General features: G+C 49.9%; 108 protein-coding genes, 2 tRNA genes and 1 pseudogene (2 of these 111 cut by a window edge). 41 read left to right on the top strand and 70 right to left on the bottom strand.

Going from position 1 to position 115,343, the window contains the following annotated elements; all coding sequences use genetic code 11:
* From H6624_01680 to H6624_01655, 6 genes are all read right to left on the bottom strand, one after another.
* Positions 1 to 191 carry the 5' portion of a helix-turn-helix transcriptional regulator gene (locus H6624_01680; protein MCB9083018.1) on the bottom strand. Its footprint begins 166 nt before the window's first position, so 191 of the gene's 357 nt are visible here — the first part of the coding sequence; its start codon is at positions 189 to 191; the stop codon falls past the left edge of the window.
* A 585-nt stretch (positions 192 to 776) separates the two neighbouring features.
* On the bottom strand, positions 777 to 1,574 hold the full coding sequence (locus H6624_01675; protein MCB9083017.1) for an MBL fold metallo-hydrolase: 798 nt from the start codon (positions 1,572 to 1,574) through the stop codon (positions 777 to 779).
* Between the two features lie 27 nt (positions 1,575 to 1,601).
* On the bottom strand, positions 1,602 to 2,318 hold the full coding sequence (locus tag H6624_01670) for an SIMPL domain-containing protein (GenBank protein MCB9083016.1): 717 nt from the start codon (positions 2,316 to 2,318) through the stop codon (positions 1,602 to 1,604).
* Entirely contained in the window at positions 2,318 to 2,890 is a 573-nt protein-coding gene (locus H6624_01665; protein MCB9083015.1) for an N-acetylmuramoyl-L-alanine amidase, read from the bottom strand. Before H6624_01665 ends, H6624_01670 begins: the two co-directional genes overlap by 1 nt.
* A gap of 174 nt (positions 2,891 to 3,064) precedes the next feature.
* A complete protein-coding gene (locus H6624_01660; protein MCB9083014.1) occupies positions 3,065 to 4,915 on the bottom strand; it encodes a HAMP domain-containing histidine kinase in 1,851 nt (616 codons plus the stop codon).
* Positions 4,912 to 5,643, bottom strand: coding sequence for a response regulator transcription factor (locus H6624_01655; GenBank protein MCB9083013.1), 732 nt, complete (start codon positions 5,641 to 5,643; stop codon positions 4,912 to 4,914). The genes H6624_01660 and H6624_01655 overlap by 4 nt, the downstream gene beginning before the upstream one ends.
* A gap of 163 nt (positions 5,644 to 5,806) precedes the next feature.
* On the opposite strand from H6624_01655, the gene H6624_01650 reads away from it, so the two are divergent.
* Positions 5,807 to 6,559, top strand: coding sequence for a murein L,D-transpeptidase (locus H6624_01650; protein ID MCB9083012.1), 753 nt, complete (start codon positions 5,807 to 5,809; stop codon positions 6,557 to 6,559).
* Between the two features lie 4 nt (positions 6,560 to 6,563).
* On the opposite strand, the gene H6624_01645 is transcribed toward H6624_01650, so the two are convergent.
* Entirely contained in the window at positions 6,564 to 7,514 is a 951-nt protein-coding gene (locus tag H6624_01645) for a hypothetical protein (protein ID MCB9083011.1), read from the bottom strand.
* A 122-nt stretch (positions 7,515 to 7,636) separates the two neighbouring features.
* Between H6624_01645 and H6624_01640 the strand changes: the two genes are divergently transcribed.
* Genes H6624_01640 through H6624_01625 form a run of 4 tightly spaced genes read left to right on the top strand, consistent with a single transcriptional unit; the run spans position 7,637 to position 11,110 of the window.
* On the top strand, positions 7,637 to 9,487 hold the full coding sequence (locus tag H6624_01640; GenBank protein MCB9083010.1) for an ATP-binding cassette domain-containing protein: 1,851 nt from the start codon (positions 7,637 to 7,639) through the stop codon (positions 9,485 to 9,487).
* A gap of 31 nt (positions 9,488 to 9,518) precedes the next feature.
* Positions 9,519 to 10,022, top strand: coding sequence for a hypothetical protein (locus H6624_01635; GenBank protein MCB9083009.1), 504 nt, complete (start codon positions 9,519 to 9,521; stop codon positions 10,020 to 10,022).
* On the top strand, positions 10,019 to 10,426 hold the full coding sequence (locus tag H6624_01630) for a hypothetical protein (GenBank protein MCB9083008.1): 408 nt from the start codon (positions 10,019 to 10,021) through the stop codon (positions 10,424 to 10,426). The genes H6624_01635 and H6624_01630 overlap by 4 nt, the downstream gene beginning before the upstream one ends.
* A 12-nt stretch (positions 10,427 to 10,438) precedes the next feature.
* Positions 10,439 to 11,110 (top strand): matrixin family metalloprotease, encoded by a 672-nt coding sequence (locus H6624_01625; GenBank protein ID MCB9083007.1) that lies wholly within the window; start codon positions 10,439 to 10,441, stop codon positions 11,108 to 11,110.
* Positions 11,111 to 11,163: 53 nt separating this feature from the next.
* On the opposite strand, the gene H6624_01620 is transcribed toward H6624_01625, so the two are convergent.
* From H6624_01620 to H6624_01590, 7 genes are all read right to left on the bottom strand, one after another.
* A complete protein-coding gene (locus H6624_01620; protein ID MCB9083006.1) occupies positions 11,164 to 11,988 on the bottom strand; it encodes a hypothetical protein in 825 nt (274 codons plus the stop codon).
* A gap of 187 nt (positions 11,989 to 12,175) precedes the next feature.
* The gene (locus H6624_01615; GenBank protein MCB9083005.1) at positions 12,176 to 13,672 is read right to left on the bottom strand and encodes a hypothetical protein; all 1,497 of its coding nucleotides are present in this window, start codon (positions 13,670 to 13,672) and stop codon (positions 12,176 to 12,178) included.
* Entirely contained in the window at positions 13,669 to 15,243 is a 1,575-nt protein-coding gene (locus tag H6624_01610; GenBank protein ID MCB9083004.1) for a trypsin-like peptidase domain-containing protein, read from the bottom strand. The genes H6624_01615 and H6624_01610 overlap by 4 nt, the downstream gene beginning before the upstream one ends.
* Entirely contained in the window at positions 15,243 to 17,189 is a 1,947-nt protein-coding gene (locus tag H6624_01605) for a hypothetical protein (GenBank protein MCB9083003.1), read from the bottom strand. Before H6624_01605 ends, H6624_01610 begins: the two co-directional genes overlap by 1 nt.
* Before the next feature lie 2 nt (positions 17,190 to 17,191).
* Entirely contained in the window at positions 17,192 to 17,929 is a 738-nt protein-coding gene (locus H6624_01600; GenBank protein ID MCB9083002.1) for a hypothetical protein, read from the bottom strand.
* Positions 17,930 to 17,955: 26 nt separating this feature from the next.
* Positions 17,956 to 18,744, bottom strand: a complete 789-nt coding sequence (locus tag H6624_01595; protein MCB9083001.1) for a hypothetical protein — start codon at positions 18,742 to 18,744, stop codon at positions 17,956 to 17,958.
* 147 nt (positions 18,745 to 18,891) lie between these two features.
* The gene (locus H6624_01590; GenBank protein MCB9083000.1) at positions 18,892 to 19,611 is read right to left on the bottom strand and encodes a hypothetical protein; all 720 of its coding nucleotides are present in this window, start codon (positions 19,609 to 19,611) and stop codon (positions 18,892 to 18,894) included.
* A gap of 134 nt (positions 19,612 to 19,745) precedes the next feature.
* Between H6624_01590 and H6624_01585 the strand changes: the two genes are divergently transcribed.
* Positions 19,746 to 20,837 (top strand): radical SAM protein, encoded by a 1,092-nt coding sequence (locus H6624_01585; protein MCB9082999.1) that lies wholly within the window; start codon positions 19,746 to 19,748, stop codon positions 20,835 to 20,837.
* A gap of 5 nt (positions 20,838 to 20,842) precedes the next feature.
* Here the strand turns inward: H6624_01585 and H6624_01580 are convergent, their stop codons facing one another.
* Complete coding sequence (locus H6624_01580) at positions 20,843 to 22,063, bottom strand: twitch domain-containing radical SAM protein (protein ID MCB9082998.1); 1,221 nt, start codon at positions 22,061 to 22,063, stop codon at positions 20,843 to 20,845.
* A gap of 108 nt (positions 22,064 to 22,171) precedes the next feature.
* On the opposite strand from H6624_01580, the gene H6624_01575 reads away from it, so the two are divergent.
* Entirely contained in the window at positions 22,172 to 23,140 is a 969-nt protein-coding gene (locus tag H6624_01575) for a hypothetical protein (protein MCB9082997.1), read from the top strand.
* A 175-nt stretch (positions 23,141 to 23,315) separates the two neighbouring features.
* Positions 23,316 to 24,485: a hypothetical protein gene (locus tag H6624_01570; protein ID MCB9082996.1), complete on the top strand. Its 1,170-nt coding sequence runs from the start codon at positions 23,316 to 23,318 to the stop codon at positions 24,483 to 24,485.
* A gap of 77 nt (positions 24,486 to 24,562) precedes the next feature.
* Here H6624_01570 and H6624_01565 read toward each other — a convergent pair.
* A tRNA-Pro gene (locus H6624_01565) sits at positions 24,563 to 24,639 on the bottom strand.
* 342 nt (positions 24,640 to 24,981) lie between these two features.
* Between H6624_01565 and H6624_01560 the strand changes: the two genes are divergently transcribed.
* Genes H6624_01560 through H6624_01545 form a run of 4 tightly spaced genes read left to right on the top strand, consistent with a single transcriptional unit; the run spans position 24,982 to position 28,757 of the window.
* Positions 24,982 to 25,665, top strand: coding sequence for a hypothetical protein (locus H6624_01560; protein MCB9082995.1), 684 nt, complete (start codon positions 24,982 to 24,984; stop codon positions 25,663 to 25,665).
* 40 nt (positions 25,666 to 25,705) lie between these two features.
* Positions 25,706 to 27,046, top strand: coding sequence for a hypothetical protein (locus H6624_01555; protein MCB9082994.1), 1,341 nt, complete (start codon positions 25,706 to 25,708; stop codon positions 27,044 to 27,046).
* Between the two features lie 50 nt (positions 27,047 to 27,096).
* On the top strand, positions 27,097 to 28,134 hold the full coding sequence (locus tag H6624_01550) for a hypothetical protein (protein MCB9082993.1): 1,038 nt from the start codon (positions 27,097 to 27,099) through the stop codon (positions 28,132 to 28,134).
* Positions 28,131 to 28,757, top strand: a complete 627-nt coding sequence (locus tag H6624_01545) for a cytochrome c (GenBank protein MCB9082992.1) — start codon at positions 28,131 to 28,133, stop codon at positions 28,755 to 28,757. Before H6624_01550 ends, H6624_01545 begins: the two co-directional genes overlap by 4 nt.
* Here the strand turns inward: H6624_01545 and H6624_01540 are convergent.
* On the bottom strand, positions 28,735 to 29,907 hold the full coding sequence (locus H6624_01540) for a hypothetical protein (GenBank protein ID MCB9082991.1): 1,173 nt from the start codon (positions 29,905 to 29,907) through the stop codon (positions 28,735 to 28,737). The two genes, H6624_01545 and H6624_01540, sit on opposite strands and share 23 nt — an antisense overlap.
* A gap of 77 nt (positions 29,908 to 29,984) precedes the next feature.
* On the opposite strand from H6624_01540, the gene H6624_01535 reads away from it, so the two are divergent.
* From H6624_01535 to H6624_01525, 3 genes are all read left to right on the top strand, one after another.
* Positions 29,985 to 30,716 carry a 16S rRNA (uracil(1498)-N(3))-methyltransferase gene (locus tag H6624_01535; GenBank protein ID MCB9082990.1) on the top strand — a complete coding sequence of 244 codons (732 nt, stop codon included), beginning with the start codon at positions 29,985 to 29,987 and terminating at the stop codon, positions 30,714 to 30,716.
* Between the two features lie 60 nt (positions 30,717 to 30,776).
* Entirely contained in the window at positions 30,777 to 31,478 is a 702-nt protein-coding gene (locus H6624_01530; GenBank protein ID MCB9082989.1) for a response regulator, read from the top strand.
* Positions 31,479 to 31,633: 155 nt separating this feature from the next.
* The gene (locus tag H6624_01525) at positions 31,634 to 32,614 is read left to right on the top strand and encodes an alpha/beta fold hydrolase (protein ID MCB9082988.1); all 981 of its coding nucleotides are present in this window, start codon (positions 31,634 to 31,636) and stop codon (positions 32,612 to 32,614) included.
* Between the two features lie 74 nt (positions 32,615 to 32,688).
* Here H6624_01525 and H6624_01520 read toward each other — a convergent pair whose 3' ends face one another.
* From H6624_01520 to H6624_01500, 5 genes are all read right to left on the bottom strand, one after another.
* Positions 32,689 to 32,907: a hypothetical protein gene (locus tag H6624_01520; protein MCB9082987.1), complete on the bottom strand. Its 219-nt coding sequence runs from the start codon at positions 32,905 to 32,907 to the stop codon at positions 32,689 to 32,691.
* A 290-nt stretch (positions 32,908 to 33,197) separates the two neighbouring features.
* Positions 33,198 to 33,899, bottom strand: a complete 702-nt coding sequence (locus H6624_01515; protein MCB9082986.1) for a hypothetical protein — start codon at positions 33,897 to 33,899, stop codon at positions 33,198 to 33,200.
* Positions 33,886 to 35,151 carry a hypothetical protein gene (locus H6624_01510; GenBank protein ID MCB9082985.1) on the bottom strand — a complete coding sequence of 422 codons (1,266 nt, stop codon included), beginning with the start codon at positions 35,149 to 35,151 and terminating at the stop codon, positions 33,886 to 33,888. The genes H6624_01515 and H6624_01510 overlap by 14 nt, the downstream gene beginning before the upstream one ends.
* Complete coding sequence (locus H6624_01505) at positions 35,148 to 37,190, bottom strand: pentapeptide repeat-containing protein (protein ID MCB9082984.1); 2,043 nt, start codon at positions 37,188 to 37,190, stop codon at positions 35,148 to 35,150. The genes H6624_01510 and H6624_01505 overlap by 4 nt, the downstream gene beginning before the upstream one ends.
* Positions 37,191 to 37,278: 88 nt before the next feature.
* The gene (locus tag H6624_01500; GenBank protein ID MCB9082983.1) at positions 37,279 to 37,617 is read right to left on the bottom strand and encodes a hypothetical protein; all 339 of its coding nucleotides are present in this window, start codon (positions 37,615 to 37,617) and stop codon (positions 37,279 to 37,281) included.
* A gap of 266 nt (positions 37,618 to 37,883) precedes the next feature.
* Here H6624_01500 and H6624_01495 point away from each other — a divergent pair, with 266 nt between their 5' ends.
* Positions 37,884 to 38,732, top strand: a complete 849-nt coding sequence (locus tag H6624_01495) for a hypothetical protein (protein ID MCB9082982.1) — start codon at positions 37,884 to 37,886, stop codon at positions 38,730 to 38,732.
* An 18-nt stretch (positions 38,733 to 38,750) separates the two neighbouring features.
* On the opposite strand, the gene H6624_01490 is transcribed toward H6624_01495, so the two are convergent.
* Positions 38,751 to 39,308, bottom strand: coding sequence for an alpha/beta hydrolase (locus tag H6624_01490; GenBank protein MCB9082981.1), 558 nt, complete (start codon positions 39,306 to 39,308; stop codon positions 38,751 to 38,753).
* Positions 39,309 to 39,460: 152 nt separating this feature from the next.
* Here H6624_01490 and H6624_01485 point away from each other — a divergent pair, with 152 nt between their 5' ends.
* The 4 genes from H6624_01485 to H6624_01470 all read left to right on the top strand — a co-directional run bounded on the left by H6624_01485 (position 39,461) and on the right by H6624_01470 (position 46,374).
* The gene (locus tag H6624_01485) at positions 39,461 to 39,964 is read left to right on the top strand and encodes a hypothetical protein (GenBank protein MCB9082980.1); all 504 of its coding nucleotides are present in this window, start codon (positions 39,461 to 39,463) and stop codon (positions 39,962 to 39,964) included.
* A 237-nt stretch (positions 39,965 to 40,201) separates the two neighbouring features.
* Positions 40,202 to 41,392, top strand: coding sequence for a hypothetical protein (locus H6624_01480; GenBank protein ID MCB9082979.1), 1,191 nt, complete (start codon positions 40,202 to 40,204; stop codon positions 41,390 to 41,392).
* 11 nt (positions 41,393 to 41,403) lie between these two features.
* A complete protein-coding gene (locus H6624_01475) occupies positions 41,404 to 43,947 on the top strand; it encodes a hypothetical protein (GenBank protein ID MCB9082978.1) in 2,544 nt (847 codons plus the stop codon).
* 306 nt (positions 43,948 to 44,253) lie between these two features.
* Entirely contained in the window at positions 44,254 to 46,374 is a 2,121-nt protein-coding gene (locus H6624_01470) for a hypothetical protein (GenBank protein MCB9082977.1), read from the top strand.
* 35 nt (positions 46,375 to 46,409) lie between these two features.
* On the opposite strand, the gene H6624_01465 is transcribed toward H6624_01470, so the two are convergent.
* Positions 46,410 to 46,796 (bottom strand): hypothetical protein, encoded by a 387-nt coding sequence (locus H6624_01465; protein MCB9082976.1) that lies wholly within the window; start codon positions 46,794 to 46,796, stop codon positions 46,410 to 46,412.
* Positions 46,797 to 47,074: 278 nt separating this feature from the next.
* Between H6624_01465 and H6624_01460 the strand changes: the two genes are divergently transcribed.
* Positions 47,075 to 47,464, top strand: a complete 390-nt coding sequence (locus H6624_01460; GenBank protein MCB9082975.1) for a hypothetical protein — start codon at positions 47,075 to 47,077, stop codon at positions 47,462 to 47,464.
* Positions 47,465 to 47,552: 88 nt separating this feature from the next.
* Here H6624_01460 and H6624_01455 read toward each other — a convergent pair whose 3' ends face one another.
* Positions 47,553 to 48,224 carry a hypothetical protein gene (locus H6624_01455; GenBank protein ID MCB9082974.1) on the bottom strand — a complete coding sequence of 224 codons (672 nt, stop codon included), beginning with the start codon at positions 48,222 to 48,224 and terminating at the stop codon, positions 47,553 to 47,555.
* Positions 48,225 to 48,515: 291 nt separating this feature from the next.
* On the opposite strand from H6624_01455, the gene H6624_01450 reads away from it, so the two are divergent.
* A complete protein-coding gene (locus H6624_01450; GenBank protein ID MCB9082973.1) occupies positions 48,516 to 49,952 on the top strand; it encodes a hypothetical protein in 1,437 nt (478 codons plus the stop codon).
* Positions 49,953 to 50,085: 133 nt separating this feature from the next.
* On the opposite strand, the gene H6624_01445 is transcribed toward H6624_01450, so the two are convergent.
* The gene (locus H6624_01445) at positions 50,086 to 50,514 is read right to left on the bottom strand and encodes a hypothetical protein (protein MCB9082972.1); all 429 of its coding nucleotides are present in this window, start codon (positions 50,512 to 50,514) and stop codon (positions 50,086 to 50,088) included.
* 282 nt (positions 50,515 to 50,796) lie between these two features.
* Between H6624_01445 and H6624_01440 the strand changes: the two genes are divergently transcribed.
* On the top strand, positions 50,797 to 51,672 hold the full coding sequence (locus tag H6624_01440; GenBank protein MCB9082971.1) for a hypothetical protein: 876 nt from the start codon (positions 50,797 to 50,799) through the stop codon (positions 51,670 to 51,672).
* Entirely contained in the window at positions 51,669 to 52,169 is a 501-nt protein-coding gene (locus H6624_01435) for a hypothetical protein (protein MCB9082970.1), read from the top strand. Before H6624_01440 ends, H6624_01435 begins: the two co-directional genes overlap by 4 nt.
* Before the next feature lie 68 nt (positions 52,170 to 52,237).
* Here H6624_01435 and H6624_01430 read toward each other — a convergent pair whose 3' ends face one another.
* The gene (locus H6624_01430; GenBank protein ID MCB9082969.1) at positions 52,238 to 53,257 is read right to left on the bottom strand and encodes a hypothetical protein; all 1,020 of its coding nucleotides are present in this window, start codon (positions 53,255 to 53,257) and stop codon (positions 52,238 to 52,240) included.
* Between the two features lie 357 nt (positions 53,258 to 53,614).
* Between H6624_01430 and bamD the strand changes: the two genes are divergently transcribed.
* The 3 genes from bamD to H6624_01415 all read left to right on the top strand — a co-directional run bounded on the left by bamD (position 53,615) and on the right by H6624_01415 (position 56,570).
* The gene (gene bamD / locus H6624_01425) at positions 53,615 to 54,439 is read left to right on the top strand and encodes an outer membrane protein assembly factor BamD (protein MCB9082968.1); all 825 of its coding nucleotides are present in this window, start codon (positions 53,615 to 53,617) and stop codon (positions 54,437 to 54,439) included.
* Positions 54,440 to 54,625: 186 nt separating this feature from the next.
* On the top strand, positions 54,626 to 55,222 hold the full coding sequence (locus H6624_01420; protein ID MCB9082967.1) for a hypothetical protein: 597 nt from the start codon (positions 54,626 to 54,628) through the stop codon (positions 55,220 to 55,222).
* A 268-nt stretch (positions 55,223 to 55,490) separates the two neighbouring features.
* Entirely contained in the window at positions 55,491 to 56,570 is a 1,080-nt protein-coding gene (locus tag H6624_01415) for a DUF4185 domain-containing protein (GenBank protein ID MCB9082966.1), read from the top strand.
* A gap of 12 nt (positions 56,571 to 56,582) precedes the next feature.
* On the opposite strand, the gene H6624_01410 is transcribed toward H6624_01415, so the two are convergent.
* Both H6624_01410 and H6624_01405 read right to left on the bottom strand, forming a co-directional pair.
* Positions 56,583 to 56,966 (bottom strand): hypothetical protein, encoded by a 384-nt coding sequence (locus tag H6624_01410; protein ID MCB9082965.1) that lies wholly within the window; start codon positions 56,964 to 56,966, stop codon positions 56,583 to 56,585.
* Between the two features lie 170 nt (positions 56,967 to 57,136).
* On the bottom strand, positions 57,137 to 57,502 hold the full coding sequence (locus H6624_01405) for a hypothetical protein (GenBank protein ID MCB9082964.1): 366 nt from the start codon (positions 57,500 to 57,502) through the stop codon (positions 57,137 to 57,139).
* A gap of 222 nt (positions 57,503 to 57,724) precedes the next feature.
* Between H6624_01405 and H6624_01400 the strand changes: the two genes are divergently transcribed.
* From H6624_01400 to H6624_01390, 3 genes are all read left to right on the top strand, one after another.
* Positions 57,725 to 58,558: a TIGR02147 family protein gene (locus H6624_01400; GenBank protein ID MCB9082963.1), complete on the top strand. Its 834-nt coding sequence runs from the start codon at positions 57,725 to 57,727 to the stop codon at positions 58,556 to 58,558.
* The gene (locus H6624_01395) at positions 58,551 to 59,456 is read left to right on the top strand and encodes a hypothetical protein (protein MCB9082962.1); all 906 of its coding nucleotides are present in this window, start codon (positions 58,551 to 58,553) and stop codon (positions 59,454 to 59,456) included. The genes H6624_01400 and H6624_01395 overlap by 8 nt, the downstream gene beginning before the upstream one ends.
* A gap of 129 nt (positions 59,457 to 59,585) precedes the next feature.
* Positions 59,586 to 60,746, top strand: a complete 1,161-nt coding sequence (locus H6624_01390) for a hypothetical protein (GenBank protein ID MCB9082961.1) — start codon at positions 59,586 to 59,588, stop codon at positions 60,744 to 60,746.
* 68 nt (positions 60,747 to 60,814) lie between these two features.
* On the opposite strand, the gene H6624_01385 is transcribed toward H6624_01390, so the two are convergent.
* The 10 genes and pseudogenes from H6624_01385 to H6624_01340 form a co-directional block, all read right to left on the bottom strand.
* A complete protein-coding gene (locus H6624_01385) occupies positions 60,815 to 61,216 on the bottom strand; it encodes a DUF2541 family protein (protein MCB9082960.1) in 402 nt (133 codons plus the stop codon).
* 106 nt (positions 61,217 to 61,322) lie between these two features.
* Positions 61,323 to 61,649 carry a winged helix-turn-helix transcriptional regulator gene (locus H6624_01380; GenBank protein MCB9082959.1) on the bottom strand — a complete coding sequence of 109 codons (327 nt, stop codon included), beginning with the start codon at positions 61,647 to 61,649 and terminating at the stop codon, positions 61,323 to 61,325.
* Positions 61,650 to 62,480: 831 nt separating this feature from the next.
* A complete protein-coding gene (locus H6624_01375) occupies positions 62,481 to 62,888 on the bottom strand; it encodes a type II secretion system protein GspG (protein MCB9082958.1) in 408 nt (135 codons plus the stop codon).
* 8 nt (positions 62,889 to 62,896) lie between these two features.
* On the bottom strand, positions 62,897 to 63,001 hold the full coding sequence (locus tag H6624_01370) for a type II secretion system protein GspG (protein MCB9082957.1): 105 nt from the start codon (positions 62,999 to 63,001) through the stop codon (positions 62,897 to 62,899).
* 29 nt (positions 63,002 to 63,030) lie between these two features.
* Positions 63,031 to 63,153: pseudogene (locus H6624_01365) on the bottom strand (type II secretion system protein GspG).
* 256 nt (positions 63,154 to 63,409) lie between these two features.
* Positions 63,410 to 63,574, bottom strand: a complete 165-nt coding sequence (locus H6624_01360; protein MCB9082956.1) for a hypothetical protein — start codon at positions 63,572 to 63,574, stop codon at positions 63,410 to 63,412.
* Complete coding sequence (locus H6624_01355) at positions 63,571 to 63,780, bottom strand: hypothetical protein (protein ID MCB9082955.1); 210 nt, start codon at positions 63,778 to 63,780, stop codon at positions 63,571 to 63,573. Before H6624_01355 ends, H6624_01360 begins: the two co-directional genes overlap by 4 nt.
* Before the next feature lie 146 nt (positions 63,781 to 63,926).
* Complete coding sequence (locus H6624_01350) at positions 63,927 to 64,088, bottom strand: hypothetical protein (protein ID MCB9082954.1); 162 nt, start codon at positions 64,086 to 64,088, stop codon at positions 63,927 to 63,929.
* Between the two features lie 187 nt (positions 64,089 to 64,275).
* Positions 64,276 to 64,587, bottom strand: coding sequence for a hypothetical protein (locus H6624_01345; GenBank protein ID MCB9082953.1), 312 nt, complete (start codon positions 64,585 to 64,587; stop codon positions 64,276 to 64,278).
* A gap of 45 nt (positions 64,588 to 64,632) precedes the next feature.
* The gene (locus H6624_01340; GenBank protein ID MCB9082952.1) at positions 64,633 to 64,884 is read right to left on the bottom strand and encodes a hypothetical protein; all 252 of its coding nucleotides are present in this window, start codon (positions 64,882 to 64,884) and stop codon (positions 64,633 to 64,635) included.
* 310 nt (positions 64,885 to 65,194) lie between these two features.
* Between H6624_01340 and H6624_01335 the strand changes: the two genes are divergently transcribed.
* Both H6624_01335 and H6624_01330 read left to right on the top strand, forming a co-directional pair.
* Entirely contained in the window at positions 65,195 to 65,953 is a 759-nt protein-coding gene (locus H6624_01335) for a hypothetical protein (protein ID MCB9082951.1), read from the top strand.
* Positions 65,953 to 66,465: a hypothetical protein gene (locus tag H6624_01330; GenBank protein ID MCB9082950.1), complete on the top strand. Its 513-nt coding sequence runs from the start codon at positions 65,953 to 65,955 to the stop codon at positions 66,463 to 66,465. Before H6624_01335 ends, H6624_01330 begins: the two co-directional genes overlap by 1 nt.
* A gap of 226 nt (positions 66,466 to 66,691) precedes the next feature.
* Here the strand turns inward: H6624_01330 and H6624_01325 are convergent.
* From H6624_01325 to pheS, 6 genes are all read right to left on the bottom strand, one after another.
* A tRNA-Pro gene (locus H6624_01325) sits at positions 66,692 to 66,768 on the bottom strand.
* A 115-nt stretch (positions 66,769 to 66,883) separates the two neighbouring features.
* Positions 66,884 to 68,056, bottom strand: coding sequence for a fatty acid desaturase (locus H6624_01320; GenBank protein MCB9082949.1), 1,173 nt, complete (start codon positions 68,054 to 68,056; stop codon positions 66,884 to 66,886).
* Complete coding sequence (locus H6624_01315; protein MCB9082948.1) at positions 68,057 to 68,545, bottom strand: MerR family transcriptional regulator; 489 nt, start codon at positions 68,543 to 68,545, stop codon at positions 68,057 to 68,059. It lies immediately after the preceding gene.
* Positions 68,546 to 68,579: 34 nt separating this feature from the next.
* Entirely contained in the window at positions 68,580 to 68,891 is a 312-nt protein-coding gene (locus H6624_01310) for an integration host factor subunit alpha (protein MCB9082947.1), read from the bottom strand.
* 211 nt (positions 68,892 to 69,102) lie between these two features.
* The gene (locus tag H6624_01305; protein MCB9082946.1) at positions 69,103 to 71,544 is read right to left on the bottom strand and encodes a phenylalanine--tRNA ligase subunit beta; all 2,442 of its coding nucleotides are present in this window, start codon (positions 71,542 to 71,544) and stop codon (positions 69,103 to 69,105) included.
* Positions 71,541 to 72,566 carry a phenylalanine--tRNA ligase subunit alpha gene (pheS, locus tag H6624_01300; GenBank protein MCB9082945.1) on the bottom strand — a complete coding sequence of 342 codons (1,026 nt, stop codon included), beginning with the start codon at positions 72,564 to 72,566 and terminating at the stop codon, positions 71,541 to 71,543. The genes H6624_01305 and pheS overlap by 4 nt, the downstream gene beginning before the upstream one ends.
* A 49-nt stretch (positions 72,567 to 72,615) precedes the next feature.
* Between pheS and rsmG the strand changes: the two genes are divergently transcribed.
* From rsmG to H6624_01280, 4 genes are all read left to right on the top strand, one after another.
* On the top strand, positions 72,616 to 73,407 hold the full coding sequence (gene rsmG / locus H6624_01295) for a 16S rRNA (guanine(527)-N(7))-methyltransferase RsmG (protein ID MCB9082944.1): 792 nt from the start codon (positions 72,616 to 72,618) through the stop codon (positions 73,405 to 73,407).
* Positions 73,404 to 74,150, top strand: coding sequence for an RNA methyltransferase (locus H6624_01290; GenBank protein ID MCB9082943.1), 747 nt, complete (start codon positions 73,404 to 73,406; stop codon positions 74,148 to 74,150). The genes rsmG and H6624_01290 overlap by 4 nt, the downstream gene beginning before the upstream one ends.
* 34 nt (positions 74,151 to 74,184) lie before the next feature.
* Positions 74,185 to 75,240 (top strand): radical SAM protein, encoded by a 1,056-nt coding sequence (locus H6624_01285; GenBank protein ID MCB9082942.1) that lies wholly within the window; start codon positions 74,185 to 74,187, stop codon positions 75,238 to 75,240.
* Between the two features lie 197 nt (positions 75,241 to 75,437).
* On the top strand, positions 75,438 to 77,705 hold the full coding sequence (locus H6624_01280; GenBank protein MCB9082941.1) for a hypothetical protein: 2,268 nt from the start codon (positions 75,438 to 75,440) through the stop codon (positions 77,703 to 77,705).
* A gap of 7 nt (positions 77,706 to 77,712) precedes the next feature.
* Here H6624_01280 and H6624_01275 read toward each other — a convergent pair whose 3' ends face one another.
* From H6624_01275 to rpmI, 7 genes are all read right to left on the bottom strand, one after another.
* Positions 77,713 to 78,609, bottom strand: a complete 897-nt coding sequence (locus H6624_01275) for a hypothetical protein (protein MCB9082940.1) — start codon at positions 78,607 to 78,609, stop codon at positions 77,713 to 77,715.
* Positions 78,602 to 79,516, bottom strand: coding sequence for a diphosphomevalonate decarboxylase (locus H6624_01270; GenBank protein MCB9082939.1), 915 nt, complete (start codon positions 79,514 to 79,516; stop codon positions 78,602 to 78,604). Before H6624_01270 ends, H6624_01275 begins: the two co-directional genes overlap by 8 nt.
* Before the next feature lie 56 nt (positions 79,517 to 79,572).
* Positions 79,573 to 80,544: a hypothetical protein gene (locus H6624_01265; protein ID MCB9082938.1), complete on the bottom strand. Its 972-nt coding sequence runs from the start codon at positions 80,542 to 80,544 to the stop codon at positions 79,573 to 79,575.
* Positions 80,545 to 80,552: 8 nt separating this feature from the next.
* Positions 80,553 to 81,884, bottom strand: a complete 1,332-nt coding sequence (locus tag H6624_01260) for a hydroxymethylglutaryl-CoA reductase, degradative (protein MCB9082937.1) — start codon at positions 81,882 to 81,884, stop codon at positions 80,553 to 80,555.
* Entirely contained in the window at positions 81,869 to 82,933 is a 1,065-nt protein-coding gene (locus H6624_01255; protein ID MCB9082936.1) for a type 2 isopentenyl-diphosphate Delta-isomerase, read from the bottom strand. Before H6624_01255 ends, H6624_01260 begins: the two co-directional genes overlap by 16 nt.
* 87 nt (positions 82,934 to 83,020) lie before the next feature.
* Positions 83,021 to 83,365, bottom strand: a complete 345-nt coding sequence (gene rplT, locus H6624_01250) for a 50S ribosomal protein L20 (GenBank protein ID MCB9082935.1) — start codon at positions 83,363 to 83,365, stop codon at positions 83,021 to 83,023.
* A gap of 15 nt (positions 83,366 to 83,380) precedes the next feature.
* Complete coding sequence (gene rpmI, locus H6624_01245; protein ID MCB9082934.1) at positions 83,381 to 83,578, bottom strand: 50S ribosomal protein L35; 198 nt, start codon at positions 83,576 to 83,578, stop codon at positions 83,381 to 83,383.
* A gap of 186 nt (positions 83,579 to 83,764) precedes the next feature.
* On the opposite strand from rpmI, the gene H6624_01240 reads away from it, so the two are divergent.
* A complete protein-coding gene (locus tag H6624_01240; GenBank protein ID MCB9082933.1) occupies positions 83,765 to 85,045 on the top strand; it encodes a hypothetical protein in 1,281 nt (426 codons plus the stop codon).
* Positions 85,046 to 85,066: 21 nt separating this feature from the next.
* Here H6624_01240 and H6624_01235 read toward each other — a convergent pair whose 3' ends face one another.
* Both H6624_01235 and thrS read right to left on the bottom strand, forming a co-directional pair.
* A complete protein-coding gene (locus H6624_01235) occupies positions 85,067 to 85,720 on the bottom strand; it encodes a translation initiation factor IF-3 (protein ID MCB9082932.1) in 654 nt (217 codons plus the stop codon).
* A 43-nt stretch (positions 85,721 to 85,763) separates the two neighbouring features.
* A complete protein-coding gene (gene thrS / locus H6624_01230; protein MCB9082931.1) occupies positions 85,764 to 87,713 on the bottom strand; it encodes a threonine--tRNA ligase in 1,950 nt (649 codons plus the stop codon).
* A gap of 307 nt (positions 87,714 to 88,020) precedes the next feature.
* Here thrS and H6624_01225 point away from each other — a divergent pair, with 307 nt between their 5' ends.
* Positions 88,021 to 88,425 carry a hypothetical protein gene (locus H6624_01225; GenBank protein ID MCB9082930.1) on the top strand — a complete coding sequence of 135 codons (405 nt, stop codon included), beginning with the start codon at positions 88,021 to 88,023 and terminating at the stop codon, positions 88,423 to 88,425.
* Positions 88,426 to 88,565: 140 nt separating this feature from the next.
* Complete coding sequence (locus H6624_01220) at positions 88,566 to 89,948, top strand: hypothetical protein (protein ID MCB9082929.1); 1,383 nt, start codon at positions 88,566 to 88,568, stop codon at positions 89,946 to 89,948.
* A gap of 133 nt (positions 89,949 to 90,081) precedes the next feature.
* Here the strand turns inward: H6624_01220 and H6624_01215 are convergent, their stop codons facing one another.
* The 15 genes from H6624_01215 to H6624_01145 form a co-directional block, all read right to left on the bottom strand.
* The gene (locus tag H6624_01215; GenBank protein MCB9082928.1) at positions 90,082 to 90,684 is read right to left on the bottom strand and encodes a hypothetical protein; all 603 of its coding nucleotides are present in this window, start codon (positions 90,682 to 90,684) and stop codon (positions 90,082 to 90,084) included.
* A complete protein-coding gene (locus H6624_01210) occupies positions 90,677 to 91,264 on the bottom strand; it encodes a hypothetical protein (protein MCB9082927.1) in 588 nt (195 codons plus the stop codon). The genes H6624_01215 and H6624_01210 overlap by 8 nt, the downstream gene beginning before the upstream one ends.
* Positions 91,261 to 92,394 carry a hypothetical protein gene (locus H6624_01205; GenBank protein ID MCB9082926.1) on the bottom strand — a complete coding sequence of 378 codons (1,134 nt, stop codon included), beginning with the start codon at positions 92,392 to 92,394 and terminating at the stop codon, positions 91,261 to 91,263. The genes H6624_01210 and H6624_01205 overlap by 4 nt, the downstream gene beginning before the upstream one ends.
* 435 nt (positions 92,395 to 92,829) lie before the next feature.
* The gene (locus H6624_01200) at positions 92,830 to 93,588 is read right to left on the bottom strand and encodes a hypothetical protein (protein ID MCB9082925.1); all 759 of its coding nucleotides are present in this window, start codon (positions 93,586 to 93,588) and stop codon (positions 92,830 to 92,832) included.
* Complete coding sequence (locus H6624_01195) at positions 93,585 to 99,215, bottom strand: PKD domain-containing protein (GenBank protein ID MCB9082924.1); 5,631 nt, start codon at positions 99,213 to 99,215, stop codon at positions 93,585 to 93,587. Before H6624_01195 ends, H6624_01200 begins: the two co-directional genes overlap by 4 nt.
* A gap of 1,034 nt (positions 99,216 to 100,249) precedes the next feature.
* Positions 100,250 to 101,449: a molybdopterin oxidoreductase gene (locus tag H6624_01190; GenBank protein ID MCB9082923.1), complete on the bottom strand. Its 1,200-nt coding sequence runs from the start codon at positions 101,447 to 101,449 to the stop codon at positions 100,250 to 100,252.
* Between the two features lie 25 nt (positions 101,450 to 101,474).
* Positions 101,475 to 102,038 carry a cytochrome c gene (locus H6624_01185; GenBank protein ID MCB9082922.1) on the bottom strand — a complete coding sequence of 188 codons (564 nt, stop codon included), beginning with the start codon at positions 102,036 to 102,038 and terminating at the stop codon, positions 101,475 to 101,477.
* Positions 102,039 to 102,596, bottom strand: coding sequence for a DUF3341 domain-containing protein (locus tag H6624_01180; GenBank protein MCB9082921.1), 558 nt, complete (start codon positions 102,594 to 102,596; stop codon positions 102,039 to 102,041).
* Complete coding sequence (gene nrfD / locus H6624_01175; protein ID MCB9082920.1) at positions 102,589 to 103,974, bottom strand: polysulfide reductase NrfD; 1,386 nt, start codon at positions 103,972 to 103,974, stop codon at positions 102,589 to 102,591. Before nrfD ends, H6624_01180 begins: the two co-directional genes overlap by 8 nt.
* On the bottom strand, positions 103,947 to 107,024 hold the full coding sequence (locus H6624_01170) for a TAT-variant-translocated molybdopterin oxidoreductase (GenBank protein MCB9082919.1): 3,078 nt from the start codon (positions 107,022 to 107,024) through the stop codon (positions 103,947 to 103,949). Before H6624_01170 ends, nrfD begins: the two co-directional genes overlap by 28 nt.
* 22 nt (positions 107,025 to 107,046) lie before the next feature.
* The gene (locus H6624_01165; protein MCB9082918.1) at positions 107,047 to 107,580 is read right to left on the bottom strand and encodes a cytochrome c3 family protein; all 534 of its coding nucleotides are present in this window, start codon (positions 107,578 to 107,580) and stop codon (positions 107,047 to 107,049) included.
* A 263-nt stretch (positions 107,581 to 107,843) separates the two neighbouring features.
* Positions 107,844 to 109,463: a cytochrome c biogenesis protein CcsA gene (gene ccsA / locus H6624_01160; protein MCB9082917.1), complete on the bottom strand. Its 1,620-nt coding sequence runs from the start codon at positions 109,461 to 109,463 to the stop codon at positions 107,844 to 107,846.
* Between the two features lie 35 nt (positions 109,464 to 109,498).
* Complete coding sequence (locus H6624_01155) at positions 109,499 to 110,884, bottom strand: cytochrome c biogenesis protein ResB (protein MCB9082916.1); 1,386 nt, start codon at positions 110,882 to 110,884, stop codon at positions 109,499 to 109,501.
* A 30-nt stretch (positions 110,885 to 110,914) separates the two neighbouring features.
* Positions 110,915 to 112,282 carry a TolC family protein gene (locus H6624_01150; protein ID MCB9082915.1) on the bottom strand — a complete coding sequence of 456 codons (1,368 nt, stop codon included), beginning with the start codon at positions 112,280 to 112,282 and terminating at the stop codon, positions 110,915 to 110,917.
* Positions 112,283 to 112,346: 64 nt separating this feature from the next.
* On the bottom strand, positions 112,347 to 113,144 hold the full coding sequence (locus tag H6624_01145; protein MCB9082914.1) for an N-formylglutamate amidohydrolase: 798 nt from the start codon (positions 113,142 to 113,144) through the stop codon (positions 112,347 to 112,349).
* Between the two features lie 103 nt (positions 113,145 to 113,247).
* On the opposite strand from H6624_01145, the gene H6624_01140 reads away from it, so the two are divergent.
* Positions 113,248 to 113,832 (top strand): cob(I)yrinic acid a,c-diamide adenosyltransferase, encoded by a 585-nt coding sequence (locus H6624_01140; protein ID MCB9082913.1) that lies wholly within the window; start codon positions 113,248 to 113,250, stop codon positions 113,830 to 113,832.
* Between the two features lie 3 nt (positions 113,833 to 113,835).
* The gene (locus H6624_01135; protein ID MCB9082912.1) at positions 113,836 to 114,948 is read left to right on the top strand and encodes a hypothetical protein; all 1,113 of its coding nucleotides are present in this window, start codon (positions 113,836 to 113,838) and stop codon (positions 114,946 to 114,948) included.
* 6 nt (positions 114,949 to 114,954) lie between these two features.
* Here H6624_01135 and H6624_01130 read toward each other — a convergent pair whose 3' ends face one another.
* A protein-coding gene (locus tag H6624_01130) for a hypothetical protein (GenBank protein ID MCB9082911.1) crosses the window boundary here: on the bottom strand, positions 114,955 to 115,343 show its 3' portion. Its footprint extends 325 nt past the window's final position; the window shows 389 of its 714 coding nt (coding positions 326-714); its start codon lies beyond the right edge, outside the window; it ends in the stop codon at positions 114,955 to 114,957.

The raw sequence follows: 115,343 nt of genomic DNA, 5'->3' as shown, positions 1-115,343 counted from the left end.
ACGGATTTCATCAGTGATACATGCTGAGACAAATTGGCCTTGGAAATATCCAGGACTTCCAACAGGTCCGAGCAAGTCTTCTCCCCATCCGCGAGAATGTCCAACATCTGCAAACGAACAGGATGGGCCAGAGCCGAGCAGATCTCCGCTTGCAACTTATATATGATTGGGGTGTCTTTCTTCTTAGCCATGGATCTATACTACCCACATTGTTCATTAGTTGCAATATTTATTAACTACTGAACTACGCAACGAGCTAAGCTACCGAAATCACACAACTCTCCATCTCACCCTGAGGCGATCGACCAACAACGCAAAACTGGCCCCTTTAATTGTTGATCCACAAAACCCTGTGCTGCCCTTATCCGGGAATAGGTCCGATTGACGAGCCATTCCCGGAAATCCGAATCCTCTGCCGTCGCGCACGGTGGGAGGCTGAGTGACCGAAGGGAATAGGCTCAGCCGAACGGAGTGCGTCAGCATGCTGACGCACTCCGAAGACACGCCTGCGGCCGAAAGGCGCGTGAGGATTTGCGGAGAATGGTCGGCAAAGGACCGATTTCACCGATTAAGGATTTTGTGGATCAACAATTAAAGGGGTCAGTTTTGACAACACAGCAGACGGACCCTTTTCACCAGATTTCCGCTCTTAGAGGCTGGTCAAAAGGGTTCGGATGCAAGGCGGATGAATTCGAGCGAATGGAATCGTACTTGTGGGTACGTTGGAGTGAGCGAGAGTTCATCCAACGCGGCAGACGGACCCTTTTCACCAGCCTCTAGCCGAGCCAGGGCCAGCGCTCCCCACACTGTATATCCCTCTGCAGTTCAATCAGCTGATCCTTCACCCGATCAAACAGCGGCCACCGATGGCCAGGACAGATTACTTTGATTTCTTTTGCATCCAGCTTCAGGATTGACGTCGCTGCAGCACCCAAATCGAGAGTCACGGGTCGAGCCATGCGCCTGGGCTCGCCATTGACGACCGCCAAAGCGTCGCCGGCAAACAAACAAGCTTCTCTTTCATCGAAAAAACTCAAATGCCCAGGTGTGTGTCCGGGAGTTTCGATGACCCGCAGGCGATCAAAGAGTAACTCACCACCTACTATGTGGCGATCAGCTGTGACTGGATGGGAGGGACCATCCTTGAGGAGTCCTTTAAGTAAAACCAAAGGGCCTGCTTCGGGAACCCAGCGACTGAGCCAGGCTAAGGGTTTGCGCACGCCACTAGGTTGAGCATTGAAGAAGGGTTCTTCCAGTTGGTGGTAATAAATGGGGGTTGAATGGGTCTTTTGCAGATAATAGGCACCGGCCGAGTGATCGTTATGCCAGTGAGTGAGTAACACCGCTGCCACATCTGCTGGTTTCCTCCCCATTTCCTCAAGGCCGGCTAACACATCCTCTCCCGATGAGTTCATTCCCGCATCGATGGCCACCACCTGACCTGTTCCCAAATCCATCAAATAGGAACAGGTCAAGTAAGAGGGCCTACGCAAACACCAGGTGTCTTCGGTGACTTTAAAGACCTGAAGACCGGGGCGAGGACTGTTGTACTGAAGCAATGCTTTGTGTGCCACCCCCAGATTGTGGCACAGAGCCCTCCGCTAGTCCAAGAAGAAGGAGAGATTGGTCACCACCCGGACCTTCTTAAACAAAGCCCTGTTGTCGGACCAGTTCTCGATGGTGCCACTGTCGCGAATCTCGAAGTAACCCTGATCAGCCCGACGTATACCGCGCACGTTGTTGTTGGCGTTGGCTGCAAAGGACTTGGCGGCATCGCGGGCGTTCAGAGTGGCCTCCTTAATCATCTCAGCTTTGATTTCGTTGAGAGATTCAAACTTGTAATAAACATCTGATCTGGAAATGCTCACCCCTGCCAAAACCAGTTCATCCACCTGACCGGACAGCTGGCGCAGCTGATCCACCCGATTGGTGGTCAAAGTGAACTTGGCGTAGCCCGTATAGCGAGGCATGAGTTTGTGTTTGACTCCGTTTTTGTTCACGTACATGGAATCCCTGTTGTCCGTAATATTAATATTGTCAAAATCAAGATCATCTGAGGAGAAACCTCCCTTTTCAATCAGGGCTTTGACCTTGCCCTTGATACGTTTGTACTCCAAATACTGATTTTTCACTTCGTCAGAGTTCATTTTGAAATTCACCTGCCAGATCGCCAGATCTGACTTAACCACCCGCTCAGCCAGACCTTTCACGTTGACTGTCTTGTCGAAGTTTTTCAAATAGCGAAGCCCCGCATGGACAAAGGCTCCAAGAACAACAATGGCAATGGACAAGGGGACGGCTAAATACAACTTACGCATCACTTCTTCCTCCGTGTTAGGTTTTTCCCCGGACATAGGGTCTGTTCCTTTTTTTTGTTGTCGTTATCAAAGTGGACCTCTCCGTGGCCCATGATTCCTGAGTTTGGAATCTTGTACTTTTTCTGTAATTCACTGATGAGGCTATCCAATGCTTTCTTCTGCGCTTTTGTTGGCTTGTGTTTCTGCATATCACCCACCAGGCAAATCCCGATGCCAAATATATTGTGGTTCCATGAATTGATTGAAACATGAGTTCCTGACATCTGCTGGCGCCAACGAAAGGTGCTCTGTACCTCTCCGTCTTTCATCCCCTTGCCGTTGCCGATCACAAAGTGATAGGCAATTCCCCCATATCCTTGATCGCGATGGAAGCGATCAAAGGCGGCCACGGACCCTCCGTCCGTGGCCGAATGGTGGATGACAATGTATTTCCAGCCCTTGTATTGGGGGGACTGTTTGTAATACCAGTCATCAAATTGATTGGACTCATCCAAGGCGGTTGAGGAGGGCTCCTCGTCGGCCTTGCAGCTGAAAATACATGTCAAGATTAGGAAGAGAATCGGAGCTTTCATATACTCAGAGTAAACTAATCATCAGTCTATTCCAGACCAGCCTGAGTAAATGATAAGGTCACTCAGTTTACTTGGAGTTTACGATCCTCTTTTGGTTCCAGGTCCTAAACCGGGATGCATGAAGCCAAAATAGGCTATCAAATGAGAACCGATTTTGGCTTCGTGCATCCCGGTTTAGGACCTGGAACCAAAAGGGAGGCTAACCAAAAAACAAGCTCCGGGACGGGCTTTCTCATAGGACACTTGGGCCTTCATCAGCTCAGACAACTGCTTCACCAGGGCGAGGCCAATCCCTGTTCCTGTGGTGGAGCGAGTGAGTTCATTTTCCTGACGGTAAAATAAATCAAAGATCTTGTCTTCACTCTCACCGTGAACGCCGGGACCATAATCGCGAACACCAATGACCAGATGGTCGTCCTCAACCGTACCTATGATCTCAATGACTTTTGGCTCACAGTCGCGGGCAAACTTAAGGCCATTGTCGACAAGATTCATCACAATCTGGAGAAGGGCGTCTCGATCAACAGACACCTCGCCACTCAACTCCTTTTGGCGATTGACTCGCAACTCAAATCCGGAATTCTCAACCTGCGGGAGAACGCGAGAGACGACAAAGTCCAAAGCCTCGCCCGTGGGAAGAACCTCACAGTTGAGCACCAATTGCTCCCGACCAATGCGAGCCATGCTGAGCACGTTGTTAATGAGGCGGCTCAGTCGCTCACTCTCCGTTAAGATGTAGCTGTAGGACTCTTGCTTTTTGTCCTCATCTTTGACCCAGCCAAAACGCAGCATCTCACTGTGCATACGGATTGACGTTAGGGGGGTTCGCAATTCATGGCTCACGGCCGAGACAAAGTCAGACTGCCTCTGCACCAGTTCCAGCTGCTTTTTGTTCAAAAAATAAAACCAAACAAGTCCACCCGAAAGAATGAGAAAAAACACAAAGAGCACACCATTAACCAGCCACCGCTCTTTACTTACCTTGAGACCCGCCGTCGAGTAGAAAAACCTCAAGTCATCAAATGGAGCGTGGAGGGTTTGCTCAAGAATCAGGACTTGCTGACCCTTGCGCTTGTTGGCCTCGGTGAAGCTGGGGAGAATTCTCTCACCCGACGCCACCACCACCTGATCTTGTTTATCCTCAGACAGGCCTTTGCGAAAGCGAGGACGAATGACCTCGGCAAAAAACTTGGCCTCATCGACCAAAAAGCCCTGATAGTAGCTTTGCTTTCTAACCAGCACCTCCCGATAAAACAGAATGTGCCCGGTATTGAGAACCACACTTTGAAAGGGATATACGACAGCGTCCATGCCCTTGATGCGCATCTGGCGTTTGGCTTCCTGAATACCATAGGAGGACTTGGACTTCTTGGTCACCGCCATCGACTTTTTGCTTGGGGCAAATTTGGACTCTACTAACTCCAACTCTTCAAGACTGCCCCCCTTCATCGCCGCCAGAGTGTTGGTGACCGACAAATCTCGAAGCTCGCTTTCTCCAGTCAAATTCATTTTTTCGCGAAGCTTAAAGAATGCATGATCGCGCTGAGCTTTCGGATTTAACAGCTCCGCCGATTTCAAGGTGTCATAAATCTGAAACAACTTCTCCCGGCGGGCGCGCGGATCGTTGAGTTGCGAGGACTGTTTGGCACTCAATAAGGGCCAAACCGGAGAAGTGAAGCGCCCGTCGTCATCAATCTGAAAATAACCGATCACGCCGGGAATTCCGGTCTCCGGCTCGATTTTGGCTAAAGGGGAAACGCTCAGAAAGTAGCTAAGACCGATCTCCTGGACATAGCTAAAGCTGTATTCAGTAAAAGGTCTTAGGTCTTCGCTGCGAACCAACTCACTCAGACGATCGAGAGTGAACTCATTGATGGCTTCGGCTTCGGTTCTGACGTCCTGATAGGCCTGGCGCTCAAAATAGGAGTTCAACAGATAGCCCAAGAAAATCATGGGCAAGGACAGGCAAACGAGGAAGAGCAAAAGAAAGCGAATGAGAGACTTCCTCTGCCCACTGGTTTTCATGACACCAGCACTTCAGACTGAACCAACTGATAACCCCGACCACGAACAGTCCTGATGAACTCCGGAGTTTTAGGCTGAAGTTCAATCTTTTTACGCAACTTAGCGATATGAATATCAACTGTCCTGGTATCGTACTCTGGGCCTTCCTTGTATCCCCAGACTTGGTGAAGGATTTCCTCCCTGGTTTTGGTACGAAAGTCATCCTGAGCGAGAAACTGAAGAAGCTCCACCTCACGCAGAGTGAACACCAATTCCTCTTCTCCCCGACCCGCACCGGTCAAACTGGTCGGGTCGACGACAAGTCCATTGCCAATACGGATCTTTTCCGTCCGCACGGGTTGAGTGCGCCTGAGGACGGCCTGTACCCTTAACAAAAGTTCCTGTACGGAAAAAGGCTTTCCCACGTAGTCATCGGCCCCGAGACTCAAGCCGTTGACAATGTCTTCCTCGCTGGTTTTGGCTGTCAGCATGATGATGGGAAGTTTTTTTGAGTGTCGGCGAATCCCCTCGCAGACATCAAATCCGTTCATTTTTGGCAACATCACATCGAGGATAACGATCTCGAATGGATCATTCTGTGCCGCCGATAATCCAGCTTCCCCATCGCAAACATCAGTCACCTGAAATCCGTGATAGATAAACAGGTTTTTTAAACCTGAGCGGATGGGTTCTTCGTCCTCAACGATCAATATTCTTGGTGCTTTCATGAATTCAGTTCCTGTTCTCATGATTTAATCCTGCCACAAGAGCGAAGTCCAGGTTGTAAACTCCACGTAAAAGACACTCCCCGCGAGAGTAAACACCAGGTAAAGCAATAAGGCTCGGCTTTTACAATTACCTGCCTGTTTTCAGACCCTTAAGGCCCCTACCCTGTCCCCCAGGAGGTGCCTCATGAAAGAGAAGAACAGCTACTTTTTACTGATTTTAACCCTCATCACCCTACTCTTGGGATTACATCTATTTAAGCGTCAGGCCCTGGGCCAGTCCGCCATCCTTCCCACCAGCCCCTTGTCCCTGCGTGTTCGACACCAACGTGAACTCGGGCTCAAAAAGACCATGGGTGATCGCGGCCTGCAACTGGGATCAGAGGTGTTCTTGCGTGCCTTCAAACACAGTCGCGTCCTTGAAGTGTGGATAAAAAAAGAGGAAGCCTATGAACTGTTTAAAACCCACCCCATCTGTTACTTTTCGGGATACGCAGGCCCTAAAACAAAAAAGGGAGACCAACAGGTGCCCGAGGGCATTTACGCCGCCACCCCCCAGCGCATGAACCCTTTCAGCTCGTACCATCTCTCATTCAATATCGGTTACCCAAATGCACTCGATCGCGCCCTCGGCCGCACCGGGGGGAGCATCATGGTCCATGGCGACTGCGTCTCCCTTGGCTGCCTAGCCATGACCAATAAGGGAATCGAAGAGATATACACCATCCTTGAAGCTTCATTTCTCGCCGGCCACACTCAAGTGCCGATTCACATTTTTCCCTTTCGCATGAACCTTCTCAATCGTTGGCGCTATATTCGCTATGACTGGCAGGACTTCTGGAGCCAACTGAGTCCCATTTATGACTACTTTGAGGAACACCGTCAGGTCCCCAGTGTAAAGATAGAGAATGGCCGCTACCTATTGGAGGAAAACCAATAGACCACTATTCGCCGGTCTTCGGTGAGGAATCAGAGTCAGGTGGCGCCGTTTGAGGTTCAGACGAGCCTGGGCCTTCTTCTGCAGCGCCATCCACAGGCTTGGTCACGCTTTCTTTGCTATCTAGTTCCTTCGCACCACTCAATCCACCTGGATTTTCGATGCCAATAGTCGTCGATTCGCTGGTCACCTCTTTGCCGCCCACCTTGGCCTGACGTTTGTTCCAAGACAATTGAATCATCAGAACATCCGAAGCCTTTCCACCGGCTCCGGCATCGGCCATTGAGGTCAACAGCGTGCCAATGGAGAGGTTCTTGGGCTCATAGAACACATCAAATCCATAACTGGTGGACGTGAAGGCATCAATCGTGTCACTGGTGTCGTCAGTTGCCACCGTTCCCCCAAGTGTCGAGGTGAACATGACAAAAGGGGCTAGAGTCCAATCGTCATTCACTTTGTATCCACCCTGAATGCCAATTGGGATCGAGTACAAAAGGGAAAATACCGATGAGGAGAGCTCTCCAAGAGGTGGCCCGAGTTCCACGGTCATCGCGCCCACATTTAGATCCAGGCCAAAACCACCGAACAAAATAAGCGAACCCTTGCCACCGCTATAGGCAAGATATTCCAAATCGATCTGATAGTGAGTGGCCAGCACCATCATGTCTCCTGAATTGGACCCCTTAAAATCACCGGCAAGCAAATTCAGTCCCACCATGCCATCCCATGCAAGGGTGTCTTTGATGGTCTGACGAAAACCGGCGTTAAAGCCCACACCAGAGAGGCCCATTTCTTCACTTTCAAAATCCAAATAGCTACCCGTCAGTTTAACAGTGGTCTCATCCAAATCATAAAAAGGGTGAGGTACGGGGGCAGGAGCAAACTGAAAATTAGAATTACCCTGAGCCAAAACTACGGAGGAGTAAAACAGAGTAAGAATAAGGAGTAGAGTTTTCATTCGAGAATTATCTTCTGATTTACCTGCACGGTCATCTCGATCGACCCCTTCTGGGCTTAATGCGGGCCCTAGGTTAAGAATTTGTATGACTCCCAGCCCCGCTGCGACTATAGTCCCCGGGCATGGCAGAAGTTCTATTACAGGTGCACAACGGCGGTAAATCCTTTGGGGCACGAAGTCTTTTTGCGGGAGCCAGCTTTGCCGCCAATGTGGGCGAGCACATTGGGGTGATTGGTCCCAATGGGGCGGGGAAATCCACACTGTTTCGCTGCCTGGTGGGTCTGGATCACCTGGACTCAGGAGATGTGATTCAGTCTTCCAGCTTGCGCCTCGGCTATTTGGCTCAGGAGGACGATTTTGTTCCAGAAGAAACCGTCGAGGACTATCTTGGCAAAAACAGTCTGACTCCTATTTGGGAATTGAAGAGTCTGGGGAAGAAGTTGGGACTGTCGGAAAAACACTTTTCATCGGTTCTGACTGAGCTCAGCGGGGGCTACCGGATGAGGTGCAAACTGTTGGCCCTGATTGGCCAGCAGCCCAACCTCCTTTTGCTCGATGAGCCGACCAATTATTTGGACCTGGAGTCTTTATTTGTTTTGGAGTCCTTTCTCCAGGATTTCAAAGGCGCCTTTTTGCTGATCTCCCACGACCGGGAGTTCCTCCGCCGCACCACGGATCATATTTTGGAAATCGAAGGTGGGGAGTTCACCAAGTTCAACGGCAATATCGATGACTATTTTGAGCAGAAGGCCCTGATTCGGGAACAGTTAGAGAAACAAGCTCTCAGTCAGGAATCCAAACGCAGTGAGATTCTCAAGTTTGCGGCCAAGTTTGGGGCTAAGGCCACCAAGGCCCGCCAGGTACAGAGTCGACTCAAACAACTGGATCGCATGGAGAGCATTGAGCTGTCGCCCCTGCAAGTGAAGGCAAAAATTCAGATTCCTCCACCTGTTCACACGGGCAAAGTGGTGCTGGAAGCAATAGACCTGCAACTCGGTTATGGCGATCAACCTGTCCTCAGCGATGTTCAACTCTCCATTGGGCGCCAGGACCACATCGGAATTGTGGGGATCAACGGCGCGGGAAAATCCACCCTGCTTAAGGGTTTTGCCCAGAAACTACCACCTCAATCAGGACAGGCCAAACTCGGTTACAATGTCGATGTGGGTTACTATGCCCAGCATGTAGCCGAAGAACTAAACGCTGAAGACACGGTTTATGAGGCCATGATGAGAAAGGCCCACAGCGATGTTCTCCCCCAGGAAGTGAAAGACCTGGCTGGCTCATTGCTTTTTTCAGGAGAGGACATCAACAAAAAAGTGGCTGTCCTATCGGGAGGAGAAAAAGCACGGGTGTCTTTGGGGCAGATTCTGCTTAAGAAATCTCCCCTGCTGATTTTGGATGAACCCACCAATCATTTGGACTTTCACACTGTTGAGGCTCTGACCCAAGCTCTTCACTTTTATCCTGGCTCACTGGTTGTTGTCAGCCATGATCGTGGATTTATCAAACGAATTGCCACTAAGATTATTGAGATCCGCGATGGCCATGCCTCTCTCTATCCTGGGACCTACGATGAATATGTGTGGAGCCAACAAAAAGGGGTCATGGGCTTAGTTGGGACAGAAAGGTCTCAAGACGCTCCCTCGACCGGCGAATCCTCGGCGGAAAGTTCAAAGGTGAACACCAAGGAGCGCCGCAAAGAGCTGGACAGACAGATCAAGTCCCAGGAGAAACGCTGCTTGGAAATCAACCGCGAGATCAAAAGCCTGGAAGCTAAGACTCTGGAGCTCAATGAAAAGCTGATGACCGAGTCCGGCGATCAGGCCCAGCGATTGGCGAAAGAATTGGGCGATATCCAGGGCCGTAACACCCAACTCGAAGAGGAATGGTTCGAGCTTCAAGACACCATTGAGTCCGCCAAGACGGAAATTGAGTCCCTGCGCGGCGGTAAAGATCCGTCCATTTCTTGACAGTAGTTCCCGCCCCGATGATGCTTGATGGATGAAATTTCCACACCGCATCTTTGTGTTTTTTAGCTCCTTGCTTTTATTGGCCGATGTCGCCTGGGCCTCTGTGGATTTGGGAGTGGGAATGACCTCGGCCATGGGCGGACGGCACATTCCCTCAATTGCTGGAAGTTACCGAGGGGCCCAGTGGGAATTCACTGGCTTTGCCACCGGCGTTCAATCTGAGATTTACTTTCACTCCGCCTATGGATTAAATGTCTATCGCCACTGGAAGTCCGGAGGTATCTGGGGTGGCCAAGTTTCATCAGGATTTGGCATGGGAGTCATCTACGCATCCCGAGGGTTCCAGGACCAAGGCTCGTCAACTGAAGAAACCAAGGACGATTTTGCTGCGGGTCCTGCATTTGAAGTTCAATGGTTTGTACTTGGCCCCATGTATCTGCGCCTTGAAGCCCTGTATGGGCTTAGAGATATTGGCGCCCACGCAGCCCTGAACGCTCAGGACTTTGTTCACTTCTCTCTGGGGTTTAGCCTATGAAACCTTCGATGAGAGTTTTTGCCATCTTTTTTTTGGTCGCCACGCTCTTCCCCACTCCAAGTTTCGCTGGTCGCAAATCCGGACTTCACATGTTTGTCGGCACGGCCAATCAATTGACGTTTCCTGGCACCATTCGTGTGGGTTGGTACGAGTGGGAAGCCGGAATGTTTCATCCCACCACCTACGGAATGGCAAAGATTTTTTTCTTCAGCCCCTCGCTGTACACCAGTCTGGGGTTTGCCGCCACCACACAGGGGGCTCTTGATTTGGGCCTTATGGGTTCCATTGGTTTTGATTACGACTTGTTTTGGGGGTTGGGCCTCCGGGCCGAGCTATTTGCCGTTCATAGTTTCAATGGTTTTTCCACCGGTGTGGGAATTCTTGGGCTGTCATATGATTTTTAAAAGGGTTGGTTTATGAACTTCAGGAGATGGGCAAAACTTGCATTCTGGGTGGGTTTTATCCCCCTTACCACCCTTGGATTTCGCACCTACTCAGGCGGCGGCACCTGGGACATCAACTCCTCAACCGCTGCCAGTGCCAAATTGTTCGTGGATTACACCCAAGGTGCCACAGTCATCAGCAACGATTTACCCAACTCTGACCCACTCTACGGCACCGGCAACCAAACAGTCGATCAACTGATGGCGTCCATTTTTAACGACATCAATGGGGTCAATGCCTCTTTTGTGACTCTGGTCACCACCTCAGATCCTGATTACTCGGCCGCAGCCGGCCATAACCGCACCATCACGATTCGCTTTAGCGGGGCAGATGGGGTGAGTGCCGGAGAAGCCAGAGCAACGATTAAGAGCGGAAAAATTGTCGGCTGTGACATCACTGGTGAGCCCGATATGCTTGATTCGGCCAAGGATTTTGTTCGCACCTTGACCCACGAATTGGGTCACTGCCTTGGGTTGGATCATCCCCAGGAGACCGTCAATGCCATTATGTCTTACTTTCACGACCGAGACCATAACACTCGATTACTGATCGATGACAAGATGGGCATTACGTTTTTGTATCCAACCGATCGCGCGGCCGCCAAAGAAAGCCCTACTTTTGGCATGTCCTGCGAGCGCAAATAAAAAGCCCGCGCTATAGAGCCCGGGCTTTATTGATTCATAAGGGAATTTCACTACTACAGATTCTTGTTAATTTCCTTTCCATAGTAGGTGGCTGTCTTCCCGATGGCATTGATGATCAACTCTTCCAGCTCTTTGCTGTAGGCCAGGTTTCCAGCCATGGCAATCGTGCCGTCTGAAGTTTCATAAGTACCTTCACCCTTTTTGTGAGCAGCCGTGGCTACGGCAAACTCACCGTTACGGTTGACAATCATCACGTCGGCACCTGCCGCGGCCGCAGCTGACCCGACATTGCCTACGGCTGTCGAAGGAGTGTAGCCCACATCAAGCTTAACCACAGCAACGGCATCTACCTTTAGCTCCTTAGCCAACTGCTTGAGTTGAGCGCGGACAGCTTCATCCGAGCCGTGAGTGACCACAAAGGGCACCATCCCCTTGGCCGGGATAAACTCGTCCTTAAGGTTAACGGTCTTGTTAATCATACCCTCTTTGACCTTCATGGTCGTCGGAGCCTTGGTGGTGAACTTCTGATAGGCAGCTGATTTAATCACATCAGTGTGAGGGACCACTTTCCAGGGGCCGACCTTGCTGAACTCCGAATGGAATCTCTTCAGACCCACATTGACGATCTTAGGATCCTTCATCTCCAGGTTTTCATAGGCCTTGACACCATCGGTGGCTAAGGTTTTGAGTGCCATCAAACCACCCAAAGCACCACCATTGGAACTGGGACTACGATTGTAAATTACTTTGTTGGAATAAACCGACACAATGGCTACCGTCTTGATCTTCTCCGCCTCAGGCTTGTTGACGATACTTAAACTTCCACAGCCAGCAACCAAAAACAACAGAGCCAATAGGCTTGCTCCTGTCCTAAACATTTTTCCTCCTGAAAATAGTAAATAAGGGACTCGTCACTTTGAATTCTAATTGTAAGATCGACCTCTCATTCAGGTCATGGAAGAATGGGATTATGGTAACAAAAGCGACTATTGTCCGATGCCAATTTAGAACCAGCACTAGACTTGGAATTTGAACTTAATGATAAATCGCGATTGAACTCAAAGATCAAATGCCACGAACAAATTCCAAAACCATTTGCTGTGACAGAGCCCGGGAGTGCAACAAAGGATCTTCCAGCATCGATTTGCTGATTTCATCCACCAATGGTGCCACTTCCTGTTGAAACTTTAGGATAGAGGTGAGTTTCCACTGATTCAGGTCCTCGGCCTCTGCAAGTGCGTCTCCCAGTCCACGAACTGCCTGATCCATACTTTGGACCAACTCGGGTCGAGTCTCTGCCGGCAAAGTGGTGAGAGACACAAACAGGAATCGAATTGCTGACCTCAAATAGGCCTTGAGGGAACGTCCGTTGGCAAAGGCCGCTAGCTGGTCTAAACCATGGACTTGGATTCGGCCAGCCAGGGTTTCTTCAAAATGAGGATAAAAACGTTCTCTCACCAAGGAATAACCGGAGTATTTGAAATACGGATTGAGGGCAAGAAAGTGGAACAGCTCTTGCTCTGCCAAATCCATTTCAGGATTTTGAAGTTCCCAAATCTTGAGCTTGGCCAAAAAATCCCCATCCGGACGATGCAGGAATTTTCGAAGATGATCGAAGGCCGCCTGCCTTGATTTGATGCCACCACTGAGCTGATTTGTTGCCAGTACCAATGGATGGACATAAACAGTAGGAGACGAGTGACGATCGAGCAGGGTTTCGGGCGCGTTGTAACATTTAAGAATCTGGTCTGTGCGTATCCGACAATTGGTACGCAGGTGGGAAGAAATGTACAAATAGGGATTATCACCGTGTGCCCACGAACCCGCCATTCCCCTTTTGCCCCAACAATGAAGACCTAGGCTATCGATGGCACAAGTATGTTCAAGGCCGGCTGAAACAGCGATTGGGTCCTTCAGGCCTCCAGGGACCTTGGTTTGTCCTTGGGCATTAGATCCCCAACACTTCACTTTTCCATCGTCAATCACACAAGCATGAAAGCTCCCGACAGCGAGAGCAGTCGGATCCTTGATGTCGAGGCGAGAAGAGGGACTCATTGGGGCCAAGGAGTTCTGTCCAAAACAGTGGACGCCCTTTTTATCCAGGGCACAGCCAAAGCCATGACCCACGCCCAGATCGAAGGGCTCATCCAATTCTAAATTAGTGGTCAAGCCGCCAAGACAACGTATTCGTTTTTTGTCAAATATTCCGCAAGTGATTCCGGGTCCCGCAGCCACCTTGGAAATCACGCCCCAATCCTTGGTGTCATTAACAGCTACCGCAGACCCGTGCCCAATGGGGCACAGCAGATTGGACTGTGCATTCCTGCGTTGAGTAACATAGCAGACATGATCGTAGCCTGTAGCCAGGTCGATGAGACTTGCATCTGAAGGCAACTGGTAGGTGTCTCCACCTTTGTTTGCTCCGAAACAACGAAAGCCCTGTTTCGTCGAATAGCAGACTCGATTACCACCAACGGACATGGGAAACTCGGCCCAAGAAGCAAAGCTCAACAGAGAAACCGCAAGAAACAATAAGATTGGAATTACCTTTTGGGCATTCATTGGCAACCTCTGGTAATGGTCAAATGACCGAGAGTGGTTTTGAGTCTATTCAACAAGGCTTTCAGTTCAATTACCTGATCGCTGTCAAAGCCAGACCCCAAATAGAGCCGGGACCAGGCGGGAGACTGGATGAGCTGAGCCAGACGATCTTCGCACACCACCTGGTGATGACCGCCTGCCACAGTCGAGATCACTTCAAGGATTTCTTTTCTGAGGACACCGACAAGAGGATCGCGTGCAGCCAACTGCCTCCAGGGCTTATCGAGAGTCTCCATCGACCTGCTCACAAGACCGTTGAGCACCTGGAGTTCGTTTAAGGTTTGCTGTTCGGGATGATTAAGAGAAGATACCCGAGTCAGCGGCAGCCCGCCTCGTCTCAGCAATGCAAAGAAGCGACTCAGCGAACCGTTTAGTAGATGAATCTCTCCGTTGAGCAACACCGAATCCACGGTGACCTTGGCTCTCTGGTAGGCCGCACTGCGAACAGCAGAAAACCACTCCTGTTGAAACGAAAAGGGCCAAGTTGTCTGGGAATCAGAATTTTCCCAACTCAAATCAATGGAGCACTGGTTGAAGTCGTCCATCATCATGCCGCCAATGCCGACACCGTCTCCCGAGCCTCGATGAATTAGACCTGCTCTAAACTTTCGCCTCAAATCAGGAAGGTCCGCAGCTTTACCCGAAATTCGTCCGCCGATGGGTTCCCAGTCCTCGCCCTTCTGGCAGTTGGTCACCTGAAAGCGCACTTGTCCAATGAGGGTTGCTTCCTGTCCATTCATTTGTGACTGAGCATCCAAAGCCAGTGGGGCGGCTCCTGCAAAAGTATCTGTCAACCACAAGGCAATTGGACAAGCTGGGATAATGAGACCGTTGATTGCTTTCGTATCGGCGCCCACAACATCCCTTTTACTCACCGCCCGACTCTCACCACCCAGGTCACGCACTAAGAACTGATGGCTCAGTAGACCGGCAAAGCCTTCACCTTGTGGGTCAAACACCGGGCCTCCACTCATGCCAAGCTCTGAATACAGATCTGATTCGAGCATAAATTCAATTGCCGGCAAAAGATGTCGCTCCGACCTCGGGTTCAATACCTGGCCCTTTCCGGAAGTCACCGACTCAGACCTCCAGGTGAATCCATAGGAAATGAGCTCGGCAGGACCCGGAAAATGACAAGCCTTGAGCCCCTCATAAAGGGACTCAAAGCTCAAAGCCTGACTGCCGTCCGGCAAAGCATTCAACTTCAAAAGGGCCAAACCATGGGCAAAGCTCACTGATGACAGCTGAGCCTCATAGCTTCGTCCGTTTACAACAATCTTGTGACAAAACCCAGCCTGTTGATTTGCGTGGTAGACCACGTGATCGGACGTCAGCACATAGACCTGATCTTTTCGGGTGAGGAGAACTCCAGATCCTCGCCGCTGCAGGTCTTCGATATCAAACATTCCGCAGTAGGAGCTCACAACCTTTACAGCGTGGTCCTCGCCAGCCGTAGCCGTGAGACCACCAGCTGCCGCAGTTAGAATTAATAGAGATAACAGTGTCCAAACCGCCAGCGAACACCTTTTCATTAGTAGGCCTCCATTCCAGGCACGGACCCATTGGGAAAACGATAGCGGGTGTTCTTGCCGTTTCCCTTGCGTTCGATGTCACCCTTGGCGAGCCACTTGCTAATGATTCTAGTGGCGGTTGCCTTTGATACACCTAGGTTATCTTGAATCCGCGAGCGCGACATCCAGCCATCCAGTTTGCCTTTGCCAGGATCTTCAGCGGGTGATGCACAAATGCCACTCAAGTCCTCACCGACTGGATACAACTCAAATCCCTGAAGGGAGTAGGCATTGGTCCCAAGGAAGGACCAATTCTCAATGGACGACTCTAAAAAAACCACGCCCCGAGAAGATCTGACCACACCATATGGCTCCAAAACCCGATTGGCTTTTGAAATCAAATTGGCAATTTTGGGGTCATGGTTGATGGGATCATAGCCACTGATGCCGAAGCAAAAGGACAGCAAGTAGTCCTTACTTCTGGGGCCGTTCAGCGAAAGTGCCAACAACAGGCGAGCCAATGATTCAGATTGCCGCTCATCAGTCACTTCACCATTTTGTACAATTTGAATTTTATGGCGGCCCATATCCAAACGAATGCCATTCGACTCCTCTCCTGATCCTTGAACCAGCATAGGCCGGAAGGCTCCGTATAGAATTTCCAAACCTTCCGGAACCAGTAGGTCATTTCCATTCATCAGGGCCGAGGCAAAGACGGAAATGAACTGATCAGCCATTTGCCTTCCGTCAACATGAGAGGGGCGCCCATCAGTGTAAATTGCCTTTAGACTATCAGTTGCCAACTCCACTCGACCATCGCGTAAGGCAAACAATGCATCCAATAACTGAGACTCATTGCTCAACAAACGATTCTCATTGCGCATCGCCGAATTCACACAGTGAACAGCCCCTTCCACTTCCTCTGATGGCCGTCCAGAAAACAGCGCGATCCAGCGCAGGGAGTTTTCCAACATCTTGACGGTAGTCATGGAGACAATTTCGTCTCCGCTGAGGTGACCAATATTATCGACGATAGATTTCACTTTGTTTAAGCCGAACTCGTTCGGAGACCGGAGCCATTTATGAGTCCAACAGTAGAGTCGCTCAATCTTGGCGTCGAGCTTGACTGGGGACTTGAGGTCGTGGGTCACCAACAATCCCTTAATGGTATTGAGTCTATACTGTGACAACCAATTTTGCTTGCCCTCGGTTTGAATCTCAACCAAGGATTCTACCCCCTGCTTGCCCTCAGGAAAACAAAGCCATATCAGGGAGGAAAGAAATGCCATGGTGAACGCCACCTGTTGACCTGGGTCCACTTCCTTGGCAATCGCCCTCAGCTCTTCCAAATTCAAGTGATCAAAAGCTGTGCGCGCGGCAAGGGCCATCAATTGCTGGCGGATGGGCCGCGCCCAGTCTTCATTTTGCCAGCGAGAAAACTGGCTGCGAAACCTCTTGAGGTGAGAATTCACATCGTGACCCATGACCTCGAGGCACAAGATCAAGTTGAAGTAGGCCTTGACGCTGATCTTCGATTCACTTTCGCGCAACTCACTTTGCCGCTTGGCCAAAGAGAAGTAATAGGACCCTTTTTCAAAGTGCTGCCTAGCCAAGCAATTGAGGCCAGCCTGAAACTGAAATCGTCCACTCAAGGGGATCATCTTTTCATGGCAGTACTTTTCCAGTTCCGCCAAGGCCTGATCGGCCCGATCCAACTCAAGTCGTCCCCTCCAAATTGCGATCTCCAGGAGTAAGATTTCCTGGGTCAAACTGCCGTTCACTCCCATATCCAGAAGTTGGCAAATTCTGGATGCTAAAGGTTTTGTCTGATTCAAGCCCAGATCCAAGCACAGATTTAGATACTCCTCCTGACAGCGAGGGGTATCTCCCTGATCCCTGATGTCCCACATCAGCTCCACGCGCTGGGGCAAGTTAGATTGGATTGAATCAGCTAGGGTGCGCTCCAAACTTACTGCGCCCCTTTCTGGGTCACCGGGACCTTGGCCAGTTCGGCCTCAACATACTCACCGATAAACTCGTTGGTGCCGATAATCTCCAGGGTTTCGATGCCACTAGGAAACTCGGCATACAAGAAATTGTAGGTTTGGGTGATCATGGCATAGGCCGCCTGGCCATTAAGAAAAGCCGTCGTTCGATCACCGGAAGCCTTTGCAGCGCCGATGATATCTATTAACTGTCCCATTTGCCCTCTCAACAGACCACGGAAGTTCTCACTTGTGGCCGGATTCTCAATCAGGGCTTTGTAATGGCGAAGGATGGCCTCCAGGCTGTCGGCTATGTAGGTGGGCAGATCTGAGCCCACCCGCTCGCGTATTTCAGCAACCGACTTGGTGATCTCGCTAATCGAATCTAAAGTCCAATCGGTTTCAATGCGCTGAAAAAAAATGGTTGAAAACTTAAAATGGAGGAGCATCTTTCTTAGCGCATTTCCCGGTTTAGAGGACCACTGGGATTCAGTGGCCACGATCTCCCGAGCCTCGTTGACATTCTTTTTCAAAATATGAAGTCGGGCTCGGTAGTAATCGTGAATACCTTCCTGGTCGATGAACTCCAGCTGGCCATAAATGCCATCGAGGGATTTCATCATATCAAAACTATCGGATTTGCTCTCCGCAGCCTGGGCGTTCGCTCCAAGGAATAACCCGAGCATAAGACTGACAACAAGAAGGCGAATGGTCTGCAACATGAAATCTCTCCTCATTGATTTCAGGATTAGTTCCAATAGGTTTCAACCCGCACTGACCGGGGCAAATATCCCAGGTCAATATTCCAAAAATCAGGATCATAGGTCTTGAGAAGCCGCCTGAGGCCCTCAACAAATAATGAGAATGTGCCGTCGATCTGGCGACGGGCCCACCAAGAGGCGGCCATCTCCATATGGGTTGTGCGGTAGTACTTGTCTTCTCCCGGGACCAGGGCCTTAGAGGGAACATAATCCTGGCGCCCATCTTTAAAACTGATGGCTCTCTGCAGCCCCCAATTCCCACGCTTACACCACCCCTGATACTTCCCGGCGACACTTTCGATGCGCGGTTGGATGATTCGATAGGAAATCCAAAAGATCCGTGCAAGCCGTCGAAAGTGAGTGTCATAGATAGGCTGCATGATAGGCCGTACCCAGCGAAGACCCCAGTTGTAACCTGGAACCATATTGTTGATCGCCCAACGGACAAAGGCTGGGTTGTAATGCCCAAATCGTGTCTCTTTTTCCGGCCAGTACAAGATATAGTCGCTGTGGGGCCCCTTTGAACTCCATATTTTGTGCCCAGAAATCTGGGCCGCTGTCCTAAGACTTAGAGTCTCTGGCTTGTCTCCATTGCCTTGGCTGTCTGAGTAGAAGTTGCGAATTCCGCTGCCATTGAAATCATTGGGGCCAAAGTTTTCGAAGGCCAACCAGGCCTGAACGATGCGAGCAGGAACATCAAATTGATTGCCTGCTGAGCCGGAGGCTCCTAGAACTATGGAAAAGAGGATCACGAGAAACCAGTTTCGCGCCTTCATACTACCGTCCTTTTTGACTCATCACTTATCCCTAGATAACTGATACGATTGATTCGAACCAAGGCGAAAGAGTCTATGCTGTAATAGATATGGGCAAATTCCGCGGCCCCTGAAGTTATTTCAGGGGCCGCGTGGCTGGTGAAATCTTTAGTCGAGGCTCCGTCGAATTTTTTCCCGATCCATTTTGACCGCTAAAACAAGTTCATAGACGGCTGTGATCTCCGCTTTATCATCAAGAAAAGGTTCAATAGCGTCCAGAGTTTCCAACAAGGCATAAAAGTAAGGGCGGGCACTGCCGCTGGCATCACCACGAGCTTCAGCAATAGCCAGAGCCTGGATCGCCACCTTTCTTAATGGCATCAAATAATCGATCTGGTCCTGGGGATGACTATGTGGAATCAAAGCATCAACAAGTTTTAGGACATGATTGGAAAACCGGGCAATCTGGGAATTGTAGGCGTGACCATAGTCTCGGTGGTATTGAGGGCGATCAATTGGTCTAACATATGCAATGACTTGAAGATAGCGCACAGAGTTCTTGTCGGTGCGAAATTCAATGGTAGAAGTATTTTCCCGGACCGTAACCGTGTAGTCGGGGTCTACACCAGGAACAAACACCGTACCCTTGATTTTGCCGTTGGCCATCACCTGCCCTTGGGAATCCCAACGGTTAGCGGATTGGGCCTTAATCTGCACATTTTCGACAAAATAAGTGTCACCAAGTGACAGTGAAACCACTCCTCTTTCAAAAGAAACCACCATGTTGTGGCGGACCAAGTAGATCGGGGTAAGATTGCCAGAGTTCTGGTGGGCAAAGGCGGGAAAAAAAGTACCAAGGCCAACCAATATAAAGAGTAACAAGCGCATGGAATTCCTCCATTAGGTAGGTTGTTGAGTTCCCGGTCACCCTAACCCGGAGCATTAAGACTGTGATTCACAAAGAACTATTAGCTGAGTCGAATCTTTGTTAGCCTACCCAAAAAGGCGGAAGGAGCCCGATTTTGGAGAGATTGGTTGCCGTGGAGGCTCTCAACCCAAATCATGACAAACTCACCCGATTTCTTTGGTTTACAGGCCTACGCTGCAATTTGAACTGCTCGTATTGCGACCATCACGACCAAATTTCCCCTTACCTTTCTGTGGAGATGGTAAAAAGTGCCATCCAACACATCCGCGCCAACTTTTCCGATCGATATCTGGAAATGGTTCTCACCGGCGGAGAACCGGCACTCAATCCGGACTTCCTAGAAATTTTACGAATTCTCAAGGAGGATGGTGGAGTTCATTATCTTGGGACGATGACCAATGGTATGAGGCCGCTGGAGTTTTTTGTCGAAGCCATGAATTGGCTCGACATCATGATTATCTCCTACCAGCTGGAGAATCCCCAGCGGGAAAAGGTTCTCGAAGTGATTGAAGGACTCCATCGACAGCTCAATCACAAGTTTGGAGAAAACAAAAGGTGGATCCATGTTCAAGTTATGGTTGTTCCCGGTGAGCTAGATCACGTTCGTCAGGTGGCCGACCGCTTGCGGAAGCTGGATATCCCAGTGACCTTGCGCCGGGTGCGCCCACTGCTGCACCGATCCTCCCTTGGGACCTCTCCTCAGTTTGTAAAACCCTATGAGAATCCTCTGATCGACGGACACCAGGACCCCGATCTGATTTTTGATGAAGATGTCCCTGTTGACTACTATTCGGCCGAGGAGCTGCAGATTCTTGAGGATTGGGACAGAGAATGGGGGGGCGTGGCCAACTTCAACCAGGTTGAATCCGTCTACGAGGTCCGTGAAGGTTCAAACATCCGCTTTGAGCGACGTCCGCAAAACGTTAATGATTTTCTGATGCGTGGAGAAAACAATTACCAGGATTGGTTGTGCTGGGCAGGAAATCAATCGATTTACATCGATGAAAAGGGCAATGTTTTTGCTGGGAGTTGTAGGGTCAAAAAAATGGGACACATCAACAATGGATTCACTATCGAAGAAAGTCCCTTAATTTGCACTCCCGGCTGGTGTCGATGTGGGACAGACTTAAAGGTGACCCGCTTTCATCCTGATTTCGCCGACCAGGTTCGTCTATCTAAAAAGTAACCTCCTTAGAAGGCTTCGAACGCCCTAAACTCCGGGATGGCATCAAGAATGCTCTGTTTCCTTAACCGATCCACTTCCTTTGTGTAGCGGACAAATTTGTCAAAATACAACGGCTGGTTATGTTCCAGGTCCTTGTATTCAGTTTTGACACTCAAAAGGCTGATTATGCGGCCAAGTAATTCGGCATTCTTGAGATCGGTTTCAGCAATTTTGAGCTTGAACTCCGTCAGCTGCTTGCTGATTTCCAGCCGAAACCAAGGCGGCAAAACCTTTACATGAAGGATTTCTGGAGAGACCAGAACTTGGTAAAACGTGGGCCGCGTATTTAGCTCGGATTGGCACCAGTCATAAAGATTTTCCAAGTCCAAGACATTGTAAACCTGAATCGTGGGAAGAATGGGCAACTCCTCTAAGTTTGGTAGCTGTCGAAACTGACGAATATTATTGGCAAGTTTGTCTACCGCAAAAGAATCCCCTCTCAGGTAGCGATGAACAACATCACTCCCGTCAATACTATAAGATAGGCGGACTTTGTTAAAATTCTCCAGCACCCTCAAAATCTTAGAAGAAACAATAGAAGCATTGGTCACAATGGACAAAGTCATGTCGCGACAAATGTCCATGTTAGCAATCGTCTCCAAAAATAGTAGTGAGTCCTTGTCAAAAAATGGCTCCCCACCCTTTAATGTGAGACGTTGGAGATTCTGACAATAAGGTAACAAAGAAAGGATGTCGCTCAGTCGAGAACCTTTGACTCCCTGACCCGCCCCTGTATTCGCATTGTCCGTTAGCCCCAAGTCTGGCGAAAGTTGAGCTTGGTACTTTTCCCAAGAGGAACTAAACTCCGAGTTACAGGATCGACACCACATATTGCATTTGTTTGAAACAGCGATATCCAGAAAACGAATATCGGGCACCGTGCCACCGACATCAACTTCAGGCCCACCTGCAAACTCCTCTTCCCAGTTGTCCCTAAAAATCTCCCGCCTGGATTTCAACCCGGCCATTTCCCTCTCTTCGCACACCCGGCAAACTGAAGGCCAGGGATCTCCAGGCCTCACCCTGCGCAAGGCGGAGTAGGAATCACTGTTCCAAATGGATTTCAGATCCTGGCCATTCAATGAGCCCAAATCCTGAGTGCCACTGATGCACTGGCGGACTCCCCCCGTAGGATGAATATTGATGGCGATATGAGGTAAGAGACAATGGACGGTATCCTTCTTCAATGCGGCCCCCGATATTTGAGAGGATAGAAGATTCTCCCCTCCTAAACAAGGGCACCCGGAGATTTACCTCGATTTGACTGGAGGGTCGTTGAGAAATACAATTTTGCAATGACTTCCCTTCCCAGATACCTGGTTTTTTTGGCCTTTGCCTTCAGCCTTGGTTCGGCAGCCAAGACTGGGGTTCCTCAGGAGACCCAATCCAGCCCCTATACTTATGTTGACCCCAAAGTGGGTTACCTGCCACTCCCCCTGGTCAAAACTGAGGTGCACAAAGTCGTTGCCAACGAAACGGTCTATAAAGTGACCTATAGTTTTGGCCAGTTCGGAGAGAGACTCACTCCGTCAGTAGTCGAATCGCCACAGGTCCATCTGACCGTTTTTGGGGGATCACTTGGTTTTGGAGAAGGTGTGAATGATAACGAAACTATCCTTTTTCATCTCGTCAAAAACAACCCAAAGGTGATGCCTTACAACTTTGCTTTTCGGGGACAAGGTCCAAATAGTTTTTTGGCACGGTTGGAGTTCACTAATGTCCTCAAAGATATGTCTCCCACAAAGGGGACATTCGTTTACCTTCATGCTCCATTTCATTACCGTAGAGCATATGGATACTCCAATGTCATTGGCCTCTGGGGGCGCAACACCCCCCACTACGAGATCACCGATACAGGTGAGCTGAGGTATTCAGGCCTATTCAGTGAGTCCAAGCCCTACCTCACTCAGTTTTATTCCTGGTTTGCTCAGTTGGATCTGGTTCAACGGCTCGGACTTTACTTTCCCATTTTTGCGGAAGGTCGCGCCCGCGATCTCACCTGTAGGATCATAGCTCGCATAGAAGAACTCATTAAGCGGGACCAACCCCAGAGCCAATTGATAGTGGTCACCCTTCCCAGACAGAGTCATGCTGAGCTTCCCAGGTGTTTGACCGATGGAACTCATGTTCACCACGACCTAAGAAAATCCTACCCTCCCCATGATTTGGAACGCATGGAAATCCCGCTCGACGGGCACTACAACCCCTGGGGCAATCAGGTCCTCGGTGACACAATTCGACCCTTACTCGGGGAAATTCAGTAAATTTTGCCCTTTCCCCTGACTGAGCCCCAAAACCTAAAGCCCTTCTATCCGCTGGAATCCCAAGTCAAATTTCATTTGCTACATCGCGCCATACAGCCTTGGTATCGGGATTGATAGGCAAGTGCCTAGGGTTTTGAAAATTGGACTCACGGACACAGAGTTTTAGGGGTGTTTTATGGTGAGGGGTTTAAAGACTTCCCAGCCTTGGAGCTGGGCAGTCCTATGGCATGGGATACTGCTGGGGTTTTTGCTCGTTTTGAGCTTAACCGGGGCATTCAATAGTTTTGGTCAGGAGCCTTTAGCTCTTGATCTCAATCGCGTTTCACTCGCTGACAAGGTGGTGGATTCCCGCCTTGAAGCGCCGGAGCTCAGCGAATCTGGCGGCTACCGAATTTCAATTCGACTCAAGGGTGGGACTCTGATTGAGCTTCAACCCAACCTAGCTGAACTCAATGATTGCTGCCGTCAGCATTTTCCTGATGAATCCAGTCAACAGCGGTTTTTAGATAAACGCCGCATGATCCTAAACAATATGGCGGCTGTTTTAAGCTATGGAAAACTCAGTCTCGGAGTCGGTGGATATATAAAGGACCGCTTCAATCAGCTGCGCAACAAAGGTGAATCCTCTCACCCAATCGCCGAAATCACGGGCGAGCGAGTCTCAGGCGGCGGCCAATTTGGTCCCCGAGGACTTCAGGCGATATCAGCGATTCTTCACTCTTTAGACAGAACTCTTTGGAAGCAGGCTCCCCTAGTTATCGAAGCAAATGAGTTCGGAGGCCTTCTGTCATTGGGATTGATTGCCGAAGGGGGAGTCCGCAACAAAGGATACGGTGGTCAGGCGTCGATTGGCATCAGCATTGGCTACAACCACAAGGAAAAAAGTTTTGTCTTTGATATATATCGAGAGACAGAGAGCTTTCGCAGCTCTCTCGCCGCTGTCGGAGTCGTGGGCATCACACCCAAGCTTGGTTTCTTTCTGGCACAAACACGCACCGGAGAAGCGCATCAGGCTCGGGCAGGTTTCGCCTTCTACCCTCCCGGCGCCCCCGGCTTTACCCAATCCACGTCAAACTTTTTTGCCGGCGGAATCAATACAGCTCTAGCCTTGCCCCCTCCTCCCTTTGCGGACCTAATGACATACACCAACAATGTGCAGAGGACTTCCATGCTCCGCGTGGCGGTCTCTCCCCTATACAAAGGCTTTCTTCGCGTATCTGTAGGAGGACTGCCTGGATGTACCCAGTGGGCCTGGCAAAAGATTAGGAACCTTAAAGAAGAAATTGTCTACCAAAGCCGTCGTTTGGCTTTCGCTCTCGGCTGCATTGGCCAGGTGGTGTTTTAGATAGCGAAACTCCGGTTCGAATCCAGTCACCCCCAAAAACTATAAGAGCCCATGACTGAAGTCATGAGCTCTTATAGTGGTCGGGGTGACTGGATTCGAACCAGCGGCCTTTTGCTCCCGAAGCAAACGCGCTACCAGGCTGCGCCACACCCCGACGGTCAGATTTGGCTGGCGATAATGGAAGGAAGCAATTTAACTCCGCCCAAACCATTTGTCCACTTAGGAATCACCCGCCCAGGTTGAGAGCCTCCCTTGGGTGGTAGGACATAAGTATTTGAAGATATTATGTTATATTAGATTTCTTGGCTCACCACCCTGTTAGCCAATTGGGCAGCCGTGCAGACTCTCGACAATCAATCCAAAGAATGGACAGGTGAAAAGAGTCCTACTGTTCAGCTCCAATCAAGCCCCTCCCCTGATGGCCCTCAGCTTGCTCTATTTATGGTCATTGGGTGTGACTCACCGGAATCGAGTCACGAGCAAGGTTGGGTGAAAAATGCGATTAGAACGAATCACGGATGTGATACAGACCTGTCCACGCGATTGGTTGGACTTAAATTCAAAAACACAAAAGTTGCTTCAAACGGCAGCTCTTCTAGTGCTCTCCACAGGATTTCTATCTTGTGCTCCGACGAGCTTTCAGGCCAACAAGAACAACAATCGAAGTCCTGCATCGACTTTTGACAGCCTTAAGTCATGCAGCTTTGCCGACACCAATACGCTCAGGAGTGTCCTCGAAAGTAAGCTGAAGATTGCCAAAAAGGACGTTCCACTGGTGGACGACAAGGGAAAGATCAAGACCAGCGCTGAGTGCAAACAGGGTGCGAGCACCGAGTGCTACTATCTGCACAAATTCAGAGCCGACCTCGGCGAGGCCAGTCCCAATGAGGGCCGGCTCGCCAATACCGAGTGCACTCCAACCAAGTTTCGCATCACCACCGAAATGTTCATCAACGCCTGTGAAATGGCTATGAGCCAAAGTGAGGTCAAGGCGGCCCTTTTCCCAAATGGCGTTGGGGATTTTGAGTACCTGTATCTAACTTTCGTTGGGCGCAGGCCAGAAGGCAATGAAACACAAGTCCTCGAAGAACTGCAAAGCCAATTCGAAAGTGAGGACAAGAAGGCCGTGGCCGCCTGTGCCAGTGTCGCCGCCAGCCTCGAATCTCTGACAATCATGTAAGAAATGGGTACTGGGGAGTGAAAGGATTTGGGTGAGTCCAATGGGTAAGGAAAGTAAAAAACAACTCAGTCGGCGAGACTTTATCACCAAAACTACAATCGCTTTGGCGGCGACGGGATTGGCACCCCTTGATGCCCTCGACTGCGCGCAAACACTGGCGAAAAGGTACCTCCCTCTGGCTGAGGCTGACGAACGGAAAACGCCCGTGCGTATGATCGAAATCGGTCTCCGATCTGGAGTGCCCATGATCATGTTAGGCGCTAATGACGACTTCAAAAGGCTCTCAACTCCAAGGCACCCCAACTGCCCCTATTCAGGAAACGGGTTGACCCTGACCCAGAACAATCTCCATCTGAACACCGCCACCATGGCCCTACAGCCCTATGCCGGCAATATTGCCATCACTCAGGGTGTGGCCAACGAAACCGGACACTCCTCTTTGTTTGCACATCGTAAGGGGGGTGCAACTCAAAACCTGAGAAGCCCCATCATTGAACTCATATCCCGCAACACGACCAGCTCGCTGATGGCCGGAATTCAGTTTGGTACCGGAGTGACTAACAACACATTGGGGAAAGCTGATCTTCAGGCAGTCAATACGACAACTTTCTTTGACTATTTCAAAAAGCCAACGCTCAAAGTGAGTGAGATCGAGGCCGATCTTATCGCCAAAGCCTCTCGCACCTTGTCCCGGCGTCAGGCCATCATGCTGGAGAGAGCGCAGAAGACAGCCATCCCACATGCTGAGTCTCACGCGTCGGCCGTCTATTTGATGACAACCGACTTCAGCTCTCAACTAGTACTCGATGATTTGCCATCAGGCCTCCTCACTGGACGGCAAACAACATACCGGGACCCTGCTCGAGGAATGGCCATGGCCTTAAAGGCAATGAGTCTGAATCTCATCAACTCTGCCCAGGTGGTAATCAGTACCGGTGACTGGCACCGCTACCAATCCATCGGTGCAAGCCCAAGCAACTACCCAGGAGAAATGGCGTCGATCTTAAGCAGCACGATCTCCTATTTACAAAAGACACCAGATCCCGCAGGTACAAAAGGTGAAACCCTATGGGATACCACCTTTATTGTCATCGGCACGGAATTTACTCGCGGAATTGCTCCCGTAGGACGAGACAATAATGACGGAAGTACTCAAGGCTTTGCGATGATCGGCAAACGAGTGGCTGGTGGCTTTTATGGTGGATTTGACCTGAAGGACACGGGCGGAGTCGCGGGAACAGCCTATGGCTGTGATTTGATCACCGGGCAAAAGACTCCAACCGAGAAGAATACCAACGAGCAGATCTATCATACGGTGAACGCTTTGGCACAAAATCCCGGCGTGGACTTGAAAAAAGTCTTTCAGTGCATGATCGGCTAGCCGCTATGAACCGTGCAAGGATGCCATTTAACATTTTTGGAGTTTTGATCTTGTCTTTGACCCTGATCTCTTGCAATGGCTACAGCGCCAAGGATCTCACCGGCAATACTGTGCCTCTGCGCTCACGAAGCCCGGATGAACAAAGACTAAAGGCGATGAAAACCGCTATGGTCGCTCTGGCTCAAAAATTTCCCACTGATGAGGAGATGTCGATGGCCGCGACCCAAGAAGGGTACGAGCAGGTGATCCGCTCCATTCTTGATTCTGATAATTTCAAGACGGCCGTACAGTTGACGTCAATGAATGACTTTGAGATGGGTGGAACCAGCGGAGGAATCAACTACAGCGAACCCGCTAATCTGGCGGCCTATCTCATCACCAACAATGAGGACTACCGACAGATTCTCACGGCTGACTATTGTGTCGATGATCAACTTAAGAAAATCAACTGTTCCTCCTTCTCGACACCAGCCCTAGCACAGGCCAATGCTGCTGGCGCCATCACCACACGTGGGTTTTTGGAAAAATGGCAGGCGGCCTTTAACTTTAGAAGAGTTTCGAAGGTCTTCGAGGTGTTTGCCTGCTCTGAGTATCCAGACAAATCAGATGAAGGGCTTTTACCTGAGCAGCTTCCCGGCACCCTCAAGACCTTTGCCTGTCAGGATTGTGTTCCCAAATGTTATGATTGCCACAAGACGATGAATAGCCGGGCCACTTTGTTTTACACCTTTGATCGCAAGGGATTCTACAATCCCAACCCTAATCCGAATCCCAATGCTGGTGAGATTACAGTCACTGATACCAATAAGGCTTCAACAACCAAAGACATCGTAGCCGATGGAGTAAGTGCAACTTACAAAGGCACCAATGTCGCGAGCCTTCGCGAATACGCTGGCCTATTTTCTCAAACTCAACAGTTCCGCAACTGCGTCACCCAACGGGTTGTCGGACGCCTGTTTGGTTTGGATCACGATAAACCACTGCCTGAATCAATGACTCACTTTTACATGGATTTGGAGGCTGACCAATTTAAGCTCAAAGACTTTATTTTCCGGGTTGTCACGAGTAAGGAGTTTCTAAACCGATGAACAGCTTTCATCTGTTTCTGACCAGTATTTTCTTTTTATTTCTGTTCCTCATGGGACAAGGTTGTTCCGTTGTTGGCTCCTGGCACGATGAAGGTTCTCTGGAGGACCGTGTCGACTTTCGGGACCTTTACCAAATCCAGGAAGGAGTGCCCATCTACTCCACATCCAATTCCACGGAGATGGGAAAGGGGGAAAGCATGACTCTGGTCATGGGAATCAAGGATAAACAGTGGGTCGATGCCATGTGGGATCATCAGTTGGCAGATGGCTCTAACTACTGCGTCCAGGACACCGCCAGTAATCTACAGTCCTCTCTGATTACCTGTTCCCATGCCGGCGATCTAAAAGTTGATCTTTGGGTGCTCTATGCGGATGGCAGTCAGGACTCCTTCCAAGTACAACTGTCGGTCACGGATAATGGGGGCACTCCACCCACTCTTCCCGATGGGCCAGCTCTGTATACCCAGCATTGCCAGAGCTGTCACTTTTCATTGGCCAACACAGATCAGAAAGGTGCCACTCAACAACAGATCAAATCAGCGATTTTTGGAGTGCCTACAATGGGAGGGCTGGTGAATCTCAAAGCTGATGAAATAGCGGCTATTGCCCAGGCCTTGAAGTAATTTGGAATTTTCCGCTTCTATACCAATGTTCAATTTTCTCAGCCATAAAATCTGCGAATTGGTCTGCTCCCTTTTGCATGAAGTGGCCATCTAGGGGGATAAAGTAATTACCCTGACTAAAACTTCTCAATCGATTATAGACCTGACTTCCGTCGATCATCTCAGCATCAAGTAGGTTGGCGAAACCCACGCCGTCAAAATAGTTATCAGCATTATTCACCACAAAGATCTTGATTCGTCGACCTTCAGCAAAAGTGCGGATCTCCTGAATGAGTTTTAACTTACCCGGATCGCTAAAACCACCCAATGGTGGTGGTATCGAATCATTATCGGCCTGAGCCACAGGGGTTACCTGGTGCCAAAATAGTTTCCAAAGGAACGGATCCCAATTGCGGTCCGTGGGCAAACTGAGTTTACCTGCCAATAAAAGGTCCACCTCATTTGAACTCAACAGGAAAAATCGCTTCAATGGCCCAAGGATCAACTCATCCCTGCTCTTCGGAAACTTATTGGTGTCCCAATCCTGCATATACTGAGCGCCAACTTCCGCCTGCGGCCAGTTCAATTCCAAATAGGCCTCATCGTCCCAAAGCATGAAAGACCGATTGAGATCAGTGCTCCAGACAGCAAACACGAAGGCATCTATCTCCATCTTCTCCTTCTCGATCAACCCCACAATGGTGGACCACCAATTGCCTAATCCACCACCATCAATCGAAAAATTCATGATTTCGATCGGCAGCCCTCTCCTCTCGAGCAGCTCTTCCGCCTGCTCTGGCCAAGGCTTGGACAGGTATTGGGAGGCTGAAAAAGAATCCCCAAACACCGCCACACGAATTTGGTTTTCATGGCTTCGTTTAAGATTAAAGTCTTCGAAATCTGGGAATCCTAAGTTATTTCCTCGCGAAGAAGCCCAGGTCTGTACTCCCCCAACTGTGGTGTAGGCCCCCATACGAGTCGGCCTAGACGACAGCCTATAGCCAATCACGGGATCAAAGGAAACATGACTGATTCCTGGACCATGTTTCTCCAAAAACCAAATGGAATAGGGTTCAATCCATCCTTTGACATAACAAAAGGTCGCAAGCGCCTCGGCTACTCCATAAGCGAAAAGAACAGAGAAAACTGCAAGGAAGAGGTTCTTATTCACTCTTCTATTTTGGAAAATCCATCATTTGGGCACAAGCCCTGTTGATCATTTTGACTCCACTTGGCAATATAGCGGCCATGAACCTATTGCTCCTTGATCAACCAGATCTAATTTCCCCAGATCGCGCCCTGATCAGCGGCCGACGCGTGGATCATTTGGTCAAAACCAACCAGTGTCAGCAGGGGAAAATTTTGTGCACGGGACTTCTCAATGGCCCAATTGGCACGGGACAGATCCTGGAGTTCTCTGGAGACAAGATTCAGCTTGAGATACAGCTAAACGAAAACCCACCAGCCCCGGCTCCCGTTCAGCTCGTTCTCGCCCTTCCTCGCCCCAAGTATCTGGGAAGAATCATTCAGTCGGTCACCACCTTGGGTGTTAAATCCATTCACCTCATCAATAGCTTCCGGGTGGAAAAGTCCTTTTGGCAAAGTCAGCAATTAGGGACCGAGACCCTTCATGAAGAGCTTCTGCTCGGTCTAGAGCAATCACGCGACACCATTTTACCCAAGGTACACCTTCATAGGGGTTTTAAGCCGTTTGTCGAGGACGTTGCGCCAGGGCTGTTGATCCACAGTCAGGGCCTGGTGGCTCATCCCGGGTCCCGAGTCCGCTCCGATCGCAATTCGAGTGAAGCTCATCGACATCTGCCTCAACACTGGACTTTGGCCGTAGGCCCCGAAGGAGGCTGGATTGACTACGAGGTGGAAAAATTCCTTGAGGCCGGCTTTCAACTCCATTTTTGGGGGGAGAGAACCCTTAAGATCGAAACCGCCCTCGTCGCCCTGTTGAGCCGCCTTCTGCCGTAAACCAATCCCAGACCCATGTTTTGCCCCAATTATTCCGATAAGATGGACTGAGGTGGTATTTTGAAGCGCAATGTTCTCCTAGTCGAAGGGGACCCCAGGGTCCTAAAGCTCACTCAGTTCATGCTGGAGCAGGCAGGATTTGTGGTGAAATGCGTGAGCGATGGTTACGCCGCCATGGACGCTCTCCGGACTTTCGATTTTGACCTGGCCCTACTTGATATTCATCTGCCGCGGATGTCGGGAATTCGCCTGTTAAGGGAAGTCCAAATCATTAAAGACCGCGCCACACCTCCGATTTTACTTCTCGCCAACGAAAGTGAGCAGGCGGAAATCAAGCGCGCCATGCAGGCCGGTGCTTGGGACTTCATCATGAAACCCCCTCAACGGGATTTGCTCCTCCGCCGAGTCGAGGCCCTCCTCGGCACCCGCCCCCAATTTGAGGAATTGGTCTTTCCGGATTCGGCTCCTCAATCTGGTGGGGAACTGCGAATGCCTCTTAAAGTGAAGTCTGTTAGCGTTAAAGGCCTCGTCATTCACTCACCCATTCCTCTTGAAGAGTCCTCGGATGCTCACTTCATATTTGATCTCGTCGCCTTGAGAGATCTCAATATCGATCCGTCGAAATTACGAATTTGTGACTGCAGTGAGGTTGACGATGGCTGGGAAGTGTACGTCACATTTCTCGATCTAGACGCCAAAGACTACCAACTCATTCGCGAGTGGATCGTCACTCACTCGTACCAATTCCGGCGAACCAGCTAGAGCCTCGTCAAGCTTCGACAAAGTGAGGGCCCGACTATCTTTAGTTGGCCCTTTTTGTGGCATAAGCTTTGCCTTTAACAAAACCACTCAAATCAGGCTCCTCTTCTCCCCATGTAGTGGAGCTGACGCTAACGACTTGAAAAAAGGAAAAACCCATGCCCAAAATGGTCCCCCTATTTACTCATCTATCCACCGGACTTAGTCTTTTTGCCCTTGCTCTTGGATGCGCCCACCCCGCCCAGGCAGCTAGCCCAAACGCGGCTGTACCTGCTGAGACGGTACCTGCTGACGGCCAAAAGAAAGAAGGCGATTTCAAGCAATTCGTAGAAAACATGGTGCAAACCATGCTCTACCCATCTGGATATGCGAACACTTATGCCGAACCCGCTGGGCACGTGAGCCAGGCTGGTTGTTTGGGCGAATTCCTCTACCCCTCGGATGGAGTTAAGGTCGAAGCCTGGGTTTGTGGCCCTGAGTTTGACGGCAAAATCGAGACCGACAAGCCCATTCTTCTGTACTTCCACGGCAACGGCGAAAACATTTACTCTACCTATCGGGACAAATACCTGAGAAAATTGGCTCGGCTGTTTAAGGTCAACGTCGCCGTGTTTGATTACCCTGGATATGGTTACAGCGAAGGACCCGCTAATCAAATTACCTATACCCAATCAGGTGTGGCCACCGTCAATTGGCTTCAGGAAGTGTGGAAACGGCAAGGTGGTGAGGGCCGTCCGAACTTGACCCTGATGGCCTACTCCCTCGGTACGGGCGTGGCCATGCAGACTCTTGATCAAACCATGGATAAGGTCGACAAGTTGATTCTCATCGCCCCCTGGTCGAGCTTTGCTGCCACCGTAAGCGCCAATACCTTTATTATTCCCGAAATTCTCGCCCGCGGATTGGTACCTGAACATCTTTATGATTCTTTGGCCGTTGCCAAAAAAGTGAGTATCCCTGTATTAGTTGTCCATGGCGACCAGGACCGGTTAATTCCCCACAAAGATGGTGAACGCTTGTTCAATGCCTTCCCATCGAAAAATAAGACCTTTCGCTTGATTTCTTCTGAGCATCCGGGAGCGTCAGTACATCGCCATACGATGTTTGCCATTCAAAAGTTTTTTAAGGAAAATCCTTAATCCAAAAAAGAAAGGAGCGGTGGGGACCGCTCCTTCGGGGCATTCTCTATATTCGGGGCTATAGATTTCAATAATCAGTGCAGAGCCTTGTAATGGTGATTCTCCACATAAGCTGTAGCTTCAGCCAGGAATTGAACCACCTCACCAGACCCTGACATAAAGGACACCTCAATAGGCTGGTCACTTTCAAGCTTCAGGGGTCGAGCAGTTTCGCAACCGCTCACAATAAAAGCTAAATAAGGAATACTCAAAATCACAACTAAGATTGATCTCCATCTGATTTCTACTTTCATGGTTCCCCTCTTTGCGTTGCGCCTCGTATACCCACCACAGTCAGCAAGAAAGAGTGGGCGTCCCGTGGGTGATCGGGACGCCCAAAGAGCGGCTAGAAAAGTCAGATTCCTTTTTCAACGTCAGTTTCCCAGTCAAGATCCCGCCGGGCGTTCTCGGGTTTCTTAATCAGGGTCAGATTCAACACCAAACAACTACTTATCTACCTCTGATTAAAGGATCTCATAATGGCGCGACAGTCTCTGTCGCGCGTGAGCGTCCAAAAGATAGACACCCCTTCACCTGAGATCAATCACTTAGACACTTCTGGGAAGGTGTTTGGCACCTTAGGAGATCGCAGGCTCTGGGCAAGGGCCGCCTCAGCTGCTGAAAGCTCAGCAAGCTCGGCTCCTCCTGGAAGTTCGGCGTCGGCGAGGAGTTCAGGCTCGTCCCCTGCGAATTCGGCAAAGGCCCGCGAAAGCATTTGCCCATCAACAGGGCTCAGAGTCACCACCATAAGCCTCTGAGGGCGGGTGGGGGTCAGGAGCTCAATCCTCAGCTGATCGTCGATCACCCTGGCCTTCTCAAGGGACCCTTCTCCAACGACCGTTCCCCACATCACCTGCCCCGAAAGACGATGAAGATTGTAGACCCGGTTCTTGGAGGTCACCACGATCAAAAATGAACCATTCTCGATCACCTGGTCCAGTCGTCCTTGCTTGGGATCAGGAAGAACAAATTGCCAAATGAGCTCCCCCTCCTTGGATTTCATTTCAAGCCGGGAGGTATCCACCACCCATTTTGTCTCGGCTACCGGTGAGACATCGTCAGCATTCTTCACCAAGTTCCGACCAATCATGGCTTTGGACCAAGTTTGATTCTCACTCAAGCGAGGGTTGGACTTGTTCGCCTGTACCTGCAGTCCGGTCTGACTCATGACCACTAGAACGACAAGGGCGTAAAGACCAAATAGGATATGGTGCGCCTTAAGTGGAGAACTCTTAAATTTCATCATCAACCCCTTTGTTCACCCAGTCGTTGGGCAACAGAGCATTGTATTGAATCGAGTCCGAGCAAACGTCATCCAAATCGACAAGGGCGGTATAGGACTCTGAGTTGCTTCGTCGGGCAATCAAATTCAGGCTAACACCTTTGAACTCCGGATCACCATTGAACTCCCGACACCATTGCTTGGCCCGCGACAGATAAACATGTGGCTCGCAACCAATGCGAACACTCATTCCTAAGCTGTTTCTCCCTTCGGACAGGTCTAAGGTCTTTCCAGAAAAATGGGCCAAAATCATCGAGTGGCAACGGGAATTGCTATCGAACATATTAAGGGCCGCCATGCGGCCCTCACTCGTCAGAGCCGTATCTCCGGGCAAAACCTTAGGCCACAGCTGAAGAAAAACGTAAACGGCCAAATAAGAGTAGGAAATGAGCCTCGCCTGTTTTGGGAATAAGGGGCTCATTGTCGTCCCCCCTTGCCGGCGTCGCAGGAAGTCCAAAGGATAAATCATTAACAGGCAACTCATCACACAGGGATAAAAGAACCCCACAAAGAACCAGGAAAAAACATGAAACCAAATAAACTGAGCAAAGGTGCTCCAGAAGATCCACTTGTTGCGACTTAAGAGTCCAAACACGATCACCATTTCTAGAAGAACAGCATAGGCCGAAGAGACGGGCATCAATCCCCACTTCTCTATCCATACGGGGGGCCCAAACTTAATCCAGTGCTGGGGCATCGCCGCCGACGAAAACCACTCGGATTCAAACTTAATCAGGCCCGCCGATACATAAAAGCCAACAATGAGAAATTTCAGTGTTTGAACCTTGTTGGGCACCAGCAAATAGGCAAAGCCGGCCAAAAAAGCCATAAAGTGGTAGTTACCCATGAGCTTATAGGATTGCCAAAACAGAGTGAGCTTAATCAGATTGAGCGCCAAAAGAGAAACCCAGGCCGTCTTGAGGTGCTTCTTAAAACAAAATAGACCGGCCGAAACAAAAGCCAGACACAAGAAGCCATAGAGAAACACCTGAAGTTGCCCAGGGGTCCAAAACCGATAGGCCTGGCAGTTTTCAAAAAAGGGCCAGCAGAGGGGAAAGGGGGGATCCTGAACCAACAGTTTGATCATGCCCTTCTGCATCCACAGGATCCAGGTCCATACCATAGTCAATGCCAGAAAGGAGCCATACCATCTCAAACGGTCATCCCGCCCAATTTCTTCGATCTGCCCACTTAGATAGGCTTTCAACCAGTTCATTGTTGGTCTCCCTTCACCATGCCCAAGTTCAAAGATCTGGAAACGTGAAAGGGAAGCTTGGTTCTGTCATCAATTCGAGCTCCTTCAAAGCGAGGTGGCAAAAACTCGGCCTGGGACAGGTCAGCCCCACGCAAATCCGCACCAGAGAAGTCACAATGCCAACAGATGCTGCGGCCCAGGTCAGCGCCACGCAGGTTGGTCCCTGTGAAATCTAGGTGCTTGCCATTGGTTCCATGAAAGTCATAGTCAGATAGGTTCTTTCCCGAGAAATTGCGATTGCTTATGATGCGACCCCGAAATGTCTCTTGCGGGACACGGAAGTCCTCCTCCGTCAGCGTTTCCAGAATCTGTATCAAGCCCATTAGATTGTGCTGAACATTGTCCACACGAATGGTGTTGTCAGAGACCGATGTCTGAACAGATCCGAGAACGGCATCGGGATTCTTGACATAGTAGGCATCAATCGAGTCCTTGAACTGGAGCTGTTGAAGGCTGCGAATCCCACGAACCATTGCCGTACGATATCTCTTAGCCCTCAGACCATCTTTGACATCAACAGCCAATCTGTAAGCGTCTATCAATCCCTCCAGGTAAACTCCAGTGGATGAGGCGTGGGGAGGACCAAATGGTTTGGCTTCGCTAGAGAACCGGCCCTTTTCGTCGGCCAAAACACCGTGACCATCCCACTCCTGCATGGTCTCTACCAGCCAATCGTTCATTCTGAAGATAGCCGTTTTCAGTTTCACATCTTGGCTTATCTTCCATACCCGGTAGTAGGCCTGCGTGTGCCAAGGCACAAAGGCTGGATTTGGCTTAATCTGATGGTAGTGACCATAATAGTAATCCACGCTCTTATTGAACTGAGTCAGTAGCTTCTCGTCGCCCTTTTCCGCCAAAAGATAGGACCAGAGGAGCAATGTTTCTCCAGGATAAAAGTTCTGATTATCGTTTTTCTTGGATCTATAATGGGTTCGGAAGGAACCATTCGTCTGCCACATTTTTTGGGTGGCACGGATCAAACCTCGATACTGTTTATCAAAGTCCTGACGGAATTTGGATTCATGAATCGCCAATGCCGCTAAAGCAATGGCGCCAAGCTTTCGTTTATTCCTGAATTCAATAACTCCCAGTCCATCCATCTCTCGGTAAAAGCTCTTTATGTTGTATTCCAGATTCAGTTTGATCTTTTTTTGCAGCTCTTCGTTTTCCGGGTGGGCATTGCCCCAGCGGACGAGACTGACTGTAGCCATAAACTGGCGAATCATATTATTGCCCTTGGCCTCTTGGCTCTCGCTCGGCTGCCATTTATAGAGCATTCTGCCATCGGCTTGAACCGACCGGAACATCCAGTCCGCAAGCAACTGAGCCGTCTTCTGAGTCGAAGCTTTTGATACGCTCTCTGCGGAAACGACTCGTTTCCCTCGTAGGAGAGGATTTACTTCCCAGATCCTGCCGTCTTTGTTTGTAATCACGAATTCATCAAAGGCCCACTTCTCACCAATGAAATCCAGGGGCTCCGTGGGATTCATATTTTTCAAGGTGAATTGGTCAACGATCATATCGAGTTCAAGATTCTGGGCTGTGACTTCATGGGGACACAGCCACCGGGACTCACTCCTTTGCCCAAGCCGAGCACCGAGCAAACCCTTTCGGGATCTTTCCTGGCCGCGAAGGTTTTCGAGATCCACATTCATATTACGAGGTAGGCAGAGAATAACGACTCCCTCTCCCGACCCCTCCTTTTTCAGATTCTCAATTGCGGATTCAATCAGAGCAGAAATCTGTCCCCTGTTGTCAGCCTGGGCAGCATAGGTGATTTCGCCCTTTTTCCAGACTCTGATGGCGGCACCTTGGTCCGAAGGTTTCTTCCCCTTGGCCGCAACCAACTGCTCGACCTTATTAGCAAGTGAGTGAGACAACCCACCTGATGTTTTGCTGATGTCCTGACTGGAGTACTCACAGCCGCTGAGGCCCATGGCCACAAAGATAATGGCAAATGAGAAGAGCAGAAACGATAGCCATTTTTGATCGAAAGTCATGATTCCCCCTCATCGAGTCCCCAGCAACAAGTCAAAAAAAGAGGGGTGCCCCGATTGGGCAGGGCACCCTCAATATGATTAGGAAATATTAGGGCCCACCTGCGCCATCACCGTCACCATCGCCGTCACCATCGCCGTCACCGTCTCCGCCCGGAGGTGGTGGTGGTGGGACATAAGGCTTAATACAGTTGTGATATGAGTCCCGGCGTGTTTCAGACAATGCCTGATAGTTGAGTGCCGAGTTAAAATAGCTCTGATTATTGGTGGCCAAATAGAGCCCCAAATAACGGCCGTAAAGGCCATGATAATAATCCGCCAATGACCGCGTGGACTCGCAAGACGAATTTGCCGCCTGCGCCGTCACTGAAGTCATCAGAAGACCGATCACGACCATCAGTCCGCTGATTGATTTGCCGATATACCGCATCGTTTTTCCCCCCTTTATTAGGATTGGTTATTGGTTGGTTTGGTTTAAAACAAAAAAATTGCCATCCGTGTGTTGAAGTTCTCACCCCCCCGCGACAGTCTTTGTCGTGTCTCCCTGACCATAAGTTGGGCAGTCCAATGTGATTTCTGTAACTTAATTGACCGACTTTAGTTTGAGTTGAGCTGGCTGGTGTTAAAAATGTGCAGGGCAGGTGTTAAACTTGTCTCATGCCGAAACAACCGGGGGATCTCAGTAAAGCAGGTCGAATGTTGCTGGTATGGGAAGCTGTGAAGTCCCAAGGGCGAGCCACACCCGAGGAAATATTTAAATCAGTCGCCCGACAAATGGATATCCCCTTCGACGACAAGAACTTTCGCCGCAATATCTATCGAGACCTTAGGACCTTTTCAGACTCTGGTCGCCTGGGCGTCGAATACTTTACTCCCGATGGAGCCCCTATTCCCCCCGATGAAGAATCCAGTTACGCCAATGTTCGGGTTGAATACTTTATCCAGGAGGCCCAGGAGAGCGTCCCTGGCCATGGCATCCTTGAAGAGAGAGGAGGATGTTTTGTCCCTTCGGGACAGAGGAAGATCAAGTGGAAGATCCAGCTCTTCGACCAAGCCGAACTTGAGGGACAGGTAAATTTTGTCTTTGAAGCAAGAGATCACCTGTTTTTGACTTTGCAGGTACCGGTTGACGAACTACCGGTCAAGATATTGGTTGCACGGGATCCCGGAAGTGAAAACAAACGGCCTCCACAAGAAGTACTAAACGAAACACTTGGTCTACGCTACGGCGTCCTGTATCTCAACCACAGGACCCTTAGTCGGCCAGAAGGGACCGCCAAGGTGGGGCATGCCTTGATTGAAATTACAAAGACGGGAAATTCAGCTCGTATCACGGACCTGGGTTCAAAATCCGGGACCTATTGGGCACCGTCCACAGCGGAGTTTCTTCATGAACTGAAGGGACATGGAGCTCAGGACGCAACCCTCAACCCTAATTCCAGCCTCATGGGCCAAAACATTGCCTGGATCAAACTCAAAGCGGGCGAAACTCAATCTCTGCCCGTCTTTATTCTAATGGGTGGATTCCCCATGTTGGTGGGTTAACAAAATATTGACGAGCTCTCAATTGGGAAGGGACTTTGTTGAACGCCGGACCTCGGCCTTCACTCCTGGTAAATCGCCGACGATTCCAATTCGGGCAGAGTCCACATAAACCAACTCCTCCATCCAACCTAAAGATTCGGCGATCGCTCGACTGGTTTCCACAGCAGACTCACGACTGACCTCAGACAAATCCAACGCCAAAACCACATAGCCCTTTCGACGCATCTTCTCGCAGAAGACTTTGGTCTGGGTTGTCACCTGCCCCGATTGGCCCGGTAATACTAGCACTGCGGCTAATCTGTCGCCCTTCGGCTTGTAAAGGTGGCCCGTCATATTATCTCCCTCAAACTTCCAATGGAATTTCTTGTCCACTAGTTCAGTCGCCTCAACCCGTTCGTTGCGCACCTGAAACGCCTGCCTTGCGACAATCTGATTGAGAGTTGGAGCCAGCCTGGACGAGGTTTCGCTTTGCTCGGCGGAGGCCGTCACGGCAATAAGAAGGAGACTATATATAAGGATGATGACCCCAATTGAGTAAAAACCGGCTTCTAGGTGGCTTCTTACCAAGTTCTTCATTTCTTAACCCCCTGCTCATCTGTGACGCTAAAGAAAACCGCGAACTCCAGAAAAGTTGTGAACCATCTCATTTTGAGACACTTTATGGATTCTCTTACTTGTGTCCGCTATCTGACAGAGATAGGATAGGGACAATAAATCGAGCGGCATCCATGGATACTGACAGAACTTTGCGGGAGGCTGGCAGCATGGGGGAGAAACGTAAACTCACTTCTGGGGAAAGCCGTCGTCTACGAAACCTTCCCCTTGATTTACCTTTTCAGATTAAATACAGCCTTTATTATCTCCTCACCCTAACTGTGATCATGGGAGCCCTCTTTGCTCTGATCCTCAATAGAGTAGAGAATTGCCGGGATATGATTCTTCAAAGTCTAGGCCGAGACGACCAACGCATCTTGGCCCTGTTTGAATATGCGACCTACGAGATTTCACTTATTGTTTTAGGCGTCTTTATCACCTTTGCGGCTATTGCTTTTTTGTTTTCCATGGCGGCATTTCATCGCATCGCTGGCCCCATGAATATCATTGTTGGTTTTATCCATGACCTAAAAGATGGCCGGATGGAGGATGTCGGGCGTCAACTTCGCAAGAACGACGAGCTCAAACCCATTATGGAAAAACTGAACGAATTGGCCCAACAACTGCCAAAAACCTGACAGTCATGAACATTCTTCTCAAGACCTTGGAAGCATCTGTAGGAACTTCCCTCCAGGTGATCAAATTTCACAATCGTGCCACTCTACTCTCCTATAGGCTTTCCTCCCGCGCACAGATCTTGCTCACCTAGATGGACAATCAAATATCTGCCAAAAAACGGACGACGGGGGTGTTTTCTGGTGACGGGCATTTACGGGTTTTTGCCCTTCAGATTCATAACAGCTTGCTTGTGGGGAATGATCCTCGGATCTGTCGCCCAAGGCATGGAATATGTGGACTCTCTTCCCAAGGGGGTTCGATCTATCCAATTGCGCTATGGTAACTTCGATGGCCTTAACGGTCATTTCACAGATTCTGGTGATCTCAGATCTCTTACGGACATCTATTCAATAGAACTCAACTCTCGAACTTTGACTCAAATGGAACCTCAGGCAAGGCAACTGGTGAACCTTCTCAATCAGTATGGCTCATACCAACTAGGGGATCAGCTACATTTGGGACGTATTAATGTCTCGGTGAACCCGGATGTCACTTACGCCCTACCCGTGATTCTTACCGGTATTACGGACAAATGGACGGTGGGACTGGCTATTCCTATCATGACCTATTCAAACCAAATTGAAGTTTCCCACACAGCTGGAAACCTCAATCAGATTCGCGACCATGTTAATGGTGCTCTGCCTGAGGTCGATGCCACCCTCGCTCTACTGAATACTGACTACAAGCAGGTTTTTCTCCAGACTTTGGCAGACAAAGGTTATAAGCCCTTAGTCACTAAGAACGACCAGTTTGTCGGTGACATCCAGATAATCAATATTTACCGGCTGATTGAGAAGCCAAGCTTGCAGCAGACTTTGCGATTTTACCTCTCATTGCCAACAGGGCCCGTCCCCGATGCTGATGATCTCACGGCCATTGAAAGCCTCCATCAACCTGCATTGAAAACTTCCTGGATCACTGAAAAACCAATGGCTGGCGGTTTTCGCCTGCTTGGAGCGGCCTCCTATCAATTGAATTTTCAAAGAAACCGGGAGCGACGAGTCCCCATGAACGCTGAGGATCTTCTACCTGATGCCAGCCAAAAATATCAGATCAGTGAAGATCCGGGAGATATCCTCAGTGGCACAGCAGGGTTCATTAAGGATTTTGGCGATTACTGGTCAGTGGCCATGGGTTACCAATATGAGCACAAATTCAAAGATCAGGTTGCCGGAGCTCCCGCGGGGAGAGACCAATTTTTGGAGAAGGGTTCGGATCGGGATGCCCACCTCGCCCGGATTGAAACCACATTTAGCACCATCAAGTCCTACCAGGCAGGCCGATCGGCCATCCCCTGGTCGATTTACTACGAGTGGGTCAGTGTCTTTGATGGTCGCAATATTGAAGCTTCTGTTCTTCATGAACTTGGATTGAGTCTGTTTTTTTAGGGGGATGAGGAATGTTGGTAAAGATTCAATTTGGATTGGCCGCCCTAATTGCAGGGGGGACTTTGTGTAGCTGCGCACGGCCAACCTCTACTCGTCCTTTTGCTCCACCTGACGTGAAGATAGATCACCCGGTTGTTCATCCACCAGTGGATAGCCAACGGCCGATACGCATCCACCTTCCTTCAGGAGATTATAGCTCCGGGAACCTGTTTTCCCTAGTTCCTTTGGCCGTGGGACAAAGCCTGACGGAGCCAGGAAGCCTGCGAAAGTACTTTGAGGCTTTCTATTGGGGAGAAAACACCTTTTCGTCCACCAAATTTAGTGAATCCCCATTTGGTGAGTTTCTCATCGAACACAGCATCACCCCCTTCGTCATGAACACATACAACCTGGACGAACAAAAGAACACCCAACTTCTCAATGTACGCCTTCTGCTGCAGAGGAGATCCTGGTACCTTAAACAGTCATCCATTCACATGAGAACCGGCAATCTAGTTTACCTGGCTCAACGCTACATCGACCAGACCTTGTCAGATTTTGCTATAGGCAAATTGGAACCCAAAATCCGCGAGGGGGTGATCGCTGGTATCAAGTCATTTCAGGAGAAGACTCTGCATCCGGTTACTGCCACCCTCAGGTCCTTTGATTTGACCCCTCGCCTTGACGAGGCGCTCAAAATTCTCAGTCAGTTGACTCAAGAAATGAATATCACTTTAGAACCTGAGACCCAGGAGCAGTTTAAGGCGGCGGAGACGATTGCCCGTCGCATTTCGCGAACCAAAGATGAGAAATCGGCATTGGCTCTTTTGGTTGAAGTTTGGGATCAAATGCCAGCCAAAGACCGTGGTCCGGTCTTCCAAAGGGCTTCCCGTGACCTCTACAAGTTTATGAAGGATTCCTCCCAAGCCGATCGTAACTGCCTTAAGGGGATTGAATGCACTGGAATTGGCACCCAGATTGCCAAACACCTATTTATCCTGCCGGCGATCAAAGACTATGGCATCGATCGGATGAGAGACCAGATTGAGGCCGAAGTTTTAAAAACCATGAAGATTGGGGTGCAGAGAATGATTCGCGATTCTTTGATCGAGCTTCCTTGGCTTCTCCTGGCGGAAATCAAAGGCCAGATTGATCAGGAATTCGATCGCATCGAAGGCTACACGGAGGACTACCCCTCTTTTGTTCGCAATGAGCTCAACGCCTGGTATCGCAGTCAGTTTGGAACCAGCTTTATCCCAGCCATTGAGTCAGAGAGCTTTGGCCTTGAAAACAGAAGGCTTGGCCCACACATTTCTGGTAGCAAAGATCAACGAGGGCGATTGACAGTGAGCGCCCACGCCTTTGGCCAGATTCTTCAGTCGACAGCTCACTGGCCCGAGGACATGGGGTTTATTCGTTCCTCACAAGACAACAAGAATCTTATACTGCTTGGCTTGGTTCGAGCCAATCAAATCCTTGGTTTCGAAGGAATGTTACACACTCAAGACAACCAGGAAGTCCCAAGCGAGGAGCAGTTGGAAAATTGGCATTTGGTTGAGTCCAGCCAACCCGTGGAGCGGCTCCTGCCTTTGAGCTTCTTCCCCCTACGGGCTTCGCTCATTGCGGGCTTTGGTCTTTCCCGCCGCAGCCACCTGCCCTCTCTGGATATTTCTGGACAGGCCAGCCTGTTGCGAGGATTTGTTTCTCTGGCCCGAGTATTTAACGATTGGCAGCCCACCACTCTCGGCCATGTTATGTCCTCTATTCGCGTCAAAGACATGATCACCAATCTTCCCAGCGATGCGCTGGACGTACCGGCTTTTTCACAGGATGTGATGCTGGCAAAAGCACTTAACAATGCGGGCCTCATATTGAAGACGCTTAAATCCAAAGGGACACCCCTGGTACAGATCTGTGAGGACAACAATCCCAGATGGTTCGACCAGGAAGAGGAGTGTCAGTGGCCCACCACTCTCGCTGGCCTGGTCGACATTAAGGATGGCATAAGATCCATGGAGATAAAGACCAAATCCACTTCTGCCTTTTTAATCGCCCTGATTGAGTTTATCCGCTTTTGCGAAGAAGAGCTTCCCAAAACAAAATCCAAATATCTCCTTGAGTCCATGATTCCCAATCGCCCTCCGGCAATGGAGGAGATTCAACAGGTTCTCCCTGAACTGAGGAACCTGGCCGTCGGACTCACCCACATGCTGACCCAACGGCTGCAAGGACCCAATGGCCGATTTCGCTCTTTAGTTCGTCTAGATCGCGAGACCAATGTGGATAGTGGGACTGACTTTGAAACCCAGATTTTAGGACTTCAAGCGGTGTCCATGTCGGCCCATTTGTTCCAAGTTGGGGTGTACAAATCCTCGGCACGGGCAGCCTATTCCTATCTCAACCAAAACCTGTGGAACTCCTCTACTGGATTTTATCAAGGACAGGGTCCACGCCCCAGCCTGGCCGAAGCAATGTTAGCCCGGGAGGCCCTTGGCCAATTTCTACCACTTCTCGATGAGACCGACGGGCGGGAACAGCTTCAGTTGTATTTGAAGGGACTTTTCGTTTCAAATTGAGACACTTACCCTCCCCTCTGCAGTCAGAATACTGACCCCTGTGTAGAAATCCGAATGCGCTTCAAGTCATTGGTCAATTGAGAAGACTCTGACTGAAGACCGAACTTTCCTCCCACTAATTTGCCAAGTGAAAGTCGATTTGCGGGCACCTTGTTTGCAATTTCCTATCAATGGTTGAGGTTGGGTAAATTCCAAGGAACTGATCGGGTTTACCTCATATAAATAGATGACGGTGTGGTCAGGACGGCCCACCCCACGTTGTCTCTCTTGCAGCACGTGTGATGTCCATTAGGAAGGATGGTCCCAATGAATCGGTTGGTCTGGTTTCTTCTTCGTTTTCCAGTTCAAATCACCCTGGCGATGGTCATCGTGGCCTGTAGCGGTGAGTTTAACCCAAAGACCCTGGAAGAAATGGGTCTGAGTAGTGAGGAGGGAGAATTCCTCACCTTTGCAGGAAACTCGGTTCAGGTTGTGGGCATTGGCCCCGAAGACGGCTTTTTTAGTCTGAAGGAATTCAAGGGCAAGTTGGTGGCCGGAGGCTTCGGCTACCAGGGTAAAAACAAGATCATGACTTTCCCGCCCTGGCGGGAACAATCACCGGGAATTCGCGTGCGCGAGTCGGTCTGCGCTCTAGAAGAGTTTAATGGTTATCTGTATGCCAATACTGAGAGCGACGGGCAGATCTATCGCTCCTCAGATGGAGCCCAATGGTCCAAGGTGTTTGATGGACCGAATCCAGTAGGCTGTGGGTTGGCTGTACTCAACGGCTATATCTATGCCCTCAACTCCCATTACGAAAGGCCTTCTGGTCAAATCTACCGATCAAAAGATGGCTTGAATTGGGAGAAAGTCTACGACGGTGGCAATAGAACTCTCTACATTCGTGAGATCAAGACATACAAAAATAAACTCTATGCCTTTGGTGTCTATCGAGACACAAACGATGGCGGGATGTTTACTTCAACAGATGGCAAAAACTGGAGTTGGAAGTCCTACAAAACGCGCTTCTTCCGCAGCCATGTTTACAACGGATATCTCTGGCTGGCCAGCTCTGCCGACTACAGCGCTGGTAATGAATCGGCAATCTGGAAATTCGATGGCACCAGCGTGACTAAGGTGTACGCCACTCACAATATGAGTCACATCTCGAACATCATTGACTTCAACAGCAATCTAGTTGCACTGACTACCAAGGAGTGGAAGGGACGTGGCGGTGGTGCATCGTTGATCATGTCTTGTGACGACGGAAAGTCCTGGCACACCATTTATCAATTTCGTGAAACCGAAGCCTGGGCTCTTGAAGTCTTCAATGGTGACCTCTTTGCCGGCACCAAGCAACACGGTGGCGGTGGCAAGGTCTATAAGTTCTCAGGTATCAGTTGCGTCGGCAACCCGCCAGGTGCCGGCACAGGTAACTGTTACCGCATTCCTGAAACCTCCAATCGCCAAGAAGACGGCAGTGGATTTTTGTGGAAGCCCATTAGCGAAGGCGATCAAAAGTTGGTCGTCTTGTTCCCTAAGTCAAGTCAGGCAAACGGGGCGGTAGTTTCACACGGCAATGCCTTCTCTGAAAACGGCCGTTTCGTGGGTCGCACCAATGGCGATCGGCCGACCATTCGTTTCAGCAAACCAGGCGCTCAATACCCTGATGGCTCCTCGGTTTGTGAAGTTCTCCCCGGTGGCGGTGGAGGCGGTGGAGGTGGTGGCGGTGGCCAACCACCCGGCGGGATTTCCTGTCAAAATTGGGATTTTGATAACAACAGGACTTGTCCGGCAGGCACCTACAATTGTGACTGCGCTAACCACTGCGGATCGACCAAGGCCTGCGATGGTGGAGGTGGTGGTGGCACCACTCCTCCTCCTGGGGGCGGTGGTGGCTCTTGCCAAAACTGGGACTTCTCGGCCAACAAGGCCTGCTCTCCCGGAACCTACAACTGTGATTGCTCTGGACACTGTGGATCGACCGTCGCCTGCGGCGGTGGAGGAGGCGGAGGAGGAACCACTCCTCCCCCAAGTGGTGGTGGTGGCTCTTGCCAAAACTGGGACTTCTCGGCCAACAAGGCCTGCTCTCCCGGAACCTACAACTGTGATTGTTCCGGACACTGCGGATCCACCGTTGCTTGCAGCGGTGGTGGCGGTGGAGGCACGGCTCCCCCCCCACCCAGTGGAAACTGCCGTACGATCACCAATACCGGCTCACGAGTTGAAGGCGCCGGCGGATTTTTGTGGAAGCCCATTAGTGAAGGAGACAGAAAGTTAGCTGTGCTCTTCCCGAGTTCCAGCCGCACAACTCGCGCCACCCTCACTCACTCCAGTGGTTTGAATGAATCGGGTCGCTACGTAGGGCGCACCAATGGAGATCGCCCCACCTTCCGCTTCAGTCGGCCAGGGGGACAGTATCCAGGTGGTACAAAAGTTTGTGAATGATCTTGATCGGGAGTGGGTCCGTCCATGGGACGGGCTCACTTCTGCTTAAGACAACTCTCCAACCGATCCAACAGTTGCTGTCCTTCGGTCTTCAGCTGCTGAACCTGCAGCAGTGAACCATCAAGTCCGGCCTGGGCCGAGAGAGCTGACTGCTGCAAAAAACCACCGATACCGAGTGCTCCCTGTAAGTCTTTCTGCTCGCCCAAGCGTTTGCCCCATATCGCCAGTGTCTGCTGATGACCTTGGTAAAGCTGAACAAAGGCATCACCCAACTGATCTTGCATTTGCTGATGCTGCCTGAGTAATTCCATTTCAGATTGGCACTTGAATGACTCACCTGCAGTCGCTTGTAGAGGTGAGCCGGCGAAAACCAACACAAGAGCTTGAACAATAAGTGTAATGGCAAATGACTTTGTTTTCATGAGCCCTGAATACCACATTAATGATGCTTTGTGTTATATTAATTTTAACTATCTGTTTTTACGGGTATTTTTATGCTTCCGCATTCCCATGGTGACACTTCTAAACAGAGTGTTCAAGCCACCCCTACTTTTGATCAATCACTGAGTTGTAATAATTCGGAGTCAGAATTTCTCACCACTAAAATAGCCGGTTCGAAAATATCCCAACACACTTCTGTCTTTGCCAAATTCCAAAAGCCGGAACATAAAAAGTCAAAATTCAAACTGAGGGGTATCAAATGAAACGACTATCGATCGCATTGTTCGTGGCGACTTTCGGCTTAAGCGCATTTGCCGTGGACTACATCCCGTCAAAAACAGGTGATTACTGTAAGGACCAAATTGTGGACTACATGCAGACTAAGTTTGGAGCTGATGTTCAGCTGTCCGAATGGGGTCGCATGAAGCATGCAGCTCAAGGCGACTTCACCTATTGGGTGACTTCCAACAAGTGCACTGCCAGTTTTTACTTTCGGGTTCCCGTCAATGAACTCGCCTGTGAGCTGGCCCATTACTGGTATGTTCCCAAGTATGTCCACTCGGTCTACACCGAGGGCGACTGCCTGAGCCTACTTCCCGAAGAAGTCTACATTCGCGATGAAGATCTTACGGAAAAGCATCGTCCTTGATCCCGGGTGATTCCATTCTGGAATTAAAAAAGGCGACCAACAGGTCGCCTTTTTTGTGCAATATACCTAACTCCGGTCGACGCCTTACCTAGGCGTCCCAACCCGACAGCTTGGCATAGACTAGCATTCCCTTGGTAAAATAAAGGTAATAGGTCACGCCAAAACCACCGCCTGGATAAAGCTCCACTTCGTCTCCAAAGCTGACTCCCATGACCAGTTTACCCTTGAGAGTGTCGATCAGGTGCTGAACTGATTTCGGGTTGTCCACCCACTCGGTGCCCACCATCAAGCCATCAAATTGGCTAAAGCTCGACTCATTGGCAATGAAGGCCTTGTGGCGAATACCCCTAAGATGATGAAACGGAATGCCGAGCGCCTTGGCCACCTTTTTGATGGCGTCCAAATCCAAGTTAGTATTATAGGTGTCTTGCTTAAAGATGTAGAGCTTGGTCATGCGCTGATCATAGTCGCTCTCGTTTTCCAGCTCCGCATCCTTCATGGTGATGATTTCGGAAAGTACGTCACCGGGCAAGGAAACCAACTTCACACAAAAGGTGCCAAAGGTTTCCACAGGCCCAAGACGATCGGTCAGACTTTTATCGCCAAAACCCTTTGGGCAACCCTCGCTATTGATGGTCAACTGGGGAACACCCCCACTAGCCAGATCCCGGACCTTTCGATTGTCTTCAAAATAGGCTTGAGCTGACAGAGACGAGACGACGACCGCGGCAACGAGTGCCCGCGCAGTAATACGCAACATGATTCCCCCCTTTAATTCGAAATCACTATTTATCCCACCTGAGGGCTAACCCCCTTCCCTCACCGGGTCAAAATCGGGGGCCAGAATGAAATTTCTGCCCACACCCCCACAGGATGCGCACCGCCACATCCGTCCTAATTGCAGGGTCCAAGCGCACAGCAGGATTGTGAACCTCAGAGCACACAATTCCTGTCTCAAAACAAGAACCTCTTCCGGGTTATTGAGTTTCTTAAGGTACAATAAACACTTGGGGGTACGGGCGTGTTCCATTCAGGCAGACCTAGCAGAAGGTTGTATCTTTCGGTCACAGTGATCCTCGCCCTCACTTTTATCACCCTCCATTTTGGCCAAGGCTGCGGTAATTCCATGCGCAGTCTCCACCCCCAAGATGGCACCGCCAACTCGGGCTCCAACAACCCTAACAATAACAACAACAATCCTCCTGGCGGAGGCGACCCTCCTCCACCAGCACCGGGGAAGGAAATCTTTGTTGGACCTGGTGGAACGGGAGACGGTACAACTGAAGCCGCTCCCTTGGGATCTGTGCAATCCGCCATGAATCAAGCCCAGGCGGGAGAGACGGTCACGATCTTGCCCGGCACCTACACCGAAGACCTGAGCACCAGTCGCAATGGTGAAAACGAAAAGTCGATCTTAGTCAAAGCCAAGAATGGCCGCGGATCTGTGATCATTCGCTCCACCTCGGGCCGAGCTCTCCAGGTGAACCACGCCTATTGGACTTTTTGGGGACTGGTTTTTGACGGCCGGTACGGTAATCGCGACCTCATCCTCGTGCGCAAAGGGGGCGACAACCTGACTTTTAAGAATGTGGAAGTCAAAGAATCCAGTCGGGATTGCATGGACATTGAGGAAGTCAACGACATCCTGATTGAAGACTCCCTGATCCATCATTGTCTCAACTACACGGGAGGACAAAGGGTCGATGCTCACGGTATTGTTGGCGTCGCCGTTCGCAATCTCACCATCAAGAACACGGAGATCCACACCTTCTCCGGAGATGCAGTTCAACTCGACCCCAATCGCAGCGCCTTGGGGTGGGACAACCTGGTCATTAGCGGTTGCCACTTTTGGTTGAAACCCTTACCGGCTCTCACCAATGGATTCCCAGCCGGGTCCGTGCCGGGAGAAAACGCCTTTGACAGCAAGGTGGGTCCGGGACGCCCTAAGATTCTGATAGAAAAGACCATTGCTTCGGGATTCAAGGACGGATTGATCAGCAACATGGCCGCCTTTAACCTCAAAGAGTCTATTGAAGTGACCGTTGATCGGGTTCTGGTCTTTGATTCGGACATTGCCTTTCGCGTGCGCGGACCAGCTCATACGACGATCATGAACAGTGTGGTCCACAGTACGGCGAGGGCCGTTCGCTATGAAGACGATGTGCAGATTCTCAAGATTTGGAACTCCACGTTCGGTGGCGATATTACCACCTTCCTCCAGGCAGCTTCGTCAGTGAGCACGGGAGTGGAAATTAAAAACAGTGTCTACCTCACTCAGACCTTGCCTACCATCGCCGGTGGAGACTCCTCAAATGTGGCCCTGCCCGCCGCTGGTTTTGCCAATACTGTGGAACATGACTACCACTTGAAATCCGGATCGCTCGCCCAGGGAAAAGGGGTTCTGCTCCCACTGGTGGTTCATGACTACGATGGCAAGTCCCGGTCTGCTGGCGGCCCCTACGACTCAGGGGCCTTTCTGGCACCCTAATCTCCCCTTTGAATCAGGTTTTGCAATGGAACTTCCTGATTGTCTGCGGACAAATTCACAACAAAAAAACGCCGACACGACGTATGTCGGCGTTTCGTTGAGAGGGATCTAACAGAGAATTCCTGAGCGAACCTTACTCGCAGGCAGGAATTGTATAGTCATAGGAATCAACAAGAGTACGAACCCGATCGCCATGTGTGGATTCATAGACTTCATATGTGTAAGTCAAAGGACGAGTGATGGTCACAGTTTTATAGGCCTTGCACAGCTCACCCTCACCACTGCCCCACTCCACGCAACGCTCTGTCTGATAATAGCGAGAAGTCTCAACAGCAACTTTTTTAGTTTTCAAACATCTTGGTTCTTCGCCATTACTATAATCAGTGCAGACATCCGCAATCATTCCTGTGCGAAGCATGTCGCCATCGACACAAAACTTATCCACAGAAACGGACATCTTTGCCTGAACAACATGGATGTGAGGAACGATGGTAACCAGGTTCGCTGCCAATACTGAGGAGCTGAAACCAAGCGCCAATACGGACAAAATCATCTTTTTCATAGTATTCCTTCCCGAAGAGGACTCATGGGTCCTTTTGGTTGATTAGATTGCTTGGCCCCAAATAGATGACTTCCTTGAAAAACTTTCAACATTGGCAGGCCGAGGCTTTTAAAAATTATGGACAATCCTTGGTTTGTCCCCCTATTTCCACCTAAATTCAGATGCTTAGGCCAGACAAATAGTCCTTGCGAAATTGCCGTTTGTCCAATGGCCCGAGCTGAGATAGATCTGCCAACTACTGACAAGATGGGGAAAATCGGCAAGGGGTTGGGGGAAATCTCGATGTTAGAAGTGGACCCACGAGACGAGACTCTCGGGGAACAGGAACATCAGGGCTCAATTGAGGTGAACAGGCATCAGCTCCTGATTCAGCTCAAGATGGATTTGCAGGTTTGGCTAGAGGACTATCCCTCTATGTCAGCCGGCTTGGCTGCCCTTCACCGCAAAACGACTTTAAGCCGCAAGCAATTACAGCGATACCTTGAAGGCAAATCTGTTCCTCAGTTTTTCAATTTGGTCTCACTGTACTCTGCCATCCATGAAGAGAAGGATTACCCCCAACTACTGGCCAAAGTGCCCGCAGTCATTGCCAAGGCCATGGAACAGCGAAATCCCAATCCCGACTGGCGCAGTGTTGATTATACTTTCGACTTTAGTGACGAAATGAAGTCCAACCCGGCCTTCACCTTCATCTATTGGCGAACCGCCGAGGGAAATTTACTAAGCCAAGACCTCGTTCGCGATGAATATGGAAAACTCGGAATTGATACTCTGAAGGATATGGAAAGAAGAAGAATTATCGAGATCGTCCAAAAGGGCGTCTACACCCGTGGTTCTTCACGATCAAAGCCCATAGACATGGAAGCGGCCCAAAAAGTAGCCTCCCACATGATCCTTCGCCACTTTAAGCCTGCAAGGGCGAGCGATGAGGGCCAAAACTATTTGGGCTTTAACGTTTTAAAGTTGTCTCCGCAGGACAAACAGCGGGCCCTAAAGATGATCTATGAATTGAATTTTGAACTGATTCGTCTTGCCCAGAAAAGTGAGGGATCCAAGGAGATCCTGTTTACACTCCTGGTCTGCGATCAAATGAACGACACTGATACCAACAAGGACTTTATTGAGTGGGAAGGAATCCTACCGAGGGGTAAATCATGAGCCGTAGACTGCCTATTTCCGTAACCATCGTAATCTTGCTTTGCGTAAGCCTTGGCGCCTCAGCTCGAGAGGGAACCAGCGGGGGAGGTCCATTTGCGGCTTTCATGAATAGCCTATCTCGAGGCCCAAGTATGGTCTTCAGTATTCCTATGATTCAGGTCCAGGGACAGCCCCTTTACGCTGACAAATTTTGTGTTGATGGCGAGTTCTTAAAAGCTCCAGGTGAGACTGTACAGGTCTGCAAGACTGGGACTATTAAGGACCGAGAAGGGTATCGAAATTGCGACTGGCAGGATTTGCCGGCCATCGTATCTCGCTACAAGGTCCGATCCACTTGTAAGAAGTCAATGAACGGAGACTGTCTTGAATGGCAAGATCTGATGGTTGAGCGACCCAGGACATACACCATCAAAGCATTTGAAGTACCAACCAACTCAGAAGCAACTGATCGTATTCTACGCCATCAAATGGATTTTACTCTGCCTGAATGCTTGTAGGGGACAAAAAAAGGCCAGCTGCGAGGAGCCGGCCTTTTTGATCACTTAATTAACCTGTGAGTCTTTTATTACTTCAACAAAGTCTTGTCGTGTTTGTCGGGGTGACCGAACTTAACAGTTGTACGGGCACCGAAAGTGAAGCCGTCTTCTTTGTCTTGCTTCTCATCATACCAAGTGTAGCGAATCTCAGGACCAAAGGTGACATTCTGAGTGAGGTAAAGGTTGTAGCCGATACCCAACTGAGTCAGATAGTTGTCAATGTAGCTGGCTTCCATGGCAATTTGACCAGGGCCCAACTCACGAGAAACTCCACCTTGGAAGGCAAACTTGGCATCAGGATACTGGGATGAGTGGATCAAACCATGACCTTCAACGAAGGCAGTGTATGTACCATCATTGTACACAACACCCACACCAACGCGGTCATCGTCTTCAAGGGCATCATTGTCGCCATTACCCTTATGAAGGCCAGAAACATGAACGCGAATCTTCTCAGTGATTTTTTTGCTCAACTTAACTGAAGCACCATCAACCGATCCAATCTGCAGGTCACCTTTTTCAGTTTCAAAAAAGGAGGCCTCAACAGAGTCAAAGATTCCGAAGAAGTCCTTGTTCAACTTAAGGGTCACACCGATCATGCCACCTTCGAAGTTCAAACCGTGAAGAGGGCTGTCCTGAGGAATTGGCATCTTGCTCATCACTTCGCCGTAAGCCATGACATGCTTACCAACGATAATGGCTGTGGGCGTTCCGCCAATGTTTTTGATTTCGATGAAGGCGGCTTCGATGGCCTTTTCCAGGTCAAACTCACTGCTCACTTCTTCACCGGCTTTGATCAACTGTCTTTCGAACTCCAGCTTGATCACAGCGCGAATGTTTTCGGCCAGCTTTTGCGAAATCAGGATCTCGACGTTCTTGGTGCGAACATCTGATTTGTAGTCGCCTTCGCCGTCTTTAAACATGCGAAAGTCCACAGAACCCTGAGCTTTAATTGACGGAGCTTCCAAAGCCATTGATGTGGCAGGAACTCCAAGAGACATAATCAGGCTGGTCGATACAGCCACCCGTTTAAACAGACATGCTTTCATAGCAATCCTCCGATCATCCGATCTTATTGAATACAGTTTTCCCAATGCCGAACCCCCATTACATTCCCCATGCCGGAATCTGACGTGTTATTTTACTAACAGTGATTTCCGCCACTTAATGCTGTGCACTATTTGTTTAAGGATTTGTGTAGCTTAGCCCAGATAAGGATTTCTCACCCCATTTGACACTAGTGGAATTTCTTCCCTCACCCCCCAGGAAGTATGTTGAACTGCTGCACAGGCTTGAAGTTCTTCCAGACGCCCTCACCCCCCTAGTGAGATCAGTTGAATCTGAGCCCCGGCTTAGGAATGCCCCTTGCACCGCCAGCCCACAAGTCATTGCATGGAGGTTTTTCAATGAGCTGGTTGCGGTACGTTGGGATTTTAGCGCTGATTCTTGTCACCCCACTGACAAGTTACGGGTTTTCCTTTTCATTTGAGTCCCTCAAGTTTGGAGGCTGTGAAAGGCTCCAGATCAAAAAGATCATCGATGAGGCAGCTCAAAACCCCGTGAACAAGGACGCCGTCATTATGGCCGATTTGCGAGCCAAGGCCGATGCCTTCGCCGCCAAGAATGATTATTGCCGGGGCACAAAATACCTGGTGGCCATCACTCAGCTCTTTTACTACACCCCGACCGTCCATGAGGCAGGGCTCCTCGCCCCCCAGTGGGCCTATAAGGCCACCTACTACCGCGATGCTGTCCAGCTGGCTCAGCAGGCGATTGAAAAATACCCTGACCCCAAAACCGATGAGGAAATGCACCTTTTGATCGCTCGCTCATTGTTTAATATGATTCGAGGCCCTGAAAACGACCAGACCGACACGGACAATGCGATCGCCAAGTTGGTGTGGTTTGAGGAGACCTACCCTAAGAATCCCGAGATTCAAGAGGTCAAGGGTATGCTTCGCGATGCCGTCAACACCCGCTCCGCCTACGAACTTAATATTGGCAAGTTCTATCTCAAAAAGAAAAAGTACATGGCCGCCGCCCACCGCTGTTTTGGTGTCATCAACAACTACCAAAGCACCACTTCTGTTCCCGAAGCTCTGTTCTGCATGACCAAGTCCTACATGGGACTTGGAAAGAAGGACGAGGCCGAAGCCTCAGTCGCCCTTCTTCGTCAGAATTTCCCGGAAAGCGAGTGGCTTGAAAAGAGCGTGAAGGCTCTTGAGAAATAGTCCCTTATTAATCACCCTTCACCCGTCCGAGTGAAACTCTCAATTCACTCGGACCTGGGATCAATCTCGACCTTAGTTGTGAACTAGCCACTAGGATTTCCTAGTCAAACCTTGCCCCAACCTAATCCCTTTGAAACTATTGGGAAGTCACAGAGAATTTAAAGACATCTATATTAGGGGGTCATCATGGGATTAAAGGGTCTTCGTCGGGGCATAGCCCTTTTTGTGGGCTCAAGTGCTTTAATTTTATTTTCACAAACAGCGACTGCCAAAGGCGGGGGCGGCTTTATGCTGGAGCCTTACTTGAATTATGCGGCCTCGGGCAGTTACGAGTACACAGCCAAACCATTGCTGTCTCAGCCCATTGATGCCAGCGTCACGGGCCCCGCATTCGGTCTTAAGATCGGTGGTAACATTGGTGGCTTTTTGCTTGGTGCTGAGTACACCATTTACCGCTTAACTGGTGAATATGACTCATGCGGTAGCAACTGTGACGCCAAATTAAATTTTGATGGAATGGGAGCATTTATCGGTTACGCCTTCACTCCTGCACTACGCTTCATCGCCACTTATTATGTTCAGCTCACTAACAAGGAAGACAACAGTGAAGCCAAGGGAACGGGCATGAAAGCCGGCATTCACTATATGGTCATGTCATTCCTCAACTTGGGATTGGATTACCAAACCTACAACTTCGATGAACTTGAGCCTGCGGGCGGCATCACCGAGTTTGACGTCACAGGAAACGCCATCATGCTGACCATTGGCTTTCCGATTATGTAACTCCACTGTCCATTGTCACAGTCGGCTGGTTTGTTCTCAGCCGACTGTGATGAGTCACTTGCCTGCCTAGATTCCAGATTCCCTGCCCACTTTTTTCGACCTTCCATCAGAACCAATCCCTGCTTTCCATAGAGACAACAAATATAAGTCCAATTCACCCTGAAATCCCGTCATCTTCTCCTGGTCATCAGCGTTCTCAAGGATGTAATCCAGGGAGTTCTACCTCAATACCCTGGACTTTTAATCCCTTTGTCACTAGGAAGAACCCATGAGCCGAATTGGGATTTTGATCATAACCCTAATAGCAGCAGTTCTCGTCGCGGGCTTTGGGGATTCACTTGCCTCCTCGACTGGTTGTCAGCCGGAAATTGGTCCAACCCACACCGCTCGAGGGAGCTGGCTCGGCGCTGATGTGGCTTACTCATTGGTACTCCCCAACCAAACCACCCTGTGGATCTTCGGCGATACATTTATCGGCCCAGTGGGAGCCAAGGACCGAGCTGGTAGCGCCATGATCGCCAACACCGTGGCCACCTCTGTGTGCAAAGATGGAGAGTTTGTCTTTGAGCCCCACTGGCTTGTCGATAGACAAGGCGATGCTAAGCCCATTTTTGATAGCCAAAAACTTGACGACCTAGGCTTGATTTATTGGCCGGCCCAACCCGTTTTGCACGAAGGTCAGCTCTTCATTCCCCTTATGCGCATGAACAGAAAAACCTGGGGGATCGAGGGGACCGATTTAGCGAGAATCGACAACCCAACTGATCGACCTGATCAATGGAGAATTGAAATTCTCCCATTGAGTTCCTTGTGGGGAATTCACCCAATTGGCTCTTGGCTTGACGACGACTATCTTTACTTGATGTGGAATCCCAAGTGGAATGCCATCGCCACCCGCCTGCCCATAAGTAGACTTCAGGCTGCGCACTTTAAGCCCGAAAGGGAACAATTCTATCTTTCTCAAGATGAGCAGTGGAAGCCAGGCCTGGTTGTTGAGGACAGCAAGCTCCTTGGCCTTGTCGCCAACAGTGGCCTCACCCTCAAATACCAGCCCGACCTACAGCAATGGTTTGTCACTTATGCGGACTTCACCGACGGGATTTCTCAAGGCATTGTGACGAGGACGAGTCCATCCCCCTTCGGGCCCTGGAGTGAGGCCAAACTGATCTACTCCTTCGACACGGAGTACGCCCGACGTCCTGGAATCATGTGCTACACGGGTTTCATGCATGACCAATACTCTTCAGCTAATCAAACACTAGTCAGTTATGTTTGCAACGAAGAGTCCGAAGAGCTGTTCACCGATATGGGGATATACTTCCCCCAGTTTTTTGCCGTTTCCCTGTGAGAAGCCTTCGGTCTATTCAAATCCCCACTGATCTGTGCCAATTCCCTCGACGGTCACCATGGTGGCAGCCCCCCCTTCTGGGCGGATTTCAATTTCACAGGAGGCGCGCCAGGGAATCATTGGATCAAAGACCACACGAACACTGCAGCTGCGTTTGGGCAAGAGTGTGGTCAGGCACTCGTTACTGACGTAAATGTATTCGGATTCACAAAAAATGTCTGTCACATCAATATTGACTGGCTCAGGACCGATGTTCCTGACGTAGACAAACTCTTGTTCACCCCCCCAACGAATGTCAACGAAACCAAAATCTATATGGGCTGGAGAAACGAGGATTTCAGCCTGGGCGATTCCCAAGCCAAGGATAAAGGAAATCAAAACAAGGCCTAAACGCATGATACCCCCTCTGCGGTTAGATGCTCCCTATTGAATGCCAGCTCATCATACGATTTGACAGGGGAATTGCCACTTCTTTCCTGCAGATTTCCTGCTATGTGGCCAGTAAGGTCCATCATGCGCCACGCTCAGCGCGACGCATGACAAGTTTTAACCGGGAACAATTCAACTCAATAATAATAGACCTGGCAGCCAAGAGCGTAGCAGGTGTGAGGTGCTGCCGACCAGGCCAAGCATGAGTTGTTGGCTCCGTCTTGAGTGGCGTAGGCGTTATAACCAAAGTTTTGGTAAATGTAGCCATAGCCATCTTGGGTAAAGCATCCCATGTACCAACCATGACCATGATGATGTGGCGGCTGGTGAAAGACGTTGGAACTCAGACCCATGCGGCTTTCGGGTACATCGGCAATGGTGCCGCTGTCGAGTAGCTTTTCAACAGTCAGCTGACTTGATTCCGCACTCTGAAATGAACCCGACTCCGCCTGTGCAGCGTTAACGACAAAAACCAAGGCGACGATTCCCATAAATGCTTTCATGATACTTCCCTCCCTTTAAAATGGTTTGATCATGTGCCTCCACAAGTAAGTTCGGAATCGGCCAATAACCACGAAATTGTGCCCAAACGCACATTTTCGGCGCACAAATCTGTGCGCTTATGATTCGGAGTTTCAACATATAACCATTTGTAATAACTCGGGTCCCATTATCTTTTGTGCGGTCTATTGACCATAATTGGGATCGGGCGTAGGAAACCACCCATGGGGGAAACGGGATCAAATCTATTTGAGTATGTCCACTACCGGGACTATCTCAACCATCTCAAACAAAGCCACTGGGTGGTACGCGGCCGACCGCTCACTCTGGAAAAGATCTCAGAGAAGTTGGGCTATCGTTCGCCACGGCTGCTGGGAATGGTTCTTAAAGGGCAGCGTATCCCCTCCCAGGAGTTTGTTGATCGCCTGGCCTCTCACCTTAAACTCAACGGCTCCCAAAAACGCTATCTGCAGTTACTGATTCGCTACGAGCGGCAAAAATCAAAAGGCAAAGATACCAATACAGTCATTGAAGAGATTCGTGACCTGCTGCCTGGAGCCCACTACGATCTGGAAATCGAAAACCACGTTTTTCACTATGTGGCTGACTGGTACACCTTGGTCATCCGCCAGATCCAGAGCCTTAAGGACTTTCAACTGAGTCCTAACAGGATCAGGAACTTGCTTCGCAACAAGGTCTCCACCGACCAGGTCAGTGCTGCCATCGAATCTCTAAAAAAACTCCAGCTCTGGGGGCCACGGGCCTCGGATAACTTGATTTCCCAACAGGACATTCCGAGCACGGCCATCAAAAAGCACCATGAGCAGATGGCCCAGCGGGGTATTGAGGCCCTTTACGAACAAGATGTTGAGGATCGTGAGTTTTCAGCCCTCACCCTTGCTTTCAAGCAAGACAATATTGACGAAGCCAAACAATTCATCCGTAGCTTTCGCGATCAGTTCAACAAACGGTTTTCAAGCAAAGATGCGGATGCTATCTATCAATTGAACATCCAATTTTTCAGTCACACGACGACAAAGGAAAAAGGCCATGCTTAGAACACTTTTGATTTCAGCACTTCTGATGATCCCTGCTTCGGCCTGGTCTCGCGGCGATGTGGTTGGTAACGGCATCGGTTTGGCCGAAAAGCGCTTTCACTACGTGTTTCAAAACATAGAAAGCTTTGTCGGCCTTTGCTTAAGCGGCAATCTGTGTAAACTCACCGCCAGCGAACAAGCCCTTGCCCTTAAGATTCTCGAAGCCATGCCTCAGGAAAGACTCCAAAAAAAGCCCCTTCAGTTTGAGTCGGAGAAAAAGAGGCCTGGTTTTTTTGTCATCGATGGCAAGGTCAAGGCCGCTAAAACCGGCCCGCGAATCGGTGTGCCAATATATATCAATCTTGATATGACCGTCCGCCAGACTTTTTATGGTTCTTCTGAACCGATGGGGGAACCAGAAGTGCTCTCCATCCTGATGCATGAGCTTGGGCATCATCATGGCATCGAGGACGAAGATCAGCTCGACATCTTTGGCAGCAAATTCCAAACCGCTCTTGCCGCAGAACTTCAACGAGTGGAGCTGGGGTTTCATGCCGCCAACGTTCAAGTTTCGGTTCTCAACACCCCAGCCTTGGGAGTTCTCCCCCAGGTTTGGATCACTGATGGCTTACAGATGTTTGACTTGAGCCACATGGTTCTTCCCTATCTGACCTGTCCGGCTGGTTACACCATGTCGGGCGGCCATATCTCCAACACCCATTGGTCGTGGAAGACCACTCCTGACCCCACATACCCAGCCGTGTGGTACATTTGGATCGAAGGCTTTGCCATGCCCTACTGCACGCGGGGCGGAGTCTATCAATCGGTGTCCCAAGGTTCCTTGTTCAAAATCGGCATGGCCCTGTCGTTTCAAAACACCTACTACTTTGTCGTCCCCGGCAGCTTTTTTCACAACTAGCCCAGCACGAAGCCCAGTGCGGACAAAATATTGAGACCCCTCTTCAACCGTTTACCTTAGTTCACGGTTGATTTTTCAGCCGATGACCCAGGAACCTGTTAGAATGATTCAACAGACTAGGAGGATCGCATGAAGGGGCGCCGGCAATTTTCAGTTGCCATTCTGATAGGTTTCTTTATGAGCTCAACCCTTCTGCCCACTCGGGCTCATGCCGACCCATTTTTTATTGGCGGGGTTGTCACGATTCTAGGCTGCACACTGCTCGAAAAAATGGTGACTCGGCCCAGTCAAAAGTGTGGCGAGAATGTTAAAAAGCTGTTTGGTGGAGTCCTCGGGTCTGATGAGAAACCAGGATCGCCAGCCGCGGGGACATCATCATCGGCAGTGGCCTCGAACGCCAAGGTAGTGGAATTTTCGGGAAGGTGCCGCCTGGATAAAGGCGTGATCGGATCGGCCGCTGGCTCAGGATGCGAGGTCCTCACGGACTCGAATGGTCAGTTTAAGAAATATAATGCCCAAAATTTAAGTCTGCTTGAGTTTGCCAGGAACAATATCCAGCCAAAGCCCGCGTGGACTCAAATTCAATGCCCAAGTGGCTCCAGCCTCCAAGTTGGTATCACTGGAGAAACCCGGACCAGGTCCTCATTCGAAGATGTGAGTGGGCGAATGACCCTTCAGTGTTTGGGAGGAGGAACACCCCCAAGGGTTGTCGGTAAAGTCTATGATGTCCTATTTGAGAGATCCTCCACTTTTGGCTTTAAGATCAAGGGTTGGATCGAAGGTGAGAAGGATGCCTCCGGCAACACCCGACTTCGACATTTTTCTGTTAACAGCCTGGGGGGCGAAATCGAGGAAGATCGACAGGTGAGATTTCAAAACGGAAGGATGACGATAGATCACATCGGAGGGTATTCTTGCTTTGTCACCGCCTGGACCAACAAGGTTTTAAAGTCTAAAGCTCAATGTGATGAAAAGGCCCGAATCGTCATGGAAAGAGACGAGGAAATCTGGTGCGAACCAAGTGCCTTAGGGATGGTAAAAAAGGATTCCGTTCGATCTCTGCGTGAGGGTGTTCTACAACAATGTCGAAATGAAAAAGGTGGCCCCTATACGCAAATGGCCTTTCGTAGGTTGACTCGACCAAACAACCAGGAGCAGCTCGTGGAGTCTGATCGCAAGCCCATCATCGTTCTGGCCTCAGAGGTCTTGGACACCAAGGGCGAGGTTTTGGACAATTCTCTGGTGATGCCAGTCCCTGATTCCTTCAGGAAAGACCCTGGAACCAAGTAAAGGCGTCTTATATAAAAAAGGGTGAGGACCAAGTCCTCGCCCCTCTTAAATGTGTGCCTGAATAACAACTAACGTAATCCAAAAAAGGTAACCAAGGCCAGAGGTCGACGAGGAACACCCTCTGTGTCTCCTCGGACAACGATACGTTTGATACAACGTTCTCCACCGATGAGATCGATCCAACGGGATGTGGAACCTCGCCGAAAAAAGCGCCTTACGGGAACATAAGTGTCCCAGCTCCCATCACCGTACTGAACATCCAGGTCATAAATTTCAGCCGCACGGCGATTGACCTGCATACGAATGGCCCGAAACATACCCTTGCCAGTGGAGCAGGAAAAAACTCCGACAATGTCCACATCGGGCCGATTGGTTAAGGTCGTGCTACCTAACTTTACCTGCTCGGCATAGGCACTGCTTGTTCCAAGAACGAGTATTCCCACAACAAAAGATAACAGTTTGTTCTTCATTTTATCTTCCCCCTTAGTAGTTTTTGGTTGTCCGAGGGCAAACTACCACGAGGTGGATCAGAGAATGTGGAAGTTGGGAACTATGGAAGCTGTTAAAGAATTTATATCAAATGTGGTTATTTTGGCGCCAAGTCAATTTGTAGCCTTTGCCATACACGCCAAGAATTTGTAACGAGCAGGGCTGGAAACGACGCAGCTTCTTGCGGATATGACTGATCACTGAATCAATACTGCGATCAAAGATCTTAATCTGGCTGTCCACCAGATCAAGGATCTGCTGCCGAGAAAGCACCGTCTCCTTGCGCTGCCAGAGCACACTCAATATCTGGTACTCGCGCGGCCCAAGGTTGATGGCTGTGCCATTAATGACCAAAGCTCGAAGGGTTTCATCCAGGTGGATTTCTTGTTGGCTTTCGACGACTTGCGTTTCCATAGGTAGGAAACCCGGCTATCCTGAAAAAGTTGCGCCTAAGGTGGAAGCTCAGGGCCAACAGATCGGATTAGAACTATGAATCCCCGCACTTGCGAGGGCATTAGAGGTAAAAGTGAGGTGGCGGGAAAGGCGATAACAAGGGATTCTGGTAACGTTCCATACTAATCCCCCTATAAGGCGTAATCTCAAGGTTGGCTCTGAGTGGAATTACTCAATTTGTACCCCTGACTACTAAAGACCATTGCTGGCTTTTGTGGGTCCGTCGGAAAGATAAAGGTTCGCCCAACAGTATGTTCAAATGAGCCCACGAAGGTCCATTCACTATAGGCAACATGATCCTTCCGGATAGCCACACTCATGCACAATCCTTTCGGGCATAGTGCTACTCCCCGGCTCAATTTAAGAACTTCCTCCTCATATGGACATATGAGTTATCAAGGCCTTATTAGGTCCTTCCAGAACTCACTTCGAGTCGCTTTCGGAATTCTAAAATACAAGGCGACACACCCTACAATGATGGCAATCCATACAGCAACCAACTGGACCGCTGAGTCCGTAAACGAAACAGCCACTCCCATGGCGAACCCTAGAAGGGCGAAAAGGGCAAATCCACAAAAGGCATAGACCGATACCATCACAATGAGGAAGTAACAGCCAAAACAGAAGCGACTTCCCTTTATTCTGCTGCTTCTCACCACTCATTGGACGCCCTTATCAAGCATGGTTTCTTTTCTCATTTACTTCGGCTTCTCACAGGCTTCTTAGCTTCACTGCTGTCTTTTCAAGACATGCCAATTCACTGGAATGTAGCACACTCCTCAATAAAGACACCTAGCCAGCTGGTGAATATCTCGATTGAGGGTCGGAACCACCTTCCTTACCATCGCGACCCCAAATGATAATGACGCCAATGCCGTCTTGAAGCTCATAAACAACAGGACGCCCCAGGGGATCTTTGAGTTGGCCGGAATTGATATAGGGACGTGGGCCCCAACTGCTGCATTCGTCGGAACTCTCGAAAGTGCTTCCAGGCCCTTCCTCGCTCGGGTAGTTCCCGCAGTCAGTCAGGTACATGGCCAAAAGCCTTTTCAATTCCTTCACTTGAATGGTGGCTTGCTTGTGTTTGGCCTTCTCCCAAGTATCTAAGACATTTGTGCTCAAAGCCGCCACTAGGCCTGCCAATATAACCAATACAATCATCATTTCTAATAGAGTCATGCCTTTTTGATTCAGCATCATAGCCTCCTTTACAGGTCTTCAGATGAAATATCCTCATCCTCCCCTGAGCCGCCTTCGCTGCCGTCTTTGCCTTTGGACTTAAGGACGTAGGCTTTGCCCTCAGACTCGTAGATGTATTGGTGGTTCCAGGGATCACGAGGGAACTTTTAATATATGGATCTGGCCCCAGCCTGAACAAAGAGGTGGCTTCTTGGGGAGCCTCTAACAAGGCTTGCAGCCCTTGCTCCTTTGATGGGTAAAAGCCGCAGTCCGTGTAAAAACATATCGAGCGCCTTCCCCATTTCGGCCATTGCGATTTTGGCCTGCTTGACTCGCGCCGATTTCAATCGGCCTGAAACGACAGTCACCAGGGAAGCCAAAAACCAGCCAGAACGACAAGAACAATCCCAACTCAACCATACGGGTGCGAGTAAAAACATTGGTAAAAACAGAGAAAGATCAAATTTTTTTAGTCGTCTTAGTCTGTCCCAAGATCTCCAGGTGCCTGGCTGCTCCTAGCGACCACTCACCCTCTTGGCGTTTCATGATCTCAGTGGTTTCCCCAAAAGCTCCCTGAGTTGGTCACACTCAGCCTTGAGTTCAGGGGTCGGCCACAAGGAACTTCTCAATTTCTTGGCCTGCCGAGAGCTCAACTCGCCCAACACATAGTTGATCATCTGGTCTTGGGACACATCGTTTCTCTTCACGACTTATCCCCTTTCTCACCGCAGCCTTCAACCTTTTGATGGCCGTACACAAAAGATAGCCCACATTGGTCGGCGTTTTTTCCCACCACCTCGGCTGTTTGCTGGTAGCTCAAGTCACCGTCGAAACGCAGCCACAACACCTCTTGGGATTCAAGAGGTAGACTTTCAATCGCCTCAGCCAGGCTGACACAGTCTTCTTTGCTGATGAGGTTCTCTTCAGGAGATGGAGACTCAGGGGTTGGAGTTTAAGGCACTGTCTCGCGTGTGAGCGTCGACCACTTTATGGTGCTTAATAATGTTGAGGCACTTGTTGCGACAAGTTGTCATAAGCCATCGCCACAAGCGATAGTTGTCAGAGCACATGGGCCCCAGCTAAACAGGCCACGAAAGTCTCTTGCACCACATCCTCCGCCAAACCCCTATCCTTCAGGTGGAGATAGGCAAACCTCAGCAAGGGCCCTTCGTGGGCCAGAATGATTTTGATCATCTCCTCGCTATGCGGTTGCCGGGCCAACACCACCTCCTGATGTCCTATAAGTAAGACAACTGACACCGGGTTTTATTAGAGCCAAAATAGAGATTATTTTCTAGATCTGGGACTCAGACCTAGACCCTTGATAACCGTGATGAATTTCCAACCCTGGCGACTAATACTCCAGCTTGTGGCGCCAAACCGGCAAGAGACCAATCGACCCCTCGCCCTACTCTGGCTTCAACCTGCACTCTCCATTTTTGCAATGAGCATTCGGCTTGGCCTTTCCCATTTTGTCCCAACTCACGCAGGCCATCGAAGCCCCATGGCGGATGTTGCACTTGGAAGCCATTTCGGCACTCTCTGTATTGGCAACCGAGGTTGGCCAGCCACAGGGGTTGGGGACGACAACACAATCTGCATCAACTTTACAGGTCGTCCATTCAGTCTTCCAACCTGGGCAGTTGTCCATCGCCCGGGCTGGTCCACAAAAGAAAACGATGAATACCAAACTCAAAGATAGTTGAAGGATTACTTTCATAGTCGGTTCCTTACCGTTCTGACGGCCATCTCGTAGAATCAGTTATTATATCCGATTGGTTTCCTTAATAAGCCCAAGGCAAATGCTTAAATCTCGGCCATCACTTGGAGCCGTGTTTTGCAGATACAGTTTTATTCCAGCGCATTGGCACTGAACACCCCGCTCAGCTCCAGGAGGAAGAGGGGCACCAATATAGTCATCGCAAATCAAGGATGGCTTTGGGTTGCCGACCATCATGATCCCAACGAGCAAGCACATCACCCCTAACACCAAAGCTGCGAGTCTTCTTTTGCTCATCTGACTATCTTATGCTCAGACCCAAATGGTGTCGAGATCTCAGAACCCTGGGGGCTGGCCAACTGCCCCCTTCCCTCTTGCGAAAGCGTCAACCATGTCTCCGGAATAAGGGCCTAGCTCCTTGTGGCGGGAGAACGCTACAACCTCCAATCGTCAGACGGCCCATCCGGGCGCATGATAATCTCACGTATTTTCAGTAATTTACCTGCCGTCCCCGATGGACATTTCTTTTATGTTATTATCGTATTTTCCGATAATAATATATTGATGATTTTGCTGCCTTGTGCTACATTTAGACGAGGAGGTCAGGATGCTCGTGGACTATCTGGTCACATCCAATACTCGCAAACAGCTCTTTAAAGTCCTTTTTGGTGGTCTTAATGGCTCTGTCCACGACTTAGCTCGACTCGCCAATGCTTCATATGCGGCCACCTATGAAGAGTTAAAAGCCATGAAGGGGGTTGAACTTGTAAAGGAGTCTCGAAACGGCAAAGCCCGAGTATTCGCCCTAAACTGTGAGTCCAAAGATCTACCTCTACTTCGTGCGCTTTTCGGGGTTGACGAACTTGAGCCACCACAAAGAGAGGATAAGGACCTAGCTGAAACAAAAGCCAACCTTGCTAAATTCGGCGCTCCACTTAATTTTGAACGAGAAGCCCAATTGGAATTAGAACTAGAAGACACATTGGCTCTGGGAGTTTACTTTTCTCAACAAGAAGCCTCTCTTCTTCGCGTCTTACCACTGGTTGTCGAGCGAAACACGGAGAGACTTGATTATGATAAACTATGGCACTTTGCCCTTAAGTATAATGTAAAAAGACAAGTGGGGTTTCTCCTCGATTTGACGGGCACCCTTACGAAGAAAAGAAGCTACAAGGATCGAGCCAAAGAGTATTGGGACAATCGCTACGGGAGACCTACAAGCTATTTCAAAATGAAGACTAAATCCCCGTCGCAGCTCAAACTAGAGGAGCTCAACACGCCCCCGCTTGCTAAAAAGTGGTTTTTCACTATGAATATGGGCATGGACACTTTTAAATCATTTTATGAAAAATTTAAGGCTTCATAATGCTTGATGTTTATGGAAGAGGTCAAATCCTTGGATTCTTGAAGGCCCTTGACAAAGAGCTCGACGAACCATTTGAGCTGATCCTCATCGGTGGAACTGCGGCTACATTAGCGTACAAGGTGACAAGAGCAACCCGGGACATTGATGCCATCAACAATGTTAAGGGGTTACAAAAAGCCTATGAAGCTACCAAACAAAAAACTGGTGTCGATATTCCCCTTGAACAAGTGAGTGTTTTTGATGCCCCATATGATTATGAGGACAGACTAGTCATTCTGGAGGATTCAAGCCTAACGAATTTAGTCATTAAAATTCCCGAAATACATGATTTGATTCTAATGAAAACGATCAGAGGATATGAGCACGACTTCGAGGCGATACAAGAGATGATTGAGAAAAACGAAGTATCAAAAAGTACGCTTGAAGAACGAATCAGAAATGAACTCGGCCAAGCAATTGGCAACAAAAAGAGAATTGGCCTCAACTTCTCTGCACTGCTGGAACTTTTTTAACTGGCATACAGATTTGAACCGTCGGCATGAGCCTAGCCGCCTACAGGCGGCCTCATGCCGACCCTCCACCACCCTCCATAGGTCGCTGGTTCAACCCCATCTATTACCAACGAAGGTAAACGAGCAGGTCGAGGCGCGACGACTGAGAGCTGAAGGGAGCGTATGCCGAATACGTGACCGAATGCCGAAGGAGGAGCAACGAAGAGATGCGATGTTTAGCTGAAGTTGGTCGGACCGACTGGATTTGAACCAGCGACCTCCACCACCCCAAGGTGGCGCGCTACCAAACTGCGCCACGGTCCGACTCAAGAGAAAAATTTTGAGCAACCAAAATAGGGCCGGAGGGGGTTTTAATCAAGGCTTTTTTTTCACCCGATCTAATGGTGAAAATGTTGAAATTACTTGGGATTTAGGAATCCTAAGCGGAAGCAAGGCCCCTTGTATTGCGCAGATAACGAACAAAGGTCTGCCACTGGGCACAGGTATTCTTGTATTCCAACCGGGCCGCCCGCATCTGGGCCTTAATGGCCATGCGCTGAGCTCGGTTGGTGACCACCCGACGATGCCTCAGTTTACGATATTGAACCTGCAGATCTCGCCACTGTTTTTGTGCCTCCATGATCCGCGCTCTTAATAGATCCATTCTCTCCTGCCAGGGATCACTACTTGATTCCAACCGGGCCCTGAGCTTCTTTAGATCCATTTCTAAACGAGCTTTCAATATCTGGACGTCAGGCACCTTCTTGAGATTCTTCGTCAACTTCACCCAACTCAATAACTTAATAAGCCACTTAGTAGGATCCCAGTGGTACCAGCGGATGCCATTGCGGTAGTCGGCTTCAAACCGATGATGAAAATTATGATAGCCTTCACCATAGGTCAGGAGAGCCAACCAAAAACTGTCTCTGGCCGTATTGCCATCCTCATATCCCTGGTCACCATACATGTGACAAAAACTATTAATGAAAAACGTAAAATGATGAACCGCCACAATCCGCACAAATCCAGCTATGGCCAGTCCACCAATCCAGGAGCCCATCCAATAGCCAATTAGAGTCGGCAATCCAAAACCCAAGCCGATGGATAAGGGCAGATAATATCGGTGCTGCCACAGGATGAGCTTGTCTTGATAAAGATCCCTGACCCACTTGGGATCGGCCATGCGCCAATTCTCGTTGCGGAAAAACACCCAGCCCATGTGAGCCCACCAAAAACCCCGATTAATGTTATAGGGATCCTTTTCCTCGTCCACAAAGCGATGATGAAGGCGATGGTCCACTGACCACTTAAGAGCCGAATTTTGGACCGCGGCTGCACCAAAAAGCAAATAGAGTCCACGCAAAACCACATTGGCATCATAAGCCCGGTGCGCAAACAATCGATGATAACCGCCGGTAATAGACAATCCGGTGAGCAAATAGAAAATGACGAACACCAAAATCAGCCAGGGGTTAAACCCCTCCAGATAAACATGCAAAATTGTAAGAACGACTGCCGCCACTGGCGAAGCACACAAAAAAAGCGTGTTCACCCAGTCCAGCTTCCGAGGTGCTCTGGAAACTTCAGCGCAACTAGAGTTGTGTTGATTCATTTAGGACTCCGGAGAGGATATCGAAACTTCAGCAAACAAAGACTTCGCACGATTGATCTCGTCAATTAGATCCCGCACCTGATCTGTCACCTGCTCAAGTTGATGCCCTAGATTTCTAATTTCAGTGGCCTTCTTCGTGTCCTTGCGCAGCTTTTTAAGTGCCGTCCGGGCGCCTTCAATCGAAAAGCGATCCTCGTAGAGAAGCTTTTTGATCATCATTACCAGAACAACGTCCCTCTTCTCGTAAACCCGCTGGTTATTGCGGGACTTCTTCGGAGCGAGATTGTCGAACTCGGTTTCCCAATATCGAAGCACGTAGGGTTTGACCCCTACCAGGCGCGCCACCTCGCCGATCTTGAAAGCCATCTTGTCCGGGATCTTTTCCAGCTGTTTGGCAAATCGGGTATCAACCAGCTCTAAGTCGGGTCCAGTTGACGGGGCGTACCTCGTCTCATCTTTGGTTTCGAAAACAACTTCATCTGTGGACATGATCTACCCTTCAACTCGATGGGGTTGGGTTGGCCTAGTCATTCTCGTCGTCGGTCATGCCGGTGATATCCTCACCGTTGAGCATGGCTTTCAGCACTTGGCTGGGACGGAAGGTAAGAACCCGTCGGGCACTGATTTTAATTTGATCACCTGTTTGTGGATTTCGACCAATCCGCTCTTTCTTTTCGCGTACGACAAAATTGCCGAACCCGGAAATCTTCACTTTATCACCGTCGCAGAGGGTGTTTTTGAGAGTTCCAAAAACCAACTCCACTAACTCCGAAGCTTCTTTTTTGGAAAAACCAATCTTTTGATAGACCTTTTCAACAATATCGGCCTTGGTCATTGTGGAACGACTGATATTCTGCTGCGGCATAGGAGTGAACCTCGTTGTTGTCGACTCTGTCTACTCGGTGACTTCTCCATTAGGCTACCAAGCCATTGAAAACTTTCAATAAATTTGTGCCTAATGGGGCAAAATTCGGACGGTCAGAGGATTCATCAGGACCTTTTTCCCCCTTTAACAGGGGATTTTCCCCAATCCTCAGCCTTATAATTTAACGCACTTGGACGTTAAAGCGCTTTTCGACGGCTTGAACCAACTTCTTTTGGAGATCAGTGAGTTCGGCTTCCCCAAGCGTACCCTTTTGATCACGAAAAACCATCTTATAGGCAATCGAGCGTTGGCCCTGTTCCAGTTTATCGCCGGCGTAGACGTCAAAAATCCAGGCCTCCTCAAGCAGATTCCCGCTCTGCTTGCGAATTTCCTTCAGGATATCTTCCGCAGCAATTGTTTCTGGCACGAGAAAGGCCAAGTCCCTTTCCACTGCAGGGAACTTGGAAAGTGGTCGTGCCTTTGCCGTGCGCGGCTGCCCACGCATCAAACCATCAAAGTTGAATTCGCAAACGGCACAATCGTGCCGAAGTTTACTTTCCTGAGCCAAACTTGGGTGTAAAGTTCCAAGCACACCCAATAGGCGGCCCTCAACAAAGAGAGCCACTGACTGGCCGGGATGAACAAAGCTGGGATACTCCTCGGCCTTGAGTTTTCGCCACTGAAATCCCGAAATCATGAGTTTACTAAGGAGATTCTCCACAGTGGCTTTAAGGTCATAGACCACGGGCCGGGTCTTATCTTTGACCCACATATCAACTGGATGACCCCAAACCACCATCCCCACGCGACATTCTTCCTCGTAGCCTCCCTCTCCTTGCTCGAAAACAAAACCGGTCTCAAACAGACGACCCGATTCAATCCCATGACGATAGTTGTGCATAAGATTGCGGAACAAACCTGGTAACAGACTGGTGCGCATCACGTCCGTATCCTCGCTCAACGGATTGCGAATAGCCACAGCCTGCGCCGAGGTTTTTAAACCCACGTTGTTCAACTTGGCAGTATCGCCAAGGAACTCTCCCGCCGTCCGACCACTGTAAAATCCATAGTTCACAGCCTGTAGGTATCCTTCAGCCACTAACAGTTCATTGAGGCGGTTTTCCATAGTGAATTGAAAAGCGTGGGGGCTAGGTGATGTCACCAGTGGTGGAAAATTCTCCGGCACATTTTCATAGCCATTGAGGCGGGCAAACTCCTCCACCAAGTCTACATTTGCCTCCAAGTCCACCCGATAGGGAGGGGGCACGACATCCCAACCACCCATTTTCTTATTGGTCTTCACCTGACAACCAAGACGCTTCATCCAAGTTTCAAATTCCGAACCCTCTGCCTTGTAACCCAAGCGCGTTTCCAGGTATTCGTGTGCAATGCCGATGGAAGGCTGACTCAAGGGCTGAGGGTAAAAATCATGATAGTCTTTACCTACCTCACCACCAGCCACTCTTTGAATCAGTTCACAGGCCCTGTTCATCGCCAAAACCACGCCTTCAGGATCCGTCCCTCGACTAAAACGGTAACCGGAGTCTGTATCAATTCCCAATTTTCGAGAGGTCCGCCGAACGGTTTCCCTCAAAAAATAGGCCGATTCGAGGAATATGTTCTGAGTCTTTTCGGTGATACCGGAATTGAGGCCACCCACGACCCCAGCTAAAGCGACAGGTCGCGCGCCATCCCGAATCATCAGCTCATCACCATCGAGCTTAAACTCCGTGCCGTCCAGGGACTGAAAGACCTCTCCCTTTTTGGCATTGTCCACGGTAATGGTGCTGGCAGCAATTTCATCAGCATCAAAGGCATGCAAGGGTTGCCCCAGTTCCATCATCACAAAATTGGTCACATCAACCACATTATTGATGGAGTTAAGGCCCACACTTTCCAGACGCTTCCGCAACCAATCAGGACTGGGGCCAACCTTCACCCCAAATATTCCCCGACCAGCATAACGCGGACACAAGTCAGCGTTCTTCACTTTGAGATCAATCATCTTTTTGGTGGAACCACCGGTTGCCTTGATGTCAGCAAGTGGGACTTCATAGCCACGGCCCAACAGGGCTGCCACTTCGCGGGCCAAACCAAAATGACTCAAGCAATCGGCTCGATTAGGAGTCACACTAAGTTCCATCACCACATCATTCCAGCCCATGTACTCTGCAAAGGGAACTCCCACAGGAGCCTCCGCGGGAAGAATCATGATTCCCGGACTCTCCTCGGCCAAATCCAGTTCCTTTTCCGAACACATCATGCCAAAGCTTTCCACCTGGCGGATTTTTGACTTCTTGATTTCGAAGTTCCCCGGCAAGACGGCGCCGACAAGAGCCACGACCACCTTGTCGCCCTGTTTATGGTTTTGGGCTCCACAGACAATCTGCAGATTTTCCCCCCGCCCCACATCCACCTGACACAAACTCAAGCGATCGGCATTGGGGTGCTGACCCTTTTCCACCACATGGCCAACAACGACCGATGAAAACTTTTCGGCCAAATTTTCCACATGCTCCACTTCGATTCCAGCCGAGGTCAGTTTACCCGCCAGCTTCTCTGGATTCTCAAAGAAGTCCTGCACATCCACATAATCATTGAGCCAACGTAAAGAAATTTTCATGATTCAAACTGCCTTAAAAAGCGAAGATCATTTTCAGCAAACAAGCGAATGTCATCGATACCATATTTGATGATGGCCATCCTCTCCATGCCAAATCCAAAGGCAAACCCCTGCCACTCCTCCGGATCGAGTCCGCAGTGAGCCAGCACTTTTGGGTTTACCAATCCCGAGCCGCCGATTTCAATCCAACCAGTGTGTTTACACATGCGACACCCCTTGCCCTTACATATAGGGCAGGAACAGTCCACCTCGGCAGAAGGTTCGGTAAAGGGGAAAAAGCTTGGACGAAATCTGGTTTTGATTTCTTCACCAAAATACTCCCGGACAAAATAGGCAATCGTTCCCTTAAGATCAGCCATAGACACGTGCCGATCAATTAACAGACCTTCAATTTGATGGAAATTTGGCGAGTGAGAGACGTCGCTGTCACAGCGAAACACGGACCCGGGAGCCAATATTCGCAATGGGGGCTTTTCCTTCTCCATGGTGCGAATCTGAATGGGACTGGTGTGAGTTCTCAAAACATGACTCTCGTCCACGTAAAAGGTGTCCTGCATGTCCCGAGCTGGGTGATCGGGAGGAATATTGAGAGCCTCAAAGTTGTACCAGTCTTTTTCGATCATGGGACCGGTCCGCACACTGTAGCCAATGCGGCCGAGAATCTCCACGATCTCATTGATCACCTTCTGGATAGGATGACGCCCTCCCCGTTCCCGGGCGGGTCCGGGAAGAGTCAGATCCAAGGTCTCACCAGCTATCCGCTGATTGAGTTCAGCCCGACCCAACTCGACTTCCATTTTGGAGTAGAGGTCCTCTAGAGCCACTTTGACTTCGTTGACCATTTTGCCAAAGGCAGGCTTCTCCTCTTTAGGGAGCTGACCCATTTCCCGCATCACCAGGGACAACTGCCCCTGTTTGCCCAGGAATTTCACCTTGAGGTCATAGAGTTCTTTAGTTTCTTTAGCTGCAGCAAATGCCGCAGCGGCTTCTTGATGTATTGCTTTAACTTTTTCTGAGAGCATTTTTCAATTATTCAATGATTTTCTAATTCTCTTCAATTATTAAGACTTTATGACGCATAGAAAACCCAGGCCGCCGGCCTCTGTCAAGCCCCGATCCAAGAACTCAATTGGAAGAGGAAAAACTACTCAGCGCGAGGGCCGCGGACGCCACCGAAAGCCGGAAAAGATCTACGATTTTACCGAGGCTGATAATCGCATTTACGACATCTTCCGCCATCACGATTTTGGGGACTATCCCCACGAAAAGCGCCACCAGCTCACTCGCTTTTACCAGATCCTCATGCAGCACCAGCACAAAGACAATGTGACCCGGCTCCTCACCCTCAGAGACGTGGCGATTAAACATTTTATCGACTGCCTGATGGTAGACCGCTTCGTCGACCTGCGCTTTCCCCTGATGGACATGGGAACAGGCCCGGGATTTCCAGGGATTCCCCTGAAAATCCACTATCCGGACCGGCCCATTTTGCTGGTCGAAGGGGTCGAGAGGCGAGTTCAGTTTCTCAAAGCGGTGAGGGATGAGCTGAACCTTAAGGAACTGAATATTATTGGCCGCTATGTGAATACCGAATTCGAGTACCCCATTCACTCGATCATCACCCGGGCCGTATCAGATGTGAGCGACACTCTGCTTAATGTTTCCCAGTGCCTTCAGGTGGGAGGTTACCTCTACTTGATGAAAGGCCCTAATGTGGACAAGGAGATTTTCCAAGCCAAGGAGAAATGGGGCCAGTACTACCGGTTAATGAATGACATCCCCTACGAAATCCCTGCAACCCCCCATCAGCGCCGGTTGCTGGTCTATGAGAAAATAAACCATTGGCAGAGGGATTCAGAATGAAGGTCATATCCAGCAAATTCAACAGCCGCTACCGGTACTGGAAAGACCTCCTGGAGAGCCGGGGGCTCAAGCAATCGGGCGATTTTCTAATCATCGGCCGTAAACTTGTGCCAGAATTTCTGGAGCGCCACCCAGAGGCTATCTCCGAAATACTGCTCTATGACACGGACCAAAGGGATGAACTTCCTTTAACATCAACCGCCCAAATCTACCTGGTCGACAAAGCTCTGTTTAAACAAATCGACGTCTTTGGCACCCACTATCCCATCGCTGTGGCCAAACAATCCCCCATGGACAAATGGGAAAGTAAATCGTCACCCACCGGACTTGAGGTGTTTTCCGCTCTGGGGGACCCCGCCAATCTCGGTGCCCTGCTGCGCTGTTGTGAGGCCTTTTCTGTCAAAAAACTGATTCTACTTGAGGAATCCGTTCACCCTTTCCACCCCAAGTGTGTGCGCGCCTCGGCGGGAAGCTGTTACCGGGTTCCCCTTGAATGGGGACCTTCTATCCATCAGGATTTAGGCTCTTTTCATGCTCTTGATCAATCTGGAGTCAATCTGACCGGATTTTCCTGGCCCGAGAATGGTCGCCTCCTGTTTGGCGAGGAAGGGAAGGGCCTTCCCGAAAACAAAAAGAACCAGTCCCTACTGCGCATTCCCATGAACGACAGCCTGGAGTCGCTCAATGCGGTGAGTGCCGCCAGTATTGCCCTTTTCCACTATCGCTTGCAGTACCCTTGTTGAACGATTAGGCTCAAGCACAATGGGGGAAAGTTCCATGGCTAAGAGCAAAAACAATCCGTCGGGTAACAAATCCATAGTTTTGGTGAATGCAAATGGAGAAGGCAAGTCCTACTCGGCCGAAGAACTGTTGGCCCGAGAGTGGAACACCTGGCAGGGTTGGTACTGCGCTGCCGGGGTGGAAAACCTCTACGTCACCCATGATGGCTGCCTTTTTAGCGCCGTCTGCCGCGAAGGCGGATTTTTGGGCAACATCTATGACTCCTATGTGGAAATGCTTGAGGACTATGTTCTCTGCAAAAAAAAGTGGTGCATGTGTGGGACCGACATGGCTCTGCGCAAATTCAAACATAAAGACCACAAACACTTGGCTTATAAAGACCCCTTGGCTGAATTGCCTGAAGATCCTGCCGAGTATTTGGCCGTCCAGCCGATCTACCAAAGTCACTGCATCCCCAAGCAGGTGACCTGGGACATTGGCCGCCGCTGCAACTACTCCTGTAGCTATTGTCCCCCATCGGCCAGTAACACCTATGAGTCTCACCGTAGCTGGGGCAGTCTCAAACACGGTGTGCAAAATATCTTTAAAGCCTTTGTTAAAGGTGATCAGTGTAAATTTAACTTCAGTGGTGGCGAGCCCACCTTCAATCCCTCATTCTTAGACCTGCTCAAATGGATTAAGGACCATCCACCTGAAAACAAACCCAACCATCATCATGTCTGTCATGTCACCACTAACGGTAGCCGGGAACCTGAGTACTACGAGGAATTGATCGACTACACGCAAATCGGCATCAGTGTTCATTTCGAGTTTGCTGACGACAACAAACTTCTTGAAACCATTAGGGCCATCGTCGCCAAAAAGAACAAAACCCAGGACCTTCGCTGGCAATGGTTCGGAGTCCGACTCATGGTCCCTCCTGGCTACCGCGATCGGGCTGAGAATTTAATGAGGAAAATTTACGAAATTCCCAACTTCAGGGATCATGGGCAATTGAACATTTCCCCGATTGTGCGCTTTGCTCCCGGCTACGAAGGGCATTTGGCCGACTACGAGCCGGATGAAAAGGCCTTTATCGAGGCCCACGGTTAACTACTTGTTATTACTATTGCAAATGTAAGCCGTTCGATTCCTCCTCTGCACCCAATTGAGGAGCCACCAAAACTTGGGCATGTGACAACGGTCTCGACACCTGCGGCCCTCATTTCCTGCGAACCACTGGCTCCAGGATTGCAAATTACCCTATTGGGTTAACTGAGAGCGATTAGATTCAACAGTAGGGTGGGATCATGGGTAGTCATGGCAAGGGTCTGTTCTGTCTTTTGTTTGTCTTAATGACGTTGGGCTGCAATCCACTAGACTCCAAAAAATTTGATAGTTCTAGTTTAGGTAATCAGGAACACCTGATCGCCAATGGAGTCGATCCCTTTGCCGCTAGCGGCGGGGAATCAACTTTGTTCATAAAACACTATGCCAATCCGGTTTTCGATGTGCGAAAAAGCTCTATCCCGGCATGGCGAAGAATACATGCAGCCAATGTCTCTGTGCTGCCGCCATCGGAGAGCGGAACCAACACTTGGCGCATGTTTATGCGTGGGTCAGGCGAAATAAACGGGTATCACGACACCATTGGCTTGTTCACTCAGCCAGTATCCAGTTTCAATCCGTTTGGCCCCTGGCAGGAATTTGCCGGTAACCCAGTTATTCGCAATGGTGCTTCGGGATATGATGAAAAACATCTCTTGGATGGCTCAGTCCTCATGGGACCTAACAATACTCTATATCTCTACTATTTAGGCGTCACAAATGATCCAGCAAGGTACAGTCTCAATGGGGCCTATTCAATGGATGGAGGAGTGACATTTACCAAGTTTGCCAACAACCCTCTATCCACCTCCTTTGGACCCAACGATGTGGTTTTCCACAATGGAAACTATTATACTTATTTCGCCAAGACCAATAGCTCAGGCCAATTCGAGATTTACCTGTCTATCTCTGCTCAACCGAATCAGCTGAGTACCAATCATATTAAAGTCCTTCCGGCAGGACAGACCGGAGCCTTTGACAGTAAATCAGTCATGGGGGTCAAGATCTTTAGGGTCCCTGGCGACCCCAAGTGGTTTATGATCTATCAAACCAGTGATCGCTTTCTCGACTATCCAGATCGTTTTCATGTTGCCTACTCCCGAGATTTAAAAACCTGGCGAAAGGTTTACCATCCCCTCCCCGCTCTTGTCCGTGGACAGCTGGGCAAGTGGGACCAGGGAGCGATTTGGACTGGATCCGTCTTTGATTATAACGGCCGACTTTACACCTACTACGAAGGTTGGGGCTCATTTACCAATGATTACAATCGCGACGAGCTCTACTACCTCGGTGGAAACTCCAGAGTGGGAATCGCCAGCGTGGATATTTCCCAATTTCTTGCCTGGGCCCATGCCTACAATCCCGATGGAACCGTCCCAAGGCAACCGACTGGATATACGGGATTGGTTAGCTCAAATGGAACGGTCAGTGGTTGGGCCTACGACCCCGACTACTCCTTTAGAAGTATTAGAGTTCACTATTATATCGACGGCAAAATTATTGGCGGGCTCACCGCAAACATTTATAGGCCGGATGTAAATCAAGCCAAAAACATCACTGGTAACCATGGTTTTTCTATCAACATCCCAAGTACCTATTTTGATGGGAAAAGCCACCGCCTCAGGGTCGTCGCCGTTGATACCTATGGATCGAGTCCGAACAAACTCATTGGAGATCGCACATTTACTTTGGGTGGGCCACAAGGTTCTATCGGCGTTGTTGATGGCCTGGACTCAAACGGCCGCGTCTGGGGCTGGGCCTTCGATCAAGACAACACTTCGACTAGCGTTTCCGTTCAATTTTACGTCGATGAGGTACTTAAGGGATCAACACCTGCAAATCAAAGTCGCCCTGATGTCAACACTGCCTACTCAATCTCTGGCAACCACGGATTTTCCTTCCAATTGCCATCATCTGTTTTAAATGGAGTCCCTCACATTCTGAAAGTCTACGCTCTAGATAGTCAGGGATTCTCTCCCAAAAAGCTGATTGGTACAAGAAGCTTTACCATCGGAACACCTTCTGTCCCCCTCATTAGTAACGGACCCTTCAAATGGAATGATGGACCCCAAGGCTACGGTGCTATCTACGGCTCTTCGAACGGAAGCTATTGTTGGATTGGCCACGAGCTGGTGTACATGCTTATGTACAACCAATTGATTCCATCCAGCTTGCGGCAAATCTCTGGACCAATTGCTAACTCCTACACCGGTAGCTGCCCGATCCCGCAAAAAATGCCCGGGGTTGGATGCTTTAGATCCACTGTCAGTGGTTACACCCCCGCAACTGGGTACTACTACACTAACGGAGCAGGGGCCTGGTGCCACTTTGGCGGGGGATATTCGGAATACGTGAACCGATGCGGGAGTGGGAAACCCTCTTCCCTTCTAAACGGCACGGGCACCATCAGGATCGATGAACTTGCGGATCTCATTGTTCGCAACCCCAATCCCGGGCGATGTAACTATTAGATTTGGCTCATGCGGGAAACAGTCGGTCGCGCACGATGGCCGGGGGCTCTTCTTCCCACAGACTGAGGGCATAACCCCCACCGCCTGAGCCCGTCGGTTTGACGGCCACCGCACCCTTTTGTTTGAGCCACTCCAAATGACGGCCCAATTCTCCTTGGCTGAGTCCCCATTCCTGAAAGCAGCGATTGGCTTTGCCCACCGCTTGTTTTAACAGCGGCCAACCCTCGACCTCGGGTAAAGTGAGCGCTCTTTCGGACTCCTCAACCGCCTCACGCATTTGTTGGTCCAATTGCTCGGCTCGAACCTTATCATGGGCCCACAGATCCTTGACCTGTTGAACACATTCGGAGGTCACTCCCCGCTTACCACTGTAGGACAAATACCAACGGGGGCGCCATTTGAGTTCCAATGAAGTTCTTTCTCCACCGCGCATAAAGCGAAGTCCACGGCCTTCGAGGGCCACAGCAATGTCCACTCCACTGCTCTCACCATGAAAGACATTTTCCAACTGACGAGAAAACTCATAAACATCCGCTTCCTTGATCCAACCCAGTTCCCGAAACCATTTGCCCACGGCCACACAAAGAGCTGCCGAGGCACCAAGACCAGAGCCTAAAGGAACGTGACAATCCAAAGACATCTCACCGCGCAAATCACCGCGAGTTTTTTCCACCTTCTCAAGAGCCCTCTCCACCAATCCCCAAAACAGCAGGGAAAACTCCTCACCGTGAGGACCTGTAAAACTCACCTTGGATGGCTCATCGAGATGGATCAATTCCACATCGACAAAGCGACTCTCAATGGGAAACACCAATGCTGGACAGCCACGCAGTACCGCATGCTCCCCAGCGAGTATCCATTTGCCAAAGGTACGAAAGGACTTTCCGTCAAGATCCTTAGACATTGCCAATCACCTGGCCGTAAGCGGACAAATCAGCCTTAAGCTCTTCCGCCATTTGTCTTTGGCTGTCCCGATAAAGCAAATGCACATTGGCTCCTGCATCCATGGTCACCCATGGGCCGTCCTGGTTGTTCTCCCAATACTGAAAAACATGCTTTAGGACCTGACGAGAAGATTCGGTCATATAGGAAAACGCCGGTTCGCTGGTTTCAAAGAGCTGGTGCATATCCTGAAACTCATCCCAACAAACTTCAAATCCTGTCCTCCAATCCCTCTTATTCAGGGCCTCGGTTAACTTCTTAAGGCGAGATTCAGCCCGCTCCACTCGCCCCGAAAAATGGGGGCTCGTTACCACTCTCCTATGGGCTTCACTGGAGGAGACCTCTTTTTTTCCTGCTTCGACAATAACTGCTTGGTGCAAAAGATTCTGCACGGGAAATTCTACCCCCGCAGCTCCTTCGCTTTGCCAAAGAGCCCAGGAGGAAAACAGGGACCGGCAAGAAGAACCGCTACCCTTGCGACTTAGTTCTGACAATCGTTTCACATCCAACTGATCCGTAATTTCCGGGCGCTTATCACGAGCCAACTCCGCCGCCGCCAAAGTAAGGGCAGCAAAACTAGACGCTGAACTGGCCAACCCACAATCTGACGGAAAATTATTGGCCGAGCGAACACAATAAATGCCTTCAATCTGCCATACTTCTTTGAGCATTTTGAAATGATTCAGAAAACGTTCCATGCCCCGATAGGACAACTGCGGAGGAGTGGGATACTCTGGGTTTTGGAGAGCTTCCCACGAATCATCCTTCCCACCTGACGGAACAATCTCGACCGCTGTGCGAAGGTAATCGAGCGAATAGGACAAAGACCCATTGCTGGGACGATTTTCTTCGTGAGAGGTCTTCCCCATGTATTTGATTAAGGCAATGTTCGAAGGTGCTGTCGCACGCCACACAGTTTCTTGATTCACGGATGATCCCCCTCATCTCTTGAAAACACTGGTCCCTGATAACGATGGCCACTCACTGGAATCGATGCCGTATCCACTTGCAGGCGCAAGCCCTGGTCTAAATCACCGACTCCAGCTTCATACCTTAATCCCAATTGTTCACCTAGGCTGACAATCCCAGCTCGGTTCTCCGGGCGATGGAGTACCAAAAGGATATCGGCTCCCATGGCGCCACAGCCCTTCACCGCTAGTACCTGTTCTGAGGCCCGTAAACCCTCTACTGCCGGAATCACCTTTTCATGTAGGAGCCCCATGTCCTGCAACAGCCGACCATAGCGAGCAACACTCTCCACAAACACTTGATCTTGCCCGTGATGAAAGGCCACCAGGGCCCGATCCAAATCCGGCCTGAGTTCACCAAAATGAGTCCCTTGGAGAGAACCCAAATGGCTGTGAGTGGGGGTTTTTTCGTGGGTCCTAAATAAACTAAAACTTAGACGAGCAAAGGGCCAACTTGGGCTCTGGAGAGAAAAGGGGTGCGATTGAAATTGCGTCAATCCCCCCATAAACTGAGCCATCACATCGGCTCCACTTGGTGCCAGACCTTGCCCGTCCCAAGCCACTGACCGAAACGCCTGCCACAACTTCTGTGGTGATAGGGCTGCAGCCCATTCAGTCATCGGGGTTTCTGCCAAAACCGACCAAGTATAGGCCGCCAAAAATTGGGCACTTGAAGCTCCCAATCCACCGCGACCGACATGAGGATCCTGAAAACGAATGGATGCATTCTGAAACAGCACATTCTGCTGACGAATCCACTTTCCAGCTGGACTGCTGGGATGAATCCCCTCGCAAGAACCCCCCTGACCCAGTTCTAACTCCAAAGTAAATCTGGGACCGGTTGCCGCCAAAAGGGCTGGGCTGCCACCAAGAACTGCGTATTCACCCAAAAGAAATGATTTTCCTGGTGCCGAGAGAATAACTTTCATCGCTCAACCTAAATCGACTTTTCTGGCGATAGGGTCGGCGGTTGAATTTTGCTACGCAATTCCTTCAACACGTCGACTGCCTGACTCAAGGTAATGCGCTTAGTGAGGGCCAGAATTTCCTCCAAGCGTTTTTGTACGATAGGAATTTCTTTGTCCTGGGCTCCTGCAGCTAAAGTGAGATTTTTGATGTGCAACTTCATATGTCCCTCAATAATTCCCACGGTCGTCAAAGCCCGCAAGGCACCCAGATTCTGCACTAATCCGACGGCGGCACAAATTCGTGACAATTCATCAGCCGATTGAACTTTGAGCATGCGCAAGGCCATTTGTGCTGTAGGATGAAGTTTCGTCACCCCACCCACGACACCTAAAATCACCGGAGCTTCAAAGGTTCCAACCAGTTGACCTTCCACTTTTTTCCAGATGGTGAGCGACCGATACTGCCCGCTGCGGGCTGCATAGGCATGAATTCCCGCCTCTACCGCACGCCAGTCGTTACCGGTTGCAATCAGAATGGGATCGATCCCATTCAGAACACCCTTGTTGTTGGTCGCTGCCCGATATGGATCTTGCTGGGCAAACAAGGACGCTTCCTCAATCCGGTCCATTTCCTCTTCACTCAGGCCATTGATTTCGATCCGAGCCCGAGTCAAACGGGTGTCGACGAGATTTGAAAGAATACACATGGTGACAGTTTCACCAGTTATTTCTTGTATTGGGCCTTTGAGGAATTCGCAGACTTGATTCATGATATTGGCGCCCATTGCTTCACAGGGGTCTGCCAGGACATGGACGACGCCCATTTGGCCCCCATCCCCACGCTCCACAAACCTTACCTGGATATCGCGCACTCCACCGCCACGTCGAACCAAACCAAAAGCCACTTCTGTATTGGCCGATGAAATGAGCTCCTCTTTGTGAGCCTCGATAGATGTCTTGAATTTTTCTGCGTCTTTAATGCGATTGATCTGAATCTGACCAATGATATTCTTACCAATGGTTTCCGTTGTAATTTTGCCTTTACCCCGCAGCCATTTGGCTGTCTTTGATGCCGCAGCAATAATTGAGGTCTCCTCCACTGCCATCGGGACCACACGGGGAAGCCCGTCGATCACCAAATTGGAAATCACTCCCATCGGCAATTGAAAGTAGCCAATCACATTCTCAATAAACTTCTCCGCCAGGTCCATGCCATGGAGGCCACCAGTTTTAAGATATTTGATGTCTTCAGAATTGAGTGCTCCCATTTTAGCCAAACGCCGAAAGCGTTCCTCACGGGACAACTTGGAAAAGCCCTCAAACAAATCCTGAACTTCCTGATGATCTACCTTTGTACCCATGACCAGATCCCTTTGCTCTGCAACTCTGAGATATTCCCACAACCCGTACAAAACAGTGCTGTCTTCAGCTCAAACTCCATTCTTTCCATTTCCTGATGAAGCTGGACTTCACCCTTGAGCGCCGCTTTAAGAATCGGCTTGGCGAAACCAACAATTCGTGCACCCATCGCAAGAACTTTAGCTCCGTCTAACCCAGAGCGCAGTCCCCCAGATGCCCAGACTTCATACCCCGGGGCCATTGAAAGGCCTAACTCCAGGGATTCTACCGTACTGACTCCCCAATTCCAAAAACTTCGTGCTGCCTGAGACTTGACGCTCCCTGACTGAGAGCGTCCGCCTTCAATTCTTCCCCAATGGGTGCCACCAAAACCACTCACATCAACAGCGGCCACTCCCACTTCTTTCAGCCTTTCGAGAGTCGGACCAGAAAATCCACAGCCTGTTTCCTTGAGAATGACCGGAACGGACAAACCATTACACAAGTCCCTCAGGGCCTTAAATCCTCCTTTAAATTGGGGAGTGCCTTCTGGCTGCAAACATTCCTGTAATGGATTGGTGTGAATAATCATTGCCGTGGCTTCGAGAGAATCGACGAGGGCCTGCACCTGCTCCAATGGAGTGCGGATCAATTGGGAGAGCCCTAAATTCCCTAACATGATGGCCTTAGGAGCCTTTGCGCGAAGACTCTTCCACTCCTGAGCTGCCGAAGGATCGTTCAACTCCCGCCTTTGAGAGCCAACACCCATTAGCCAACCACGGGTTTCACAGGCCTTAGCCAAGCGGAGGTTAAGGTCTTCTCCATCCGGATGCCCCGCCGTCATGGAGCTAACCAAAAAAGGCGAAGCAAGTTCCAGACCTAGTGAGTGGGTATTGATGGAAATCTCCGCAAAATCCAACTCCGGCAAAGCCTCGTGACGGAGCTGAATGCGATCCAACCCCGAGGCCCCAAGTGCCTCGTTGGTATCATCCAAGGACAAACGAATGTGATCTTGTTTGCGATTCTCAAACTGCTGGGGGGGCTCTCCGGAGGAACCCTGAATGGACGCCATTTTGTCTGTGTCCTCCATCCTCCAACTCCCCGTTTAAAGAGGTTCCCCGTTTACAGGAAACCTCTTCCATTATCAGTCAGATTGAGATCAACCCAGAGCCTGTTTAACGATTTGGCTAAAAGCCGCCTCGTCGTGTACAGCCATGTCGGCCAAGGCCTTGCGGTCCAACATAATGTTGGATTTTTTCAAAGCATTGATCAGTCTGGAGTAGGTTGTACCATTAAGGCGAGCCGCTGCATTGATTCGAATGGTCCACAAGCGGCGCATTTCCCGCTTCTTAACCTTACGGTCGCGGTAGGCAAAAACCATTCCACGATCATTCTTTTCCACCGCATGGGTATAGCAGTTACCACCAGCGTTGCGGTAACCTTTGGCCCGCTTCAGAACTTTTTTGTGACGACGTCGAGTCGTAAATCCACCTTTAACACGCATAAGTCACCTCTCCTTTTACAGCACCAACTGGCGCTCGACCTGATATTCATTGGAAGGATTCACGTAAGTTTTCTTGCCGAGATGGCGCTTACGCTTAGAACTCTTCTTTTCCAGAATGTGGCGCAGGTTAGGTTTCTTAAACTTGATTTTACCGCTGGCTTTAGGGCGAAAGCGTTTCTTAGCCCCGCTATGGGTCTTTTGTTTCACTGTTATCTCCTCTCTGAAAGGGCGGGTCGGTCAAAAATTGCCGAACCTCTTTTAGGCCGTTTTCAGCGTTTTCAGTCAAAACGAAGGGTTACGTATACTACGCTGGGCAGTATGAGGCAAGGGGGAAATCTTCACCAACCGGATCAGAACTGGCCTTGAAGGGCTCTCCAAACCATTAATATCATTAGATTTATGATGCGTCCTCTGAAGAACCTGTGCGCCGCTCTCCTCCTCGGCCTCCTGTCCCTCGGCTTTGCCGTCCTTGCGGCTGAAGCCTTTTGCCGCTTTGGTCTCCATAATTCCAACTCCCGTCGGTTGGGAGCGAGTCACCACTTTCGCGCCTGGAATTCCACCGGGATACAAGCCGTCTCCCCGCCGCTTGAGGTGGACCAAGCCCCTGATGAGCCTTGTCGGTTTACTGACTTGATCCGTGCCCACCCCTACTTAGCCGTGGTTCAAAGCCAGCCCTGTGGGGCCAACCCCTTAACCCGAGCCCATACCGAATCCCAAAACCCTCTCCCTTTTCAGCGAAGTAAGGACGCCTTTCGCATCTTGGTGATTGGCGGGTCCGTCGCTCATCAATTTGCCAATTTTCCCAGTGGAGAATCCTGGCTGGAAAAGATCCTTAATCAGCGGTTTGAGCCCCCTAAAGGAGATCGCTTTGTGGTCATCGGAGGAGCTGGCGGAGGCTGGTACCAACCCCGACAACTCATCATGGTCGGACTCTATGGCAACTCGGTCGATGGAATCATCAATATCGACGGCTACAATGACGCTTTGGCCATTACAACCGACCACATGATGGAACAACCCAACCCCCTCAACTACTTCAGCACTCACAAACAATTGTCCACCCTGCCCATTGATTTCCTGTTGAAGATCAGCGGGGGCCTTTACCGGTTAGCCATCGGATCGATCCTTGAACACTCCTTTTTTATCTATGATTTGTTTGCCTCGTTAGTCGGTGTGGTCGAATCCTACGTGTTGGATAACCCCAACAATCAATTCAATGAAGCCCTTTACAATTACTTCAAGCTCCCTGAGGACTGGACCACTGAGCAAAGATATGAGTGGAATTTAGATCGATATGAAAGCATGAGCCGTCAAACCGCTGCCATGTCCGAGGCGATTAAGGTCAAATATGCTCACTTTCTTCAGCCGATCAGATGGATCTCTAAAGAACTCACGGATGAAGAAAAAGTGCCCTATCAGTTTCTCACCGCCAACCAATATCTACCCCTCGTGGAAGTGATCCAGAAAATGGGCTCCGACGGCCTACCCGCCTTTGAATTAACTTCTCTTTTTGCTCACGAGAAGGAACAAATCTACGCCGATAATATTCATTTCCTATTATCCCCGGATGGTAACCAAAGTCGGGGCAACGAGCTTATGGCCGTTCATATTGCCAACCAACTGGAATTGACTTGGAAGCTCAAACGCAAAGCGGGCACCACCGCTGGTGTTGCCCGCTGATTCAATCTCAAATTTGCAAAATTAGGACTCTGTCGCCTCAGCCTGCTTGGCCTCTTCTGCGGCCGCCTTTTTAGCCTCGGCCTTTGCTTCCGGGTGAGCTTTTTCGTATTCCTTAATCTTCACCGGGTCTGGAGCCAGCAGTACAAACATCTGTCTGCCTTCTTTTTTGGGTGGAGTTTCCGGATTGGCAATATCTCCCAAGGAAGCTGAAATTTTGTTCAGCAACTCCAGTCCCAGCTCCTGGTGAGCCATTTCTCGGCCATGAAAGCGCAAGTTCACTTTTACTTTGTCGCCTTCTAGAAGAAATCGACGGGCATGTTTTAACTTGGTGTCTAAGTCGTGCTGATCGGTTCGCGGTCGAACCTGGATCTCTTTAATGGTAATGATGGTTTGCTTTTTACGAGCGACCTTTTCTTTTTTCTTGGACTCGTACTTCCATTTACCATAATCAATGATCTTACAAGTGGGAGGTTTGGCATTGGGAGCAATCTCGATCAAATCCATGCCTCGGGTCTCTGCCAGCCTGAGCGCATCACCAATTGCAAAAACACCTGCCATCTTGCCATCACTGTCAATGACTCTCACTTCGGATGCTGTAATATCATCATTGACTCGATATCCATCACCCTTATCCGACTTACCACCGCGGCCTTTGCCACCTTTAAACGGACGAATAGCTCTCCTCCTGGTTAGGTTAATTTCTCTCCCAAGTCCGGAATCACTCCGGCTTGGCTTCCAGCCATGGGCTGGTCAGTTGCCGTTCTTTTACTTCTCTACAAACGAAATCAACAAATTCACGACGGGGAAGACCATTCTTCATTTCCCCGTTGCGGAGACGCACACTCACGGTCTTCGCCTCCAACTCCTTATCCCCGATAATCAACATATAGGGTGTTTTCTGCATTTGGGCTTCACGAATCTTAAAGCCCAACTTCTCTGAGCGATCATCAAAGTGAACTCTTAAGCCCTCAGCGGCCAATTCCTGGGCCAAACTCTGGCAATAGGGGGCCTGGCGATCAGTCACATTAAGAACCGCCACCTGCACTGGAGACATCCAGGTCGGCAGATGACCGGCCGTATGCTCCAAATAGACGCCAATAAATCGCTCCAAAGAACCCAAAATCGCTCGGTGTAACATCACCGGACGGTGTTCTTTGTTGTCCTCACCGACAAATCCCAAATCAAAAGCCTCAGGCATATTAAAGTCACACTGGAGAGTTCCCAACTGCCAGGGGCGCTTCAAGGCATCGACAAACATAATGTCGAGCTTGGGACCATAAAAGGCCCCATCACCTGGATTGACCTTATAAGGTAGGTTCAGCTCCTTGAGTGCATTTCCCAAGGCCCCTTCGGCCTGGTCCCAGACCTCGTCACTGCCCATGCGTTTTTCAGGACGTGTGGAAAGATAAATTTGATACTCGGTCAATCCCAGCTGCTGATACACCTCAGCCAAAAACTGCATGAACTGACTGATTTCCTTTTGCAAATCACCTAAGTCACAAAAAATATGGGCATCGTCCTGGCAAAAGGTTCTCACCCGAGTCAGACCGTGCATCACCCCACTGCGTTCATAGCGGTGAAGGCGACCAAAATCAGCCACCCGATAGGGAAGATCCCGATAGCTCTTTCTCTCGGCCGCATACAACAAACAATGACCAGGGCAGTTCATGGGCTTCACCGAGAAATCCCTCTCGTCGATCTTGGTAAAGTACATGTTCTCCCGGTAGTTCTCGTAGTGGCCTGACTGATGGTAGAGATCCACATCAAAAATCTGGGGAGTGATGACTTCCTGATAACCATACTGGCGGTATTTCTCGCGAATATAAGTCTGAAGCTCGTTATATATTGTTGTTCCCTTGGGAGTGAAAAAAGGACCACCTGGTGTCAGTTGATGAAAGACGAAGAGTCCCAGCTCTTTACCCAGCTTGCGGTGGTCGCGTTTTTTCGCTTCTTCCAAGTTGTGAAGATGCTGCTTCAGTTCCTTTTTATCATTAAAAGCGGTCGCATAAATGCGCTGAAGTTGATCCCTGGTCTCATCCCCGCGCCAATAGGCACCGGCCACGGACAATAGCTTCACCGCTTTGATCTGACCCAGACTTTGCACGTGAGGGCCGCGGCACAAATCAAACCACTCGCCCTGCTTGTAGACGGTCACACTCTCGGCACCCAGATCCCTGATGAGTTCCACCTTGAAGCGCTCACCCATTTTCTCAAAGGTGGCGATGGCCTCTTTGGCTGACCACTCCTCACGCTCCACCTTGGCGTTGCGCTTGAGAATCTCTTCCATCTTCTTTTCGATTTGCTCCAGCATCTCCGGTGTGAAGTTCTTGTCGGTATCAAAATCGTAATAGAAACCGTTTTCAATCACTGGGCCGATGGTGACTTTCACCTCGGGCCACAACTCTTGAACCGCCTGGGCCATCAGGTGAGCGGCGGAGTGACGAATCACTTCCAAGGACTCAGGCATTTGCAGAGTCACGATTTTCAGTCTGTCCTGGTCCTTCAACTGGCGGCGCAGGTCGGCCACATCAGTCTCATCGTTGACCAGTCCACCGACCGTGTCTTTGGCCAGGCGCGAGCCAATGCTTTCAGCCACCTCAAGGATGCTAGGCTCGTGGTCAAATTCTCTGGTTGAATTGTCGGGCAGGACGATACGAATTGAAGACATCAGAAGGTAAGAGTGACGGTCGTCGTAGAAACAGAATTTTGTTCAATCATCATATATTTCGCTTTTTGTATGCCCGACAAAAAGTCCTCGTAATTGAGGAAACTTAGCTTCCTAGAATAGTGTAACTCAGGAGAAATTGGAAGCCCCCTCCTCAGGTTCCCGGTTCTTTTTTGGGGAACCGAGCACCATTTTGGGGCCAAAAATGCCCAAATTACCGGATCCACCACCCAAAAAAGAACCGGGAACCTCCCGTATTCACCCAATCTTCAGGATTTAACCAGGCCTGGATCTTGCTCCCTGCCACGGCATGGTTAACTCCCTTTTCAAAGCTTTGCTTCTCGGGGCCCTCGTCGGACCCCTTTATTCTGCTCAGGCCACGACATGTCGTCAGGAAACCCTGGCCCTGGCAACTCCCACTAGGTCCTTTCCTCGCATCAAAGCGCGCGTTCTGGAAATGACCTCCTGGCTCAGCGACCGAAGCGGAACCAGCCTGGAAAATGCCTACAAAAGAGTCTTTGAGGAGGTTCTAGAAACCTTTGAAAAGGCTTTCTTAAAAAGCGAAGAGCAAGCCGCCATCATCCTCGCCCATCGAATCATCACCAACCGTGAGGCCACGACCGGTGATCTGATCGAAGCCCGCCTTACCCTTGAGGCTGCAGGCTTCTCTCCCGCCCAGGCCTTTACCCTCCTCCACCTTTGGCGCCCAGGATAAAATGAAAGTAATCCATTAGATACAGGCACTTACCATCTCTCTTTTACGCGAACAATATGTCAGTTTTAATCTGTCCGACCAGAGGTACACTGAAGACTGGACTTGAGGGTCCAATTCGCACGGAACCAAAGGGGGGGATCATGATTGCACAGTTTATTGATTACGTTGGTGTTTGCCTGTTTCTTATCACCGTAAGCTTGGGAGCTTATGGTCAGGAATTAGATGGGTGCTTGGAGATTGAAGAAAACCAGGGGTTTGTGTGTCCAGGAAATCCAGCCAACTCAGCTGGAGAATTCATTGTTCAGGCAGGTAACTCAACTGGCGGAGTAGAAATCCGGCAGGGAACCTGGCTGGATTCTATTTTGGGCAGTGACAAGCTGTTTGCCGTACCAAAGGGATATGAGGTTGTTGCCCAATCCATTTCTCCAAACGGCAGAATTGTGTTGTTGACCGTCAGCAAGCCTTCATGTCCAACCTCTGGCGCGGAGGGGCGTTTATGTAACCACGGGCGGAATGCCCTATTTGCTGCGACCTACGTAGAACAGAAAATAAGTCCCGATTTTCCCGGATACTACCAGGTCATTAACTGGAGTCGGGTGTTTGGCTACAACTCCCACGTGGTTGGCTGGCATTCATGGTTCAATCAAACAGAAGTGTTATTCAATGGGCTCACCAAACCCGAAGGAGAACCTTTACTAGAACCAGGCAAACCGAAGGTCGGTTTTGCCTATCGCGCTCGCTTTGTCGCCGACCCCAAGCAGGGCCTTGTGTCCTCCTCAGTAAAACTGTGGGATCAGGGTGGTGTTAACTCCGAATATTGTTTTGTGGGAAGAATGCATGTTTCTCGTCCTAGCACCTTTCAGACCTCATGTGAGATTGGCCAAAAGGTCGCCATCACTCGACGATGTGAAGATGAGCCGATTAATCCGGAAAATTATTCTTGGTACAACACCAGGAATATGGATGGAACCGGGGGATACTGCATTGAACCTGGTGGAAAGGTTGGCCCATCAGAACTTGTTCCCGTGTTTAAGGTCTATGTTGTGGATCTAGACGAGAACTGCCAGCCGATCAACTTTGACCGTGATCGGCCCGTTGGAACCCCGAAGTATACTGGGCGCTATCGTCACATGGGTTGGAATGCCGAGTGGGGGCAGGGACAGTCCGTCATTACCAAGGACGGAGGCCATCTGGCCTACTGGGTAAAACAGAGCCAAAGAGAATCTGACCCAATGAACAATTGTGCCGGGTTTGAAACCGAATATGGAGAGGGAGTCGGAAATGGGGCCGACCGAATTGAAATCTGCTCCCTGGATGCCAATAATCAGTGCTTGAATGTTGGTGAAGCTCCGGAACCCAATAATCCTTATGACGTCCAAGGTGGAGCTTACTTTTTTCAACAATTGGGAAAAAGTCCGGGCCTCTTCTATGTCGAGACAACTGGCATGAAGCTCCTCGACCTCTCAGATGGACAAGTGAATACCGTTCTGACTAATGGATTTGGCGGGTATCCAATGCGGTAGGTGCACCTTTAATGTTCCCGGTTCTTTTTCCGATACACGCAGTGTCGATTTGAACGAGACAGCTTTTGGCCATTCAAATCGACACTGCGTGTATCGGAAAAAGAACCGGGAACATCAAAATAGGACCGAGGCCTCACTTGAGCTTGGGCACTCCACCCTCAAAGACAATGACTTGGCCTTTTTTGAGGAATGGGTAAAGGTCGATTCCTCCCCATGAGCTGTCGACCAGGGCTTCGACCTTTTTTGCACCCACAAGATAATTTTCGTTCCAGTAGACCTTCAAATCCCCCTCTACCAAAAGCCCATACAGGTAGCTGTCGGTTGTGACCACGAACTCCAAAGGGGTTCCATAGGACTCCGAAAACAATACCGGGTGGCCCTTTGATATTTTTAGATTATAAATGAGAATACCTTTTTTATCTTTAGGATGGGCCTCTGCTCGAACCAGGACGCCTTTCCTAAACGTGAGTTTGGTTCTCCAGGGAAATTTGTAATTTCCCAAAAAACTAAAGTCCCTGCTTTTGACCTCAGCAATGAGCTCACCCACTTTGTTAGGGCCGCTAACGACCTTCAAATCCTCCAACCGCCAGCCACAATGGGAATAGGAATCAAAGTAGCTGAAGAGAACCTTTACATCATCCTTCTCTTTACTCTTCAGCTCCTCGGTAGAGGCACGACATCCAATAGCGAAGGCGACTGCCAAAACCAGAAGAAATGAACCATTCAACCTAATCATCCTGGCCACCATTCTTGTCTTTGTTGACTGTCATCTTAAGACCTCTGATCACAACATGAGCCGGACCCACTTTGCGCCCCATGATAACTGCCTCCTTGGACACATTGATCCTGACCTCCCCTAACCCATGGAAGACACCGTAGCCTTCAAACCAGACCTCGGAGCCCTTGGGGATGACTGATCCTTGAATAATAGTGTCCTCCGCCAAAACAAAATTTCTTGGTTGCCAAGCTCCTGATGCTTTAGGGCGAGAAAAAATAACTTGTTGAGCGGGGTCTACTGATACTTCCCAAAAAAACGAATTGCCACTTCGCTTTGCAGAAACAGCATGTAGAAATCCAGCATAAAACGCTAGAGAATCCTCTGGCGCTATCCTGTGAGGACCAATACTAAACAGCCTTGTCGCCAAAAAGTCCGTTTGGGTTTTAGGATCATCTCTCGGATCCAATTTAATCGGACAATAGATTGCGGAGCCAATGCTCTCTTGGTACTTTCCTAGTGACTCTGAGGCCGCTCCTATGGGCACGACAACACCTAAGGCAATCACAACTAAGATATTCACAGCAGCTAATTTCCTCACTCCCTAACCTCCACATCGATGTGCGAATAGTGAAAATTTTCTTTCCAGAACTTTACATTATCAAGACTGCAAAATGCATTGTCAATTTTGGCCGAATCGCTGGCAATCGAGCCAATACCACAAGTTTTTATCCAAACACCATCTTCCAGAATCCTAGAGCCATCTGGCCACAACCCATACTTTATTGCGTCACTAATCGCCAATTTGTTAATGACCACGTAGGGGGTTTGCGCGGAGTTACTTCCAGTATTCACAGTGCTTTTAAGGGCTGTCCAGTAATGGGATCCATCGGAAAATTTTATCGTCGCTCCAGCATCCAACTTGGCAATTCGATGAAAGGCTCGGCGATTTCCTACTACCCAATTCACGACTCTATCTACGGCGGCGCTCGGGTAAGTGGAGCAACCACTCGCTGACAAGCAAGACCTTTTATAGGTTAAGTATGCTCTGAAGTCATCGTACAAACCAACTGCATCAATCTTGGACTGGGCGTTAAGCCCAGCGATGGTGGGGAAAAGAGTGGCACAGTTGGGAGTCGTTGCCGGGGGTTTAGGAGGCTGGCATTGCGATGTGTACAGTGGCGTCCGAGTACCAAAGGTTCTCATGTCTACAGTGAGACCGTTTCTATGCCCCTCATGAGGGGGGAGTTTATTTCCATAGGGTGCCGATGCATCGTTGAAGAGCACTATCCCGTCATAGGACAAATTTGGATCCTCTTTTAGCTTTTTGACAAACTTCATTAGCTTCACTCGCCCATGAAGGGCCACCGACTTCCCATAGAACAACTCATTTTCAACTGAGGAAATATTGTAGAGGATGTCTTTTCCGTCATACATGTGCTGAACAGGCAGGATGTCAGTAAGGATGAACGGATTTCTTTTTCCATTTTCGACTCTATAGCCGTAGGCGGTAAATACTAGCTGTCCAGTATCCTCAGTTGGATTAAGATGATTGAGCAAAGATGTGTTTTCAACAATCGTCGGATCAAGAGACAAGACTGCTCGATGCCTTCCCGTATATGGAACACCCCCTATACTTAGCCAAGAGGGTTTTCCCGATGCCACTAGAAGGGATGTACCGCCTCCGACCCAGGTCGATTCCACTCTTTCGACGACCGCACCTGACTCCACCCCTACTGAAACTCTGATCGGAAGACGATGAAACGCCTCAGCTACTCCTGCGGAGGTTGCACCCTTAATGGGTAGAGTGACCGTCACCTTTTAGTATTGTACTGCAATACCAAAAAGTGACGGTCACCTTACTACTTTTTGGGCATCGCTATACGACCAGTTGTACCTTTGCGAAATAGTCGTCATCATATCTGTAATGTGATCCTCAATGCCATCGGAGGCCAAAAGCTCTGAATAAAGAACGTCCTTCTTTTTGGCATTCCCGGTATTCGTCGAGTGATCTTCCCTGAGGGGCAGATCAAATTCCAATAGATCGTGGCTTTCATTCCCAACAAAAACCCGAACGCTGGGTAGAGTTGGGGGGTAGAGTGACCGTCACTTTTTGGTATTGCAGTACAAAACCAAAAAGTGACGGTCACCTTACTAATGGCGTGCCTAGTGACCGATTTCTAGATCCGATTTTTTATTCCGCCGTTCTTTTTCCTTCTGAACGTCGTAGGAATGCCAAGTAACAACTTCACACGGCCATTCACCACCTTTCGGAGGAATTCCATCCTTTGTGCCGAAAAAGTAATGTTCTCCTGATTTAACGGCTCGCCCTCTGATTACTGTATCCTTGCCCAAAACCAGACATCCTAGATCATTCCATGTCTGATTTTGACTCGTCTTTTTCGATTTAAACGCCACTTTCGACCCACCCGGGATCTTCACCCCATTGATCTCCGAGTCCTCACAAAGCTTGATCTCAAAGATCTCCAGCGTCTGGGCGTGCTGACCCAGTCGACATACTTTAACCCCATTCACCTTAAGCTGGATGCCTGGCTTAAGGTAGATTCTAAACAGATTATTTCTACCAATTACATGTGCTCCTGCCGGATAGTCGTTTCCTCCAAAGGACATATCTCTGGTTGCCATGACTTCAATGTTCAATCCATCAATCTTGCTTTTCCAAAGTGTCCGGATAAACAAATGGTTAACATCTACCCCGGAAAAAAAGGGAATTTTTGAAATTTCAGGCAAATCCGATTCCCGAACTTGCCTATCTTCGAGCATAAAGTCGGGAACAACAAAGCCACTTCTTTTGTCTCCTGTTTCAGACTTTCCGTCTGCCTGGCTAGGCAAAGTTGTGGTGCTTATGACTAAAACCCAAATCAATAAGCATTTTCGAAACATCGATTGAATACTGAATATCACCACACACCTCCAATATGGATGTGGTGATAATGCCCCTGCAATAGCTTTGTTCTATACGTCGGAGAATTTGATCCCTCTGGAGTAAGATCGCATGATATCGTAGGATCTTGAGAATTTACACTGCAGGAACCGATTTCCACAAGTCCTCCGCTCGACGAACTTTCGTACACCTTCTTGCCGTCAACGGTTCCGTTTAATACCAAATACTGCTGCCATCTCTTTCTGTTAGGATTTGGATTCTCAGTTGTTCCTACTGGACCCGGAGAAAAAATGATATAGAGCCCGTCAAAATGATCCAATACCTGAGTCCACTTCCGCCTATTATACTTCGTCCATCTCGCAAGTCTCAACATCGCATTCAAATTCCTTTGCGCCTTCGCCTTCTTTGCAGCCAAAGTCCCAGTTCCCGTATCCGATGCAGCCATCGCATCGGCACAGGTGCTCGAATCATCCAAACACTCTTGTTTTGCCGTCGCCGACAGGCCATTTAAGGCCGTCAAAAACTCCTTGGTATAATCCCAATCCAGTATCCGCCTAGCTGCGTGATCGATGTCATAGTAGTTTTTGAAGTTGCCGTAGCTATTACAGGCCGTTACATCGCTCCCCTCAAACGCGCTGCAATCCTGGTCGGAGAAATATCGCATATCAATATGATTTCCGTCTCGATGGGACTCGTGGCCCTGATCTTCGTTCGCCAAGTTGACCAAAAACCGACCCCCAAACGGCAAAGCCCCATCATTGCAAAGTGTCTCCACCCCGAGATCATTGGTCAAATAATGGGCTACCTTGGCCATTTTCGAACTCACATAACTACTCATACTGATACTGTATTCCCCACTGCAGCCATTGGCCACGTAATTGTTGGCCGTGTTAACACTCCGGCGCAGATTAAATGACGTCCTGTAGGACCGAGTGATCGGTAGATCTGAAAACACCGTTTCTCCCCCAGGTGTCTGACCCATAAAATAGTAAAGGACACTTAACTTATCGATCTTATCGGCATTTGCAGGCGTCCAATTAAACTGATTCGATATGGGTATCATCACACTGTTCATCGACGTCGAATTCACAGAGCTGTCTGTTGTCAAGGCCGTCGTCGACCTCGCCTTACCCTGGGGCTCGGGGTATACCCCCGATTGAAGTGGTAGATCAAAATGAAGCATGGAGCTTGTCTCATTTCCGACATAGGCTCGCACTCCGGTCCATGTCACATGGTTCGAATTATATCTTGCGCGAACACGAAACCGAGGTACAAACCGCCCGCCTCGGTTTCGATAGGTGTTGGAAGCGGCCGCCGACTGGTCGATGTCCAGAGGGAACAGGCCTTCACTCCCGCTCTCAAGTCTTGCCCCATCTTCCATTGGATTGTAGGTGCCCGCATCAGTTGTAAGTGGCGGTGAAGTTGAAAGTTCTGTTAACTCAATGGCACTACTTCTAGGCGTCACGACGACACAATTCATGCGATCAAACAGTTCGGGCTGAGAATCCCCAAGGGGTCGATGTCGTTGAACAAGAAAGGTAACGAATCCTCCGTTGCTAGAATAAGTCTCCTTTGGAACCGGTACGTCAAATGTAAAATTGACTCCGTAATTTGGAACCAAATCAAAGTCAATCTTGTTGGGATCACCAAAGTCATAGGGGAGGCCGATTCGAGAAAGGGCAACGCCATCATCTTGATCTGCCTCATTTGTCACCCAGTTGTTGAATGAAAACTGTTTCACCACTGCCTTGTTTGAAACATAGTACTGATGATTTCGCCCAAACCACATCGAGAGTTTGTGTCTGTGACCTCCACGTTGAGCCCTCCATGTATTTGAACTCGCTGTCTCACTTTTCCATCTTTTTTTACACTCCTGCAGTGCTTCCCCAATTGCGCAGCAATCTTGCGAAACCGTGGTGGCATACCAGGAATAGTAGGCATTTAGAATCCGCCAGGACTGAACGTTGCAAGAGACCTTGATCGATTTCTGACCAACGGAAATCCAGGAATATGAAGCCCCGCCGTAATTGCTTGAGGACACCGGCGAGAGGTCATAGGCAGGATTGCCTTTAGGTCCAGCTTCTCTAAGAACTCCAGAAAATGGCGCAAGCTCCGCGTATGGATCAAATGTGCATTTCCTTGCCCATCCAGGTCTGTACTCATACCCTTTCTCGGGAAGAAAGGGTTCTGGCACCAAGTTCTGGGTAGTGACGGCAGCGCTTTTCAAACTGGCAGTTTTAAGAGTGACCCCGGAAGATTTGGGAAGTTCAAATGGCTCAGGAAATCCTGGAGTTCTAGCCTCCAGGTCAGCTATCGAAGTCGGCGGTAGGTTGGTGGGAATCTCAGGTTCAGCGGCCATCGATGTAGTCCGTGCGGAAAGACCATTTACTGTCTGCTGCTGCACGACCTGACCACTTGGCGAGTAGGGATTCTGAATGGCCGCGACCTGAGTTGAGGCTTCCGAGTAGGGATTGGGCACCAGAAACTCACCCCAAAAAGATTGACCATCCTCGGAAATCGCACGCACGTTGTAGCCCCCGGGAGGAAGAAACTCTAGGGTTACGGTGCCCGTTACTTGAGGCAAGGTCTTCAGATACTTAAAATTCCCTTCGTCCACTTCCAGGGTGTAAATCCCTTCCGGGAGATGGACAACTCCCCTTGCTGTCCCAAAGTAAAATTCTTGAGAAGACCCGTTCAACCCCACGCTACTGTCAAAGCTCTGACCGCGAATTTCAATGGCATAGGCCCATCTTAAGTTGGGAACTCGCTGCAGCAGGTCCTGCACATTAATTTCAAGGTAGCTTCCCACGGATTGAGTCAGATCAGTGATATCGACGGAGGATCTAACGAGCGAGGAATCTTCTCTGGCGACCAAAACCACTGATTCTCCTGAGTCCCCAAGGGAAGAGGAATAAGTCCCGTAGGGCACTGCGAAATTATTTCGGAGACTCAAGGTCTGGCTCGGACTGCCATCAATCGGTAACACCTTACCGTCTAGTTCATTGATAGAGTGGCAGGCCTCATCCCCTTCTTCTCGTAAACACCGGTAGTCGGCGACATCGATTTCAATTGTTGCGCTCGTTTGGGAAATCTGGCCAAGCTCATTCTCGATTTGCAGACTAACCGTGTAGATTCCCTCTTGGGTAAACTGGTGCTGGCCATAACCAGAGCTAGAGGTTCCACCGTCTGAAAAATCCCAGCGATATATTAATGAATTCCCGTCCCCATAGGTGCTCATCATTCCATCGTATTCAATAATCGCAGGAAGTTGGGTCACCTGCAGTACTTCGCCATTGCCAACAGTGCCGGAACTCCGATTGGCGAGATGCCTCAATTCAATATTCACCTCCGGCACCTGAGGTGGGGGAACTTCATTTTCCACACGGACTTGGACCTGATCCGTGCTAACGGCCCCGGCACTATCGGTTACGGCAAGAGAAATTGTAAAATCACCGACCTCACCAAAAGTGGAGACAAAGTATGGTCCCACCCAGGTCATGCCGTGTGTAGTTGTCCATCTGTACTCAATGATTTCCCCATCCGGATCATAGGAGTTATAGGCATCGACCTCCACCCGCAAAGGAGCAGTCCCCGTCGTAGGCGTTAACGCCACAATTTCGGCAACGGGAGGCTGATTGTCCGGTGGCGGCGGCTCACTAAGAACGCGAATTTCAGCCATATGGGTTGCGTAGTTTCCTGCTTGGTCAATAACTGTGAGGCTGGGGAAATACTGGCCGGGCTCCTGATAAGTATGGCTCTCATAGGGGCCACTGATGGATTTTTGTCCGTCTCCCCAGTTCCAAATCCACGTTGTCACCTGATCGTCACTGTCCCAAGTGTAACTACCGTTAAAACTAACTTCGACCGGAGCTTGGCCGACAAGCGGTGTGGCAATAAAAAGTGGCAAAGGCGGAGTGCCGGAATAGACATTGATTTCCGTTTCAAGCCGAGTAGTCAGATTTTCGGGATTTGTGAGCGAGAGAGTTATTTTGTAAAGGCCATTTCTCGTGTACGTGTGGCTTATGCTGTGAAGGTCTGATCCAAGGCCTGTCAAAACTGTGCCGTCTCCCAGATCCCATTTGAGGTTGAAATCAGCAACTTGATTAAGATCAAAGGTATCAAGCCAGATTTGAATCTCTTCATTGACCGATGGCGAGTAGTTATTGAGGGCAATCGCTACGGGTAGATCAGATGTGGTGTCCTGGACATTGATGGTTTTCTTGGTGAGATACCTTTGGCCTAGGACATCAAAGGTCGAGAGCTGAACTTCATAGGGGCCAGGACCTGGGTAAGTGTGGCTTTGGTTTCTTCCTCTGGCGTAGCTATTGTCCCCGTAAAACCAATGAAAATTGTGATATTCAATAGGAGCCGTTGTAAGGCCAACTGAGTTATCAAACCACAACTCTAGAGGATCTGAAGGGTTGGCCTGGGCCAAAAAATCTACCCCTGCAGGATCACTTGAAAGAACGTGGACCGTAAAGTGCTCAACTGAAGACTTTCCTTGAGAGTCCCTGACAGTGAGTCTTCCGTGGTAAGATCCTGGGTAGTTAAAGGTGTGGCTTGTCATTGCCCCTTGAGCAAAATCAACCGGATCATGCTCATCGCCAAAGGTCCATTCGATTTGGGAGATCTGATCACCTGGATTTATGTCAAATGACCGAGAGGCATCTAGTTGAACTGTAAATGGACTTGGTCCCATTAACCCCGATGAAATCAAAACAGGCGTCGGAGGTACGTTGCCACCGGTCTCACCCACAACAATCTGGGTCGTTACTTCACGCCGAGCCAGGAAGTGATCCCGGAGCCTGAGTCTGACAGTGTAAGTTCCTGGGGTTGAATAGGTGTGGCTGACAACCGCTTGATCAGTGCCAATCACTTCAGGTGAATTATCCCCAAAGCGCCATCGGTAACGAAATTCGTCGTTCTCCGGATCAAAGCTTTCTGAGGCATCAAATGTTACGGTCAGTGGTGCTGGGCCACTGGCATAATTGACAGCAATGTGGGGCACTGGAGGCTGATTTTGAACAATTTCAATTTGTCTTGAAGTCGAGGTTGAGAGCCCTGAGTCGTCAGTAATGGTGAGAGTGACCTGATAGACCCCGGTGTTTTGACAGTAGTGCTCCACACTGGCAAATAGATCGGTTTCGTGAGGATAAAGGGTCAGGATTTTACCTGTGCCAAAATCCCAGGTGTAACTCACGATCTGGCCCCCGTCTTGGTCTTCAATTGGCATCAAAGTGGAAAACAAAGCTTTTGTGGGCACATGATCCGTTGTGGTAACAAAAAAGATTCCACCTCCATCAGTGGGAGGCTTAGGTTTTGGCAGCACAGTAAACTCAATGGGGACTGAAGTCTGCGCCCCATCGTTGTCGGTAACCGTCACGGTCACCACATAAATCCCTGCCACTTGCCACGAGTGCTCGGCCACAAAGCCTGTGCTCGTTGTATTGTCCCCCCAGTCAAAGTGCACTTCAGTTACCAAACCATCAGGATCGGTTGAGGCCATAGCATCAAAGAGCACCACTTCGTCTTCAAGAGGCTGATCGGTACTCCAAGTGAGATTCAAAATCGGCGGCTGATTGGAGTTTTCGCCGTAAATGCTCACTTTGACGAAAGAGCCGGGAAAGCCTTTAAGCTTTAAAGACAATGTGGATGTATATTCTGTGAGGTCAATCGGGATTCGGACTTCTTGGATGGTGATGTTCAAACTGCCTGGCGTCAGGATCAGATGGTTATTGATCCACACATGGCCGGCGTGAACGCGGGTAAACAAAGTTTTAAATGCAGCAAGGCCTTGCTTTACTCGGCAAATAAGTGAAACAAGGCTTCGCTCTTTTGGGCAATCACCTAAATCAACAGGAACACCGTTTTCAATAACGAGGAGATACCCCCCCCCTGGCTAGATCGAGATTTAGAGTTTGAACGTGGGGCTTAAAGATGCGGCCATGAAAGGTCTCAGGGCCCCAGACGAGATTGAGTTCTTCAGTTATCTCTTGGCTGTTCGAATCATGTGGTGGTTGAACGACCGATGGGCCCTGTTTGTACCAGTGACCCATTTTTGCATTTGAAACTTGAGCGCTCAAAAGACCACAAGCCATGAGCACAAAAAAGGCTCTTAAAGAACGTGAAGTAAAACTCAACCAACGATTGCTACGACTCCAAGCCTTCTGATTTCCACAAGCCATGACTTCTCCCTTATTATCCCGTCAACGTGCCACTTTAAAACACGGGAAGTCGTTCTTATTTTGTGAAGACTTGATTCTAACCTAACAATCCTTGTTGACCTATCACCCGCCAAAACGAGGGTCGTGCAAATCAAGGACTTAGAGGTCAAATTCACCGCGCAAGACGCCGGCAAACCCGCTTGGGGTCTGGCCTTGAGATGAAAATAAAGTTTTTTATATGGGCGTTTCAATCCTGGAAAAGCCCTTGAGGAAATCACCCATTCGGACCGGTCAAAAGGGCCCGGATACAAGGCAGGCGGAGCATCGCTCAGGATGGTCAAATGGGTTCGATTGCGAGGCGCGTGGACCCCTTTCGATAGGAATCGCCCATTCGGGCTGATCAAAAGGGTTCAGATGCAAGGCGGATGGGCCCAAGCGAGAGGAGGCGTGCTAGCTGCACGTTGGAGCGAGATTGGGCCCATCTAACGCCGCAGATGAGCCCTTTTCATCAGCCCGACTAGTAGGTGACGTGGTGGTGAAGGGATTCACTGATCCTCGGATCCTTCACCGCCACCACTGAATGCTTGCTCAGGAAGCGAGCCACAGCAAACAGGAAGAGTCCGGCAAAGCCAAGGAACATGCCGATTTCAGGCAGTCCAAACTTCACTTCGTCATGATTGTAGACGGGATAAACCAACCAGTGAAGATCCACATACTGCATGATCAAGATCAAAACACTGACCGCTGCCAAATGAGTGGGCGTGCGCTTGGCCCAACGAGGCAATAGAGCCAGGAAGGGAACGATGAACTTGAAAATGATCAGAGCGATGGAAACGGTCAGCCAGCCACCATCCAAGCGGGGCAAAAAGAAGATCGTCTCTTCAGGCAAGTTGGCGTACCAAATCAGCATGTATTGAGAGAAAGCGATGTAAGCCCAGAACACGGTGAAGGCAAAAAGGAATTTACCCAAATCGTGAAGGTGGTTTTCATCCACATAGCCACGCAAAAGACCCTTCTTGCTCAAATAAAGGATCAATAAAATGGTGGCTGCCATAGTGGCCTGAAACAGGCCAGAGAAGGTGTACACTCCATAGATGGTACTGAACCAGTGAGGCTCAAGACTCATCAAGGAATCAAAGCTAAAGAAAGTATAAGACAAAGCAAAAACAGGCAAAAAGGCCACCGACCAGGGCACACATTTGTGAGTGAGATTCACATCACCGGAGGAGTCCTGCTTAGTAGAAGCGCCAACCAAAATACGAGAGAACAACACCCATGCGCCGAAGAAAACCAACACTCGGATCACAAAGAAAGGCATATTGAGGTAAGCCGCCTTATGTTGAAGAAGGGCGTCTTTGGCCACCACATCGGCATGAAGCCACTCGTAAAGGTGGGTTGAGCCGATGAGCAATACAATGGCACCGACAAAGGCAAAGGGCATAAAGGCGGTAAAGGATTCCACCAGTCGACGGATATTGACCGACCACCCAGCTTTGGTCACATGCTGAACCGCTGCGAAGAAAAGCCCACCCACAGCCAGAGAGACAAAGTAAAAGAAGCTTACCAGATAGGAGTGCCAGGCCCGTTCTTTATCAGTGATCAAGGTCACGACAAAGGCCGCCAGCCCCAGGAACATAAAGATCGAGTAGACGGTCTTCATCCGGTTGGATTGGGTGAATTTGACCGGGGTTAATTCTTTTGCACTATGTGCTGCCATGGAAATGCTCCTCTAAAATTCTCAATCAATTGGCGGACGAACGCTTCTGAAGAGTTCGCACGTAATTCACCACCGCCCAGCGGGCCTTTTCGTCTTGAATTTGAACCAGGTAACTTCCCATAGTTCCCTGTCCATCGGTGATAATGTGAAAAATCCGACCATCAGGAAAATTCTTAACCTTGTCAGAGACAAGTGCTGGCGGCTTCAAAATCATCTTTGGGGCGATCTGGCCATCACCCGCACCAGAGGGGCCATGGCAAAGTGCACAGTATATATCAAACTTCTTTTTGCCCAACTCCAGGGTCTCTTTGGAATAATCCACGCCCAGAGGGTTTTTCAGGTTTCTTCCCGCCTCTTCCGGCTCTCCCTTATATGCGTAAGGCTTGTAGCCGCGAGGCACGGTGTTTTCTGGGGGAACTCGCATGGCAAAATTGTCTTTGGTCTTAGGGTCCCAGTCCTGAAACTTTACCGATTCCTGGTCCATCATGGCCGTGACCAATTCAATATTGGTTTTGTTTTTACCCGCATTACAGGAAGTTAGAACCAGCGAGGCGATCACTGAGGAAATAACAATTGCGACCTGCTTCATTTAAAACTCCGTCCTTTTCACTTCTGCCGCGCCCAAGTCCCGGAAGAGCTTTTCAACCCGGTCTGAATCAAAACCATGGTCGTCTTCAGGTACAAAGAGAGCAAACTTGGAACAAGTCAGATCTGGATCGATGATGGGCGGGTCCACCTTGGGGAGACCGTTGACCAAGATCATGGCGGCCACTGAACTGAGGGCTGCCAATAAAATGGTACACTCAAAAATCACCGGAATAAACGCTGCGAGAGACCACATGGGCTTCCCACCGATATTCAACGCCCAATCTTGAGAGGACGTCCACCAGGTGAACCAGACCCCGAACAAACACCCTGTCAGGCCAAAAATAAAACATACCCATGGAATAAAGGAACGGGGGATGCCGATAGCGTCGTCGATTCCGTGTAAGGGAAAGGGACTGATTGCATCAAACTTTCTAAATCCGGCTTCGCGAACCTTAGCTGCTGCCTTCACCAGTTCATGTTCATCCAACCAGATCCCCGCCACACCAGGCTTTCCCTTGGCGCGAAAGGTGTTCAAGAGGGTTTCAGGAAGACTAGCCATGGTGACCTCCGTCGCGACCGACGCTCAATACTGGCTTAACCTCAGCAATGGCAATCGGCGGCAATGTACGCAGATAAATCAGGAACAAGGTGAAGAACATACCGAAAGAGCCAATCAGGGGGCCAAAGTCAAAGAATGTCATGTCGAACATGCCCCAGTTGGCCGGCAGAAAATCCCGGTGGAGTGATGTGACCACAATCACATAACGCTCAAACCACATACCGATGTTCACAAAGATGGACACAACAAACATGATTCCAATGGTGGTGCGGGCCTTCTTAAACCAGAACACCTGAGGAATGATCACGTTACAAGTGACCATGATCCAGTAGGCCCAACCGTAGGGACCAAAGGCGCGGTTGACGAAGACAAATCCCTCATAGGGAGAGCCTCCGTACCAGGCAATAAAGAACTCCATCCCGTAGGCATAACCAACCATCAGACCGGTACACATTATAATCTTACACATGGCTTCCATGTGGTCGATGGTAATGTAGTCCTTAAACACCGGCACCACATGACGAAGAAGAGTCATGAGTGTGACCACCATACCAAACCCGGAGAACACCGCACCCGCCACAAAGTAGGGAGGGAAAATCGTGGTGTGCCAACCCGGCAGACCGGCCACGGCAAAGTCAAAGGATACGATAGAGTGAACCGAGAGAACCAGAGGGGTGCTCAATCCGGCGAGAAGCATATAGACAATCTCGTAGTGATTCCACGCCCGGGCTGTACCCCGCCATCCAAGAGACAGTACACCGTAGATGGCTTTGCGCACTGGATGTTTTGCACGGTCACGAATGGTGGCCAAATCAGGCACCATTCCGACGTACCAGAAGACCATAGAGACCGTGGCGTATGTCGAAACCGCAAACACGTCCCAGAGCAGAGGTGAACGGAAGTTCACCCATAGTGGACCCCGTTGATTGGGGTAAGGCAAAAGCCAGTAACCCAGCCAGGGACGACCCGTGTGCAGAATGGGGAAAGTACCGGCCACCATCACAGCAAAGACAGTCATCGCTTCCGCAGTTCGGGCAATCGATGTTCGCCACTTCTGGCGAAACAAAAACAAAATTGCTGAGATCAAAGTTCCGGCATGACCAATACCGATCCAGAATACGAAGGTGATAATATCCGTTCCCCAGCCCACCGGGTGGTTCACACCCTGTAGTCCCATCCCCTTGAACACAATCGCACCCATGGTGACGATGTAGAGTAGGAACAAGACCTTAGCACTAAAGAGCAGCGCAAAGTACTGCTTGGGTGGGAACTTTTCCAGCAGATGGACAATGTCCTCTGTTATGGTTTTATACGTTTTTTCACCGAGAACTAATTGATTACGCTTCAACATTAGTGATGACCTTCCCCGTGATCTGATCCGCCTTTCAACTGATCAGTGTTGCGAATCCTGGTCTGATACCTCACAGCCGGAGCAGCCATAAACTCCTCAAGAAGGGCATAAGAGCGGCCATCTTGGAAGTGTTTGCTCACCTGGCTGTCAGGATCGTTCATGTCTCCAAATACAATCGCCTTAGTGGGGCAGGACTGCTGACAGGCCACCTGAACATCTTCGGCCTTAAACTCGCGACCATCGACCCTCGCCTGGTGCTTCGCCCCTTTGATTCGGTGAATACAGAAAGTGCACTTTTCCATCACCCCTCGCGCCCGCTGAGTGACCTCAGGGTTCAGAGCCAGGTGCATGGGTGCCTCAATCTTAGTGTAGTCAAACCAGTTAAAACGACGCACTTTATAGTAACAGTTATTGGCGCAGTACCTGGTTCCCACACAGCGGTTGTAGGTCATATCATTAATGCCTTCGCTGGTGTGAGTGGTGGCAGCGACGGGACAAACGGTTTCACAAGGAGCGTTGTCACAGTGCTGACAGGGAAGAGGCTGGTAAACCACGCCGGCGTCTTCTGGATCACCGGTAAAGTAACGATCCACCCTCAGCCAGTGCATCTCACGACCCTTCAACACATACTGCTTGCCAACGACCGGAATATTGTTTTCCGACTGACAGGCAATGATACAGGCTGAACAACCAGTGCATGCATTTTGGTCAATGGCCATTCCCCACTTGTGGCCCTTGTACTCATGGCCACTCCACATGGAGAAAATCTTGTGTTTATGAATGTTGGCCGCAGGATTCTCCATATATTGATCAAGAGTGGCTTCCACCACAATCTGACGGCCCTCCATGGAGTGGTGACCTTGAACGTTGGCCAAATCAATATGCTTGTCGGTCTTCTGCATTTTAGCATCAAGGCCGGCGTAGACAACTCCGCCACTACCGTAAGAAGCCAAGTCATAGGCATTCACGCCCACACCGTTGGCCACCTTCCCAGCTTTGGAGCGACCGTAGCCAACTGCCAAGCCCAAAACACCATCAGCCTGACCCGGCTGAATGTGCACAGGAGCTTCGACGGTTTTGTTACCAACCGTGACTTTGACCACATCACCTTCATGAAGTTTTTGATTGCGAGCATCTTTGGGCGACACACACAGGTAATTGTCCCAACAGATTTTGGTCACCGGGTCAGGGAATTCCTGAAGCCAAGAGACGTTGGCCAGTGACCCATCCAACAATCCAACCGTGGGGTAAAGTACCAATTCAAATTCAGCTGCCGCTCGATCGGATTTGGCCGCCGCCTTCAATGCGCGGGTGTCAAAACTCCGTGCGGAATGGCTCTGGCTTCCAGAGGTTGTGTCGAACACACCCTGTTGCAGAACCTCGTACCAAAAGCTCTCAAAGTCCTCACGACCAATTCCTGTTCCACGATTTTGAGCGTGGATGGAGTTCTTCCAATAAGCTCGCACATACTCGTACCAGTTACTGGCGCCCTGGAAGGAGGCCCAACCTGCGGCTTTACCCCAGGCCATCAAGCTATCGCCCAAAGAGCGGGTGTCGTTCAGAGGTTGAATGGTGGGCTGCTGAATGCTGTACACTCCGCTCACCACTTCCATGTCGTTCCAGTCTTCCATTTCATGATGAGAGGTGGCCACATACTTGGCTAAGGCACCAGTTTCATCAATGCGATCACCAATATAGATGCCAGTGGCCTTACTCATGGCTGCCGCAAAGCCAGCTGCGCCGGCTGCGTAACCAGGATTGACACCGGCGATGATGACAGTCTTCACCCGACCGGATTCCATGTCTTGAACCAAGCTGGTCAGATCAGAAGAAGTTCCCTTATATCCAGTGTAGGTCCAACCGCGAGCATTGATGGTTTGCCCATCGTTTTCAAGAACAGTATTTAAGAAGTTCACCGCCGCCTGAAGTCCCTGTGCCTGAGCGGTTTGTCCTGTCATTCCGCCGGCCATAACCAGTGACTGGCCTTTGTAAGCCCACAAATCGCTGGCCACACGAGTGAAAACTTTGGGGTCAATCCCCAAGCGTCCAGCCACATCTGCGTAGTTTGAAAGCACGGATGTCACAGATGAATCATTGGCATAACGAGAGACTTTAGAACCAACAATGAGTTCATGGAGAATACCCATGACCACATCCACTTGCTGGCTGGGGCGAATGCGGTATCTCTCGTCAGCATTGGAACCTGTCAAAGACATCAGGGATTCAAACACCACCAGCTTATTCATGTCCTTGCCGGGCTTACGGCCCTGGCCAAAATGACGGTTGAACTCAACCGGCTGGAGGTAAGTTCCCAAGAAGTCGGCATCAACAGATAAGATGTACTTGGCTTTGTCCAAGCGCAGGTGAGGCAGAACCGATTGACCGTAGCAGTCTTGCTGCCCCTGGCGGTTGGCTTCAAGGCTCATCGGGTCCCAAACATAGTGTTTTGCACCACTGCCGCGGACAAACTCATTGACCACTGATTTGGTCGAAGGCGAAAGCAAAGATCCTGTGAGAACGGCAACTCCACCCTGCTTAAGGGCTGCCACCACTTCTTCATCTAGTTTTTCCCAAGTGAGTGCAGCTCCCTTGCCGCCGTCCACTTTCATCGGGCCGGTGCCACGCTCAGGGTCATACAGAGCCAGCAAGTGGGCGTGGGCGCGGGCCGACATGGCACCACCATTAACAGGATGGTCCACATTTCCTTCGGCCTTGATCGGACGACCTTCGCGAGTGGCCACCACCAATCCAAAACCCATTCCCGCATCAACGAAAGATGATGAATAATAATTGATCCTTCCCGGAACAATCTCAGCCGGGCGCTTCACATAGGGCACAATTTTCTGTGCGGGACGACGGAGACAACCAAATGTGCTGAGAGCCATGCTGGCACCCATTAACTTCAGGAACTCACGCCTTGCCCATCCGCCCTGGCCACTGTTTTCAGCCAGTGGGCTTGATTGGAACTCATCTTTTGCTTGTTGTAAAAACTCCGGGTCCTGCCGCCACTGATCTAGGCTCAGCCAATATTTCGGAGACCCTTTGTGTTCAGATCCAGTCTTCTTCGTATCGCTCATTTCTTCCAGGCTCCCAAAGTTGTTAATAATGGCAAGTTGAACACTCAGTCGGAGCATTGTTCTCCGGCTGACGGTGACAGCTCACACACCATCCCATCGACAAATTATTATATTGATAGACCACCGGCATGGTCTCAACCGGGCCGTGACAGTCCTGACAGACCTTGCCTGCCGCTATATGAGCGGAGTGGTTAAACTTCACATGATCGGGCAGCAGATGCACCTTCTGCCAGGGGATGGATTGTCCACTGGAGTTAGCCTCGTGCAGCTTCATGATGTTGGGCTTGTCCAAGCCAACAGTTAGGTGACAGTTCATACAGATATTCAAACTGGGGACTGACGAGTGGCGAGAAACCTCAACCGCTACGTGACAGTACTTACAGTCGATCTTGTTCTGTCCTGCGTGTAATTCGTGTGAAAAAGGAATCGGTTGGTCGGGTTGATATCCCTTATTGTAACCGATAGTCACCGAATTGGTGGATAATAAATAGATAACTCCCGACAGTCCGGCTAAAAGCCCGACAACGACAGCAGCGCCGATCACCTTGTTCGTCATAAGGTACCTACAGTGTGGATGTCTCAGCTGTATGTTATTAACAATACGTTTTCAAAATTAACTATCTATAAATCTGGGTCTGGACCTTGTCCATCATGAAATCAAGAAATTGTTAACGAATCTAAGGGCCTATCACCCATGGAAGGGACTGACTTCTTTACCATCAGACACTTGTTTTAAGAAAAAACGTGAAAGGCAAAAACCCGCCATGGACAAGCCTTCCACGGCTTTTGTGGGCTGTTGTCGAAAAAACTTCAGCACATTTATTGAGCAGAAGATTCACGGCTCTTGAGTCGACTCTGACGCACTGTTGCTACGTAGACGACCCATAAAATATGGGCGGCCACAAAGGCCGAGACATACTCCACGCCACCGGCACCAAAGCCGTAGGAGTGAAGCCCGGCCCCAAGTACGAAGTTCACCCCGTACCAGGCCATGATCACCAGAGAAAAACCAATAATAGAACTCACCGCCAAACCAAACTGCCGGACCCAACCAACGATTCGACCATGGAGGATGGCCAAATAGCCAAACCAGGCAATGAGTGCCCAAGTCTCTTTTGGGTCCCATCCCCAAAATCGCCCCCAAGAGTAGTCGGCCCAAACCCCTCCCAATATAATTCCAGCGCCCAGCAGGATCACTCCCACCTGGATGGTGCGATAGATGGCTTTAGTGCCTTCCTGAATTTTCTGGGCGTATTTACCTTCATCGCGCAAAAAGTAAACCAACTGGAGATCAGCAAGAGCGAAGGCCAAAAAGAAGGCGGCGTAACTGAGGGTGATCACCAACACATGGGTCGTGAGCCAAAAGTTATCCCGCAACACTGGCTGCAAGGGTGACAGTGTTTTATCCAGAACCGAAGGAGCCATGTCGGTCAGGATCAAACAAAACACCGACAAAAGAGAAGACACCATCAACACAGTCTTGCTCCGGCTCTTCCACTCCAACAGAGCCGCAAAAATAATCGCACCCCAGGGGACCCACACCACGGTCTCGTACATATTGGAGACAGGAGGCCGACCCAACAAATAGCTGCGCACACCCATGCCATAGGTGTGGAGCAAAAAGCCCACGATCACCGTGACCCACCCGCTCACATAGAGCCATTTGCGGTTATTGACCATGGCGCCCAACAAAAACAGCCCGCCGATGAGGTAGAAAATCCATGACCACATGAATGGATGAAATGTGTTGAGGTGAACTTCCGCTTTGATTTTGCTTTGGTTGCCGTATTTCTCAGGACTCACTGACTGGGCCAGCATCTTAAAATCGGCGACCGCCGCTTCCAGATTGGCAACGGCTTCGTCAGCTCCCCCTTTGCCTTCCGACTCAGTCGTTACCACTTTGATAAATGCCTTGGTGATGGCCGCGAACTTGTCTTTCAACTCGCCTTCGAGGCGGGCTACTGGCAGCCAGGTTTCACTACTGGCGTCGGGCACCACTTGCAGGGCCTGACCAAATTTAATGCCGTGATAAAGGCTAAGTTGATTCTCCAAGGTTTGCACGGCTTGGTAATAGGGGTTCAATTTTTCCTGAGCCTGAAGTTTGGTGCGCATCTCCTGCACCAGAAGCCCCACCCGTTCATTCAGAAACAACTCTTTAGGACTGTAATAGACACGCACACCATCGAGCTTAAGAGCTTCCCGCAGCCCAGAGTGACGAACCTGAATAAACTCCACCTCATCCCAGTGTTCGGGAATAATCATCCAGGTAAGTACCACATCAGCTGCTTCCCGCTTTTGATACTTTTCCCGGCCATACACCAGCTTCAAGGCTTCACGGGCAAAAGAATCGTAGGGCTTGATCCGTCCACCCTGTTGAACCGGCAAGGTTCTTAAGGCTTCGCCAGCAGCGCCCGCCCAGGCACTGGGAGCCATGAACATCAGCACCAACAAAAACCATAGCTGACGAGAGCGCCTCATGCCCGATCTCCTTGTTCGCCTTCTTTTATCCACTTTTTCAAACTCTTTTCCCAAAACAGCAAAATCGCCCCAAGTGTGACCATCAGCGATCCCAAGTATTTCCAAAACCGTCCCGGATCTTGATTGACGGACAAAATCGACATCACGGGTTTACCTGATTCATCCTCCTGAAAGCTGGCCTGATAAAAAGTAAAGCCCTGGTGCTTAAGTGGATTGTTCATGGAAATGGTTGTCTTCCCCAGTCCCTTAACCAAAACGTCACTCTCATAACTCATGGCCTGCATAGTCCCCTGGTAACGGCCAACGCGAAAATCAGAAAGGGTGAGATCAAAGGGCAACTCCACCCGTTTGTTGCCGTAACTCAAAACGTACACGTTGGTCTCCGTAAATAGTCGTAGGACTGTATTGGCACCCATCCAGTGTTCTTCATCGTTAAATTTAACTTTCAGCGCTGAAACTGTTTGCGGCGTGGGATACTGCCGATGTTCGTAGGTCGTTTCCCGCTTGGCGGTGGGGATGTAGCGCAAAATTCTGAGCTGCAGCCCCATCCATCCGGTTTCAACGCTTAGGCCCTCTTCCAAATCTCCTTTTTTGCTCACGCCCCTTTCTTTGGAGCGTATTTCATATTTGATCTGTTTCTTGTTGGGATCAAAGTTAAAAACAATGGCATTGAGCCCCATATTCTTATATGGGCTGTCAGTGAGGACGACCTTCGCCGGCCCTAGGTCGGCAATATCCTTGCCCTGCCCTCTGCCGAGAAACAACCAGCGAGATACGTTCACCCTGTCGTTCTGCAATTGAAAGCGAATGGCGGGGCCATCGAACTCACTCTCGGAAGGTACGATTTCCTGCTTGCGGTAGGCATAGTGGTAATAGTCGAGAACTTCGATTTTGTCGGTACCAAGCTGAATAGCCACCGGATGTTTGTCCGGAGGCTCCAAGAGAAAATCCACGCTGCGCGAACCTACGGGGGTGAACTTTTGTCCATCAAAGGATGCGTATACCAATAGCTCCCGCCCACTCACCGTCACATGGCGGGTGGTTTGGCCGATATTGAAGGTCATGCTGCCATCAAGACCCACATAACGGGTCACTAACGACCCAGCAAGAGTGATAATGATCCCCACGTGAGCCAACAAGAACGGAGCGTGGCGCATTTTCCACGGCCAGCGGTCAATCATCACACAGATGAGTTGGACACACATAAGTCCCATAAAAAAGTACATAAGTGGCGAATGGTAGACGAGTTTTTGGGCGTACTCGGCATCGTATTTGGATTCATAGATGGTGCCAACGGCTGAGAGAATTCCCAGCATTAAAATCACCACGACAGCTAATTTGACGGATATCAGAGTTTTAAACAATCGCTCCAGAAACTTCATAAGGCCCCATCCATCCTATCTACGATCCCATCATGGGCCCTTGATGTGAGGAGTTGTGAGTCCCTTTGACCACTCCTCGACTGGTTCGCCCAAAGCCAATTTCCAATTGAGAAACTTCACATGATGATCGAGGCGGCTTTGAATTTCACCCAGAGCCGCTCTCTCCCGAGCTGCCTGAAGTTGCACCACCTGAAAATTGGAGGTCAGGCCCACCCGATAGCTTTTGATCCCTTCAGCCAAGGCCTTTTCGGCTTTTTGCCGCCATTGGCGACTTTGCCCAAGGCGCTGGCCACTGGCAACCAGAGCGGCTTTGCCTTCTTCCAGCCTAATCAGTTGCCGATCCAAGGCTGACTGGTAAGCTGCCTCTGCTGCTTGAATGCCCGACTGTCCGGCACGCTTGACTTCGAGAGAGGTCAAACCGGAGAACAGGGGGACACTCAATTGCAAAGTCAACGACGATGACTTGGCACTTTCACTACCAATGTCACCACGGTCTGGCGATGACCAACCCCACCGGCCTTTGATGGACACACTGGGGCGGTGCTCTCCCAAATCAATCTCCCGATTAAGCCGAGCTAACTGAATGCCCAACTCTGCGGCCCGCAATTCTGGATTCTGCTCACGGCTGCGCTGGAGAAACTCCCCCCTCACCTCAATTTTTGGGGATTTGTCAGACTGAGAGAAAAAACTGGCGGGAAAAACACTTGTCTTTGGAATCCCGGACAAAACCTGAATCCCTTTTTGCAGACTGATTAACCGCTCCTTGATTTCACTCATTCGTGGCTCATAAGAGATTAAGTCGGCTTCACCTTGAAGAAGTTCATACTCGCGGGCATTTCCGGTTTTCAGCCGCCTTCTGGTCAGACGGACAAACTCCTCTTGCCGATCCTTTGACTCACCTAAAACCTTTAAAATCTCCGATTGGGCCGACCAATTCCAGACCAGCTGGAGGATCTCAGCCAAAACCTTTTGTTGTGTGGCCCTCTGGTCCCACTCAGCCTTTTGCCTTTGCACTTCGCGAAAGCGCCAGGCGTTCCAAATCCGTCCGCCGAGATAGATGGGCTGATCGACGTCGAAGGAGGCTCCATAGAGTCGAGTGGGAAACAAATCCACCCCGGGCGCCAGTCCTGCAGGTAAAGACTGGTAGCCAGGATACTCCTGATGAGTGACATTCGCATTTAAGCTCACACTGGGAAAAAGATGACGTCCGGCCTCTTTTTCCCAAGCTCGCGCCTGCTCAAGGGTTGATTGGGCCGCTTTGAGTTCCTGATTGTTTTCAATTGTGGAGAGGAAAATTTGATTCAGGTTGAGGGTCGAGGCACTTGCACTTGCACTTTCAACTGGTAGCCAGAGCAAGATCGGTAAAAGGGACCGCAAGATTTTAACAAGCTGCTTCACATCGCGCCTCAACAAGTGTGGGGGATGTAGCATTTCAGCTTAAGGGGGTCAATTCAAGCAGATCTCAAAACTCTGGAATTTCCGCATAGATGGACTGCAAAGCGGCCTTCACTTGGGATTGAACTGAAACCAGGTTGGCAGTGACCAACTGTTTCGTCACTTCATCCATATATATAGCTCGATTCATCTCCACCTGAATGGCGTGCTGACCCCTGTCCGGATGACCATAGGTCTGCGTAACGCGCCCACCCATGTAGGGCCAATTCACTGCGACCTTGAATCCCGCTTGTTGGTAGCTGCCCACGACCAGATCGAGAAACCAGGCTTCACAACTGGTGCCATTCACATCGCTGACGACAATCTCCGCCCGGGTTTCACCTGGATCACGATGAGCTTCGGTGCCCTTGCTAGGCATACTATGGGCATCCAAATGGTAAACCTTAGTTGCACCTTTTTGACGGAAGCCGGCGTAAACACTTTCAACTTCCTGATGAAAGGGGCGGAAGTAACGTTTGACCAATTGTTCATGTAGCTCTTGAGACATGGGATTGGACAAGAGGGCCTCTCCCGTCGTTGTCACCGTCCAATGAAGTCCACGTGGAAAAGTTCCCGAAGGATTAGGGCTACCGATCACACTATCTTCATCCACATCTTCAGGTAGTCGATTGAGATCCACCACATAGCGGTGCCACTGAGCGACGACAAAAGGAATATCCAACTCATCGATGGCTGGACGGTAAAGCAAATCCACGAACCGATCCACATCACGCATCAGGTGTGGCTCCGACAATCCGTGAAGCCAGGGGGTGTCTGCTGGAACTTCTTCGCCCGAATGGGGAACTGAAACAAAAAATGGCTTCATAATGGCCTCTTTTGAAATGATGGCCGTATCATGGGCAAGAAAGGCCCAGCCCGCAAGTCAAATTTCATTGGCTCCCCCAGCCCTTTGTGTTTAGCTGGACGTTATGAGCACCAAGATTTACACCCGCGGAGGGGACCAGGGGACGACCTCTCTTGTCAATGGCAAGCGAGTGACCAAATCTCACTTGCGGCTAGATGCCTACGGCACCGTGGATGAACTCAATTCAGTTCTCGGAATTGTCGGCTCCCAACTCAGCACCTTGATTGGCCAGTCCAATATGATGGACTTTGCCAAAGCCAGCTTGGATGAAGTCCGCATCTTACAAAATCAGCTATTCATTATTGGCAGTCATTTGGCATGTGATGATGACAAATGGACAAAAAAACTCCCTCCCCTGTCAGAGGGCCTGGTCAGTCGATTGGAAGGTCAGATCGACAGCTGGACGGAGCAGTTGAAACCACTAACCGAGTTTATTCTGCCCGGCGGCTGTTTGATAGCATCTTTTCTCCACCAAGCCCGTACCATTTGTCGGCGGGCTGAACGCTACGCCATAGGCTTGAATGAGGACGGAGAATCCGTCGATCCCATTATCATTATGTATCTCAACCGACTCAGCGATTACCTGTTTGTGATGGCTAGATTTGCCAATCAAAAAATGGGCGAAACCGACATCATGTGGAAAAAGTGATTCATGCGTCTGGTGAAAGCCACTGCTGCTGACGATCAAAAAGTCACTGACCATTTTAAAGACACCACCTTGCCTGGAAGTATTGATATTTCTTATCAAAGGATCGGATCTTTTTTTGACCACTACCGGCTGCAATCTGATGATTTCGTTACTTATCTGTTGATAAACGATCAGGACCAGATTGAAGCCATGGCGTCTTTGATTTTCCGCAAAGCATTGGTGGAGGGCGAGGTACAAACCATCGGCTTTGCCACCGACTTGCGCGTTTCCACCTCCAGAGGGGCGATTCTCAGCTGGTCTCAGCACTTTCTGCCCGTCTTGGAGGAAGAAAAGGCCAAGAGGAATTGCCGCTATATTTTTTCTGTCGTGGCGCAGAGTCAGAAGCAGGCCTACAATGCCTTTGTCCGACCCCGGTCGATGAAACGACGTTTACCTCGCTATTATTTGTTTCGTCGCTTTCAGATTGTCAGCCTTCATGGGCTTCTCCCCTGGCGACCTCGCCCCCTACCCAGCATTCTCGTCAAGAGGGCCCAGGAGTCTGATCGGGAAGCCCTCTACGCTTATATTTTAAAAAAGAAATCTCTGAGGCCTTTGACTTTTTCCCTCAGTCTTGAGTCCATTCATCAAAACCTGGAAAGATGGAAAGACCTGCACCTGGAGAACTTCCTTCTTGCCAAAGACAAGGACAATAACATCCTGGGTTGCACCGGAATTTGGTCCCCCTCGCAAACACAACGGGTCTACAGCCATGGCTATTCGCCAGAAGCTCTGACTCTCAAAGAAGGATTACATTTGCTGTCTTTTTTAGGGATGGGAAAGCGATTGCCCCCCGTCTCTCAACCACTTGAATTCTGCTATTTGACTCACCTGTTTGCCGAAAATCCAGACATCTTTTATAGCCTGCTGTACACGGCCTATAAGTCTACCACCAAGAACGAATTCCTAGTCTACACCCACTTTGATCACTATTGGCTGAGTCTGCCGCCACGAGGATTTCTTTCCTCCTCGATGCCGGGAGGATTTTATTGCGTGTTATCACCGGACCAACCCGTACCTGACTTTCTGAAGCCCATGCATTTGCATGAGCCTCCGGATTTTGAATTGGCCCTGTGGTAATTGAGGTTATTGAGCAACCGCAAAATCGCGACTGCGCATTCCGGTCCAAAACCAGCTAAGCATTGGGTCCATTTCAATGGACTCCACCACCTGGATATCGGCCATCTTCAGGTCTTCCTCCAATTGAGGATAAAGAAGATTTCCCGGACCCACATTGGTAAAGGAGCGAACATCGTGCTCTTCCACCAGAGTGGCAATGATCTTGGCCGGATCGATCTTGTCGACCGAAATCTCGTCCATCACCGACTCACCATTGTCGTCCTTAGCGGATCGGTAAGCACCATACTCAGTCAATGAAATGCCGCTCAACACTGGCGCATCGGCCAACTGCAGAGGTGCGACCGGCCGGGTGAGCTTGAGAGCTGCGCTTTGAGAAACCATCTCCTCAAAGGTCA

This window comes from Pseudobdellovibrionaceae bacterium (assembly GCA_020635075.1).
Lineage (GTDB): Bacteria > Bdellovibrionota > Bdellovibrionia > Bdellovibrionales > UBA1609 > JADZEO01.
Note: the sequence above shows the minus strand (reverse complement) of the source record. Positions and strands in the feature narration are given on the sequence as shown.

Excerpts from the sequence above, each read along its gene's own strand:
- bamD (MCB9082968.1), top strand. The coding sequence starts at position 53,615 with ATGAGCTGGTTGCGGTACGTTGGGATTTTAGCGCTGATTCTTGTCACC.
- H6624_01315 (MCB9082948.1), bottom strand. The coding sequence starts at position 68,545 with ATGTCCACAGATGAAGTTGTTTTCGAAACCAAAGATGAGACGAGGTAC.
- H6624_01515 (MCB9082986.1), bottom strand. The coding sequence starts at position 33,899 with ATGATGAAATTTAAGAGTTCTCCACTTAAGGCGCACCATATCCTATTT.
- H6624_01190 (MCB9082923.1), bottom strand. The coding sequence starts at position 101,449 with ATGGCAGCACATAGTGCAAAAGAATTAACCCCGGTCAAATTCACCCAA.
- H6624_01525 (MCB9082988.1), top strand. The coding sequence starts at position 31,634 with ATGCCCAAAATGGTCCCCCTATTTACTCATCTATCCACCGGACTTAGT.
- H6624_01645 (MCB9083011.1), bottom strand. The coding sequence starts at position 7,514 with ATGAAAACTCTACTCCTTATTCTTACTCTGTTTTACTCCTCCGTAGTT.
- H6624_01310 (MCB9082947.1), bottom strand. The coding sequence starts at position 68,891 with ATGACCAAGGCCGATATTGTTGAAAAGGTCTATCAAAAGATTGGTTTT.
- H6624_01305 (MCB9082946.1), bottom strand. The coding sequence starts at position 71,544 with ATGAAAATTTCTTTACGTTGGCTCAATGATTATGTGGATGTGCAGGAC.
- H6624_01655 (MCB9083013.1), bottom strand. The coding sequence starts at position 5,643 with ATGAGAACAGGAACTGAATTCATGAAAGCACCAAGAATATTGATCGTT.
- H6624_01240 (MCB9082933.1), top strand. The coding sequence starts at position 83,765 with ATGATGCGTCCTCTGAAGAACCTGTGCGCCGCTCTCCTCCTCGGCCTC.
- H6624_01570 (MCB9082996.1), top strand. The coding sequence starts at position 23,316 with ATGGTGAGGGGTTTAAAGACTTCCCAGCCTTGGAGCTGGGCAGTCCTA.
- H6624_01465 (MCB9082976.1), bottom strand. The coding sequence starts at position 46,796 with ATGAAAACAAAGTCATTTGCCATTACACTTATTGTTCAAGCTCTTGTG.
- H6624_01385 (MCB9082960.1), bottom strand. The coding sequence starts at position 61,216 with ATGAAGAACAAACTGTTATCTTTTGTTGTGGGAATACTCGTTCTTGGA.
- H6624_01320 (MCB9082949.1), bottom strand. The coding sequence starts at position 68,056 with ATGAATCAACACAACTCTAGTTGCGCTGAAGTTTCCAGAGCACCTCGG.
- H6624_01445 (MCB9082972.1), bottom strand. The coding sequence starts at position 50,514 with ATGAAAAAGATGATTTTGTCCGTATTGGCGCTTGGTTTCAGCTCCTCA.
- H6624_01650 (MCB9083012.1), top strand. The coding sequence starts at position 5,807 with ATGAAAGAGAAGAACAGCTACTTTTTACTGATTTTAACCCTCATCACC.
- H6624_01335 (MCB9082951.1), top strand. The coding sequence starts at position 65,195 with ATGCTCGTGGACTATCTGGTCACATCCAATACTCGCAAACAGCTCTTT.
- H6624_01485 (MCB9082980.1), top strand. The coding sequence starts at position 39,461 with ATGGATACTGACAGAACTTTGCGGGAGGCTGGCAGCATGGGGGAGAAA.
- H6624_01500 (MCB9082983.1), bottom strand. The coding sequence starts at position 37,617 with ATGCGGTATATCGGCAAATCAATCAGCGGACTGATGGTCGTGATCGGT.
- H6624_01490 (MCB9082981.1), bottom strand. The coding sequence starts at position 39,308 with ATGAAGAACTTGGTAAGAAGCCACCTAGAAGCCGGTTTTTACTCAATT.
- thrS (MCB9082931.1), bottom strand. The coding sequence starts at position 87,713 with ATGTCTTCAATTCGTATCGTCCTGCCCGACAATTCAACCAGAGAATTT.
- H6624_01290 (MCB9082943.1), top strand. The coding sequence starts at position 73,404 with ATGAAGGTCATATCCAGCAAATTCAACAGCCGCTACCGGTACTGGAAA.
- H6624_01260 (MCB9082937.1), bottom strand. The coding sequence starts at position 81,884 with ATGGGTACAAAGGTAGATCATCAGGAAGTTCAGGATTTGTTTGAGGGC.
- pheS (MCB9082945.1), bottom strand. The coding sequence starts at position 72,566 with ATGCTCTCAGAAAAAGTTAAAGCAATACATCAAGAAGCCGCTGCGGCA.
- H6624_01405 (MCB9082964.1), bottom strand. The coding sequence starts at position 57,502 with ATGAAAGCATTTATGGGAATCGTCGCCTTGGTTTTTGTCGTTAACGCT.
- H6624_01535 (MCB9082990.1), top strand. The coding sequence starts at position 29,985 with ATGAACCTATTGCTCCTTGATCAACCAGATCTAATTTCCCCAGATCGC.
- H6624_01520 (MCB9082987.1), bottom strand. The coding sequence starts at position 32,907 with ATGAAAGTAGAAATCAGATGGAGATCAATCTTAGTTGTGATTTTGAGT.
- H6624_01155 (MCB9082916.1), bottom strand. The coding sequence starts at position 110,884 with ATGAAGTTTCTGGAGCGATTGTTTAAAACTCTGATATCCGTCAAATTA.
- H6624_01410 (MCB9082965.1), bottom strand. The coding sequence starts at position 56,966 with ATGCGTTTAGGCCTTGTTTTGATTTCCTTTATCCTTGGCTTGGGAATC.
- H6624_01440 (MCB9082971.1), top strand. The coding sequence starts at position 50,797 with ATGTTAGAAGTGGACCCACGAGACGAGACTCTCGGGGAACAGGAACAT.
- H6624_01670 (MCB9083016.1), bottom strand. The coding sequence starts at position 2,318 with ATGCGTAAGTTGTATTTAGCCGTCCCCTTGTCCATTGCCATTGTTGTT.
- H6624_01215 (MCB9082928.1), bottom strand. The coding sequence starts at position 90,684 with ATGATTAGGTTGAATGGTTCATTTCTTCTGGTTTTGGCAGTCGCCTTC.
- H6624_01635 (MCB9083009.1), top strand. The coding sequence starts at position 9,519 with ATGAAATTTCCACACCGCATCTTTGTGTTTTTTAGCTCCTTGCTTTTA.
- H6624_01135 (MCB9082912.1), top strand. The coding sequence starts at position 113,836 with ATGCGTCTGGTGAAAGCCACTGCTGCTGACGATCAAAAAGTCACTGAC.
- H6624_01665 (MCB9083015.1), bottom strand. The coding sequence starts at position 2,890 with ATGAAAGCTCCGATTCTCTTCCTAATCTTGACATGTATTTTCAGCTGC.
- H6624_01545 (MCB9082992.1), top strand. The coding sequence starts at position 28,131 with ATGAACAGCTTTCATCTGTTTCTGACCAGTATTTTCTTTTTATTTCTG.
- H6624_01400 (MCB9082963.1), top strand. The coding sequence starts at position 57,725 with ATGGGGGAAACGGGATCAAATCTATTTGAGTATGTCCACTACCGGGAC.
- H6624_01470 (MCB9082977.1), top strand. The coding sequence starts at position 44,254 with ATGAATCGGTTGGTCTGGTTTCTTCTTCGTTTTCCAGTTCAAATCACC.
- H6624_01285 (MCB9082942.1), top strand. The coding sequence starts at position 74,185 with ATGGCTAAGAGCAAAAACAATCCGTCGGGTAACAAATCCATAGTTTTG.
- H6624_01620 (MCB9083006.1), bottom strand. The coding sequence starts at position 11,988 with ATGTTTAGGACAGGAGCAAGCCTATTGGCTCTGTTGTTTTTGGTTGCT.
- H6624_01140 (MCB9082913.1), top strand. The coding sequence starts at position 113,248 with ATGAGCACCAAGATTTACACCCGCGGAGGGGACCAGGGGACGACCTCT.
- H6624_01330 (MCB9082950.1), top strand. The coding sequence starts at position 65,953 with ATGCTTGATGTTTATGGAAGAGGTCAAATCCTTGGATTCTTGAAGGCC.
- H6624_01220 (MCB9082929.1), top strand. The coding sequence starts at position 88,566 with ATGATTGCACAGTTTATTGATTACGTTGGTGTTTGCCTGTTTCTTATC.
- rsmG (MCB9082944.1), top strand. The coding sequence starts at position 72,616 with ATGACGCATAGAAAACCCAGGCCGCCGGCCTCTGTCAAGCCCCGATCC.
- H6624_01455 (MCB9082974.1), bottom strand. The coding sequence starts at position 48,224 with ATGTTGCGTATTACTGCGCGGGCACTCGTTGCCGCGGTCGTCGTCTCG.
- H6624_01380 (MCB9082959.1), bottom strand. The coding sequence starts at position 61,649 with ATGGAAACGCAAGTCGTCGAAAGCCAACAAGAAATCCACCTGGATGAA.
- H6624_01430 (MCB9082969.1), bottom strand. The coding sequence starts at position 53,257 with ATGAAAGCATGTCTGTTTAAACGGGTGGCTGTATCGACCAGCCTGATT.
- H6624_01265 (MCB9082938.1), bottom strand. The coding sequence starts at position 80,544 with ATGAAAGTTATTCTCTCGGCACCAGGAAAATCATTTCTTTTGGGTGAA.
- H6624_01615 (MCB9083005.1), bottom strand. The coding sequence starts at position 13,672 with ATGAATGCCCAAAAGGTAATTCCAATCTTATTGTTTCTTGCGGTTTCT.
- H6624_01625 (MCB9083007.1), top strand. The coding sequence starts at position 10,439 with ATGAACTTCAGGAGATGGGCAAAACTTGCATTCTGGGTGGGTTTTATC.
- H6624_01610 (MCB9083004.1), bottom strand. The coding sequence starts at position 15,243 with ATGAAAAGGTGTTCGCTGGCGGTTTGGACACTGTTATCTCTATTAATT.
- H6624_01345 (MCB9082953.1), bottom strand. The coding sequence starts at position 64,587 with ATGAAAGTAATCCTTCAACTATCTTTGAGTTTGGTATTCATCGTTTTC.
- H6624_01165 (MCB9082918.1), bottom strand. The coding sequence starts at position 107,580 with ATGACGAACAAGGTGATCGGCGCTGCTGTCGTTGTCGGGCTTTTAGCC.
- H6624_01560 (MCB9082995.1), top strand. The coding sequence starts at position 24,982 with ATGCGATTAGAACGAATCACGGATGTGATACAGACCTGTCCACGCGAT.
- H6624_01595 (MCB9083001.1), bottom strand. The coding sequence starts at position 18,744 with ATGAAGGCGCGAAACTGGTTTCTCGTGATCCTCTTTTCCATAGTTCTA.
- H6624_01660 (MCB9083014.1), bottom strand. The coding sequence starts at position 4,915 with ATGAAAACCAGTGGGCAGAGGAAGTCTCTCATTCGCTTTCTTTTGCTC.
- H6624_01390 (MCB9082961.1), top strand. The coding sequence starts at position 59,586 with ATGAAGGGGCGCCGGCAATTTTCAGTTGCCATTCTGATAGGTTTCTTT.
- H6624_01395 (MCB9082962.1), top strand. The coding sequence starts at position 58,551 with ATGCTTAGAACACTTTTGATTTCAGCACTTCTGATGATCCCTGCTTCG.
- H6624_01185 (MCB9082922.1), bottom strand. The coding sequence starts at position 102,038 with ATGAAGCAGGTCGCAATTGTTATTTCCTCAGTGATCGCCTCGCTGGTT.
- H6624_01510 (MCB9082985.1), bottom strand. The coding sequence starts at position 35,151 with ATGAACTGGTTGAAAGCCTATCTAAGTGGGCAGATCGAAGAAATTGGG.
- H6624_01415 (MCB9082966.1), top strand. The coding sequence starts at position 55,491 with ATGAGCCGAATTGGGATTTTGATCATAACCCTAATAGCAGCAGTTCTC.
- H6624_01280 (MCB9082941.1), top strand. The coding sequence starts at position 75,438 with ATGGGTAGTCATGGCAAGGGTCTGTTCTGTCTTTTGTTTGTCTTAATG.
- H6624_01495 (MCB9082982.1), top strand. The coding sequence starts at position 37,884 with ATGTTGCTGGTATGGGAAGCTGTGAAGTCCCAAGGGCGAGCCACACCC.
- H6624_01275 (MCB9082940.1), bottom strand. The coding sequence starts at position 78,609 with ATGTCTAAGGATCTTGACGGAAAGTCCTTTCGTACCTTTGGCAAATGG.
- H6624_01420 (MCB9082967.1), top strand. The coding sequence starts at position 54,626 with ATGGGATTAAAGGGTCTTCGTCGGGGCATAGCCCTTTTTGTGGGCTCA.
- H6624_01505 (MCB9082984.1), bottom strand. The coding sequence starts at position 37,190 with ATGACTTTCGATCAAAAATGGCTATCGTTTCTGCTCTTCTCATTTGCC.
- H6624_01180 (MCB9082921.1), bottom strand. The coding sequence starts at position 102,596 with ATGGCTAGTCTTCCTGAAACCCTCTTGAACACCTTTCGCGCCAAGGGA.
- H6624_01600 (MCB9083002.1), bottom strand. The coding sequence starts at position 17,929 with ATGTTGCAGACCATTCGCCTTCTTGTTGTCAGTCTTATGCTCGGGTTA.
- H6624_01640 (MCB9083010.1), top strand. The coding sequence starts at position 7,637 with ATGGCAGAAGTTCTATTACAGGTGCACAACGGCGGTAAATCCTTTGGG.
- H6624_01630 (MCB9083008.1), top strand. The coding sequence starts at position 10,019 with ATGAAACCTTCGATGAGAGTTTTTGCCATCTTTTTTTTGGTCGCCACG.
- H6624_01145 (MCB9082914.1), bottom strand. The coding sequence starts at position 113,144 with ATGAAGCCATTTTTTGTTTCAGTTCCCCATTCGGGCGAAGAAGTTCCA.
- H6624_01555 (MCB9082994.1), top strand. The coding sequence starts at position 25,706 with ATGGGTAAGGAAAGTAAAAAACAACTCAGTCGGCGAGACTTTATCACC.
- H6624_01480 (MCB9082979.1), top strand. The coding sequence starts at position 40,202 with ATGATCCTCGGATCTGTCGCCCAAGGCATGGAATATGTGGACTCTCTT.
- H6624_01270 (MCB9082939.1), bottom strand. The coding sequence starts at position 79,516 with ATGGGGAAGACCTCTCACGAAGAAAATCGTCCCAGCAATGGGTCTTTG.
- H6624_01435 (MCB9082970.1), top strand. The coding sequence starts at position 51,669 with ATGAGCCGTAGACTGCCTATTTCCGTAACCATCGTAATCTTGCTTTGC.
- ccsA (MCB9082917.1), bottom strand. The coding sequence starts at position 109,463 with ATGTTCATGGCTCCCAGTGCCTGGGCGGGCGCTGCTGGCGAAGCCTTA.
- H6624_01255 (MCB9082936.1), bottom strand. The coding sequence starts at position 82,933 with ATGGCGTCCATTCAGGGTTCCTCCGGAGAGCCCCCCCAGCAGTTTGAG.
- rplT (MCB9082935.1), bottom strand. The coding sequence starts at position 83,365 with ATGCGTGTTAAAGGTGGATTTACGACTCGACGTCGTCACAAAAAAGTT.
- H6624_01475 (MCB9082978.1), top strand. The coding sequence starts at position 41,404 with ATGTTGGTAAAGATTCAATTTGGATTGGCCGCCCTAATTGCAGGGGGG.
- H6624_01460 (MCB9082975.1), top strand. The coding sequence starts at position 47,075 with ATGAAACGACTATCGATCGCATTGTTCGTGGCGACTTTCGGCTTAAGC.
- H6624_01170 (MCB9082919.1), bottom strand. The coding sequence starts at position 107,024 with ATGAGCGATACGAAGAAGACTGGATCTGAACACAAAGGGTCTCCGAAA.
- H6624_01590 (MCB9083000.1), bottom strand. The coding sequence starts at position 19,611 with ATGCGCTTGTTACTCTTTATATTGGTTGGCCTTGGTACTTTTTTTCCC.
- H6624_01375 (MCB9082958.1), bottom strand. The coding sequence starts at position 62,888 with ATGATGCTGAATCAAAAAGGCATGACTCTATTAGAAATGATGATTGTA.
- H6624_01340 (MCB9082952.1), bottom strand. The coding sequence starts at position 64,884 with ATGAGCAAAAGAAGACTCGCAGCTTTGGTGTTAGGGGTGATGTGCTTG.
- H6624_01225 (MCB9082930.1), top strand. The coding sequence starts at position 88,021 with ATGGTTAACTCCCTTTTCAAAGCTTTGCTTCTCGGGGCCCTCGTCGGA.
- H6624_01575 (MCB9082997.1), top strand. The coding sequence starts at position 22,172 with ATGACTTCCCTTCCCAGATACCTGGTTTTTTTGGCCTTTGCCTTCAGC.